This window comes from Agromyces luteolus, from assembly GCF_009729855.1.
Taxonomy (GTDB): Bacteria; Actinomycetota; Actinomycetes; order Actinomycetales; family Microbacteriaceae; genus Agromyces; species Agromyces luteolus.
In genome coordinates this window covers 57672-150754 of the sequence record NZ_WODA01000004.1, presented here as the reverse complement: position 1 = coordinate 150754, position 93083 = coordinate 57672, and the positions used below count along the sequence as shown (strand labels likewise).

The following is a 93083-nucleotide window of genomic DNA, read 5'->3' as shown; positions in this document are numbered from 1 at the left end:
GCACCTAACAGGCAAGGTGTTGCAACGACCGGCAGAAAGCGCCTGGCATCCGCCCCTCGTCGTCGTCGCGCGCACGCGCGAGCTCGGCGGGGTCGTGCGCCGTGAAGGAGATTCGCGCGGGCGCGCCGGGGGACTGCGGCGCGTCGAGCGGAATCTCCTGATGCGTGCACGCGGGGCGGCGGAGCGGGGCGGCGGAGCGGGGCGGCGGCGGAGGGGTGCGGCGAAGGGGATCGCGAGCGCTTGGCCGAACGGGTCGTTAGCGCTAACATTGGGGATTGTTAGCGCTAACGAACCCCAGTGGAGACGCACGACGATGAGCGAGACCATGACCACGGATGCCGCGCGCGCGGCGATCCTCGAGGGGCGCACGTCGCTCGGCATCGAGTTCGGTTCGACCCGCATCAAGGCCTGCCTGGTCGGGCCCGATCCGACCGAGGTGCTGGCCGTCGGCAGCCACGAGTGGGAGAACGAGTTCGTCGACCGGCGCTGGACCTACTCGCTCGAGTCGGTCTGGTCGGGCCTGCAGGCCGCGTACGCCGACCTCGTCGCCGACCTCCGTCGGCGCCACGACGTCGTGCCCGAGACGTTCGGTGCGATCGGCGTCTCGGCGATGATGCACGGCTACCTCGCGTTCGACGCCGACGGCGAGCTCCTCGTGCCGTTCCGCACCTGGCGGAACACGTCGACCGGCCCGGCCTCCGCGGAGCTCAGCGAGCGGTTCGGTCTCAACATCCCGCTGCGGTGGTCGATCGCGCACCTGCACCAGGCGGTCCTCGACGAGGAGCCGCACGTGCCCGAGATCGCGAGCGTCACGACCCTCGCCGGCTACGTGCACTGGAAGCTGACCGGTCGCAACGTGCTCGGCGTCGGCGACGCGTCCGGCATGTGCCCGATCGACTCGGCGACGAACGACTACGACGCGACGCTCATCGCCGCCTACGACGAGCTCGTCGCCTCGCGGGCGCCGGGCCTGAAGGTCGCCGAGCTGCTGCCTGAGGTGCTGCCCGCGGGCCGCGTCGCGGGCTCGCTCACCGAGGCCGGCGCGGCGCTCCTCGATCCGACGGGCGCGCTCCGCGCCGGCATCCCGTTCTGCCCGCCCGAGGGCGACGCCGGCACGGGCATGGTCGCGACGAACGCGGTCGCGCCGCGCACCGGCAACGTCAGTGCGGGCACGAGCATCTTCGCGATGGTCGTGCTGGAGCATCCGCTCGCGAACGCCCACGACGAGCTCGACCTCGTGACGACGCCTGCGGGCGATCCTGTCGCGATGGTGCACTGCAACAACGGCGCGAGCGAGCTCGCGGCGTGGGCGGGCGTCTTCGGGCGGTTCGCGGCGGCCGCGGGCGTCGAGCTCGACGGCGACGCGGTGTTCGGCGCGCTGTTCCGCGAGGCGCTCGAGGGCGAGGCGGATGCCGGCGGGCTGCTGGCCTACAACCAGTTGGCGGGCGAGCCCATCGCCGGGCTCGAGGAGGGGCGGCCGATGGTCGTCCGAACGCCCGACAGCCGGCTCACGCTCGCGAACCTCATGCGCGCGCAGATCTACGGCGTGTACGGCACGCTCGCGCTCGGCATGCGCGTGCTGCACGACGAGGGCGTCGGCCTCGACCGCATGACCGCCCACGGCGGCATCTTCCGCACCGCGGGGGTCGCGCAGCGCTTCCTCGCGGGCGCGCTCGACGCGCCCGTCGCGGTCGGCGAGACCGCATCCGAGGGCGGCGCGTGGGGCATCGCGGTGCTCGCCGCGTACCTCGCGCACACCGACGAGGCCGACCTCGGCACGTACCTCGACCAGCGCGTCTTCGCGGGCGCGGCGATCGACGTCGCCGAGCCCGACCCGACGGATGTCGCCGGCTTCGCCGCCTACCTCGACCGCTACGCGGCGGGCCTTGCCGCCGAGGCGGCCGCCGTCGCGGCGCTCTGACCCGCGCCCCGAGGCATCCGCCAACCGCACTCGAATCCAGCACCAGAAGGACACGCACATGACCCGCACCCCGCTCACCACCTCGCTCGACGGCTACGAGGTCTGGTTCCTCACCGGGAGCCAGCACCTGTACGGCCCGGAGACCCTCGCGCAGGTCGCCGACCAGTCGCGCACCATCGCCGAGGCGCTCGATGCGGCATCCGACGTGCCCGTGAAGGTCGTGTGGAAGCCGGTGCTCACCGACTCGGCCGCGATCAGGCAGGTCGCCCTCGAGGCCAACGCCGCGCCGAACGTGATCGGCGTGATCGCCTGGATGCACACCTTCAGCCCCGCGAAGATGTGGATCGCCGGCCTCGACGCGCTGCAGAAGCCGCTCGTGCACCTGCACACGCAGGCGAACGTCGAGTTGCCGTACGCCGAGATCGACTTCGACTTCATGAACCTGAACCAGGCCGCGCACGGCGACCGCGAGTTCGGGTACATCCAGACCCGGCTCGGCGTGCCGCGGAAGACGATCGTCGGGCACGCCTCCGACCCGCGCGTGCAGCGCGAGCTCGGCACGTGGCAGCGTGCGGCGGCCGGCCTCGCGGCATCCCGCAGCCTGAAGCTCGCGCGCTTCGGCGACAACATGCGCTACGTCGCCGTCACCGAGGGCGACAAGACCGAGGCCGAGCTGCGGTTCGGCGTGCAGGTCAACACGTGGGGCGTGAACGAGCTCGCCGACGCCGTGCACGCGGCATCCGATACCGACATCGACGCACTCGTCGCCGTCTACGAGGCGGAGTACGACGTCGCGCCGGAGCTGCGGCGCGGCGGCGACCGGCACGAGTCGCTGCGGTACGGCGCCGCGATCGAGATCGGGCTGCGCTCGTTCCTCGAGGAGGGCGGCTTCGGCGCCTTCACGACGTCGTTCGAAGACCTGGGGGCGCTTCGCCAGCTTCCCGGACTCGCGGTGCAGCGCCTGCAGGCCGAGGGCTACGGCTTCGGTGCCGAGGGCGACTGGAAGACCGCGATCCTCGTACGCGTCGCGAACGTCATGGGCGCGGGCCTGCCCGGCGGTGCGACGCTCATGGAGGACTACACCTACGACATGACGCCCGGCGACGAGCTGATCCTCGGCGCGCACATGCTCGAGGTGGCGCCGTCGATCACGACCGCTCGACCGAGCCTCGAGATCCACCCGCTCGGCATCGGCGGCAAGGAGGACCCGGTGCGCCTGGTCTTCACCGCCGACCCCGGCCCCGCCGTCGTCGTCGCGCTCTCCGACATGCGCGACCGGTTCCGCCTCACCGCGAACGTCGTCGAGAACGTCGCGCCGCGCGAGGCCCTGCCGAAGCTCCCCGTCGGCCGCGCGATCTGGAAGCCCGCCCCCGACTTCCAGACCTCGGCCGCCGCGTGGCTCACCGCCGGCGCCGCCCACCACACGGTCATGTCGACCGCGGTCGGCGTCGAGGTGTTCCGCGACTTCGCCGAGATGGCCGGCGTTGAGCTGCTCGTCATCGACGAGTCCACCGACCTGCGCGAGTTCGGGCGCGAAGTACGGTGGAACCAGGCCTACTACCGACTGGCGCAGGGCCTCTGAAGGAGGGCCCCATGAGCAGGGCGGATGCCTCGGCGCGGGTCGGCGACGACCCGGTCGGGGCGTCCGCGGCGGGTGTGCCGACGGGGGCGGATGTCTCGGGCTCGGATGTCTCGGGCTCGGATGCCTCGGGGCCGCATGCCTCGGGGTCGGATGCCTCGGGCTCGCCATCGGCGCCCGGGTCGGCGGGCGTGCCGACCATGTTCGACGTCGCACGGCACGCGGGCGTCTCGCACCAGACCGTCTCGCGCGTGCTCAACGACCTGCCCGGCGTGGCCGCCGCGACCCGGGAGCGCGTGCGCGAGTCGATCGCGGCGCTGAACTACACGCCGTCGCCGACGGCCCGGGCCATGGCCCAGCGCAGGTCGGGTTCGATCGGGCTGATCCAGGCCGGACGCCCCGACTACGGCCCCTCGAGCGCCGCGCTCGGGTTCAACGAGGCGGCCCGCGAGGCGGGGTACGCGGTCAGCCAGGCGAGCATGCGCACGCTCGACGCCGACGTGCTCACGCAGGCCGTGCACCGGCTCGTGCTGCAGCGGGTCGAGGCGATCGTCCTCATCTCGGGCGAGCGCGAGGGCATCGACGTGCTGCGCGGCATCGACGCGGGCGTGCCCGTCGTGGCCGTGGCATCCGAGCCCGAACCGGGCCTGCACCGCGTCTCGTTCGAGCAGGCGGCGGGCGCCCGCCTCGCGACGGAGCACCTCATCGGGCTCGGGCACCGGCGCATCGCGCACGTCGCGGGCCCCGCCGACTCGATGGACGCCGCCGAGCGCCGCCGCGGCTTCGCCGCCGCGCTGGAGGCGCACGGGCTCGAGGTGCGCGATCCCATCGTGGGGGACTGGCTCGCGGCATCCGGCCACGCGGCGGGCCGACGCCTGCTCGCCGACCGGTGGGCGACCGCCGTGTTCGTCGGCAACGACCAGATGTCGCTCGGCCTGCTGCACGCCTGCCACGAGGCCGGCGTCGCGGTGCCCGACGAGCTCAGCGTCGTCGGGTTCGACGACATCCCCGAGGCCGCGTTCTTCACGCCGCCGCTCACGACCGTGCGGCAGGACTTCGACTCGCTCGGCCGCGACATCATGGCCACCGTCGCCGACGTGCTGCGCGACGAGGCGGCGGCGCCCGACCGCACCTCGCGGGTTCCCGAACTCGTGGTGCGCGCGAGCACGGCGCCGCCGCGCGGCTGACTGCTCGTGCCGCACGCGCCTGCCGTACGCTCCTGCCGGATGAGAATCCGGGGGACGAGCGCTCGTGCGGGGCTGAGGGCCGGATTCTCATGCGGTGGCGTTGCACCGGCCGCGCGGCATCCGTTCGTCAGGCTGCGCCGTAGTCGGGCAGCTGCTGCAGCGTCCAGCGGTTGCCGTCGGGATCGCGCAGCGAGATGAAGCGGCCCCACGCCTGCTCGTCGACTCCCTCGGCCTCGACGCCCTTGGCCCGCAACTCGGCGAGCACCGCGTCGGCGTCGGCGATGACGACCTGGATGACGTCGAGCGACCCCGGCTCGAGCGTGTTGCCGAGGCCTTCGCCGAAGGCGATCGAGCAGGCCGAGCCGGGCGGGGTGAGCTGCACGAAGCGCAGGTCGTCGCTCACGCGCTGGTCGTGGTCGGCGTTGAAGCCGAGCTTGTCGACGTAGAACGCCTTCGCCCGGTCGACGTCGGTCACGGGCACGTGGATGAGCTCGATCTTCCAGTCCATGGTGGTCCTCCTGTTCGGGCCGGGCCGGGGATGCCCCGGCTGGGCTGACGCGATCAGTGTCGCGCACCATGCGGCCAGTTCCTGTCCGGAATGCGCAGGGCGTCGAACTCGCGCCGGCCCGTGGTCGGAGATTCTGAGTGGCGCGCCGTGCGCGTCCGGCGTGTCGCGAGGATCGTCCGACGACCGGCTGCCGAGGGCGCGCGCCGCGACCGCCCGCCGGACCACCCCCGGTGGGAGGATGGACCCCATGACCACGCTCAACATCACCGGGGATGCCGCTGCCGACGACCTGCTGGGCAGCGACGCGTTCGCACTGCTCACGGGCATGCTGCTCGACCAGCAGGTCGCGATGGAGACGGCGTTCGCCGGGCCGGCGAAGATCCGCGACCGCGTGGGCACGATCGAGCCCGCGGAGATCGCGGCGGTCGACCCGGAGCGGTTCGTCGATGCGTTCAAGCAGCCTCCGGCCGTGCACCGCTACCCGGGCTCGATGGCCGGGCGCGTGCAGGCGCTCGCCGCGGCCGTGCGCGACGACTGGGGCGGCGACGCCGCCGCGATCTGGACGCAGGGCGACCCCGACGGCGCCGAGGTCCTGAAGCGACTGAAGGCGCTGCCGGGCTTCGGCGAGCAGAAGGCGAAGATCTTCCTGGCGCTGCTCGGCAAGCAATGCGGGCTCGAGGCGAGCGGATGGCGCGCCGCCGCCGGACACTACGGCGACGAGGGGTCGTACTCCTCGGTGGCCGACATCGTCGACCCGGAGTCGCTCGCGAAGGTCCGCGCCACGAAGCAGGCCGCCAAGGCGGCGGCGAAGGCCGCGAAGCAGTAGGCGGCGGCTGCCGCATCGTGCGGCTGCGCACCGGGTGCGCGATTCGGCGACCCCCGCGCGGTCGCGCGCGTGCGCGCTCGTCGCGAATCCGCGCACTCGGCGGGTCGGCGTTCGTCCGCCTCGGGGCCCCGCGACCGCCCGTACGCGCCACGCGCGCGCGGTCGCGACGAGCAGTCCGGTCGACTCGCGAACCCGCGCCGCATGGCGTGCGCGTGGAAGATGAGCGATCACATCGGGTCTGGGCGGTCGTGGCACGCGAACGGATCGACGGCGATGGCGCAGCGCGATTCATTGCTTGATCAGGCAATCTCAGTCCGACCGGTGGCACCGTGACGCCGTGATGCATCCGTTATCGAAATCACACTTGTGAGCGCTCACTTGTGAGCGCTAACATTCCAAACGCGGCCCGAATGAACCGGCCGCCCGGCGCACCGAGACTCCGCAGCAGCCCAGACGCCGGCAGTGAACAAGGAGGTTCCAGCTGATGAAGAAGCTCATCGGCATCGCCGCCGCCACCGGCGCGATGCTCCTCGCCCTCACCGGATGCGCCACCAGCGGCGACGCCGCGGCCGAGGGTCCCAAGCCGCTCGACGAACTCGTGGTCGGATTCGCCCAGGTCGGCGCCGAGTCGGGTTGGCGCACGGCCAACACGAAGGACATCCAGGCGTCCTTCGAGGAGGCGGGCATCGAGCTCAAGTTCTCCGACGCGCAGCAGAAGCAGGAGAACCAGATCAAGGCGATCCGCTCGTACATCCAGCAGCAGGTCGACGTCATCGCGTTCTCGCCCGTCGTCGAGACCGGCTGGGACGCCGTGCTCAACGAGGCGAAGGCCGCCGGCATCCCCGTGGTGCTCACCGACCGCGCGGTCGACTCGCAGGACGACTCGCTCTACGTGAGCTTCCTCGGCTCCGACTTCGTCGAGGAGGGCGAGAAGGCCGGCCAGTGGGTGCTCGACGAGTACGCCGACGCGTCCGAGCCGGTGCAGATCATCCAGCTCGAGGGCACGACGGGCGCCGCGCCCGCGATCGACCGCGCCGAGGGCTTCGCCGAGGTCATCTCCGCGAACCCGAACCTCGAGGTCGTCGCCAGCCAGACGGGCGACTTCACCCGTGCGGGGGGCAAGCAGGTGACCGAGGCGCTGCTGAAGTCGAACCCCGACGTCGACCTCATCTACGCGCACAACGACGACATGGGCCTCGGTGCGATCGAGGCGATCGAGGCCGCCGGCCTGGAGCCGGGCGTCGACATCAAGATCGTCACGGTCGACGCGGTGAAGGACGGCATGCAGGCCCTCGCCGACGGCAAGATCAACTTCATCGTCGAGTGCTCGCCGCTCCTCGGGGCGCAGCTCGTCGACATCGTGAAGCAGATCAACGACGGTGAGACGCCCGAGAAGCGCATCATCACCGAGGAGACGACCTTCACGCAGGAAGAGGCGATCGAGGCCCTGCCCGCTCGCCAGTACTGACCCGGTCCGGCGGGCGCCAGCGGCGCCCGCCGGCCGGCCCGGGTGCGCGGTCGTCCATGCCGCGCACCCGTACACTTCGTCCCACCCGCGCCGCCAGCGGCGCATGAGCCGAGCGGATGGAAGCATCCGCTCGCGGACTCGATGGAGAGCACCGTGACCCAGCAGACCGAACCCGCCGCACCGGCACAGGGAGCGCCACCGGCGACGGCGACCGCACCGGCGCCGGTCGTCGAGATGCGCGGCATCTCGATCGGCTTCCCGGGCGTGAAGGCCCTGGACGCCGTCGACTTCCGCATGTTCCCCGGCGAGGTGCACTCGCTCATGGGCGAGAACGGCGCGGGCAAGTCGACCCTCATCAAGGCGCTGACCGGCGTCTACGGCATCGACGCCGGCACGATCACGCTCGCGGGCGAACGGGTCTCGTTCGCGGGGCCCGCGCAGGCGCAGGCCGCGGGCATCTCCACGGTGTACCAGGAGGTCAACCTCCTCCCGAACCTCTCCGTGGCCGAGAACATCATGCTGGGCCGGGAGCCCCGCCGCTTCGGCGGCATCGACTGGCGCGCGATGCGCCGCCGCTCGGCCGAGCTGCTCGCGGGCCTCGGGCTCGACGTCGACCCGTGGTCGCTCCTCGGCGACCACTCGCTCGCCGTGCAGCAGCTCATCGCGATCGCGCGCGCGATCGACGTGAACGCGAAGGTCCTGATCCTCGACGAGCCGACGTCGAGCCTCGACGCCGACGAGGTCGCCGAGCTCTTCCGCGTCATCCGCTCGCTGAAGGACCAGGGCGTCGCCATCCTCTTCGTCTCGCACTTCCTCGACCAGGTGTACGAGATCTGCGACCGCCTCACGGTGCTCCGCAACGGCCAGCTCGTGGGCGAGTACCTCGTCGACGAGCTGCTGCGCATCGACCTCGTGCAGAAGATGATCGGCAAGGAGCTCACCGCACTCGACGACCTCGAGCACCGGGCGCACGCCGCGGTCGTCGACGAGACGGATGCCGCGACCTTCGTCTCGGCGACGAAGCTCGGTCGCCGGGGCGCGATCGAGCCGGCCGACCTGCCGATCGCGGTCGGCGAGGTCGTCGGCCTCGCGGGCCTGCTCGGCTCGGGTCGCACCGAGCTCGCGCGCCTGCTCGGCGGCATCGACCGCGCCGACACGGGCGAACTCGCGATCCACGGCGAGCACGTGCGGCTGCGCTCCCCGCGTCAGGCCATCTCGAAGCGCATCGCGTTCTCGTCGGAGAACCGCCGCGACGAGGGCATCGTCGGCGAGCTCACCGTGCGCGACAACATCGTGCTCGCGCTGCAGGCCGATCGGGGCTGGTTCCGGCCGATCCCGAAGAAGAAGCAGGACGAGCTCGCGCAGTCCTACATCCAGGCCCTCAACATCCGACCCGGCAACCCCGACGCGCTCGTGCGCAACCTGTCGGGCGGCAACCAGCAGAAGGTGCTGCTCGCCAGGTGGCTCGCGATCGCACCCCGCCTGCTGATCCTCGACGAGCCCACGCGCGGCATCGACATCGGGGCGAAGGCCGAGATTCAGAAGCTCGTCTTCAACCTCGCCGAGAACGGCATGAGCGTGCTGTTCATCTCGGCCGAGCTCGAGGAGGTGCTGCGGCTCAGCCACCGGGTCGTGGTCCTGCGCGACCGGAACGTCGTCGCCGACCTCGAGAACGACGGGTTGACGGTCGACTCGCTGCTCGCGCTCATCGCCGACGGGCGCGTCGCCTCCGACGACGAGGCGCTCGACGAGCGCGCGCCGGCCGTCGCGGTCGCCGCCGTCGGTTCGGGCGCCGGCCGCGAGGCATCCGCCCCCGCCGGCTCGGTCGCCGACGCCGGCCCCACCGCCCCCACCACCCCGACCACCGAAGGAGACCGCTCGTGAGCGCGCTCGCCAAGATGGCGTCGAGCCGGCTGTTCTGGCCGGTCGTGATGCTGCTCGTGCTGTTCGCGATCAACCTGGTCGCGTTCCCCGGGTTCTTCGAGATCACGGTCCGCGACGGGCAGCTGTTCGGCAGCCTCATCGACATCCTGCGCAACGGCGCGCCGACCCTGATCATCGCCGTCGGCATGACGCTCGTGATCGCGACGCGCGGCATCGACCTCTCGGTCGGCGCGGTCGCCGCGATCTCGGGCGCCGTGGCGTGCTCGATCATCCTCGGCTCGCCCGACCCGGGCAGCCTCGCGACCGTGGCGGTCGCAGTGACCGTCGCACTGCTCATCTCGCTCGTGCTCGGCGTGTGGAACGGGTTCCTCGTCGCCGTGCTCGGCATCCAGCCGATCATCGCGACGCTCATCCTCATGACCGCGGGGCGCGGCGTGGCGATGCTCATCACCGAGGGGCAGATCCTCACGGTGAACAGCCCGCCGTTCAAGTTCCTCGGCTCGGGGTTCTGGCTCGGCGTGCCGATCGCGGTGATCATCGCGGCGGTCGTGTTCGGGCTCGCGGCCCTCCTCACGCGGCGCACCGCGCTCGGCATGTTCATCGAGTCCGTCGGCATCAACCCCGAGGCCAGCCGCCAGGCGGGCGTGCGGGCGCGCGGGCTGCTCTTCGCGGTCTACACGTTCTGCGCGCTCTGCGCGGCGATCGCGGGGCTCATCCTCACCGCGAACACCGCGGCGGCCGACGCCAACAACACGGGCCTCTTCATCGAGCTCGACGCGATCCTCGCGGTCGTCATCGGCGGCACGTCGCTCGCGGGCGGACGGTATTCGCTCGTCGGAACGCTCGTCGGCGCGCTCGTCATCCAGACGCTCGTGACCACGGTCTACACGGTCGGCATCCCGCCGATCGCGACCATGGTGTTCAAGGCCGCGGTCGTCACGATCGTGTGCCTGCTGCAGTCGCCCACCACCGCCGAGGCGCTGAGCGGGTTCCGACGACGCCTCGCCGTCCGATCCGGGAAGGGGGTCGCCGCATCATGACGAAGCTCCTCGAGGCGCCCACGACGAACCACCCGCCGCGCCCGCGCCGGGGCACCGGCCCCGCCAGAACCGCCCCGACGGGCCGAGGCCGCCGGCGCCCGCTCGCCGCGGCGCTCGGCGTGCTCACCAGCCCGAAGTACGGACCCGTCACGGTCACCGGCCTGCTGTTCGTCGCGATCTTCGTGATCGGCGGCTTCCGCTACCGCGGGTTCTTCTCCGGCCAGGTGTTCCTCAACCTGTTCGTCGACAACGCCTACCTCATCGTGCTCGCGGTCGGCATGACCTTCGTGATCCTCACGGGCGGCATCGACCTGTCGGTCGGCGCGGTCGTCGCGCTGTCGGGCATGATCGCCGCGAGCCTGTTGCAGACCGGATGGTCGCCGGGCGTCGTGATCCCGCTGATCCTCGTGCTCACGAGCATCCTGGGCCTTCTCGTCGGCCTGATGATCCACGTGTTCAAGGTGCAGCCGTTCATCGCGACGCTCGCGGCGATGTTCCTCGCGCGCGGCCTCTGCTACGTGATCAGCCAGTCGTCGATCTCGATCACCGACCCGACGTTCATCCAGCTCGCGGTCTCGCGTATCCCGCTCGGCGCCGGCCTGTCGATCACGCCGAGCGTGATCATCGCGCTCGTCGTCGTGGGCATCGCGGTCTGGGTGCTGCACGGCACGCGGTTCGGCCGCACGGTCTACGCGATCGGCGGCGGCGAGCAGTCGGGCCTGCTGATGGGCCTGCCGGTCGCGCGCACCAAGGTGCTCGTCTACGTGATCTCGGGCTTCTGCTCGGGCCTCGCGGGCGTGCTGTTCACCTTCTACACGCTCTCGGGCTACCCGCTCACGGCGATCGGCACCGAGCTCGACGCGATCGCCGCGGTCGTGATCGGCGGCACCCTGCTCACCGGCGGCTACGGGTTCGTGCTCGGCTCGGTGCTCGGCGTCCTGGTGCTCGGCGTGATCCAGACGATCATCACCTTCGAGGGCACGCTCTCGTCGTGGTGGACGAAGATCTTCATCGGCGCGCTGCTGCTCGTGTTCATCATCCTGCAGAAGGTGCTCACGGCCAGGCGACGATGAGCGGCGACGGAGGGCGGCCCCCGCTCGCGGGGGTCCGTCCTCCCCGCACCGGGCGGCGGCGGATGGGATGATGGCGGGGAACGAGCGCGCCGCAGGCGCGGGGCAGGGAGCCGGTCGGAGAGTGAGCGACGACGAGAAGGCCAGGGCCGCGACGATCTTCGACGTGGCCAGGCTCGCCGGCGTGTCCCACCAGACCGTCTCGCGCGTGCTCAACGACCTGCCGAACGTGCGGCCCGCCACGCGGGCCCGCGTCGAGCAGGCCATCAAGCAGCTGCGCTACGTGCCGTCGCCGGCCGCGCGGGCGCTCGTCACGCGTCGCACCCGCACGCTCGGGCTCATCGTGACCGGCGCCCCCGACTACGGCCCCTCGAGCACCGCGCTGCACTTCAACGAGGCCGCGCGCGATGCGCGCTACTCGGTCATCACGGCGAGCATGCTCGAGACGGATGCCGCGAGCCTGCGCTCCACGGCCGAACTCCTGGTGCGCCAGAACGTCGAGGCGATCGTGCTCATCGCCGCGCAGCGCGCGGCGCTCGACGCGCTCGACGGCATCGAGCTCGGCGTGCCCGTCGTGGCCGTGGCATCCGAGGACCGGGGCTCGATGCACCGCGTCTGGCTCGACCAGTACGCGGGCGCGCGCCTCGCCGTCGGGCACCTCATCGAGCTCGGCCACCGCGAGATCCGGCACGTGAGCGGGCCGACCAACGCGATGGACGGCGCCGAGCGGGTGCGCGGCTGGGCCGCCGAACTCGGCGAGCACGGCCTGCCCGCCCGCGAGCCGCTCGTCGGCGACTGGTCGCCCGGCAGCGGCTACGTGCACGGTCGCACCCTCGCCGAGGACCGCGAGATGACCGCCGTGTTCGTCTCCAACGACCAGATGGCGCTCGGCGTGATCCACGCGCTCGCCGAGGCGGGGCGCTCGGTGCCGGGCGACGTGAGCGTCGTCGGCTTCGACGACATCCCCGAGGCGGAGTTCTTCGCGCCGCCGCTCACGACCGTCCGGCAGGACTTCGTCGAGCTCGGCCGCGACGCCATGGCCGGCGTGCTCGCCGTGCTCGGCGACGACGACCGGATGCCCGCGCCGCGCGTGCCCGACCTCATCGTGCGCGCGAGCACGGCGCCGCTCGGCGACGCGGCACCCTCGGCGCCCTCCTCCGCGTCGTCGAAGTCGGGCTCCCGTGCTGCCGTCTCCTCCTGACCTCCGCGCCGGTTTCGCGCTCGGCGCTGCGCCGACGCTCGTCGCCGTCTGGAACTCGCACATGAGAATCCGGGCGATGCCCGCGCACGCGAGGCCGTAGGCCGGATTCTCATGCGCCCGAGACGATCCGGCCGAGCGGCAGTCCGGGCGGCGTCGCACGGTCCGCCGCCCAAGACTCGTGCATGACGATCCGGGTGGTGCGGGCTGGTGCCGGCCCCAATGCCGGATTCTCATGCACCGGGTAACGACGCGGGCGGAGCGCAATCTCCGGATTTGTGAGCGCTCACTCCGAGGCATCCGCTCGTCATGAAATCTCGCTGAACAGGGGTCTGGCGCGCAACAGCGGATGCTGTTAGCGTTCACAATTGTGAGCGCTAACAGACGGCTCACGCGTGCTCCATCACTTACTCCCGACGAAGAGAGCGAGGACGGTCGATGACGACCCGAGCCACGCGCGGCCCACGTTCGCCGCGCCCTGCACGAGAGCCCGGTGCCGCGCGCCGAGGCATCCGGACCGCGAGGCTGCCGATCTCCGGCGCCGTCGCGGTCGCCCTGATCGCGCCGCTCGGGGCGATCACCATGGCGTCGTCCGCCGTCGCCGAGACCCCGGTCGAGGCCGCAGCGGCCGGCATCGTGATCCCCAACCTCGACGACGTGCGCGGCAACCTCACGCTGCCCGCGACGGGCGAGGGCGGCGCCGAGGTCGACTGGGCGACGAGCGACCCCGGGGTCATCACGACCGACGGAGTCGTGACGCGCCCGGCGACGGGCGACGACCCGGTCGCGGTCACGCTCACCGCGACCGCGACGCTTGACGGCGAGACGGCGACGCACGACTACGCCGCGACCGTCCTGCCGCTGCCCGAGTCCGAGCCGTACTCGGCCTACTTCTTCCCGCACTTCGTCGGGGAGTCGACCGCCGACGGCGAGGAGATCTACTTCGCGGCCAGCGTCGGGAACGACCCCGAGTCGTGGATGAGCCTCAACGACGGCGAGTCGGTGCTCGCCTCGACGCTCGGCGAGCAGGGCCTGCGCGACCCCTTCCTCATCAGGAGCCCCGAGGGCGACCGCTTCTTCCTCATCGCGACCGACCTGAAGATCTACGGCGGCGGCAACTTCGGCGACGCGCAGGAGACCGGCAGCCGCTCGATCATGGTCTGGGAGTCGACCGACCTCGTGAACTGGTCCGACCAGCGCGAGGTCGTCGTCGCCCCCGAGAACGCCGGCAACACCTGGGCGCCCGAGGCACACTGGGATGCCGCGGCGGGGGAGTACGTCGTCTACTGGGCGTCGGCGCTCTACCCGGCCGACCTGCCGCCCGAGCAGCGCGACATCTCCACGAGCTACCAGCGCATGATGGTCGCCACGACGCGCGACTTCGTCACGTTCTCCGAGCCGCAGGTCTGGATCGACGAGCCGCAGGGCGCCGGTCGCGGCATGATCGACTCGACCATCGCCGAGGAGGACGGCGTCTACTACCGCCTCACCAAGGACGAGTCGTACATGGGCATGCGCCAGGAGCGCTCGACCGAGCTCCGGCTCACGCAGGGCGTGACCGACGGCGACGGCTGGGAGCTCATGGCCGAGCGCGTCGGGTTCGGCGAGCCGAACCCGTGGGGCGGCGCGTTCACCGGCGGCGAGGGTCCGTCGATGTTCGAGAGCAACACGGATGACACGTGGTACCTTCTGCAGGACCAGCCGTCGTACCACGGCGGCGAGGGCTACATGCTCTTCGAGACGAACGACCTCGCGAGCGCCGCGTGGACCGCGGTGCCCGACGCCGAGCTCCCCGAGAGCCCGCGCCACGGCACGGTCATCCCCGTAACGGCGAGCGAGTACCAGCGCCTCCTCGAGACCTACCAGGCCGACGCGCTCGCCGAGGGCGTCACGGTCGCGCCGTCCGAGGTCGCGCTCGCCCCCGGCGAGACGCGGCAGCTCGAGGCATCCGTCACGCCCGTCACCGCGGAGGACCGCACCGTCGCCTGGGGCTCGGGCGACGAGTCGGTCGCCACAGTCGACGCCGACGGCATCGTGACCGCGGTCGGCGACGGCACCGCGACGATCACGGCGAGCTCGACCCGCGGCACCTCCGGCGAGGCGACCGTGACGGTCGCGACACCCGCGGCGCCCGAACTGCCCGACGACGCCTGGATCGACGAGTTCGACGACGAGACGCTCGACGACCGGTGGAGCATCGTCTCCGAGATCCCGAGCGCGTGGTCGCTGACCGAGAACCCGGGTTCGCTCACGATCCAGTCGCAGCGGGGCGACACGTACCAGGGCGACAACACGGCCGACAACGTGTTCCTCGTCGACGTGCCCGTCGGCGACTTCACCGCGTACACGTCGGTGACGGGCGCGGTCGCGCGCGACTTCCAGGGCGCCGGCCTCATCGCCATGGCGGGCTTCGACGACTACGTCCGCGCGGGCCTCACCAACGTGAGCTTCGCGCCGGGCGGCCCGACCGTCATCGAGAACGGCGTGGAGGAGAACGCGGTCTACCGCTCGACGTTCACCGCCCGCCCCGGCTCGACGCACGAGTACCTGCGCGTGCAGCGCACGGGCGACGAGATCGTGACGAGCTACTGGACCGGGTTCGAGTGGGCCGAGGCCGCACGGGCGACCGTCGGTTTCGACGTCACCCGCATCGGGCTCTACGCGCTCGCCGCGGGCAGCGCGCCGAGCCACGAGGCGACGTTCGACTACCTCGCGATCGTCGAGCCCGAGGGCGCCGACCTGGTTCCCGAGGGCGCGTTCACGCTCACCCGCGACGCCGACGCGAGCCACCTCGCCGAAGACGGGGACGCGGGCGACGGCGACGCGACCATCCGGTTCGTGGAGGACCGCCCGTTCGCCGAGCTCGCGTTCACGGCGGAGGAGCTCGCCGGCGAGGCATCCGCTCGCCCCATCGCCCTTCGCGAGCAGGGCGGCGACCGGCCGGTCGTCGTCCGCGACGGGCGCGTCGCGTTCGGCGGCGAGGGCGACGAGCCCACGGCGTTCCGCCTGACCGACGTGGGCGGCGGCAAGGTCGCGCTGCGCACGGCCGACGGCGCGGGGTACGCGGGCGTCGACGCCGACGGCCGGCTCGTGATCGGGGAGGCGGCGGATGCCGCGCGACTCGAGATCGTGCCGGTCGAGATCGCCGAGCACTCGATCGAGATCGACACGGCGGCCGAGCGCACCGAGATGAGCGACGACCTGTACGGCATCTTCTACGAGGACATCAACTACGCCGCCGACGGCGGGCTCTACGCGGAGCTCGTGCGGAACCGGTCCTTCGAGTTCTCGACGGCCGACAACGCGTCGTTCAACGGCCTCACCGCGTGGCAGAAGGTCGAGCGCGGCGCCGCCGGTTCGATCGCGGTCGGCAGCGACCGAGCCCGCTGGCTGAACGACTCGAACCGCGCGTCGCTCACGGTGACGGCGGGCGGCCCGGGCGTCGGCGTGCGCAACCTCGGGTACAACCGCGGCGTCGCCGTGGAGGAGGGGGAGAGCTACGACTTCTCGGTGTGGACCCGGTCGGCGACCGCGCAGCAGCTGACCGTCGCGATCGAGAACGCCGACGGCACGGAGCAGTTCGCGCTCGGCACCGTCTCGATCGCGGGCGACGACACCTGGCGCCAGGTCGAGGTGCGGCTCACCGCGAACGCGACCACCGACGCCGGCCGCCTGGTCGTCCTCACGGGCGGGGCGGGAACGGTGCAGCTCGACATGGTCTCGCTGTTCCCGGTCGACACGTGGGTCGGGCCGGTGAACGGCAAGAGCCCGCTCCGCAAGGACCTCGCCGAGAAGGTGGCGGAGCTCGAGCCGAGCTTCCTCCGCTTCCCCGGCGGGTGCGTCACCAACGTCGGCACGTTCGACACTTACCTCGAGTCCGACGGCCAGGACCGCCGGCGCACCTACCAGTGGAAGGAGACCATCGGACCGGTCGAGGAGCGCCCGACCAACTGGAACTTCTGGGGCTACAACCAGTCGTACGGCATCGGCTACCTCGAGTACATGGAGTGGGCCGAGGACCTCGGCGCAACACCGCTTCCCGTGGTGTCGGTCGGGGCGAACGGGTGCGGCAGCAACATCCCGGAAATGACGGATGACGCGCGCATTGATCGCTGGGTGCAGGACACGGTCGACCTGATCGAGTTCGCCACGGGCGACGCCGAGACGACCGAATGGGGCGCGAAGCGCGCCGAGCTGGGACATCCGGAGCCCTTCGACCTGCGTTACATCGGCCTCGGCAACGAGGAGAACACCGACACGTTCCAGGCGAACTTCCCGAGGTTCCGCGACGCGATCGAGGCCGCCCACCCCGAGATCACGATCATCTCGAACTCGGGGCCGGATGACACGGGCGCGCGCTTCGACGAACTGTGGGAGTTCAACCGGGCGCAGGGCGTCGACATGGTCGACGAGCACTACTACAACGACCCGACCTGGTTCCTCCAGAACTCGGAGCGCTACGACGCGTACGACCGCGAGGGACCGCACGTGTTCCTCGGCGAGTACGCCTCGCGCGGCAACACGTTCGGCAACGCGCTCGCCGAGGCCGCCTACATGACGGGCCTCGAGCGCAACTCCGACCTCGTGGAGCTCGCGTCGTACGCACCGATGTTCGCCAACGAGGACCACGTGCAGTGGGCGCCCGACATGATGTGGTTCGACAACGACGAGTCGTGGGGCTCGGTGAACTACTACACGCAGCAGATGTTCATGACGAACGTCGGCGACGAGGTGGTTCCGTCGACCCATTCCGAGGCGGATGCCGCGAACGACCTCGACGGCGGGGTCTTCCTGTCCACGTGGGCGACGAGCGCGGCGTACGACGACGTGCGGGTCACCTCGAATGCGAGCGGCGACGAGTTGTACTCGCAGTCGTTCGACGCCGGATCGGACTGGTCGCCCGTGGCGGGCAGCTGGGCCGTGCAGGGCGGCGAGTACGTGCAGTCGTCGACGTCGGTCACCGACGCCCGGTCGCTCATGCCCGACGCCTACGCGCAGGACTGGTCGAACTACACGCTCGAACTCGACGCGCGCAAGCTCGCCGGGTCGGAGGGCTTCCTCGTCGGCTTCGCCGCCGGCGGCGCGAACGACTACTACTGGTGGAACCTCGGCGGGTGGAACAACAGCCGGCAGGCCCTCCAGCACGCATCGGGTGGCGGCGCGAACGAGGTCGCCGCGGTCGAGGGCCACTCGATCCAGACCGGGCGCGACTACCACGTGACGGTGGTCGTGGATGGCTCGACCATCTCGCTCTACCTCGACGGCGAGCTGCAGCTCACCTACACCGAGCCGAGCGCGAAGGGCCTCTACCAGGTCGTCACGCACGACGAGGAGACCGGCGACACCGTGCTGAAGGTCGTGAACCCGACGGGCGCCACCGCGCGCACGGCGGTGTCGGTGACCGGCGGCATGGTCGTCGACGACGAGGTCGCGGTGACCGAGATGGTCGGCGCGCCGGGCGACGTGAACACGAAGGCCGAACCGGAGCACCTCGTCCCGGTCGACCGCTCGTGGAGCGGCGGCGGGAACGAGTTCACGTACGACTTCCCGGCGTACTCGATCACGTTCCTCACGCTCGCCGAGCACGTGCCGACCTGCGAGGTCTCCTACGTGGTCGAGGGCAACTCGAAGAAGGCGTTCGACGCGACGCTCACCCTCTCCAACGTCGGCGACGAGCCGATCGACGGATGGGAGCTCGGCTTCGAGTTCGACGGTTCGCAGACGGTCCGCAACGGCCGTGACGCGTTCTGGTCGCAGGACGGCTCATCGGTCACCGCGACGAACCTGCCGTGGAACGGTCGCATCGAGCCTGGCTCGAGCATCGAGGTCGGGTTCAACGGACGCGTGAACGGGGGTGACAACACGGCGCCGAGCGCGTTCACGCTGAACGGCGAGCTCTGCGCGGCCGGCTGACGCCGCGGCATCCGCTCACCTGATCGGGGGCGTCGCCCGCTTCGGCGGGCGGCGCCCTCCGTCGTGTTCACCGGCCCCGACGGAGTGTCCCGAGCGGCTCATGTGCATCGCCGTGCACATGAGCCGAATCGCACGGTCCACCGCCTGAGGCTCGTGCATGAGAATCCGGGCGATGCAGGCTTGGGAGGGCCTGACGCTCGGATCCTCATGCACCCGGATGGCGCGGGGTGCGCGCCTCGGGTCGCGTGCATGAAGGGGATGGCGCGGGGCACCCGAGCGCCCCGCACTCAGCGCTCAGCGAGCGCCGCGCGCTCAGCGCGCGACGTGCGCGTCGAGGAAGTCGGCGATCGCCGCCGCCATCGTCTCCGGCTGCCACGAGTGCTGCACCGCGGGCACCGTGCCGCGCGATGCGTTCGGCATCGCGGCGACGATGGCCTCCGCCGCCGGCGCCATCTCGGCTGGGGCGTCCTCCTCGCCGACGAGCACCAGCGTGGGCGCCTGGATCGACCCGAACAGCTCGGCGTGCGGCGCGGACTGGGCCCAGGCGAGGGACTCGGCATCCGCTTCGAGGCTCGGGCCGATGCGCACCATGAGGGGCCAGGCCGGGGTGCCCTTGGCCTGCTCGAGCCACTCGGGCGGCATGTCCTTCATGAAGTACTCGACGACCGCGTCGGGGTCGTCGCCCGCGACGCGTTCGCGGATGCCGGCGAGGAACTCCTCGCCCTCCGGCCCCTGCTCGGCGCCGATCGGCACCTCGAAGCCGACGATCGCGGTCACGGGCAGCCCGTGCGCCGCGGCCGCGAGCGCGATCGCCCCGCCCGACGAGTTGCCGAAGAGGGCGACGCCCTCGCCGAGCTCGTGGATGCGCTGGAGCTCCGCGACGATGGCGCGGAGGTCGGCGAGCGTCTCGTGCAGGCCCATCGGCACGTCGTGGGCGCTCTCGCCGCGTCCGCGCCGGTCGTAGTTGACGACCGTGTAGCCGCGCCTGGCGAGGAGCGTCGCGAGCTGCTTCGTGGTCGGGTCGAAGGCGCGGAACTGGAACGCTCCGCCGACGAGGATCACCGGAGGGCCCTCGCCCTCGCGGTCGTAGGCGATCGAGGCGCCGTCGTGCGAGATCACGGTGTGCGACATGCGGTCCTTCCTTCGCAGGGCGGTCTGCGTCGGCTACTGGTCCGCCGTCAGGCTAGCCCGGTCGGGGCGCTGCGCGGTAGGGGGCGCGGATGGCGCGGTCGCGGAAACGCCGTACCGCGCCAGGAAGACGTCGATCGCCGCGACCACGTCGTCGGCGTCCGGATCGGACTCCAGGAGGACGGCGTTGAGCGGCGCGCCGACGACCAGCCAGGTCAACTGCTCGGCGGCCGCGGCGGGGTCGGGAACGTCGAGCCGCCCGTCTCGCGCGATGCGCTCCAGTGCGTCGGCCAACGTCGCGATGTTCGCCCGCCAGCTCTCATCGAGGTAGGTGGCGGCGACCTCGGGCTGCGTCGGCGCCTCGCTGATGACGAGCCGCCGCATCGCCACCACCGACGGGTGCAGGATCGACCTGCGCAGGGACCCGCCCCATTCGATCAGGCCCTCGCGGATGTCGCGGCTCGCGACCAGGCGATCGATCGCCGGCCGCATCGCTCCCCGGCCCGCGGCCGCCCAGTCGGTGACGACCGCGGCGTAGAGGGCGTCCTTCGACGGATGCTCCCGGTACAGCGAGGACTTCGAGATCTTCGCGCGCGCGGCCACCTCGTCCATCGAGGTCCCCGCGAAGCCGCGCTCGAGGAACACCTCGCGCGCGACCGCGAGCAGCGCGGTCCCGGTGCGTCCGGAGGGTCGACCTCGCCGCGGCACGCGTGCATCCATGGCTCGATATTAGTACTTGACCGTACTGATCACCGCGCGTAACGTATTAGTACCGCACAGTACTAAGGGGTTGACATGGTCGTCCTCGGGGTCGCGATCGCGACCGTCGCGTCCTTCATCGCGAGCGCCGCCCTGTACGCCGTGCCGCGCGTCGCCGCGGTGGTCGCCAGCGCGAGCACCCCGCGGCCCGGCATCCCGGTCCCCATGCAGATGGCGGCGGTGCTCCTGCGCAGCCTCCTCGTCGCCGCGCTCGTCGCCGGGTTGCTGATCGCCGCGGGCTGGTCTGGCGCCGCGGCCGGCGCGGTGCTCGGGCTCGCGCTCGCCGTGCTCCCCGCGGTGCTGCTCATGGGCGCCGTCATCCACGAGAACGTGCCCATCCCCGTCGCCGCGATCCACCTGCTCGACTGGGCGATCAAGCTCGTCCTGATCGGGGCGATCGTCGGCGTCTTCGCCTGACCGTCGCAGGACCACGACCTGGAGGAACCATGACCGCGACCGGACCGCTCGACATCACCTTCACCGCGACGCTCGGCAAGGTGCGCGAGGGCGACACCTGGACCTGCGTCCAGCTCCCCGACTCCGCACGCATCTTCGGCACCCGCGGGCTCGTCAAGGTCGCCGGCACCGTCGACGGCAAGCCGTTCCGGGGTGCCTTCATGGCGCTCGGCGACGGCACGCACAAGCTGCCGATCACCGCCGCGATCCGCTGGGCGATCGGCAAGGCCGACGGCGACGACGTCACGATTCACCTCGCCGAGCGGCTGGGCTGAGCGTCGGAGCGCGCGCCGCGCGCTGATCGGCGCGGGTCCTGCCACGACGCGCCGTGGCATCCGTCGCCGGAATGTCGGTGGGTGGTGGCAGCATTACAGCCGGACGCCACCAGATGTTGTGGTCGGCGGGCCGATGAGGGCCAGATGTCGGGTCGGGGGAGCCGGTATGTCGCGTGAAGCCGTCGCCAGCGGGGGTCGTGGCATCGTCGCGAGGGCGGTGCGGATGCCTCGAGCCGGCGTGGTGCGCGGGCGACACGCCGACGACACGCCCGACATCCATTCACAGGCCAGCTCTGCACAGATGAGCAGGCCTGTGGAGAACCCGAATCCGAACCGCGGAAATCCGCCGATCAGACCGGCTTCGGCCTGTGAGTGAACGGTGGAGAACGCGGTGGAAAACTACACGGATGTAACTACATCATCTTGTGGTCGTGCATTTGCCCAGACACAAGATGTAGTATCGAAGAGTTGAAGCAACACCGGGGGAACGGCTCCTCCAGGAGCCAGAGAAGAGGGGTCACAGAGATGACGGTCACGGTCTACACCAAGCCTTCCTGCGTCCAGTGCAATGCCACGTACCGCGCCCTCGACAGCAAGGGCATCGAGTACGAGGTGCTCGACGTCTCGCAGGACGAGACCGCCCTCGCCGCCGTCAAGGAGCTCGGCTACCTGCAGGCCCCGGTCGTCATCACCGACGAGGGGCACTGGTCGGGCTTCCGCCCCGACAAGATCGACGAGCTGGCCTCTCGGCTGGCGTAGCGGGGTCTCGTACGCCAGGTCTCGATACGCCGGTCTCGATACGCGCGCTTCGCGTGCTACTCGACCACCAGCACTCGACCACCGGCCACGGGGGCGTGACATGACGAACCTCATCTACTTCTCGAGCGTGTCGGGCAACACCGCGCGCTTCATCGACAAGCTCGGCCGGCCGGCGGCGCGCATCCCGCTCCATGCGAAGGATGCCGCGCTCGTCGCCGACGAGCCCTACGTCCTCGTGGTCCCGACCTACGGGGGAGGGGACGGCAAGGGCGCCGTGCCCAAGCAGGTCATCAGGTTCCTGAACGACCCGCACAACCGCGCACTCATCCGCGGCGTGATCGCCGCCGGAAACACCAACTTCGGGGCGGCCTACGGCCTCGCGGGCGACATCGTCGCCGCGAAGTGCCATGTGCCGCACCTCTACCGCTTCGAAGTATTCGGAACACCAGACGACGTTCGCGCCGTCGACGAGGGATTGGACGCATTTTGGTCAACGCAGCAGCAGGCGCCGCAGGCGACAGTGGCGTAGCGGTCATCGACGCACCGCGCTCGAGCAACTCGGGGATGGACTACCACGCCCTGAACGCGATGCTGAACCTCTACAGTGCCGACGGGAAGATCCAGTTCGAGAAGGACAAGGAGGCGGCGCGGGAGTACTTCCTCCAGCACGTCAACCAGAACACGGTCTTCTTCCACTCGCTGAAGGAGCGGCTCGACTACCTCGTCGAGAAGGAGTACTACGAGCCCGAGACGCTCGGCATGTACTCGTTCGAGTTCATCCAGCAGCTCAACGACCTGGCGTACTCGAAGAAGTTCCGCTTCGAGACCTTCCTCGGCGCGTTCAAGTACTACACGAGCTACACGCTGAAGACCTTCGACGGCAAGCGGTACCTCGAGCGCTTCGAGGACCGGGTCGTGATGACCGCGCTCGGCCTCGCGCAGGGCGACGAGCAGCTCGCGACCGAGCTCGTGGAGGAGATCATCTCCGGCCGCTTCCAGCCGGCGACGCCGACGTTCCTCAACACGGGCAAGGCGCAGCGCGGCGAGCTCGTCTCGTGCTTCCTGCTCCGCATCGAAGACAACATGGAGTCCATCTCGCGGGGCATCAACTCGTCGCTCCAGCTGTCGAAGCGCGGCGGCGGCGTGGCACTCCTGCTCAGCAACATCCGCGAGTCGGGTGCGCCCATCAAGCAGATCGAGAACCAGTCGTCGGGCATCATCCCCGTGATGAAGCTCCTCGAGGACTCGTTCTCGTACGCCAACCAGCTCGGCGCGCGCCAGGGCGCCGGCGCCGTGTACCTGTCGGCGCACCACCCCGACATCATGCGGTTCCTCGACACCAAGCGCGAGAACGCCGACGAGAAGATCCGCATCAAGACGCTCTCCCTCGGCGTCGTCGTGCCCGACATCACGTTCGAGCTCGCGAAGAACAACGAGGACATGTACCTCTTCTCGCCGTACGACGTCGAGCGCGTCTACGGCAAGCCGTTCGGCGACGTGCCGATCACCGAGAACTACCGCGCCATGGTCGACGACCCGCGCATCAAGAAGACGAAGATCAACGCGCGCGAGTTCTTCCAGACGATCGCCGAGATCCAGTTCGAGTCGGGCTACCCCTACATCGTGTTCGAGGACACGGTGAACAAGGCCAACCCGATCAAGGGCCGGATCAACATGTCGAACCTGTGCTCCGAGATCCTCCAGGTCAACACGCCGACGACCTACAACGAAGACCTGTCGTACGCCCAGATCGGCAAGGACATCTCGTGCAACCTCGGGTCGATGAACATCGCGCTGTCGATGGACTCGCCCGACCTCGGCAAGACGGTGGAGACCGCCATCCGCGGCCTCACCGCCGTCTCGAACATGTCGCACATCTCGTCGGTGCGGTCCGTCGAAGACGGCAACGACAAGTCGCACGCCATCGGCCTCGGGCAGATGAACCTGCACGGCTACCTCGCCCGCGAGCGCATCCACTACGGCAGCGAGGAGGGCATCGACTTCACGAACATCTACTTCTATACGGTGCTCTTCCACGCGCTGCGCGCGTCGAACCAGATCGCGATCGAGCGCGGCGAGGCCTTCGACGGCTTCGCCGACTCGAAGTACGCGTCGGGCGAGTTCTTCGACAAGTACACGGATGCCGCGTGGGTGCCGCAGACCGCACGGGTCATCGAGCTCTTCGCCGACGCCGGCGTGCACATCCCGACGCAGCACGACTGGCAGGAGCTGAAGGCTTCCATCCAGGAGCACGGCATCTACAACCAGAACCTGCAGGCGGTGCCGCCGACCGGCTCGATCTCGTACATCAACAACTCGACGTCGTCGATCCACCCGATCGCGTCGAAGATCGAGATCCGCAAGGAAGGCAAGCTCGGCCGCGTCTACTACCCGGCGCCGTTCATGACGAACGACAACCTCGAGTACTACGAGGACGCGTACGAGATCGGCTACGAGAAGGTCATCGACACCTACGCCGCGGCGACGCAGCACGTCGACCAGGGCCTCTCGCTCACGCTGTTCTTCAAGGACACCGCGACGACCCGCGACATCAACAAGGCCCAGATCTACGCCTGGCGCAAGGGCATCAAGACGATCTACTACATCCGGCTGCGTCAGCAGGCGCTCGAGGGCACAGAGCTGGAAATGTGCGTCTCGTGCACACTATGAGCATTTCTCACGTTCCGGTGGTCGAGTTGCACCGGCGAAGCCGGAGCGTATCGAGACCCCATATCGAGACCGACTCCTGAAGATAAGGACAGAACGGATGACTCTCACCGACCCGGTGAACTCGGCCACCAACGACCCGGCCCACGTCGCGCCGGTCAAGCTGGTCAGCCACGTCAACGCCATCAACTGGAACCGCATCCAGGACGACAAGGACCTCGAGGTCTGGAACCGCCTGGTCAACAACTTCTGGCTGCCCGAGAAGGTGCCGCTGTCGAACGACGTGCAGTCGTGGAACCAGCTGACCCCCGAAGAGCAGACCACGACGATGCGGGTGTTCACCGGCCTCACGCTGCTCGACACCATCCAGGGCACGGTCGGCGCGGTCTCGCTCATCCCCGACTCGCTGACCCCGCACGAGGAGGCGGTGTACACGAACATCGCGTTCATGGAGTCGGTGCACGCGAAGAGCTACTCGTCGATCTTCTCGACGCTCTGCTCGACGAAGGACATCGACGAGGCGTTCCGCTGGTCGGTCGAGAACGAGCACCTGCAGAAGAAGGCCTCCATCGTGATGGAGTACTACCGAGGTGACGAGCCCCTGAAGCGTAAGGTCGCCTCGACGCTGCTCGAGTCGTTCCTCTTCTACTCGGGCTTCTACCTGCCGATGCACTGGTCGTCGCGCGCGAAGCTCACCAACACGGCCGACCTCATCCGCCTCATCATCCGCGACGAGGCCGTGCACGGCTACTACATCGGCTACAAGTTCCAGCGAGGACTCGAGCTGGTCGACCAGGCCAAGCGCGACGAGATCAAGGACTACACGTTCTCGCTGCTCTACGAGCTCTACGACAACGAGGTGCAGTACACGCAGAGCCTCTACGACGGTCTCGGCCTCACGGAAGACGTCAAGAAATTCCTGCACTACAACGCCAACAAGGCACTCATGAACCTGGGCTACGAGTCGATGTTCCCCTCCTCGGTCACCGACGTGAACCCGGCGATCCTCGCCTCGCTCTCGCCGAACGCCGACGAGAACCACGACTTCTTCTCGGGGTCGGGCTCGTCGTACGTGATCGGCAAGGCGGTCAACACGGAGGACGAGGACTGGGACTTCTAGTCAACTCATATAGGGACGCTCGGCATCGGCCGCGCTGGCTCACGACCAGGCGTCTCACAAAATCAGCTAATGCGGGTTCGACCCCCGTCATCTCCACTCCATTGGGATGTAGTTCAAAGGCAGAACAGCTGACTGCTTACGACGATACGTTGCGTGTCGCGACCGAATCGTTGGGAGATGAAATCAGCACTTGATCGCGCGCGGCCGCGCGATGTCGGCGGCGCACGATAGAAAGGCTGGGGGACACCCGACGTCGAATAGAGGGTTCATGAGCTACAGGAACAAGACCTACGTCGCCTTCGCGAGCGAGGACATTAGGTCCTATCGCCTCATGGAGGCATGGCGCGAGAACAAGAACATCGATTTCAACTTCTACGACGCGCACGACCTCTTCATCTCCCGCGATACAAGCCGGCCCGAGACGATCAAACGCAATCTTCGAGAGCGGATGAAGAACGCCAAGCAGATCGTGTTGCTGGGCAGCTCAGATGCGAACCGGAAGGGATCCGACGGGTTGTCCTTCCTCGCTCATGAGGTCAAAGTACTGATGGAGTTCAACTTGCCGGTCGTGGTGGCCAATCTGGACGGGGATCGGGGCATCGATCGAAGCTTCATCCCGAGACCGCTCCTTGACGCGGACTACTACACGGTTTCAGTGTCATTCCAGCCCGCGATCATCAAGTACGCACTGGATTACTACGCCCCGAATTTCGCAGGTAGCGACAGGACCGGTCCGCACTACTACGAGGCGGACACATACACGAAGCTTGGCCTCTAGTGGAGTCGGTTGTTCGCGACCTCCGCACGCGACGGTTCTGGAAACTGTTCGCGACACATGCGTTCGCTGGCTTTGGTGTTCTCGCAGTCGTGGCCGGCGTGGTTGTGCTGTTCGTGCCAGATCTCTTCGAGACGAATGGGTGGATGGCCCCGTGCGGTCTCGCCGCCTCTGCTATCTATGGGTTCGCCCGCGCCTGGCCTCGGCCGATCGAGACACAGTATCGCGCACCGTCGACCATCATACGGCTAGTGCGGGGCGACCTGCTGGAGCAGCCTGATTCGCATTTGGTCATCGGCGTCAGCGACACATTCGACACCGCTTCCCCTTACATCGCGACGAGCAGCGTTCAAGGCCAGTTTCTTCAGCGCGTGTATGGCAACGACATTGCGAAGCTAGACGAGGACATCGAAACCCAACTCGCCACAGCAACTCCAATCGGAACCATCGCCGGAAAGTTGGGGAAGAGCGTCCGTTACCCTCTAGGCACGACGATCGCGTTGCGGTCAAACGCGCGACGGTATTTCCTCGTGGCGTATACGCTGATGGACGCAAAGAGCACTGCCTCAACAACGACAGATGGCGTGTGGAATAGCCTCAGCGAACTGTGGAAGGTCGTTCGGAGCGAGAGCAACGGTGGTCGTGTGTGCATCCCAATGATCGGTGGAGGGCAATCAAAGCTTTCGCCCGTCCTGCCCTCGGTGGATTCAGTGCGCTTCATCGCGCTCTCATTCATTCTCGCGTCGAGAACTCAGAAGGTTTGCGATGAACTTGTAATTGTCGCGCCGCCGAAGCAATACGACGCTCTCGACCACCTGGAGATTCAAGCTTTCCTCAACTCGCTTAGGCCCTCGCGATGAACGGGTCGATCAGCCTCCCACACGAGGAGCGGTGTGCCTTCTGCGACTACTTGAGTGGCAATCGGCCGTACACCGTGCTGTGGCGAGAGAAGCGAGTAGCTGTGCTCGTAACGCGCGAACAACGCGGGGTCGGCCACGTGCTGGTGATTCCGACGCGGCATATCCCTACTTTGCTGGACCTTGCGGACTGGGAGGCGCGGGACCTAATGATTGCGATCCGCGACGCCGCGCGCACAATCGATTTGACCTTCGAGCGCCCGGGAATAGCCGTCTGGCAGAACAATGGCAAGTCCGCCCGCCAAGCGATCCCACACCTTCACTTCCACGTTGCCGGGACACTTCCTGGGGGTGGAACGGACTTTAGTGAAGTGGATGAACTTGCAGTCGAGCTGACCGACGAGATCGGTCGTACTCTGGCGCCATCGGTGCCTCCTCGGCCCGAAGTGCAGCGTCGCGTAACGGCCCGGCTGACTTGAGTCTGCGGAATGGCGTCGTGCAGCATGAGACGGGCAACGATGTGCGCCCGCCGCTCGGTTCAATCAACTAGGAGCAGGTCGGGAAGATCCTCGAGTCGTGTGGTGATGCGGGCCTTCAGGTGCTGCTGATGACGCGTCAAGATTGAGCCCCATTTCTTCTCTGTAACTACGACGTCGCAGTACGCGGCAGCCGGAGCAAGTCCAGTCAAGTCGCCGAGATCGCCCAATTCCCATTTGAATCGCTCGTTCTCGTGTGCAGACATGCGCATTCGCGTTAGGGCCGCCTTGGATGGCATCGAATACACGATCCTTTCGACATCGTCGCGAGATTCGGGCATCACCGCCGGCAGGCCATTCTCTGCGGCGAGTTCGTTGACTGCGTTCAGCGCGTGAGATCCCTCCTCGTACATGACGATGTCGCGGCCACGCTGCGGAGAGTGACCGGCCGCCGAAATGCGAGCGGTGATGGCCCGTTCACCATCAAGTTGCGCTTGGTTCCACTTATCTGACGGGCGTTCGATGCCATTTGAAGGCAGCCTCTCCGCGGGGCCCGTTATCAGAGATTCCTCGAAGTAGTTGTCAACAGCGTCGCGTCCATATGCAGCGACTGCGCGCCGTTCGACCTCCTCCGAAGAGAAGTAGTTCATCCATGGAATTCCGAAAGCATGCTTCAGCCCGATTCCGAAGACCTGAGGCTCGGGCGGCGCAGGCAGAGAGTGCCAGGCGGCGAGGGCGATCGCGGCTTCGGGTCGCAGCAGCTCGTTGATCCCTGACATCGCATGACTTCGCGATAGCTGATGCATCACCGTGCCGAGTTCTTGTCGAGAGCGCGGATCACCGCGCTTGAGTGTCTCCTCGTAGCGCGCCGCCGAGAGCGGAAACGAAGCCAGACCGTTCTCGCTCGCATATCGGACGAGGTCGTAGACATCTCGTCGAGACTGCGACGTCTCGATGCCCATCGCCACGCGCGCGAGCGCGACCCAATGCAGCTGGTCAAGGTAAATACGCTTCATGTCGATCAGTAGCACTATGCACCCAAGCGCCGACACTCCCGCGACCGACGTCCGCCCCGGAACCCCGTCTGGATGCGGTGCTTGAGTTGTTCCGGTCGGCCCCACGCGTATGCAGCACGTTCCGCTGCCGTGTAAGCGCCCTCGGGCGCCATTCCAGTGTGGCTTCCTCCCCGATCGAGCTGTCGCCGTGCGATCAGGCGCACCTCGCGTCGTGTCGACTCGTTCAGCCGCCGCCCACCGCCATCCCAGCGCCGGTGAGCACCAGCCTCTCGTTGGTGGCGAACGCCTCGCTGTCGCGCAATTGCTTGATTAGAGGGTCGGGTTCGGCCGCATCGCTGTGACCGAAGACACTGCGGAAGTCGCGGTCACGCCGAACTGATCCGACTCGAGGCGTTGGACGCGCCGCAGCAGTCGTGGCACGTTTGCGATGGCTGTGGATGGCCGTGCAGATGCGGGAGGAACCCATGCCGAGAGCGGGCGGAATCCGCGCGGACTGCCGGTCCCGAGGACTACCGTGAGAATGTGTCCGCTCCTGCGACCGACGCGACTGACGCACGAGCCGCTCACGCCGACGGCGTGGAGCGCCTGTTGGAGAGCTACCGGGCCCTGCCCGCGGCGGCGACGGTGCGGCTGGCCAAGCCGACGTCGAACCTGTTCCGGTCGCGTGACCGGGTCGAGGCGCGGGGCCTGGACACGTCGGGGCTGACGCAGGTCATCGCGGTCGACGCGGAGGCACGGACGGCCGACGTGGCCGGCATGTGCACGTACGAGGATCTCGTCGCGGCGACGCTGCCCCACGGGTTGGCGCCGCTGGTGGTGCCGCAGCTGAAGACCATCACGCTCGGGGGCGCGGTGACGGGGCTCGGGATCGAGTCGACGTCGTTCCGCAATGGGCTGCCGCACGAGTCGGTGCTCGAGCTCGACATCCTCACCGGCGCCGGCGAGATCGTGACCGCCTCGCCGACGGCGCACGCCGACCTGTTCCACGCGTTCCCGAACTCGTACGGCACGCTCGGCTACGCCGTACGCCTGCGCATCGAGCTGGAGCCCGTCCAGCCGTACGTCGCGCTCACGCACCTGCGGTTCCACGCCCTCGCCGACCTCGTCGCCGCGATGGACCGCATCGTCGAGACCGGCGCCCTCGACGACGGCACCCGCGTCGACTACCTCGACGGGGTCGTCTTCAGCGCCGACGAGAGCTACCTCTGCGTGGGCGTGCAGACCGCGGCATCCGGCCCGACCAGCGACTACACCGGCCAGCGCATCTTCTACCGCTCCATCCAGCATGCGGACGGCGCGACGCACGACCGGCTCACGATCCACGACTACCTGTGGCGGTGGGACACCGACTGGTTCTGGTGCTCGCAGGCGTTCGGCGCGCAGCATCCGCTCGTTCGCCGGCTCTGGCCGCGGCGCTACCGACGCAGCAGCGCGTACTGGAAGCTCATGAAGCTCGAACGGCGGTACGACATCGGAAACCGCATCGAACGGTTGCGCGGCCGGCCGCCGCGCGAGCGCGTGATCCAGGACGTCGAGATCCCGATCGAGCGGACCGCGGAGTTCCTCGACTGGTTCCTCGCCGAGGTGCCGATCGAGCCGATCTGGCTGTGCCCGCTGCGACCGCGCTACGACACCGACTGGCCGCTGTACCCGCTCGAGCCGCACCGCACCTACGTGAACGTCGGCTTCTGGTCGACCGTGCCGGTCGGCTCGAGCGAGGGCGCGACGAACCGGCGGATCGAGCACAAGGTCGGCGAGCTCGACGGGCACAAGTCGCTGTACTCCGACGCCTTCTACCCGCGCGACGAGTTCGACGCGCTCTACGGCGGCGACGCCTACCGCGCCGCGAAGCGGCGGTACGACCCCGACTCACGGCTCCTCGACCTCTACGCGAAGGCGGTGCAACGACGATGACGACGTTCAAGGAGCGCGGGCCCAAGTCGGCGACGGATGCCACGAAAGCGGATGCCACGACGGCGGATGCCGCGCCGAAGCCGGATGCCTCGGGCCGGCTCACCCTCGCCGAGATCCTGGAGCTCGTCGCCGGCGGGCAGCTCCCGCTGCGGTTCACCGCCTACGACGGCAGCTCGGCGGGCCCGCCCGACGCCCCGCTCGGCATCGAGCTGAAGACGCCGCGCGGCACGACCTACCTCGCCACCGGTCGCGGCGACCTCGGCCTCGCGCGCGCCTACATCGCCGGCGACCTCGAGATCCACGGCGTGCACCCGGGCGACCCCTACGAACTGCTCCGGGCGCTCGCCGACGAACTGGTGTTCCGGATGCCGCCGCCACGCGCCATGGCGCAGATCCTCCGTTCGATCGGCGTCGAGCACCTGCGGCCGGTTGCGCCGCCGCCGGGGGAGGCGCCGCCGCGGTGGCGCCGGGTTGCCACGGGCCGCCGCCACAGCAAGGCCCGCGACGCCGAGGCCATCCACCACCACTACGACGTGTCGAACACCTTCTACGAGTGGGTGCTCGGGTCGTCGATGACCTACACCTGCGCGTGCTACCCGCGCCCCGAGGCATCCCTCGACGAAGCCCAGGAGAACAAGTACCGGCTCGTCTTCGAGAAGCTGCGGCTCACGCCGGGCGACCGGCTGCTCGACGTGGGCTGCGGGTGGGGCGGCATGGTGCGCTACGCGGCGCGCCGCGGCATCCGTGTCGTCGGCGTCACGCTGTCGGAGGAGCAGGCCACGTGGGCGCAGCGCGCCATCGCCGAGGAGGGCCTGGGCGAGCTCGCCGAGGTGCGCCACGGCGACTACCGCGACATCGCCGACACCGGGTTCGACGCGGTGTCGTCGATCGGGCTGCTCGAGCACATCGGGGTGCGCAACTACGCGAAGTACTTCCGCTTCCTGCAGTCGCGGCTGCGCCCCGGCGGGCTGCTGCTCAACCACTGCATCACCCGCCCCGACAACCGGTCCGAACCCTCGACGCACGGCTTCATCGACCGCTACGTCTTCCCCGACGGCGAGCTCACCGGATCCGGGCGCATCATCACCGAAGCGCAGGATGTCGGCCTCGAGGTGCTGCACGAGGAGAACCTGCGCCCGCACTACGCGCTGACGCTGCGTGACTGGTGCGCCAACCTCGTCGAGCACTGGGACGAGGCGGTCGCCGAGGTCGGCCTGCCGACCGCGAAGGTGTGGGGGCTCTACATGGCCGGATCGCGGCTCCAGTTCGAGCGGGGCGGCATCCAGTTGCACCAGGTGCTGGCGGTGAAGCCCGACGAGCGTGGGGGCGTGGGCGAGCTGCCGCTGCGGCCGTGGTGGACGGCGTAGGCAGCCGCACGACCGACCATCGCATCCGAGGAAGGAGCACCCCGTGGACCTCGCCGACCTTCTCGACGCGCTCAATGCGCGACAGACCATCCTCGGCGGCTCGCCGCTGCACGCGATCATGCACCGGACGAGCCAGGAGGCCCTCCGGATCACCGGCGAACTCAACGCCGGCTACCACGACCCCGTGCGCGTTCGAGAGCTCATCGGCGACCTCATCGGGAAGCCCGTCGACGAGACCGTGACCGTGTTCCCGCCGTTCCGCTCGGACTTCGGCAAGAACATCACGCTCGGCAAGCGGATCTTCATCAACTCCGGGTGCAGCTTCCAAGACCAGGGAGGGGTCGTCATCGGCGACGACTGCCTGATCGGGCACAACGTCGTGATCGCGACGCTGAACCACGACATGGACCCCGACAAGCGAGCCGACATGCACCCGGCGCCGGTCGTGATCGGGCGCAACGTGTGGATCGGGGCGAACGCGACCGTGCTCGCCGGGGTGACGATCGGTGAGAACGCCGTCGTCGCGGCCGCGGCGGTCGTCACGAAGGATGTGCCCGCGAATGCGGTCGTCGTGGGCGCGCCGGCGCGCGTCGTCCGCACCCTCACGCCGAAGTCGGACCAGTAGTCGCGTCCATCCGCTGTCGCGTCGGAGCGCGGACGACCGTGGGGGAGTGGGCGGGCTTCCGCCGGGGCCGTGGTGGACGGCGTAGGCGTCAGCGACGCACGAGGTACGCCTCGATGCGGTCGAACGCGCCGACCCAGGCCTGGGAGGCGAAGAAGTCGCGGATCTCGGGCGTCGGGAAGCCCGACTGCACGACGCTCATGAGCGTGCCGCCGTCGACGGGCTCGAAGGTGACGACGATGTGCGTGGTCAGCGTCTGCCCGCTCGGGTCGCTGCCACTCGACTCGGTGACGAGCCGATGCGGGCGGTCGATCTCGAGGAACACCTGCTCCTCGCGGAAGAGCGTGTCGCGGTCGGGTCCCCACACGGCGACCTGGCGACCGCCGACGCGCAGGTCGACCTCGATCTCGACGACGCCCGGCTCCTCGTCGAGGATCGAGAACCAGATCTTCTGCTTCTCGGCGTCGGTGTAGGCGTCGAAGACCTCCTCGGGCGTCGCGGGAAGCGTGCGCGAGGCGCGCAACTCGAGGGTCTCGGTGGTGGTGTCGGCGGCGGTGCCGCCCGGGTGCTCGGTCATGATGCGTCCTGTCCGGTGTCGTTCCGCGTGCCGTCGCGGAGGGTGAAGTAGGCCTCGAGGCCGTCGAGACGGCGCTCCCAGAGGCGCTGGTAGAAGGAGATCCACGCCATGGCGTCGTCCAATCGCTCGGCGCCCAGCCGGCACTGCCGGGTGCGTCCGACCTTCTCGGTAGTGGCGAGCCCGGCGTCGACGAGCACGTCGACGTGCTTGCGGATGCCGGTGAGGGTCATCCCCGCGGACTCGGCCAGTTCGCTGATCGTGGCGGGCCCGTCGCCGAGCCGCACCAAGATGTCGCGTCGGGTGGTGTCGGCGAGAGCGGCGAACGCCCGGTCGAGCACCTCATGTTGAACCATGTGGTTCAGTGTATAACACTGAACCGAAAAGTTCAATATCGCGGAATCGGATCCATCCGTCAGCGGTCGGGTGCGGTCCAGGCGCTTCGCTCCGACGAGGTCCGCTAGTCCGGCGAGTCTTGGGCCAGGAGGCGCCGGACCCATTCTTCGTGATTGTCGAGGTCGAACTGAGCGAGTGTCAGACTCTCGTCGATCCACTCTTCCGACACGGTCGCCGTCTCTTCCTGGGAGGGCGTGAGGTCGGGCTCATTGACGCTCGTCACACCCAGCCAGACCGGCAGCGCCTGTGTGTCGAGAATGATGCTGACCAGCTTGAGCTCGATCTCGAGTGCCTTCTGGGCGTCGGGGGAAAGCGCGTCCCATTCGATCCGGCGGCTCGCGTCATGCCCGGGTGCGGGGATGAACGGAGGTGCGTCTGCAGAGCGGGATCGGATGGTTCGTCCGATCAGCTCAGCGCGCTGGATGATGGCTTGCTGGGCTTCGTTCCACCTCTCTGCGCGCGGCAGAGCGTCCTGCATGTCCTCCAGCGCCTGCTGCGCGGCATCGAGCTTCTCGGCTTCTGCTTCGGCTTCCTTCCGGAGCTTTCGGCCCTTCCAGACGAGCACTCCACCGATGGCCAGAAGCGCGGGCAAGGCGACGATGCCGGTCAGGACCGCCGCGCCGCCCGCTACGCCCATGCGCCCGACTGCGAGCGAACCATTTCCGAGCCACGCGAGCGTGGTGCTGGAGGCAGCCGCGCCGGAGAGCGACGCGATCGCAGCCCCGGTCGATGCAGTCCCGGCGGCCGAGAGGGCGACGAGCACGCCGGCCGCGGTTCCTGAACCCGGCCCACCTCCGGCGCCCGCGCCTGCCGCGCTCTCGGTCATCGCCTTCAGGACGCTCGCCTCCGTCTGTCCCCTCAGTTGCCGGATCTCGCCCTCGAGCGATCCTGCCGTCTCGTCGGTCGCCCCGGCATCTTCGGTATCGAGCCGCAGTCGCCAGTCGAGCCTCGCGGCGGTCTCGAGGAACGGCAGGACGAATCCATTGCACGCTCGCTCAAGCGTGCGCTCGGAGTTGCGGATCTGGAACGTGACCCGTTCGGTGAGCAGGTTCGACGATGCGATGATCTGTGCTCGCCGGGCCTCGTTCTCGATGTAGATCGGCCCGGCCATGGCACGGGCGAAGACGCCGGGGCGCGAGAGCGCCGCGAGCGCTCGCTCCGTCTCCTCCTCGAGTTCTGCCTCCGTATGTCCGAGCGCGTCCAAGAGACGTTGGCGGTACCGACCGGTCGGGTCGGTCTTACCGGACTCGATGCGGGAAATCGCCACGGCGGCGCTCTTCGGGCTCTCGTCGCTTCCATATCCGGCGATTCGCCCCAGCTCCTGCTGGCCCTTGCCGTTGGCGCGTCGCCACTCCCGCCCCCACGCCTTCAGTACCGATGCCTGCGCGGTCAGGCGGGGTTTCGGATCTGCGCGCGCGGTCGCCACTATTGACACCTACCCTAACCTCGTGCCTATACTCGGGCTAACGGGGGGCTAACTTAGCACCCGTATGAGCCCACTCTATAGGGAGATCATCATGACTATGAGTGCACTGCCGGCGTGGTCGGAGCGGTCGGAGCAGGACACGGCTTCGTCCGGGACGGGGACCGGAACGAGCGAGCCGCACTACGACGCGCGCCCTCGCAACGGCAGCAACCCCTGGCTGATGCTGTTCCCCCTCGGCGCCGCAGCGGCGGTCTCGGCCGCTGTTCTGCTGCGGCGACCGGCCGTGCGCAAGGCGGCCGGCGAGGTTGTCCGGGATCCCGAGGTGCGTGATGTGTGCAGGGAGGCCGGCGAGCGCGCATACCGCGTGATCGCCGCATCTTGGCGCCGGCATGGCGGTCCGGAAGGATTGGCCGAGACCTTCCTGCGCTGACTTCGCCAGCGACGACGGCCGAAGCGCGAGGGAGCAGACCCCCGGATGGCGCAGAGCTCGGCGCCGTGCCATCCGCTGTCGCCGTCTCGGCCTCTCGTTCGGGCCGGGCAATCATCGCTCAGCGCCACCCCAGCGCCGGCGCGACGTGCGTCAGGATCGACTCGAGGACGTGCGCGTTGTAGTCGACGCCGAGCTGGTTCGGCACGGTGAGCAGCAGGGTGTCGGCGGCGGTGATCGCCTCGTCCTCGCGCAACTGCTCGATCAGGGCGTCGGGTTCGTCGGCGTAGCTGCGGCCGAAGACGGCGCGGAAGTCGTCGATCACGCCGAACTGGTCGGACCGGTCGCCGCCGCCGACGAAGTACGCGCGGTCCAGGTCGTTCACGATGGCGAAGATCGAGCGGCTCACCGAGACGCGCGGCTCGCGCTCGTGCCCCGCTTCGGCCCAGGCGGCGCGGTACGCCTCGATCTGCTTGCGCTGCTGCACGTGGAAGGGCTCGCCCGACTCGTCCTCCTTGAGCGTCGAGCTCATGAGGTTCATTCCCTGCTCGGCCGCCCACACGGCGGTCGCGTCGGAGCCGGCGCCCCACCAGATGCGGTCGCGCAGGCCGGGCGACTGCGGCTGGATGCCGAGCGGCCCCGGGTGCGGGTTCGGGAACATCGGGCGCGGGTTCGGCTCGGCGAAACGCGCGCCGTCGATGACCTGCAGGAACACCCCGGTGTTGTTGCGGGCGACATCCGCCATGGTCGAGCCATCCGGCGCCTCATAGCCGAAATAGCGGTAGCCGTCGATGACCTGCTCGGGCGACCCGCGCGAGACGCCGAGCTGCAGCCGACCGCCCGCGATGAGGTCGGCGGCGCCGGCATCCTCGGCCATGTACAGGGGATTCTCGTAGCGCATGTCGATCACGCCCGTGCCGAGCTCGATGCGACTCGTCTTCGCGCCCGCCGCCGCGAGGAGGGGGAACGGGCTCGCGAGCTGGTTCGCGTAGTGGTGCACGCGGAAGTACGCGCCGTCGGCGCCGACCTCCTCAGCCGCGACCGCCAGGTCGATCGACTGCAGCAGCACGTCGGACGCCGATCGCGTCTGCGAGCCGTGAGAGTTCGACCAGTGGCCGAACGAGAGGAACCCGATGCGCTTCATACTGGGATCCAACGTCTGGCGCCGCGGGGCATTCCGAGCGCGGTGCTCCCGTGGATCCGCAGCCCGCGTCGGTCCGCGGGCCCGGTCGCGTGATACCGGTTCGTCAGTCCGAGGTCGCGGCCTCGCGCGGCGGGTTGAACATGAACTCGAGGCGGATGCCGTTGTCGTCCTCGACGAAGGCGGCGTAGTAGCGATCGTTGAAGCGCGGGAACGGCTTCGGCCCGCTCACGGCCGTCCAGCCGGCATCCATGGCGATCCGGTGCAGACGGTCGACCTCGGCGCGCGACTTGATGGGGAAGGCCAGGTGCTGCCATCCGACGCGGCCGTGGCGGTGCGGCCCCGTGCCCGGTTCGCGGGCGGAGAAGAGGATCAGCTCCTCCTCGCCGAGGTACCAGGAGACGCCGTTGTCGGCGTCCTGCCGGGTGCAGCCGAGGGCGTGCATCACGGGGTCGAACTGGGCGATCGAGCGGGGGAGGTCATCGACGGTGATGCCGATGTGGTCGAAGAGGGGCACCGGGACATCCTATGGAGTGGTGCCACCCGCACGCCCACGGACCTGAGGCGGGACGTCGCGCGGGACGAGTGAGACCGACCCGCGCGTCCCGCCCGCCGGGGCGACGCTGCGGGGCGGCCCCGCCAAACCGCATGAGAATCCGCGATTCAGCGACTCTCCGGGCCCTGAGCCGCGGATTCTCATGCGCAGGCCCGCGACGGCCAGCATCCGCCGACCGGTCGACTCGATCTGCGTAACCCCCCTTGACATCCGACGGCCCCGCTTGCGAGTGTAGAACGGTCAACAAAGTGTAGATCGATCTACGGATCGATGCCTCGAGGAAGAGGGATACCCACCATGAAGTTGCCCATCACCCCACGACACGTGCGTGATCGTGAAACGAATCAATCCGCGAGGGCGGTGACCGCACCGACATCCGCTCGACGTCGCAGGGGCGTGGTCGCGGCGCTCGCGGCATCCGCTCTCGCCGTACCCGCGCTGTTCACGGTCGCGGCACCGGCGGCCGCGGAGGAGGTCGACTGTTCGACCGTGCCGTGGATGGACACGTCGCTGACCGCCGCAGAGCGGGCGGACGCGCTGCTCGACGCGAGCAGCCAGCACCAGAAGTACCGCTGGCTCGTCGAGCAGCCGGCGAACAGCCCCACCCGCACCTCGTGGAACCCCGCGTTCCCCGGTGAGGCCAACGTGGTCTACCCGGCGCAGCTGCCGTGCACGCCCGTCGTCATCTACGCCAACGGCCCCGACGGCGTGTACCTCTCGGCGGGAACCACCGCGTGGCCCGGCCCGATCGCCGTGGCCGCGACCTGGAACCTCGAGCTCGGCGAGGAGAAGGCGATCGCACACGGCAGCGAGTCGTTCGACAAGCGCAGCGCCGTCATCCTCGGGCCGGGCATCGCCTCGGGGCGCACGCCGCTCTCGGGCCGCGGCTCGGAGTACTTCGGGGAGGACCCCGTGCTCTCGGGCCTCATGGCCGCTGCGAACGTGCGCGGGCTCGAGGACGGCAACCCCGAGAAGCCGATCATCGCGAACCTGAAGCACTACGTCGCGAACGAGCAGGAGGAGGCGCGCGAGGAGAGCTCGTCGAACATGGACGAGCGCACTTTCAAGCAGATCTACGACCTGCCGTACGAGATCGCCGTCCGCGAGAGCGACCCCGGCAGCCTCATGTGCTCGTACAACCAGGTCAACGGCGTGTACGCGTGCGAGAACGACATCCTCACGACGAGCCTGCGGCAGGACTACCCGTTCGAGGGCTACGTCATGAGCGACTTCGGGTCGGTGCACTCGACCGCCCCGTCGCTCAACGCCGGTCTCGACCAGGAGCTGAACCGACCGATCTGGTTCAGCCCCGCTCGACTCGACGCTGCGCTCGCCGCGGGTGAGATCACGCAGGAGCGGATCGACGAAGCCGCCTTCCGCGTCGTGCACTCGTACATCGCCGGCGGACTCTTCGACCACCCGGTGCCGGCCACGCCCGTCGCGAACGTGTCGACGCCCGAGCACAAGGCGCTCGCCAAGGAGATCGCCGAGCAGAGCACCGTGCTGCTGAAGAACGACGGCGTGCTGCCGCTCGCCGAGGGCGACCTGACCGTCGCCGTCATCGGCCAGACCGCGTCCAGCACACCGACCGATGGCGTGAGCGCCAAGACCGGCTGCGCGTGGGACTTCCCGTTCGGCCCTCCCGGAAATCAAGCGCTGAACTGCAACGCGATCGTGGACCCGCTGACCGCGCTCACTGAGCGCGTCGGTGACGCCGGCGGATCCGTCGTCTACGACAACGGCGCCGACCCGGCGCAGGCAGCGGATGTCGCGGCGGCGGCGGATGTCGCCATCGTGTTCGGTCACTACACCATGGGCGAGACCCAGGACCTGCCCGACCTGCGACTCGACGGCAACGGCGACGAGCTGATCGAGGCCGTGGCCGCCTCGGCGCCGAAGACGGTCGCCGTGCTCAACGCGGGCTCGGCGGTCGAGATGCCGTGGATCGACGACGTCGACGCCGTGTTCCACGCCTGGCACTCGGGCGAGCAGTTCGGCCCGGCGCTCGCCGGTCTCGTCTACGGCGACGTGAACCCGTCGGGCAAGCTCCCGATGACGTTCCCGGTGTCGGTCGACGACACCCCGACGGCGGGCTCCGAGGCCCAGTACCCCGGCATCGCCGACGCCGAGGGCATCCTCCAGGTCGACTACAGCGAGGGCCTCAAGGTCGGCTACCGCTGGTACGAGGCCGAGGGCATCGAGCCGCTGTTCGAGTTCGGCCACGGGCTCAGCTACACCGAGTTCGCGTACGACAAGGTCAACGTCACCCCGACGTCGACCTCGGGCGACAAGGAGATCCGCGTGCGGTTCCGCCTTACCAACACCGGTGACGTCGCGGGCACCGAGGTCGCGCAGGTCTACCTCGAGCTGCCGAGCTCGACCGGCGAGCCCTCGAAGCGCCTCATCGGGTGGGAGCGCGTGACGCTCCAGCCCGGCGAGCACCGCAACGTGCAGGTGACCCTGTCGGCCGACGACCTCGCCGACCTGCACCTGCTCGAGTACTGGGACACCGAGGCCGGCGACTGGGCGACCGCAGCCGGCACCTACGAGGTGACCGTCGGCGGTTCGGTCGACGCGGATGCCGCGGCATCCTTCGCCGTGAAGTAGGAGGGAACACAGAAGAAGTGCCGGTGCGGCGGAAGCCGCACCGGCACTTCTGTGCTGCGAAGAGCTGCGTCAGCCGACGGCGGCGCTCGGCTCGATCGACGGGACCTCGGCGACGCGGACGGCGGTGGCCGCGATGCGGTGCCGTCCCGGCCCGAGCCGGTCGGACACGAGAGCCTCGCCGTCGACGGTCACCTCGGAGGCATCCGTCACCGGCAGGTCGAGCAGCGCCTCGGCGCCGTAGGGGACCTCGAGGTCGATCGCGAGGTCGCCGTCGGTCAGCTTCCAGTCGATCGCGACCGGCCCGAGCCGCGACTCGACCGAGGCGCGGGCCCAGGGGATCGACGCGGTCGGGCGCGGCGCCACGACGATGCGGCGGTAGCCGGGGCGCTCGGTCGTCGGGGCGATGCCCGCGACGTAGCGGTAGATCCAGTCGACGACCGCGCCGTAGGCGTAGTGGTTGAACGAGATCATGCCCGAGCTGTCGCCCGTGGCCATCTCGCCCGAGTGGATGCTGCCGTCGGGGCCGATCGCGTCCCAGCGCTCCCAGACCGTCGTCGCGCCCATCTCCACCTGGTACAGCCACGAGGGCGGTGCCTGGCGGAGCAGCATCAGGTACGCCTCCTCGACGTGACCCGAGTGCACGAGCGCGAAGAGCACGAGCGGCGTGCCGAGGAAGCCCGTCGCGATGCGGCCGTGCTCGGCGCGGACGTTCCGGGCGAGCGACTCGCCGATGCGCTCGCGCTCGGCGGCGGGGGCGATCTCGAACTCAAGGGAGATCGCGGCGCCGGTCTGCGTCTCGACGGCGGCGTCGCCCCACTCGGCCCAGGTGGCGCGCGCGACGCGGTCGGCGAGCTGCGAGGCGGCATCCGCTCGCGCAGGGTCGCCCACGAGGCGTTCGGCGTCGGCCAGCAGGCGGGCGCTCCGCGCGAAGAACGCGTTGGCCACGAAGTCCGACGAGACCTTGGCCTTCCACGGCTGGTCGCCCGGCGCATCCGGGTCGAGCCAGTCGCCGAACTGGAACTCGGTGGGCAGCAGCCCGCGCTCGCCCGCGCGGCGCTCGAGGCTGTCGACGAAACGCCGCATCGAGTCGAGCTGGCGCACGAGCACCTCGTCGCTGCCGTAGGACTCGTAGACGGCCCACGGCACGATGGTCGCGGCATCCGCCCAGCCGGCCCGGCCCATCACGCTGTGCCCGCCGCCGTCGGCCGGGAAGTCGTCGCGCGTCAGGATGTTCGGGACGACCGCGGCGACCGCGCCGTCGGCGTCCTGGTCGAGCTCGACGTCGCGCAGCCAGCTCAGCCAGAACGACTCGACGTCGAAGAGGGTCGACGCGGTCGGCGCGAAGGCCTGGGCGTCGCCGGTCCAGCCGAGGCGCTCGTCTCGCTGCGGGCAGTCGGTCGGCAGCGAGACGAAGTTGTCGCGCTGCGACCACGCGACGTTCGAGTGCAGGAGCCCGAGGCGCGGGTCGGCGCACTCGAAGCTCGACCGGGGCCGGTCGGCGCTCGAGATCGCGACCGCCGTCGCGTCGACGACCTCGGCGCCCGTGACGTCGGCGTACTGGAAGCCGTGGAAGGTGAAGAGCGGCTCGAGCACGCTCTCGCCGTCGTGCGCGAGCACGTACGTGTCGGAGGCGCGCGCGGTGCGAAGCGCCGCGGTGTGCAGGGTGCCGTCGATCTCGAGCACCTCGGCGTGGCGCACGACCACGCGGTCGCCGGCGCGCCCGCGCACGGTGAGCCGGAGCCATCCGGCGATGTTCTGGCCGAGGTCGAGGAAGGTGTGCTCGCCGCGCGGCTGCGCCTCGACCGGCCACTCGCCGACGGTGCGCACGCCGGTCGTGATGCGGGGTTCGACGACCGAGGTGTCGACCGCGACCTCCGCCGCTGCCTCCCACTCGGACGCGTCGAAGCCGGGACGGTCCCAGCCGGCCGGGTCGGCGGCGAGGTCGACGTCGACGCCGTCGTAGAGGCTGGCGAAGCGGATGGCGCCGGTGGAGCGCTGCCAGTCCGGCCCGCTCGCGACGCGGACGTGCGTGCCGTCCGCGCACTCGACGTCGAGCTGGACGAGTGCCGCGATCTCGGCGCCGTAGTGCTCGACCTCGTCCTCCCAGCCGAGCCGGCCGCGGAACCAGCCGTCGCCGAGGAGGGTGCCGAGCACGTTCTCGCCCGCGGTGAGCGCGGAGGTGACGTCCCACGTGCCCAGCACGATGCGGTCGTCGTAGGCCGTCCAACCGGGGGAGAGGTGCTCGCCGAGCACGGGCTCGCCGTTGATGCGGACGTCGCCCACGCCCCAGAACGTCGCGCGGAGGCGTGCGCGGACGGGCTCGGCAGGCAGGGCGAACGTCGTGCGGAGGAGCGTGACCGGGTCGTCGACGCGGGTCGCGCCGCCGATCGGCCGAGCGGTGAGCTCGGCCGGGTCGATCGCCGCCTCGACGACCGCCTCGTCGCTCCAGCCGGACCAGCCGTCGCGGGTCGCGATGCGCACGGCATACCTGCGCTCGTCGCCCGGTGCAAGGTCGCCGCCCGGCGCGAGCACGCCGATCGGGTCGTCGGACACGACGGGCTCGGACAGGCCCCCGGCGTCGCCGTCGGCGTCGCGCCCGGCGCCATCCGACCACCGCACCTGGTAGCCGAGCTGCGGGGCGCCGGCCTCGGCCCGCCACGACAGCCGGAGGCCGCGCCCGGGCACGCCGAGCAGTCCCTCGGGGTACTGGGTGCGCACCGAGTGCACGCGGGCCGACGGATCGGTCACGTCGAGGGATGGCAGCGTCGTGGACATCGAGGTCCTTCCGGGGGAGCGGCCGGCGGGGCCGGCGATGGTTCGAGGGCTATCCGGCGCGCACAGCGCGCGTCGAGGCGCGCGGCTTGAGGGCCGGGGTCACGGAGAAGTGCGTGGGCTCGGTGCGAGCGTCGCGAATGCGTTCGAGCAGCAGGCGGATGGCGCGGTCGCCCATCTCGACACCCGACTGGTCGATGGTCGTCAGCGAGATCGCGGGGTGGCTGGCGATGTCGACGTCGTCGTAGCCGACCACCGAGACATCCGCCGGCGACAGGCCGGCCTCGCCGACCGCGCGGAGGGCGCCGAGAGCCAGTTCGTCGTTGCCGGCGAAGATCGCTGTGGGCCGGTCGTCGTCGAGGAGGGCGAGCGCGTCGAGCCGGGCCGCATCCTCGGTCATGCCCGTGCGCACGACCCGGATCTCGTCGTCGAGACCGGCGGCCCGCATGGCGGCGAGGTACTCCTCGAGCCGGATCGCGTGCGGCGTGCCCGAGCCGGGCTCGGTGACGTCCTCGCTTCGCGTGAGGTGGGCGATGCGGCGGTGGCCGAGCTCGAACAGGTGCGACATCGCGAGGCGCGTGCCCTCGGCGTCGTCGCCCGTCACGGTGTCGTAGTGCTCGGACGGATCGTGGCGGCCGATCATGACGACGGGCATGCGGCTGCCGAGCCGCTCGAGCCACTCGGTCGAGACCAGTGGGGAGATCGCGATGATGCCGTCGACCTGCCGGTCGGCGAGGGCGCCGAGCGCGCGGATGCCCTCGTCGCCGTTCTCGTCGGCGGGCGCGATGATGAGCTGGTACCCGGTGCCCTGCAGTGCGGTCGTGGCACCGGCGACGATCTTCGTGAAGAACGGGTTGCCGATGTGCGGCAGCTCGATGCCGAGCGTGAAGCTCGATCCGCGCATCGCCCGTGCCGCGACGCGCGGACGGTAGTCGAGTGCCTCGATCGCGGCGTTCACGCGCTCGCGCATCGCCGGGCTCACGCCGTAGGCGTTGCGGATGACCTTCGAGACGGCGGCGCGGGAGACACCGGCGTGCCGTGCGACGTCTTCGATGGTCGCTGCTCTCGCGTCGGTCATGCCGCTCTCCTCTCGTCGTCGTCGTCAGGAGCGAACTCGTTGTCACTGTACACGCTCCTGCCGAAAACGGTAGATCGATCTACGCCAACGGCCACATGATGTAGACCGATTTACGACCGAAGTGTGTAGATCGGTTGACAAACGCTCGGCACACTCCTAACGTGGCAGGCGCCACAGCACCGAAATCCCTCGGCGCACCCCAACAGCGCAGTTGCTTTACATGGAGGTAAAGAAGATGGTCCCCCGTACGACGCGACGCTCGATCGTCGCCCTGGGCGCAGGCGGTCTCGCCCTGTCGCTCGCACTGGCCGGCTGCAGCGCCGGTGACTCCGACTCCGACGGCGGCGCGGTCGAGCTGTCGTTCCTCGTCGACAACGGCGAGTCGACGGTCTCGACGGCCGAGGCGCTCGCCGAGGCGTTCCACGAAGAGAACCCCGACATCACCATCACCGTCGAGACCCGCCCCCAGGGTGCCGACGGCGACAACGTCGTGAAGACCCGCCTCGCCACCGGTGAGATGGCCGACCTGTTCCAGTACAACTCGGGTTCGCTGCTCCAGGCCCTGAACCCCGACCAGACGCTGGTGAACATCGCCGACGAGGCGTACGTCGACAAGCTCGACGAGAACTTCATCAAGAGCGTCGCGACCGACAACGGCGTCTACGGCGTCCCGATGGGCCAGTCGATGGCCGGCGCGATGCTCTACAACAAGGACATCTACGCCGACCTCGGGCTGGAGATCCCCGAGAGCTGGGACGACTTCATCGCCAACAGCGAGGCGATCAAGGAGGCCGGTGTCGCCGCCCCGATCGTGCAGACCTACGGCGACACCTGGACCTCGCAGCTGTTCGTGCTCGGCGACTTCAACAACGTGCTCGCCGAGAACCCCGACTGGGCCGAGGAGTACACGAACAACGAGGCGAAGTACGTCGACCAGCCGGCGTTCGCGGGCTTCGAGCACCTGCAGGAGGCGTACGAGGCGGGACTCTTCAACGAGGACTTCGCGTCGGCGACCTACGCCGACGGCGTCTCCATGGTCGCCACGGGCGAGGGCGCGCACTACCCGATGCTCACGTTCGCGGCCTCCCAGCTGGCGACCACGAATCCCGAGGCCACCGACACCGTCGGCTCGTTCCCGATCCCGGGCGACGACGCGTCGACGTTCGGCCTGACCGTCTGGATGCCGACCTACACGGTCTTCGTCCCGCAGTCGACCGAGGGCGAGAAGCTCGACGCCGCGAAGCAGTTCCTCGAGTTCCTGACGACGCCCGAGGCCTGCGACATCCAGTCCGAGGCCAACGCCCCGCAGGGTCCGTTCGTCGTCGAGGGCTGCGAGCTGCCGGACGACGTGCCGGCTATGGTCTCCGACCTGCAGGAGTACTTCGACGCGGGCCAGACCAACCTGGCGCTCGAGTTCCTCTCGCCCATCAAGGGACCGGCCCTGGAGCAGATCACGGTCGCCGTGGGCTCCGGCATCACCTCGGCTGCTGACGGCGCCGCCCAGTACGACGAGGATGTCAAGAAGCAGGCCCAGCAGCTCGGCATCGAGGGCTGGTAGGCCGTACCACTCAACTGCGGGGCCGGGCCGCGCCCGGCCCCGCAGCCATATCCGGGAGATCCACCATGACCACCGCGACGGCCACCGGCCGCACCGCCACGGGCAGGACGGCGACGTCGCCTCCGAAGCCCGGCAGGCGGAAGCCCATGAAGAGCCCCTACCCGACCTGGTTCTTCATCCCCGCCGGCGTCTTCTACGTCGTGCTGTTCCTCGTCCCGACGATCGCGTCGTTCTACTTCTCGCTGACGCGGTGGACGCTGTTCGACGTCGAGTTCATCGGCTTCGACAACTTCATCCGGTTCTTCCAGGAGCCGCAGCTCGTCACGGGCTTCATCAACACCTTCATCTACGCGTTCCTGACCTCGGGCGCGAAGGTCGTCTTCGGCCTCCTCTTCGGCGTGCTGCTCAGTTCGCAGATCATCGGCCGCGGCTTCCTCCGCGCCACGATCTTCTTCCCCGTGCTCGTCAGCACGATCGGCGTCGGCATCCTCTTCAAGGTCCTCATGGATCCCTTCGACGGCCCGATCAACGAGTCGCTCGCGGTCCTCGGCATCGAGGGTCCGGCGTGGCTCACCGACCCCTCGATCGCGCTGCTCTCGGTCGCCCTCGTCGACATCTGGAAGGGCGTCGGGCTCGCCACGCTCATCTACATCGCGGGCATGGTCGCGATCCCGCAGGAGTACTACGAGGCCGCGAAGGTCGACGGAGCCGGCGCCTGGAACAACTTCCGGCACATCACGCTGCCGCTGCTCCGTCCGGCGACGGTCACGGTCGTGCTGCTCTCGCTCATCGGCGGCCTGCGCTCGTTCGACCTCATCTGGGCGATGACGGGCGGCGGCCCCGGCTTCACGAGCGACGTGCTCGCCTCGGTCATCTACAAGCAGTACCAGGCCGGGTTCTTCGGCCTCTCCACCGCGGGCAACGTCGTGCTGTTCCTCGTCGTGGCCGCGATCATCTTCCCGCTCTCGTGGTGGCTCAACCGCAAGGAGGCCGACCAATGAGGAACGTCGCATGGAAGTGGGGCGGCGGCTCGGTCGCCATCCTCGTCGCGATCGTGATCTTCATCGTCCCGTTCACGTTCATCGTCTTCACCGCGGGAAAGACCCAGGCCGAAGCCTCGTTCCTCGAGTTCAGCTGGCCGACCGAGTGGGTGTTCTTCGAGAACATCGTCACGGTGCTGCAGAACCGGGACTGGCTGCTCGTCCGCGCCTTCTTCAACAGCACGGTCCTCACCGTCGGCGCCGTCGCGATCATGGTCGTGCTCGGCGCGATGGTCGGCTACGTCCTGCAGCGGCGGAAGTCGCGCTGGAACCCGCTCGTGAACACGCTCGTGCTCGCGGGGCTGATCATCCCGCCGGCCGTCGTGCCGACCATCTGGGTGCTGCAGGGCCTGGGCCTCTTCAAGACGCTCATCGGCCTCATCGCGGTGCACGTCGCCTTCGGGCTCTCGTTCTGCATCCTGCTCTTCCGGGCGTTCGTCGCGACCATCCCGCGCGAGCTCGACGAGGCGGCGATCATCGACGGCGCCGGACCGGTCAAGCTGTTCTTCCGCGTGATCTTCCCGCTGCTGCGCTCGGTCATCGTGACCGTCATCGTCGTGCAGGCCGTGTTCGTCTTCAACGACTTCACGTACGCGCTGTACTTCCTGCCGGGCGACGAGAACGCGACCGTGCAGCTGACGACGTTCAACTACATCTCGCAGTCGGTGAGCTCGTTCAACCTGCTCTTCGCCGACGTGCTGCTCATCACCATCCCGCCGCTGATCATGTACATCTTCTTCCAGCGGCAGATCGTCGCCGGCATGACCTCCGGCGCCGTGAAGGGCTGACGGATGCCGCAGCAGCCGCCGCGCTCGATCGACGAGCTGCGGCGGTGGGTCCGGACCCGCTCGCCGCAGCCCTTCGACGACGCCGACGTGGTGCCGCGCGCGGCCGACCGCGCGTGGGCGTACGGGCGCGACCAGTACGAGCTGGCGCTGCTCGGCCGGCTGGTCGACGACGGATTCGCGGCGAACCGGCACGTGCACTACCCGCGCAACCACGGCCGGCCCGCGCAGCACGTGCGGTTCCGGGCGGTCACGACTGCGGCCGTGCTGGTGACGGTCCGCGTCGCGGGGCGCGCCGAGGTCTCCGTGCGAGCGGATGCCGCGGGGCCGGCCTCCCTCGCGACCGGGGTCGTCGTCGTCGGCGACGACCTCCGGTTCGAGGTGCCGGTCGTGGGCACCGTCGTCGAGTTCCACGTCGTGGCGCGCACCGGCGACGCGCCGGCGCTCGGCATCCCTGCCGCTGCGGCGCTCGCCGACTGGGCGGCGTCGGTCGACGACGGCCCGTGGGAATCGATCGCGCTCCGCCCCGGCGGCGAGCGGCCCCCGCACCTCGAGGCACCCGGTCACGTCGAGGTCGCCGTGGCCCGGCGCCCGGACGGGCTCTACGACGCCGGTGCGCCGCTCCTCGGCACCCCGGTCCTCCCGCGCGGCCCGCAGCCGGTCGTCGGCAGCGGCGAGAGCGAGGCCGAGGCGCTCGCCGAGGAGACCGATCGCGAGACGCGCCACGACGTGATCCGCGTCGAGGAGGGGTGGGCCACGAGGCATCCGCTCGGCTTCAGGTACCTCTCGATCGGGGCGGATGCCGCGCCCCCCGAGGTGCGCGTGCGCGCCGAGGTGACGCCGATCGCGCGCCCCGGGGCGTTCGCGTGCTCCGACGACCGGCTCACCCGGGTCTGGGCGGCGGCGCAGTACACGCTCCGGGTCTGCGACCAGGGGCTGATGATCGACGGGATCAAGCGCGACCGCATGCCGTGGGCCGGCGACCAGGCGCTCAGCACCCTCGCCAACGCGTTCGCACTCGGCGACGGCGGAGTCGTCGCCGACGGGCTCGTGGCGCTCGGCCGCCCGGACCACGGGTACGTCAACGGCATCGCCGACTACTCGCTGTGGTGGGTCGTCAATGCCGACCTGTACGTGCGGTACTTCGGCGATCGCGGGTTCGCCGAGCGCGAGGCGGCGCACGTCGACGCGTTCGTCGCCGACCTCGCCCGGTTCGCCGACGATCGCGGCGTCTTCCGGCCCGAGGCGCAGCGCGGCGGATTCGTCGACTCCGGCCCGGGCTCGGTGTTCCTCGACTGGGGGCTCGCGATCGAGCACGGCCGCGACCCGGTGGCGCTGCAGATGCTGTGGTGCTGGGCGCTCCGCAGCGCGGCCCGGCTGCTCGATCGCGTCGAGCACGCGGGCGCGGCGCGATGGAGCGCGCTTGCCGACCTCGTCGAGTCCACCGTGCGGTCGAGCGGATGGCTCGCCGAGACCGACCGCTGGGCCGACTACCTCGGAGCGGATGCCACGACCTCCTCGCCCGCTCCCTACGCGAACTTCCTCGCCGTGCTCGCGGGGCTCCACTCCGACGGCGTGCCAGACGGGGTCGCGTCCTCGATCCGCACCGGCACGGCCGGCACGCCGTTCATGACCGCATTCCGGCTCCGCGCGAGGCTCGCCGCGGGCGAGCACGACGCGGTGCTCGAGGAGATCGAACGGATCTGGGGTGCCATGCTCGACGCCGGCCCGGGCACCTTCTGGGAGGAGGGGCCGTCGGGCGGCGACGACCTGGCCATGTACGGGCGGCCGTTCGGGCGTAGCCTCTGCCACGCCTGGTCGGCCGGGCCCGCCGCGCTCATTCCGGAGGCGGTGCTCGGACTGCGGCCGCTCGACGACGGCTGGACGCGCTTCGAGGTCGAGCCGCGGCTCGGCGGCCTCGAGTGGGCGTCGGCGGTCGTGCCGACCCCGCTCGGCGACCTGTTCGTGCATGCCGACGCGGAGGGCGTGACGGTGCAGGTTCCTGCCGGTGCGACGCTCGTGCGTGGCGAGCGGGTCGAGGTCGGGCCCGCGGTGGTCGAGTTTGGAGCTATCCCACAGCGCTGAGCACTCTTCATCGAGATTTCCTCAATCTTTGTGCCAGAGTTCCGGCGGCCGGATCCCCGGAGGCACTACAACGTCCTCAACCCGAACTCGTCGCAGTGCAACTGGGGGGTTCTCATGCGTTGGGTGTGGTTCAGGGTCGCCGCCGCGATCGTCGCGGGTTCGGGCGTCCTCGCCGGACTGCTGGTCAACATCGATCGCGCGGCGCGCGACGGCCAGGATCTCGGCCTCGTGCTGGCGAACTACTTCAGCATGTTCACGATCGTGTCGTCGATCCTCAGCATCGTCGTGCTGTCGATCGCGGCGCACTGGATGCGCCGGCACCGCGGCACCTCGCCCGAGCCCGTCGGCATCGCGCTGGCGATCGCCGCGGTCACCGGGCCGGTGATCCTGCTCGGCGTCGTGTTCAACGTTCTGCTGCGAGGCGAGCCGGCCGCGATCGCCGCGACCGACCCGCTCTGGGTCGCGAACCTGGACTCGTGGGCCACCGAGACGCTCCACGTCGTGCTTCCGCTCTACTTCATGCTCGACCTGCTGTTCGCCACGAGGCGTCGCGGGCTCCCGTGGCGGTCGCTCGCGGTGATCGTCAGCTACCCGCTCGTCTGGACGGTCTACACGATGATCCGCGGCGAACTCGTGCCGAACCCCGACGGCAGCGCGGAGTGGTGGTACCCGTACGGGTTCCTCGACCCGCACATCGCCGGCTACGACTCGTCGTTCGCGTACATCGGCGGCATCCTCTTCGCGTTCCTGCTGCTCGGCGTCTCGATCATCGGCATCGGCCGGTATCGCGCGCGCCACGCCGAAGCCCACGACGGATTGGCGGCGCACCTCGCAGCCCTTCCTCGCGTGATCCTCGCCCGCATCCGGTCGGGGCGCCGCCCGTCCGGGCCGTCGGTGGGGTGACGGGGCAGGTCACTCCACGAGCTTCCCGGCCGTCGACACCTCGCGCTCCATGAGTGCCGCGATCTCGTCGGGGATCGGCGGGATCGACTCGCGGGTCACGCCCGTGGACGGCGACCACACGAGGTTGACCTGCAGCGAGGCATCCGTCTCGGGGTGGTCGCTGCGGTTGTGGCATCCGCGGGTCTCGCGACGCTCGAGCGCGGCCTCGAGCGTCGCGCGGGCGGCCATCGCTGCCGACTTCAGGTCGAATGCGTGGGCGAGGTCCTGGTAGCCGGCGAGGTCGGGGTGCACGCCGATGTCGGCCATGCGGGCCTCGATCGCGTCGAGCTCGGCGAGGCCGGCGAGCAGGCCCTGCTCGTCGCGCACGACGCCGGCGTGCTCGGTCATGGTGTTCCGGATGGCGCGCTGCAGGGCGCGCACGTTCTCCGCGCCATCCGCGGCCAGCAGGTCGTCGATCTCGGCGCGCGCCGCCCGGACCGCGGACGCCGAACGCCGCTGCGCGTCGAGCCCGGCCGAGTAGGCCGCAGCGGCCTGTCCGACGATGCGTCCGAACACGAGCAGCTCGATGAGCGAGTTGCCGCCGAGCCGGTTGGCGCCGTGCAGGCCCGACGAGGCCTCGCCGATCGCGTACAGCCCCGGGACATCCGTGCCGTGGTCGTCGGGGCGCACCCAGACGCCGCCCATCGAGTAGTGCGCGGTGGGCGCGATCTCGATCGGCTCCCTGGTGATGTCGCGCATCTGCAGCTCGAGCATGGTCTGGTAGACGCGGGGGAGGCGCTGCATGATCGTCTCGCGCGGGAGGTGCGAGATATCGAGCCAGACACCCCCGTTGGGCGTGCCGCGGCCTTCCTTGATCTCGGTGTACGCCGCCAGGGCGACGCGGTCGCGCGTCGAGAGCTCCATGCGCTCGGGGTCGTACTTCGCCATGAAGCGCTCGCCGAGGGCGTTGGTGAGGATGCCGCCTTCGCCTCGCGCCGCCTCGCTGATGAGGGTTCCCGCGGCGCTCTCGGGCTCGATGATGCCCGACGGGTGGAACTGCACGAGCTCGGGGTCGCGCACGCGGCCGCCGGCCTCGACGGCGAGGCGCCACGAGTCGCCCGTGTTCTCGTCGCGACGCGAGGAGGTGCGCCGCCAGATGCGGTTGTGGCCGCCGGCGGCGAGGATCACGGCGTCGGCGTGGATGAGGTAGCGGGTGCCGTCCTCGAGGTCGAAGCCGTAGGCGCCGAAGACCGCGCCGTCGTCGTTCACGAGGATGCGCGTGACGTAGACCGTGTCGAGGATCGGCACGCCGAGCTGCGCGGCGCGGTTGACGAGGGTGCGCTGGATCTCGAGGCCCGTGTAGTCGCCCGCGAACGCGGTGCGGCGGTAGGTGTGCGCGCCGAAGAAGCGCTGCGAGATGCGGCCGTCCTCCTCGCGGGCGAACGGCATGCCGTAGCGCTCGAGGTCCTGGATGCCGCGGGCCGCGCCCTTGGTGACCGTCTCGACCGTGCGCGGGTCGGCGAGGAGGTAACTCTCCTTCAGGGTGTCGGCGGCGTGCTGCTGCCAGCTGTCGTCGGCGTCCATGGTGGCGAGCGCGGCGTTGATGCCGCCCGCCGCGAGCGAGGTGTGGGCGTCGGACTTCGCGCGCTTGCCCAGCGCGAGCACGTCGACGCCCGCCTCGGCGAGCTCGATCGCGGCGCGCAGGCCCGAGCCGCCCGTGCCGATGACGAGGACGGTGGTGGAGATCTGGCGTTCCGAAGCAGTCATGCGCTCCACGCTAGGTCGGCCGGTTACATCCGTCCAATGCATCTTCGGCGTGATATCGATGCGTGTAGGCTATCGACATGAATCTCGAGCAGCTCCGGTCGTTCGTCGAGGTCGCGCGGTTCGGCAACTTCACGCGCGCCGCCGAGGAGCTCTACCTCGCGCAGCCGTCGCTCAGCCGCCAGATCGCGGCGCTCGAGCATGACCTCGGCGCCGAGCTGTTCCACCGCGCCCGGGGCGGCTCGACGCTCACGGTCGCGGGCGAGTCGCTGCTGCCCCTCGCCAGGCGCATGCTCGCCGACGCCGAATCGGTGCGCCGCGAACTCGCCGAGCTCGCCGGCCTCGAGCGAGGCCGCGTGCGCCTCGGCGCCACCCCGACCCTCTGCATCAGCCTCGTCGCCGAGGTGCTCAGCGCGTTCCACGCGGAGCATCCGGCCATCGAACTGCACCTCTCGGAGCAGGGATCGCGCGGCCTCCTCGACGAACTCGCGGGCGGCGAGCTCGACCTCGCGCTCGTGACGACGACGGATGCCACGGCCCCGGGCCGCGTCACCGTGACGCCGCTGCTCGTCGAGGAGCTCGTGGTCGTGTCATCCGCCGCAGCACCGCCGGTGACCGACCGCGAGACGATCTCGCTCGCCGAGGTCGCGCGGCTGCCGCAGATCGTCTTCAGCTCGACCTACGACCTGCGGGCGGCGACGGATGCCGCCTTCCGCGTTGCGTCGCTCGCACCCGAGGTCGTGCTCGAAGGCGCCGAGATGGATGCCGTGCTGCGCTTCGTCGAGCGCGGACTCGGCGTCGCGATCGTGCCGGCGCTCGTGCTCATCGACCGCCCGAGGCTCCGGGCGGTGCGGCTCGCCGAGCGCGCGCTCGACCGGACGATCAGCCTGGCGATGCCGGCGGATGTCGCGCCGACGGCCGCGGTCGAGGTCATGCGTCGCACGATCGCCGCGGAGGCGACGGCCTTCGCGGCGCGGGCGGGGGAGACGATGCGGGTCGCGGGTCCAGTGTCCGCCGACTGATGATCGACGTCAGGCCACGAGCCCGTACGCCGACGCGGTCGCGACGAGGTTGGACGCGGCGTGCACGACGATGGACGGTGCGGTGCGGCGAGTCGCCATGGCGAGGGCGCCGAGCACGATCCCGGAGAGGAACGTGGCCGCAGCAAGCGCGACGCCGTTGACGCCGGCGAAGGCCTGCGGCAGGTGGAGCGAGGCGAACAGCAGTGCGGTGAGCACGATGGCCGCGTTCGTGGCACGGAAGCTGCGCGTCTGATCGGGATCCGGCCCGTCGAACCACCGCTTCAGCGACGGCTGGAGCATGCCCCGGAAGACGACCTCCTCGATGAACGGGGCCGCGACGACCGCGAGCACGACGGTCGGCAGCCAGATCATCGGATCGGGTGAGGGGAACACGTTCGAGTCGAGCCCGCCGGGATCGCCGAACATCAGCAGCGCGACGTACACGGCGAACGGTTCGAGGAACCAGATCGCCGCGAACGCGACGGGGATCCCCAGGAGGTCGATCCACCGGAACGACAGGCCGTAGTCGCGGATCAGGCTGCCGGTGCCCCACCTCCGAGACACGAACACGATCCAGCCGACGACGAGCACCGGCATGGCGAGGCTCAGGGCCAGCCAGACCGGGTAGGTCAGCCACTCCACGGGCAGCAACGCCGGCCCGAAGATGCCGACGACGAAGATCCCCACGCCCGCGAGGGCATGAAGAAGACCCCACCGACGGGTCGGCGGGGCCGCGGATGCGGGAGCGGTGATGACGTCTATGCCGCCGACTGTATCCGACTCGACGCGGCTCGACGACACGCCATCGGCAGGGTGCGCGAGGCTCAGCCGGATGCCCCGCCGTCGGCGCGGCCCAGCGCGGCGATGAGCAGCTCGGCCGAGCGTCGGGCATCGGGGTCGACCGTCGACACCGACGCGATGTCGTTGAGGAAGACGTTGTGCAGCGCGCTCGCCACGATTCCGTAGGCGACGGTGCGGCGGAGGCCCGGGTCGGCATCCGGGTGCTCGGCGGCGAGCATCGCGGCGATCCGCCGATGCGTCCCCTCGTACGCGGTGGTCAGGACCTCGGCGATCACGGTGTCGGTGCGCGCCGCCTCGACCAGGCCGATGACGACGGCGTTCTCGGTGCCGGCGGCCGCGAACGACTCGCTGAAGAGGAAGTCGACGGCGGATGCCACGGTGTCGACCTCGGCGGGGAGGACGGACTCGCCGTCGGTGCCGTCGTAGAAGAACCGGCGCGCGCTCTCGCGGAGGAGCTCCTCGCGATTGCCGACGAAGTGGCGCACATGGCCGCGCGACATGCCGACCTCTGTCGCGATGCGGTCGAGGCTCGCGCCCGCGATGCCGTGCTCGCCGATCGTGCGGATGGTCGCCGCCACGATCTGGCGTCTCCGCTCGTCGGCGACGGAAGGTCGCGCCATCCTCGTCTCCCTCCTGTGTCCGCGTCTCGGCGGCCCCGCTCGGGCGCGCCGGCTCGCACCGGCTCGTCGCCTCGCACGATAGCCGACGCGGACGTCCGGCTCGGCTCGCCGGCGTCGAGCCGATCGTCCCACATTTCGGAGTTTATTGTCTAGTCGGCCTTGACTAACAACGTGGTTTCGACCTAGCGTGGCGTCCACCCCGAACCCGGGACACCCACTCCAGGAGGTATCCGTGCCCGAGATCGTCCACGTCGGACCGGCGCCCGCCAGTCCGCTCGCCCGAGAGGTCGGCGTGCGCATGCGCGACGGCGTGCGGCTCGCGACCGACGTCTACCTGCCGGGGGCGCCGGGCACCCCGGAGACGGGCGCGGGCGACACGATCCTCATCCGGCTGCCCTACGACAAGAGCGGCGAGTACACGTTCATCCCGCTCATCGCGGAGTACTTCACCGCACGGGGCTACCGGGTCGTCGCGCAGGACGTCCGCGGCAAGTTCCGCTCCGAAGGCGACGCGCTGCTCTTCGTCAACGAGGTCGACGACGGCTACGACACCATCGAGTGGATCACGCACCAGCCCTGGTCGAACGGGCGCGTGGCGATGTGGGGCGACAGCTACTACGGCTACACGCAGTGGGCGGCCGTCGCGTCGCAGCATCCGGCCCTGAAGGCGATCGCGCCGCGCGTGACCGGCACCCAGCTCGGCGAGCCCGTCCGGCCCCGGCCGGGGGAGCGCACGCGGCCGGTCGAGTGGGCGATCACCTACCTCTACCCGGTCACCTACTTCCACTCGCGCGACGCGTACTTCTGGGAACTCGATGCCACCGAGCGCCCGTACAGCGCGCAGGTCGAGCGCGTCCTCGACGAGCTCGGCTCCCGGTCGATCTCGTACGACCAGTGGTACCCGCGCGCGGTCCACCTGCCGCGCTTCCCGGTCGCGAGCCCGTTCGACGCCCGCCCGGTGCCGACGCTGCACACCATCGGGTGGTGGGACAACTGCGCACCGCTGTCGTGGGCGGACGTCGCCGAGATCGAGCAGCGTCCGTCGTGGGCGCTCAACCACTTCCTGCGCATCGAGTCGATGGACCACGAGGCGTACTACCTCGACGACGCCGAGGAGGACCGCGTCGAGGAGCGCACCGAGGACCAGCTCCGCGCCGAGCTCCCGCGCATGCTCGAGCCGGCGCTCGAGTTCTTCGAGGTGTTCGTGCGCGGCAACGGCTCGGCGGGCGACATCCCGCGCGTGAGCTGGAACCTCGCCGGCACCGAGGGCATGCGAGCGGATGCCGCGTGGCCGCCGCCGGGCGCGCGCACGCGCTCGTGGTACGCGGCGCCCGGCACGGGCGGCGACGGTCGCGGGCGTCTCGAGCCCGATGCGCCGACGACCGAGACGACGGTCGAGTGGACCCACGACCCGGCCGACCCCGTCCCCTCGAGCGTGCCGAACGCGTTCGCCTTCCTGCTGCACCGACCCGACGAGGCGCCCATCGGCGCCCGCGACGACGTCCTCGTGTTCGACGCCGAGCCGGCGACCGACGACCTCGATCTCACCGGGCCGGTGCGCGTCGCCGCGCGCGTGGCGTCCGACGGCCCGGTGATGGACGTGTTCGTCCGGCTCCTCGACGTCGCGCCCGACGGCACGGCGCTCCGCATCGCCCGCGGTCAGGTTCAGGTGACGGATGCCACGGCCCCCGCCGACGTCGACATCGACCTCGGCCAGCTGGGCTACCGGCTGTGCGCCGGCCACCGGCTGCGCGTGCACGTGTCGAGCAGCGACTCGCCCGAGTTCATCGCCCAGCCCGGCACGGGCGAGGAGCCCTGGGGGGCTCGCGAGACCGTGCCCAACCGCCAGCGCCTCCTGCTCGGCGGGAGCCATCCGTTCCGACTCGACCTGACCGTCGCCCCCACCTCCGAAGGAGCACCCGCATGAAGCAGCCCGAGCTCGAGTTCGCCTTCGAGATCCGCGTCGACGTCGATCGGTGGATTCCGATCGGCCGCAGCGCCGACGAGGACCTGACGTTCACGCCCATCACCGGCGGCACCGTCGCCGGACCGATGCTCACCGGCACCGTCCTGCCGTACGGCGGCGACTGGGCCGTGGAGCGGAGCCGCACCTCGCAGCTCGAGGCGCGCTACCTGCTGCGCGCCGACGACGGCGCGGTCATCGACATCCTCAACCGCGGGTACTTCCGCGCCTCCGAGGAGGTCGTGGCCCGGCTCGTCGCGGGCGAGAACGTCCCCGAGGAGGAGTACTACTTCCGCACCGCGCCGGTCTTCCAGACGGATGCCCCGGCCCACCGTTGGCTCGCCGAGCACCAGTTCGTCGGGCTCGCGCGCGACGAGGACGGCCAGGTGTGCGTGCGCGTCTTCGTCGTGCGCTGAGCGACCGAACGGCCTCGAACCGCACCCCAGCCCTGCATCACCCGACCCGGCACCCGCACCGCCCGCCCCGCACCATCCGACCCCCGAGAGGAATCGCCATGAGAACCACCGGCATCACCACCGCCGCGCTCGCGGCCGGGACCGTGCTCCTGCTGCTCAGCGGCTGCACGGCCCGAGACGCCGAACCCGTCCCGACCTCCGCGGCCCCCGTCGACGAGTCGTCGCTCGTCGCCGCCCTGCCCGACGCCACGACCGAGGTCGACGAGGTCACCTGGGGGCTCGTCGAGGGCGAGCCCCGCACGCTCGACCCCGCCGCCGAGTACAGCTTCGTCATCCCGAACCTGTGCGAGAGCCTGCTGCAGCTGCAGCCCGACTTCACCGTCGAGCCCGGCCTCGCCACGAGCGCCGAGTGGGTCGACCCGACGACGTTCGTCATCGACCTGCGCGAGGGCGTGACGTTCTGGGACGGCACGCCGCTGACGCCCGCCGACGTCGTGTTCAGCATGGAGCGCAACCGCGTCGAGTCGTCGCCGTGGTTCCCCGCCTTCGTGCTCGTCGACACCATCGAGCAGACCGGCGACCACCAGGTCACCGTCAGCTTCACGGCCCCCGACTCGACGTTCCGCGACGCGCTCTCGAGCGCGGCCGGCGCCGTCGTGAACGCCGCCCAGGCCCAGCAGGCCGGCGATGCGTTCGGCACCGCGAGCGGCGACATCCTGTGCACCGGCCCGTACGAACTGGCCGACTGGACGCCCGGCACCGAGATCGTCACCACCGCGAACGCCGACTACTGGGGCGGGGCGCCGCTCACCGAGACCCTGCGCTACGTCTTCGTGCCCGACGGCACGACGCTCACGACCGCCCTGCTCGAGGGCGAGATCGACGGCGCGTTCAACGTCGCCCCCGGCAGCCGCTCGGTGTTCGAGTCGTCGGACGAGGGACGGCTCGTGCTCGGCCCGTCGACCGCCTCGTTCTCGTTCGGGCCGACCCGGTCGACCGGTGCGGGCGCGAACCCCGACATCCGCCGGGCCCTGAGCCTCGCGATCGACCGCGAGCAGTACGTGCAGACCGTGCTCAGCGGACTCGGCGCGCCGCAGAAGACCTTCACCCCGCCCTTCGCCTGGGACGGCATGGAGGCGGCCGACCAGTACACCGACGCCTACGCGGCCCTGCCCGACGTCGAATTCGACCTCGAAGCCGCGACGGCGCTCGTCGAGGAGTCGGGCGAGGACCTCTCCGTGCCGCTCGTGGTCGCGATCCCGGCGGGCGCGAAGGAACTCGCGCAGACCGCGGCGATCATCCAGGCCGCCGGAGCGCAGCTCGGGCTCACCGTCGAGATCGACGAGCGCCAGCCCGCCGACTTCACCGAGATCTTCTTCGACCCGGCGGCGCGCGAGAGCATCGACTTCGTGGCGACCGCGGGCTACCTCGACAGCCCGGGCGTGCTGGGGTACGCGCAGCAGTTCCTGCTGCCGCCCGACCTCGGCGGGTTCTTCAACTGGAGCGAGTACTCGAACGAGGCGGTCACCGGCGAGCTCCAGGTCGCGCGCACGACGCTCGACCCCGCGGCATCCGCCGACGCGTTCATCGCCGCGCAGGAGGTCTTCGCACCCGACCAGCTGCAGGTGACGCTGGCCGGCGCATACCACCTCACGTTCCTGAACGACGGGCTCACCGGCGTCACGACCTCGGTCGCGGCGTACAGCAGCCCCTGGGCGCTCCACCTCGGGGCCGAGTGATGCGACGACGCTGGACGGGACGGGAGCGGACATGAATCCACGTGTGCTGGCGCAACTCGCCAGGCAGCTGGGGAGCCTCGCGCTCACACTGTTCCTGTCCAGCGTCGTCATCTTCTGCGCCGTGCTGCTCACACCCGGCGACCCGGTCTCGGCGTTCGCCGGCGGGACGCGGCCGACGCCCGACATGATCGCGGCGATCCGCGCCGAGCACCACCTCGACGACCCCGTGTGGCTGCAGTACCTCCACTGGGCGGGCGGCGTGCTCACGGGCGACCTCGGCACCTCGTACGTCTACCGGACCGACGTCGTCGACCTGATCGCCCCGCGCGTCGGGATCACGGTGCTCCTCGTCGCCTACGCGGTGGTGCTCATCGCGGTCTTCGGCGTCGGCTCGGGCATCGTCGCGGCGACGCGCGGGCGGATCGCCGACCGGGCCGTGCTCATGGCCACGTCGATCGGCATGGCGCTCCCGACGTTCGTCGTGGCGATCCTCCTGATCTGGATCTTCGCGCGGGTGCTCGGCTGGTTCCCCGTGTACGGCGCGGGCGAGGGATTCCTCGACCAGCTGTACCACCTCACCCTGCCGGCGATCTCGCTCGCGGTGCTCTACATCGCCTACCTCAGCCGGATCACGCGCGGCGCGGTCGTCTCCCAGCTGCACTCGGAGCACGTCGAGACGGCGCGCGTCCGCGGCATCCCCCGAGCACGGATCTTCCGTCGGCACGTGTTCCTCAACGCGTCGCCGCAGATCCTCGCGGTCTCCGGTGCGACCGTCGCGGGCCTGTTCGCCGTGTCGGCCATCGCCGAGCAGGCGTTCGGCATCGGCGGACTCGGCTCGCTGCTGACCGAGGCCGCCGCACGCAAGGACGTCCCCGTCGTGCAGGTCATCTCGCTGCTGCTCGTCGTCGTGTTCGTCGTGCTCAACGCGATCGCCGACGTCGCGATCGCGATCATCGACCCCGACAGCGTCAAGCCCGGGAGGACCGCATGAGCGTCGCCCAACTCGCCGGCGGACGCGTGTCCACGGTGCTCCGCCGCGCGGCGACGCGCGACCCCCTCGTCGTCACCGCGTCGATCGTGATGCTCGGCATCGCGGTCATGGCGGTCTTCGGCCCGGCCCTCGCACCCTACGACCCCGACGCCCTCTACGTCGGCCCGATCTCCGGCCCGCCGACGCTCGCCCACCCGTTCGGGACCGACGACCTCGGGCGCGACATCCTCTCCCGCGTCCTCGTCGGCGCCGGGCCGAGCGTCCTCGGCCCGATCGTCGTCGTGACGATCTCGAGCGTGCTCGGCGCCGCGATCGCGATCGGCGCAGCCTGGTTCGGCGGCGCCGTCGACGCGGTGTCGTCGCGGCTCATCGAGGTGCTGTTCGCGATCCCCGGGCTCGTGCTCGCGGTGCTCGCGGTCGCGATGTTCGGCAAGGGGCTCCTCGCACCCGCGGTCGCGCTCTCGATCGCGTACCTGCCGCTCGTCGCCCGGCTGATCCGCGCGCTCGCGCGGCAGGAACTCGCCAAGCCCTACGTCGCGGCGCTCCGCGTGCAGGGCGTGGGCGGCGGCGCGATCTGCTTCCGCCACCTGGTGCCCGCCCTCCTTCCCGCGCTCTTCGCGCAGGCCACCGTCGGGTTCGGGTACGCCATGCTCGACCTCGCCGCGATCTCGTTCCTGGGCCTCGGCGCGCAGCCGCCGGCATCCGACTGGGGCGTGATGATCGCGAGCGGGCAGCCCGCGCTGCTGACGGGCGCACCCGAGCAGGCCGTGATCCCCGCGGCGTTCGTCGTGATCACCGTGCTCGCCGTGAACATCCTCGGCGCGCGCGTGACCGCCTGGGCAGAAGGAGGAGACCGATGACCGCGCCCATGCACGGCCCCGTGATCGCACCCGTGCTCGAACTCGACCGGCTCGCCGTGCGCGCCGCGATCGACGGCGAGACGCGCACGCTCGTGCACGACTGCACGATCCGGGTCGCGCCGGGCGAGGCGGTCGGCCTCGTGGGCGAGTCGGGCTCGGGCAAGACCCTGTCGGCCAGGGCCGTGGCCGGGCTGCTGCCCGAGGGCTTCTCGACCGGCGGCGCCATCCGCATCGAGGGCGAGGACCTCGCCGCGCTCTCGCCGTCGCGGCTCCGCGACCTCCGCGCTCGACGGATCGGCATGGTGTTCCAGTCGCCGCGTGCGCACCTGAACCCGCTGCGGACGATCGGCGACTTCATGACCGAGGCCCTCGTCTCCGTCGCCGGCGCGAAGCCCGATGCGGCCGCCGCGCGGGCCGCCGACCTGCTCGCGGAGGTCGGCATCCCCGACCCCGCCAGGCTCCTCCGCCAGCGGCCCGGCGAGCTGTCGGGCGGCCTGCTGCAGCGCGTGATGATCGCGTCGACCCTCGCCATGGATCCGCGGATCCTGCTGGCGGACGAGATCACGACCGCGCTCGACGTCACCACGCAGGAGGAGGTGATGGCCGTCATCGCCGACCTCCGGCGGCACCGCGACCTCGCGATGCTCTTCATCACGCACGACCTCGCGCTCGCCGGTGCCGTCTGCGACCGCGTCGCCGTGATGCAGCACGGTCGGGTGATCGAGACGCTGCGCGCGTCGACGATGCGGTCGGATGCCTCGGAGCCGTACACGAAGCGCCTGATGGCGGCCGCACTGCCCGAGGAGGAGCGCGGCGCCGGGGCGAACGCGACGACCGGCCCGGCCGCGCCCGTCCTCGCCGTGGAGGACCTGCGCAAGGTGTTCGCCGTGCGTTCGGAGCGGGGCTTCGGCACCGACCGGTTCACCGCCGTCGACGGCGTCGGGTTCGAGCTGCGCGCCGGGTCCGCGCTCGGCATCGTCGGCGAGAGCGGCTCGGGCAAGTCGACGACGGCGCGCATCGTCTGCGGCCTCGAGACGGCGGATGCGGGCACCGTCGCCGTGATGGGCGACGACTGGTCGCGGCCCGCACGAGGTGCGGCCGAGCGCCGGCGCCGCGCCCGGGTCGCGCAGATGGTGTTCCAGGACCCGTACCAGTCGCTCGACCGGCGGAGGACCGTCGGCCAGACCCTCGCCGAGGCGATCGGCGTGCACCGGCCCGGGCTGCGGCGCGCGGAGCTGCGGGACCGCGTCGAAGCGCTGCTCGGTGCGGTGCGGCTCGACGTCGCGCTCGCCGAACGGCGCCCGCGTGCCCTCTCGGGCGGCCAGCTGCAGCGCGTCGCGATCGCCCGCGCGCTCGCCGCGGAGCCCGAGATCCTCGTGCTCGACGAGGCCGTCTCGGCGCTCGACGTGACGACGCAGGTCGAGATCCTGACACTGCTCGACGGCATCCGCCGCGAGACCGGGGTCGCGCTGCTGATGATCTCGCACGACCTCGAGACCGTCCGTCGGCTCTGCGACCGCGTCGTCGTCATGCGCGCGGGCGTCGTCGTCGAGCAGGGCGCGATCGCCGAGGTGCTCGACCGGCCGCAGGCCGAGTACACGCGGACGCTCCTCGATTCGATCCCGCGTGAGGGCTGGGTGCCGCGTCGGCGCCTGACCGCCCGGACGACCCCGCTTCCCACCGTCGCGACCGCCGCGACGCGTACCATCCGTCAAGGAGACCTGCATGAATGAGAGACCGCTCTGGCGCTGCGACGCCCGCGAACTGGCCCGCCTGTTCCACTCGGGGGCGGTCGCCGCCGTCGAGATCGTCGACGCCCATCTCGCGCGGATCGCCGAGGTGAACCCCGCCGTGGGCGCCGCCACCGTCGTCTTCGACGACCGGGCGCGCGCACTCGCGGCCGCGCTCGACCGCCGTCGCGCAGCCGGGGAAGCGCTCGGTCCGCTCGCGGCCGTGCCGTTCACCGTCAAGGAGAACATCGACCTCACCTGGTCGGCGTCGACGCACGGCTGGACGTTCCTCGCCGAGGCCGTTCCGCCTGTCGATGCGACGATGGTGCGGCGCCTGCTCGACGCCGACGCCATCCCGATCGCGCGCGGCAACATGCCCGACTTCGGGCTGAGGTGGGACACCGACAACGACCTCTTCGGCCGCACCCGCAACCCGTGGGACCCCGATCGCGTCCCGGGCGGATCGAGCGGCGGCGACGCCGTCGCGGTGGCCACCGGCATGGCGCCGCTCGGCCTCGGGAACGACTACGGCGGCTCGCTCCGGCTCCCGGCGTACGCCGCCGGCGTCTGCGCGCTCCGACCGTCGGCCGGACGCATCCCCGCACCGACCGCGGCCGACGAGCCGGTCTCGCTGACCCTGGCGCACTTCGCGGTGAACGGGCCCATCGCGCGCTCGGTCGACGACCTCGACCTCGCGTTCTCGCTGATGCACGGTGCCGACGACCGCGATCCGCTGGCCGTCACCATCCCGCACCCGTCGTCGTACGACGGCCCGCGTCGAGCGGCGGTCGTGCGCGACCCGCTCGGCTGGGGTGTGGATCCCGAGGTCGCGGCGGCCGTGAACCGCGCCGCCGGAGCGCTCGCCGACGCCGGGTGGGAGCTGGTCGAGGCCGAGCCGCCGCTGCTCGAGGAGGCCGCGACGAGCTGGCGGCAGCTCTCGTCGACCGAGATGGTCGGGGCGTTCCGGCCGGGCGGGCTGCCGGCGCCGCTCAGCGAGGGGTCGACGCGCTACTTCCTCGACAACGCGAGCGAGACGCACCTGCTCGAGACCGTCGAGGAGTACGCGGGCGCCTGGGCCCGACGCGTGCAGGTCGCGGCCGCCTGGGAGGCCTTCCAGGCCGAGTACCCGATCGTGCTCGGGCCGGTCTCCGCGCGCCGCATGCCGCGGATCGGCTTCGACCTGTCGGGACCGGCGGCGACGACGCAGCTCTGGCGCGACCACCGGCTGCTCGTCGCCGTGAACTTCCTCGGCCTGCCGTCGGTCGCGGTGCCGACCGGGCTCGACGACGACGGACTGCCGACCGGCGTGCAGCTCATCGCCGGACGCAACCGCGACCATGCGGCGCTGGCCGCCGCGCGCGACGTCGAGGCGCGCTTCGGCGCGCTCACCCCGGTCGACGTGCGCGAGCGCGTCGCCGCCGACTGACCGTCGGGAGACCGCGAGAGGCCCGTCCCCGATTTCGGGGGCGGGCCTCGCGGGCGTCCGGGATCAGGTCACGCGGTACGCGGTGTACCGGACGGCGTCGGCGTCGCGGATGCAGGACGCGACGAACACCGACCGCTGCAGGTCCGCCAGGTGCGGGGCGGAGGTCTCGACCGTGACGGCGGTGCGGAAGTAGTACGCCGAGGGGTCGACCGGCTCGCCGCGGAGCAGGGACTCGAGCACGGCCGGCTCGCCCGAGCGCACGCCGGCGACCTGGAGGTAGAGCAGGTCGCCGGTGTCGGTGCGCGCGGAGTAGCGTCCGTCGATCTCGAGCGTGCCGTCGGGTCGCACGAGCTGCCAGTCGGCGCCGCCGGGCAGGATCTCGCCGGTGATCGAGCCGGTGATCCGTCCGCCGGTGATCGAGATGACCCGCCGGTGGCCGGCACGGGTCGCGCCGTAGTCGTCGACCGCGCCGACGTGGACGACGACGTCGAAGGCCGCCTCGAGCGCGGGCACCGTGGGAGCGGCACGGTCGGTCACGCTCGCTCCTCCGTCACCGTGGTCTCGGCGGGGCCGTCGCCATGCCGGAGCTCGACCAGGACGTCGCGCAGCCGCTCGAGCGCGGGGAGTGCGGCGTCGAGGGCTTCGAGGTCGTCGACGGGCAGGGCGGATGCCGCGTCCGCGACGATCGCGGCCGAGGCCCGGTCGAAGCGCACGAACAGGTCGAGGGCGTGGGCGGATGCCACCACGTCGACGCCGCGTCCGTCGCCGGCCCGCGGGGTGCGGGCGACGAGGCCGTCGCGTTCCATGCGGTTCAGCAGGTTGCTGACGGTCGGGCGGCCGAGGCCGAGCGACTCGGCGAGTTCGCTCGGCGACAGGGTCGCACCGCGGGGGAGCGCGCGGATGACCTCGATCTGCGCGTCGGGCAGGTCGGGCAGTCCCTCGCGGCGGCGTGCGGCGCCGAGGAGGGCGCGCCGGAGCGGGGAGATGACGGCGGCGAGCCGGGCGGCGTCGAAGCTCATGAGGTCGCCTGCGTCGCGGACGGCCGTCGGGCGGCGGCCTCGACGGTCATCGAGGCCCGCGTGTTGAGCACGTCGGGGTGGAAGCCCGCTGCGCGCTTGTAGGCGGCGGCGATCTCCGCGAGTTCGTCTGCGGGGATCACGTCGTGGATGTCGGCGAAGCCCTCGGGTGCGCGTTCGTACGCGAGCTGCATCACCCGCTCGGGGCCGGTCTGCCGGGTCATCTCGAGCAGCTTCGCGGTCGCCGGACGTCGGTCGGCCTCGTAGGCGTCGAGCGCTGCGGCGATGGTCGGCGCGGTCGCGAGGTGGAACGCGAGGATGCGCGCGTCGAGGATGGCCTGCGACCCGCCGTTCGAGCCGTTCGGGTACATGGCGTGGGCCGCGTCGCCGATGAGGGTGGTGCGGCCGAAGGTCCACTGCGGCAGGGCGTCGCGGTCGACCATCGGGTACTCGAGGATCTCGTCGGCGGCCGCGATCGCGGCGGGCACGTCGAGCCAGTCGAACCGCCAGCCGCGGAACAGCTCGACGATCGGCGCCGGGTCGACTGCGCGGTTCCAGTCGGCGTCGGGCGAGCCCTCGCCGCGACGCTCGGCGATGAAGTTCACCCGCTGCCGGCCCTCCGCGTCGGGCGCGCCCAGCGGGTAGGCGACGAACTTCTGGTCGCCGTCGCCGGCCATGATCATGGTCCGCCCGTCGAGGTAGCCCGGGATCACCGCGGTGCCGCGCCACAGGGTCAGCCCGCTCCACGGCGGCGCGCCCTCGGCGGGGTAGCGGATGGCGCGCAGCGCCGAGTGGATGCCGTCGGCGCCGACCACGACGTCGCCCGTGGCATCCACGTCGCCGGTTTCCGTCTCGAAGGTCGCGGTAGCGGCATCCGCGCCCTCGGACACACCCACCAGGCGGTGCCCGGTCTCGATCACGTCGCCCAGCCGCTCGCGCACCAGGTCGACCAGGGCGAGCTGCAGGCGGCCGCGGTGCACCGAGAGCTGCGGCCACCGGTATCCCGCGTCGAGCCCGCGCGGTTCGGACCAGATCGGCTGACCGTGCCGGTTGTAGTACGCCAGCCGCGACGGCGCGACGCCGAGGGCCTCGATGCGGTCGGCGACGCCGAGCTCGGTGAGCTCGCGCACCGCGTGCGGCAGCAGGTTGATGCCGACCCCGAGACCGCGGATCTCGGGGGCGCGCTCGAAGATGCGGAGGTCGCGGATGCCGGCGGCCTCGAGGCTGAGGGCCGTGGCGAGCCCGGCGATACCGGCTCCGACGATGACGACGTTCACGGTGCTGTGCTCCTGACTGCGCGACCACGTCGGCGCGCAAGAAGTAGTTTTGCATGTGAACTATCGATGTGTCCAGTGCCCGGTCGAGCCGCCGCGCCGCCGCGGCGTACCTGGACCGTGACCGAGCTCAGCCGGCGTCCGCTCGCATGCCCGACGAGCCGAGCACCCGCTCGACGGTCAGCTCGAGCACGATCCGGTTCGGGTTCGGGCGCGGCTGCCGGTACCGCGCCGCGTAGAGTTCGACGGCGAACGCGACCGACCCGGGATCGCTCAGGATGCGGACCGGGCCCTCGAAGCTGATCCACCTCGCGCCGTCCACGGTGTTCACGCTCGCGCGGCCGCTGCGCTCGGCGTTCACGAACTTCTGCGAGCCGCGACTCCCGATCACGCGGACGATGCCGTCGAGGTAGGTGATGCCGACCGGAACCGAGTGGATCCGGCCGTCGCGGCCGAGCGTCGAGAGCGTCGCGAGGTGGCGCTCGGCGAGGAACGCGCGTGCCGCATCGGTGATCACCGGCCCACCCCTCGTGCTCGCGTGCATGGTCGACGCACCAGTCTGCCAGCCTGAGGCCGATGGCCGGGCCTGCACACGAGCGGATGCCGCGGGGCGGGCGCCCCGCGGCATCCGTCGCCTCGGGGGCCGCCGAACCGCCGGCGGCCGACCGCGACCGCGCGCCTACTCGCGGATGAACGAGACTTCGAGGCCTTCGAAGCCGCCCGTCGACCACCAGCGGGTCGCGCTCACGCGGTCGAGGTAGGTGCGGTAGCGCGGGTTGCGCTCCCAGGTCGTGCCCTGGGCGACGTCGGCCGAGCTCTTCACGAGCGCCTTCGCCTGCGCGACCATCGAGTACGTGCCGCCCGAACCGGCCGGCGAGTCCCAGATGTCGCGCTTGAGGTTCGGGCCGCTGCCCGTTCCGGCGCCGGAGCGCTTCGTCGCCGACGCGGTGACGGCGAGGGTCGAGAAGTCGATGCGATCGCCGTTCACGAGGTAATCCCAGCGCACGTACTCGGCCCGGTCCCCGGTGATGGCGGCACCGTACAGGTCGAGGATCGAGACGCCGTTGACGCCGATCACCTCGCCCCGACGCGTGGCGCGGTCGTAGACGAGCGCCGTCGTCTCGTCGACGCCGACGACGAGATCGTGCCCGGTCTCGTCGGCGAGGGCGATCATGCGCGCCTGTCGGCCCCACGTGCCGAAGTGGCTGTCGAGCAGCCCTTCGGTGAAGAAGGCGAAGCCGCCGAACGGCGAGTATGTGAGGTCGTCCGCTCCGACGCCGGTGCCGGCATAGGCCCCGTAGCGCCAGGCCTCGTACGACTCGCCGCCGGTGACCATGTCTGCGCCGTTCTGGATGGTGAGCCCGGCGCTCGAGCCCGCCACCACGCCGCCGGCGTCGAGGACGGACCGGACGGCGCCGAGCACGGGGGTGTCGACGCAGTCCGTGAACGCGTCGCCCGCCGCGGGGGCGCAGTCGAGGAGCGTCTCGACGTAGCGCGACTGGTCGCCGCCGGAGAAGAATACGCCCGTCGAGGCTCGCACCTGGTCGGCGACGGTGGTGCTGTACGCGTTGCCGGGAACGTAGGGGTCGCCCGCGTAGTTCGTCTCGATGTCGATCGGCACGAGGTAGGCGTCGGCTCCGTACTGCTCGAAGAGGTCGCCGTAGTAGAGCCCGTTCGCGGCGGCGTTGCTCTGCGCGGGGTCGCCGGCCTCGGCCGCCGTGGCGGCGGGGACGGATGCGGCGGTGACCACCGCGATGCGCGCACGGGCCGGTCCGGACCCGTCGGGGTCGGCGTCGGCGACGATGCGCTGCAGGATCTGCGCGTTCTCGTTCAGCGCACCGCCGATCAGAATGAGGTTGCCCTCGGCGCCCGCGGCGTGCGCGGGGCCGGTGCCCAGCATGAAGGGGAGCAGGATGGTGCCCGCGGCGATGGTCGCCGCCGTCCGTGGTGTGCGCATGGCACTCCTCTCGTCGTTGAGATTGAGTGGGCTCACGTTACAACCTGCGTTACAGAACGTCTATGCGGAATCTGTATTACATGGATTGGAAGTATCGTCGGCGGTGAAATCGCGCGCCAGGTTCTGCATTCACGCACTGAAACTGCGTCGGGCTGCGCACGATTGCATCTCGTTTGCGCATGAGTCGCAGCTCGCGCACAATCGTTCCCGACCAGATCGGAGCAGCATGACCGAGCGAACCATCCTTTCGTCGCCCACGACGATGCACGAGGTGTCCGAGCACACCACGGATCTCGTGGAGCTCGTGCTCCGCTACGCGCGCGACCGGATCCTGTCGATCGACACCCCGCTCGACCAGTCGATTCCGCCCGTCGACCTGGCACGCCTCGCAGGGCGCAGCATCGACGAGCACGGGATCGGAGCGGAGCGCGCCCTCGCGCGATTCGAGCACGTCCTCGCGCCCGCGTGCATCACCACCGACCATCCGCAGTACCTCTCCTTCATCCCGACCGCGCCGACGAAGGCGGCGGTGGCCTTCGACCTCGTGGTGTCGGCGAGCGCGCTCTACGGAGGATCGTGGCTCGAAGGAGCCGGCGCCGTGTACGCCGAGAACGAGGTGCTCTCGTGGCTCGCGGCCGAGTTCGGCCTGCCCGCCACGGCGGGCGGCGTCTTCGTGCAGGGCGGCACACTCGGCAACCTCTCCGCGCTCGTCGCCGCGCGCGAGCGCGCCCGCGCTGCGCTCGCGCAGTCGGGCGCCGAACCTCCTCGTCGCTGGATCGTCGTGTGCAGCGCCGAGGCGCACTCGTCCATCGCCTCGGCGGCGCGCGTCATGGACGTGGACGTCGTCGCCGTCCCGGCCGGCGAGGACGGCATGCTCCGGGGTGCGGCCGTCCGGGCCGCGATCGAGGAGCACGGGGCATCCGTCTTCGCGGTCGTCGCCACCGCCGGGTCGACGAACTTCGGCATCGTCGACGACCTCGCCTCGATCGCCGCGCTGAAGGACGAGTTCGACGTCTGGCTCCATGTCGACGGCGCGTACGGGCTCGCGGGCATGCTCTCGCCCGCCGCGCGGCACCGCTTCGCCGGCGTCGAGCGGGCGGACTCGGTCATCGTCGACCCCCACAAGTGGTTGTTCGCCCCGTTCGACGCCTGCGCGCTGATCTACCGCGACCCCGAGGCCGGCCGGCGCGCCCACACCCAGCACGCCGAGTACCTCGACACGCTGACCGAGACCAGCGAATGGAGCCCCTCGGACTACGCCGCGCACCTCACGCGACGGGCGCGGGGCCTGCCGCTCTGGTTCTCGCTCGCGACCCACGGCGCGGCCGCCTATCGCGAGGCGGTGACGGCGTCCATCCGCCTCGCCCACGACATCGCCCGGGAGATCGATCGTCGCGAGGGATTCCGGCTCGTCCGCGAACCGCAGCTGTCGGTCGTGGTGTTCGAGCGCGAGGGATGGACGAAGGCGGACTACGCCAGGTGGTCGACGCGCCTGCTCGACGAACAGCACGCGTTCGTCACTCCCAGCTCGCACGGCGGACGGCCCAACACGCGCTTCGCGATCGTGAACCCGCGGACCACCTTCGACCAGCTCACGGCCATCCTCGACACGATGGCGTGATCGCGCACGATGTCGTGTCGCTCGGCGAGTCGCGCCATCACGAGGCCCCGGATGTCACGCCTTCGGGTGCCACGGCCGTGACACCCCCGTGCCCTACTGTCATCCCATGGGCACGACGGCGTCTGCGTACCTCACCGGCTTCGGCCGGTACCTTCCGGGAGATCCGGTCGACAACGACGGCATCGTGGCGCGCCTCGGGGGCGACGACCCGGTGACCGCCCGCATCCGCGGCATGATCCTCGAGCAGAACGGCATCCGGCAGCGGCACTACGCGCTCGACGACGACGGCGAGCCCACCGAGCTGAACGAGGAGCTCGCGGTCAAGGCGCTCCGCGCGGCGCTCGACGACCGCGGCATCCGCCCCGACGACCTGCGCATGCTGGCGACCGCGACGACGATCGGCGACGTGCTCGTGCCCGGCTTCGCGTCGATGGTGCACGGGCGGCTCGGCGGCGGGCCCATGCAGCTGCTGTCGGCGTCGGGCGTGTGCGCCTCGAGCCTGCAGGCGCTCGACGCGGCCGTGAGCAAGGTGAAGCTCGGCGAGCACCCGCGCGTCGCGGTCGTCGGGTCCGAGCTCGCGAGTCGCAGCCTCCGGCAGCGCCGGTTCGACGGCATCCGCGCGGGCATGGACTCCCACTTCCTCCGCTGGATGCTCTCCGACGGAGCGGGCGCCGTGGTCGTCGAGTTCCAGCCCCACCCCGGCCGGCCCTCGCTCCGCGTCGACTGGGTGCGCCACGTCTCGCTCGCGCACGAGCACGACGTCTGCATGCGTGCCGGGATGGACGGGATCGAACCCGAGATCGGGCGCACCTGGCAGGACGTCCGGATCGGCGACGCCGAGGCATCCGGCATGTTCGTGCTCCGGCAGGACGTGAGCGTGCTCGACGACCTCGCCGGCGCGGGCCTCCGCGAGTTCGAGCAGCTCGTCGACATCGGTCTCGTCGACGTGAGCCACCTCGACCACGTCGTCTGCCACTACAGCACGAACGCGTTCCGCGACCTCGCCTTCGACGGACTCCGCAAGCGCATCCCGACGCTCGACACCGACCGCTGGTTCTCGAATCTCGAGACCTGCGGCAACACGGGCGCCGCCAGCATCTTCATCGCCCTCGAGGAGGCGTGGCGCACCGGCCGGTTCGCGCCCGGCGAGACGATCCTGCTCGCCGTCCCCGAATCGGGGCGCTTCTCGTTCGCCTTCGCCCACCTCACCGTGGTCGCCCCACCCGATCAGCAAGGAGCCTCGACATGACGACCGACACGACGACGCCCGCGCCCGCCGAGGCCGAGACCACGACGACGGATGCCTCGGGCGCGGCCTCGCCCGACGGCCCCGCCGCACTCTCCGACCGCCTCGCCGACGTGTGGGTCGAGCTCGAGGAGCGGCTCGACCGGGTGCCGATCCTCCGCGCGCTCGACGAGGGCACCGTGACGATCGACGACTACAGGCGGCTGCTCTTCAACCTGCGCCAGCAGGTCGTCGACGGCTCGCCGTGGATCAGCCGCGCGGCATCCAACTTCGACATCGACCACTTCACGCTGCGCGCGGCGGCGATCAAGCACGCGGAGGAGGAGCACCGCGACTACCTCATGCTCGAGCGCGACTACGTCGCGATCGGCGGGTCGCTCGACGAGCTCCGCGCCGGGCGCAAGAACCTCGGCTCCGAGGCGCTGTCGGGCTACATGTTCACCTACGCCGACCGGCCGAACCCGGTCGGGCTGCTCGGCGCGATGTTCATCATCGAGGGGCTCGGCGCCAAGCGCGCCGCGGGCTGGGCCGCGCGGTTCCAGGAGGTGCTCGGGCTCGCCGACAACCAGGTGCACTTCATGCAGTACCACCAGGAGGCCGACGGGGCGCACACCGGTGACCTCGAGGCGATCCTCGACTCGGGCATCATCGACGACGCGGCCGCCGACGAGATCGTGCGCTGCGCCGAGGTCGTCGCGCGGCTCTACGCGCTGCAGCTCGAAGAGCTGGACCACTGAGGTGTCGAAGGTGCCGAGCCTGCCGAAGGTGCCGAGCCTGCCGAAGGTGCCGAAGGTGCAGGTGCCGCGGGTCCCCGAATACGTCCGCTCCGATCCGAGCATGTGGCAGGCGGTCTACGCCGACCCGTCGGTGCCGCTCGACCGAGCGCTCGTGCGGCAGATCATCAACGACCAGCGCCGGTTGTCGCGCCGCTGGCTCTACCCGATCGCGCGGATCGTCTCGCGCGTGCTCGTCGCGCTCATCTCGATCGTCAAGCGCGTGCTGCCGTTCCGGTGGATGCCGCTGCACACCATGGACGTCCTGTGCGTGTGGTTCCTCCGCCGGTTCGTCTCGCCCGACGCCGTCGACCTGCTGATCCGGCACTTCGTCGTCGAGACGAACCTCGTGAACTTCATCATCCGGAACACCCCGGTCGACATGGAGCCCGTGACGCTCCGGCCCGAGGCCCTTTCCGGGCTCGGCGACCAGGCGGTCGTGGAGCACGACGTCAACGTCTACGACGTGCTCATCGCGCTCGACGACGTGCCGCTGGTGAAGCCCGAGACGCTCGACTTCTCGCAGCTCGACGTGCCGCCGCTCGACGCCGAGCGCGGCCGTCGCCGCTTGCTGCGCCTCGACATCCAGACCGCGCTCTGCTTCATGAACATCCCGTTCTCGATGGCGCTCACGGTCGAGGAGTACCGCCGCGCGGTGCACTCCATCCGCTTCGACGACTCGTTCCTCGAGATCCTCGCGCTCGTCACCGACGACGACACCTTCCGCCACTGGAAGCTCGCGGGCATGAGCCTCTGGATGGACTCCAACGTCGACGTGCCGCGCATGGTCTACCGGCACGCCCTCGTGTGCGAGTACGCGCACGCCCGGCTGGTGAAGCTCGCGGGCGGCGCGTACCCCCGCGACACCGCGGCCGCGTTCGACTGACGCTGCGCGCTCGGCCCGACCTCGGCGCCTCCCTCGGCACCCCGGGCACGCGCATGAGAATCCGGCTGACGGCGTCCTGGCGGGCGCCGAAGCCCGGATTCTCATGCACGAGCCTTCCGGGGTGGGCCGCCCTCCGTCCGGCCGCATGAGAATCCGGTCGATGGTGCCCGGTTGGGACGCATCGGCCGGATTCTCATGCGAATTCAGCTGGGCGAGGAACTACGCCGCCTTGCGCCGGTAGATGCGCATGGCGAGCACGAACGCGACCGCCATGATGCCGACGAGCCACGCGAGCGCGACCCAGATGTCGGTGCCGACGGGCTGGCCGGCGAAGAGCGCGCGCGTCGTGTCGACGATCGAGGTGACCGGCTGGTTCTCGGCGAACCAGGCGACGGGCCCCGGCATCGAGTCGGTCGGCACGAAGGCCGAGCTGATGAACGGCAGGAAGATCAGCGGGTAGCTGAACGCGCTCGCGCCGTCGACGGTCTTCGCCGAGAGGCCCGCGATCACGGCGATCCAGGTCAGCGCGAGCGTGAACAGGACCAGGATGCCGATCACCGCGAGCCACGCGCCCACCGATGCGCCGGTGCGGAAGCCCATGATGAAGGCGACTCCCACGACGATCGCGACCGACACGAGGTTGGCGACGAGCGAGGTGAGCACATGGCCCCAGAGCACGCTCGACCTCGCGATCGGCATCGACTGGAAGCGCTGGAAGATGCCGCCCTGCAGGTCGAGGAACAGCCGGTAGGCCGTGTAGGCCACGCCCGACGCGATCGTGATGAGCAGGATGCCGGGGAGCATGTAGTCGATGTACGACTCCGTGCCGCCGGTCTGGATGGCGCCGCCGAACACGTACACGAACAGCAGCATCAGGGCGATCGGCGTGACCGCCGTGGTGATGATCGTGTCGGGACTGCGGACGATGTGGGTCAGCGACCGCGCCGTGAGGACGCGAGTGTCGCTGAGGACGTGGGTGGTCATCGTGACTCCTTGGTTGATGGCGCGGCGGGGGCGGTGGGCACGGATGCCGCGGGCTCGCCTGCCTGGGCCGGCTCGCCGACCAGGGCGAGGAAGACCTCCTCGAGGCTCGGCTGCTTCTCGACGTACTCGACCTTCGCGGCCGGCAGCAGCCGCTTGAGTTCGGCGAGCGTGCCGTTCCGGATGATCACGCCCTCGTGCAGGATCGCGATCCGGTCGGCGAGCTGCTCGGCCTCGTCGAGGTACTGGGTGGTCAGCAGGACGGTGGTGCCGCCATCCGCCAGGGCCTTGACGGTCTGCCAGACCTCGATGCGCGCCTGCGGGTCGAGCCCGGTCGTCGGCTCGTCGAGGAACACGACCGGCGGGTCGCCGATCAGGCTCATCGCGATGTCGAGGCGCCGGCGCATGCCGCCCGAGTACGTCGCCGCCCGGCGGTCGCCGGCGTCGGTCAGCGAGAAACGCGCGAGCAGGTCGTCGGCGATGCGCCCCGGGTCCTTCTGGTGGCGGAGCCGCGCGACGAGCACGAGGTTCTCGCGGCCCGTGAGCACCTCGTCGACCGCCGCGAACTGCCCGGTGAGGCTGATCGAGCGGCGCACGTCGCCGGGGGAGTCCGCGACATCGAACCCCTCGACGGTGGCGGTGCCGGCGTCGGACTTCATCAGCGTCGACAGGATGTTCACGAGCGTCGTCTTGCCGGCGCCGTTCGAGCCGAGCAGGGCGAAGATGCTGCCCTTCGCCACGTCGAAGTCGACGGCCTTCAACACCTGGAGGTCCTTGAACGACTTCTCGACGCCCTGCACGCGGATGGCCGGTGCGGCCGGTGCGCCTGGCCGCGAAGCGGCGGGTTGCGTTGCGGTGGTCATCGCTCGTCCTTCCCCTCGAGTTCCTCGATGGTCCTGGTCAGTCGGTTGCGCTCCTTGTCGATCCAGCGCTTTCCGACGTAGGCCTCGGTGAAGGCCTCGGCGAAGGCGACCGGGTCGTCGCCGACGATGTCGCTCACGGGCGTCTCGTCGGCCGCCGCGCGCTCCCAGAGGTCGGCGAAGTCGCCGAGCATCGTGACGAGGGTGTCGCCGTCGGTGATGCCCCCGTTGACCATGAAGTACCGCTCGAACGCCTTCGCGGCGGCGGCGTAGGGCTCGGGGAGCGCGGCGACGCGCGCCTTGTACTGCCGGTACTGCTTCTTCTGCTCGAGCGAACCCGTGAGCGCTTCGATCCACTTCGCGGCCATGGTCACTTCTCCTCTTCGTGGGACTGGTGTGATTCGGGGAGCTCGTCGGCTCCGGGGAACTGCTGGAGGTCGTGGAGCTGTTCGATGCGTGCGGCGAGGAAGCTCCACGTGCTCCAGAACTCGTCGAGCGAGTCGCGGCCCCGGGCGTTCAGGGAGTACACCTTGCGCGGTGGCCCCTTCTCGGACGGCACCTTCTCGACGTCGACGAGCCCGCGCTGCTCGATGCGCACGAGCAGGGCGTAGATGGTGCCCTCGGCGATGTCGGTGAAGCCCTGCTCGCGCAGCCACGAGGTGATCTCGTAGCCGTACGCCGGCCTGCCGGACAGGATCGCCAGGACGATGCCCTCGAGCGTGCCCTTCAGCATCTCGGTCGCCTGCTTGCCCATCGCCGCTCCTCGACTATTCAGTGTTGCTGAGTACCGGTACATAGTAAGCATGAGTACCGGTAGATAGCAACACTGAATACCGAATCGGTGACGGATGCCCCGGGGCCGGATGCCCCAGGGCCGGATGCCCCAGGGCCGGATGCCTCGCCGCCGGACGTACGGCACCTTCTCAGGCGGAGGCCCGCGGTCCGCGAGTAGCCTGAACGGGCGGGTCGCGGCGCGATGCTCCGGCACACGGCGACGAGGCCGACCCGGCGGGCACGTACGACGATCCACCGCCCGAACGGAGCTGCGACCGATGACCTGGGACGACGACGAATCCGCCGGCGATCGCCGGCGCGATCCGGGTCGGCGCGCGTCCGGGCGCGAGATCCTGCTCCAGGTCGCGGGCTACGTCGGCCTCGTGACCGCGGTCGTCGTCCTGGTGGTCGGCGCGGTCGTCGCCGTGACCGTCTGGGGTGTCGCGGCGAAGCCCGGCGGGTTCGCCGCGCCGTCGGCATCGGGGCGCGGTGCGCCGCTCCCGCCGGTGAGCGCGGCACCGGCCGACGGGGGAACCGAGGTCGGCGCGCAGGTCGAGGCGGCCGACGACCCGAACGAGTTGACCGGGTCCGAGGTCGCGCCCCTCGTGGAGCCGGAGGCCGAGGCCGCACCCGTCGTCGAGGGCGACTGGCTGTCGGTCGTGTCCGACGCCACGGGCATCCCCGCCCGTGCGCTGTCGGCCTATGCGCTCGCACACATCTCGATCGCCGCGGAGGAGCCCACGTGCGGCGTCGACTGGACGACGATCGCGGCGATCGGCGCGGTCGAGTCGGGGCACGGCAGCCACGGCGACTCGGTGCTCGGCGCCGACGGGCTGGTCCAGCCGAAGATCCTCGGCCCGGCGCTCGACGGCGACGGGGTGGCCGCCATCCACGACACCGACGGCGGCGCCCTCGACGGCGACGTGACCTGGGACCGCGCGGTCGGGCCGATGCAGTTCATCCCCTCGACCTGGGCGCAGTGGGGCGCCGACGCGAACGGCGACGGCGTCGCCGACCCGAGCCAGATCGACGACGCCGCGTACGCCGCCGCCCGCTACCTGTGCGCGTCGGGCCCGATGACCACGCCGGAGGGCTGGCGTGCGGCCGTCTTCTCGTACAACCACCTCGACTCGTACGTCGACAAGGTGGCGCGCATAGCGAACGGCTACGCCGACGCGCTCGGCTAGCGTCGGCGCGAGTGGCGCCTCAGCGCCCGCGCGCCGCGACCACGTCCGCGGCGCTCAGCGTCCGCGCGTAGTCCTCCTTCAGCACCGCCAGGTGGAACCAGGCCTCCGTGTGGCTGACGCCGGGGAGGGCTCGGATGCGCTCGAGGCTCGCGTAGAGGGCGCCGGCCGACGGTTCGACGAGCGTCATGATCACGTCGAAGCGTCCGAGCGACCGCGCCGCGAAGTCGACGCCCCGCCAGGCGCGGATCGCGTCGATCACCGTGTCGTCGTCGCCGGCGAGGTTGAGGCCGACGCCGAGCGAGAGCTGCCGCTGCGCGAGCCCGCGCGCCTCGACGGCGCTGATCTTGATGACGCCGCTCGACACGAGCCGCTCGACCCGGGTCGCGACGGCCGAGGGAGACAGGCGCACGACCTCCCCGAGCGTGCGGAAGCTCGCGCGTCCGTCGCGCTGCAGCTGTTCGATCAGCGCGGCGTCGGTCGCGTCGATGCGGATGCCGCCGCGATAGTCCGAGACGAAGAACCCCTTGATCACGGTCGAGTAGATGAGCGTGTTGATGTCGACGACCCGGGGCAGCGCGCGGATCTGCGCCAGGAGCTGGTGGAGCGCGGGCATCGAGCCGACGCGGATCTCGGTCACGAGGTCGTGCACGCCGCCGACCGCCGAGACGAGGACGGTCTCGTCGAGGGCGCGCAGGTGCTCGGCCACGGGCCCGGCGCCGCCGTCGGTGCGGATGGAGACGTGCGCGAGCACGTGCTGCCCGAGGAACTCCGGATCGACCGCGGCGACGACGCGCACGGTCTCGTCCGCGAGCATCGCGCGCAACCGCGCGGAGACTGCGGCGCGCGACTGGCCGAGGGCGGCCGCCAGGTCGTGGATGCTCGCGCGACCGTCGTCCTGCAGGGCCCGGACGAGGTCGGCGTCGAAGTTCACCATGCCGGCCCCGATTCGCCGAGATACCGTCGATCGCTCGCACAGGTGGACATATCCGCAGTCTAGACACTTCGAGAGAGGACGCGAAGCGTCGAATGCGCGCGTTCGAGCGCAGAACTCCAGCGGATGCAACAGTCCGCTGGAGTTCCGCAGTTGCCGCGCCCGGCATCCGCTCGTAGCATCCAACGCGTCGCCCCGCCGAATCGGCACCGCCCGAACGGCACCCAACCCACCCATCCGCAAAGGAGCGGTCATGACCTCAACGCACAGCCGAGCCAGGCGCGCCGGCGTCGCGGCGTTCGTCGGCACCACGATCGAGTGGTACGACTTCTACGTCTACGCCACCGCGGCGGCCCTCGTCTTCGGGCCGCTCTTCTTCCCGAGCGAGGATCCGCTCGCCGAGACCGCGGCCGCGTTCGCCACGTTCGCCATCGCGTTCCTCGTCCGGCCGTTCGGCGGCATCCTGTTCGGTCACATCGGCGACAAGCTCGGCCGCCGCGTCTCGCTCGTCATCACGCTGCTCCTCATGGGCGTCGCGACCGTGCTCGTCGGCTGCCTCCCGACCTACGAGACCATCGGCATCATGGCGCCGATCCTGCTGATCCTGCTGCGGGCGCTGCAGGGCCTCGCGGTCGGCGGCGAGTGGGGCGGCGCGGTGCTCATGAGCGTCGAGCACGCCCCCGAGAAGTCGAAGACGTTCTACGGCGGCTTCACGCAGCTCGGCAACCCCGCCGGCGCGTTGCTCGCCTCGGGCGTGTTCGCGATCATGTCCCGCTTCGGCGACGACTTCATCCTGAACGGCGGATGGCGCATCCCGTTCCTGCTCTCGATCGTCCTCATCGGCGTCGGCCTCTGGGTGCGGTACCGGGTCGAGGAGTCGCCCGTGTTCGAGCAGAAGATCGAGGGCCGCAAGCAGTCGATGCCGCTCGCGTTCGCGCTGCGGAACAACTGGAGGCCGATCCTCCTCGGCATCGGCCTGCTGCCGATCTCGACGGGCGGCTACTACCTCGCCACGACCTTCGCCACGGCCTACGCCACGGGCGAGCCGATCTCGATCAACGCGCAGGTCATCCTCGACGCGATGACGATCGCCTCCTTCATCGAGTTCGTCGTGACCCTGCCCGTCGCCTGGCTCGGCGACAAGTGGGGCCGGAAGAACATCATGTACCTCGGCCTGCTGACCTCGGTCCTGACGTTCGCGCCGTTCATGCTGATCCTGCCGGGTCGAGTCGAGCCGCTCATCTTCCTGTTCGCCTCGCTCGTCCGCATCGCGATGAGCGCGACCTACGCGCCGATCGCCGCGATCCTCGCGCAGATGTTCCGGCCGCAGGCCCGGTACACCTCGATCGCGCTGTCGTACGGCGTCGGTGCGGCGATCTGGGCCGGCTTCTCGCCGTGGTTCGCGACGCAGCTCATCGCGTGGACGGGCGACATCTGGTCGGTCATCGCCATGTTCACCGGCATGGCCGTGCTCGCCGCGATCTGCACGAGGCTCGCGCCGCAGCACTCCGACGAGGCGCCCGCGACGGCGTCGTTCACCGCCCGCACCGACACCACGGGGATCCGCCAGCCATGAGGAAACTCGCCGCCTTCGACCGGCCCGACCAGGCCGCACCCCGGATCATCACGGCACGCGCCATCCACGCCGTCGACGACGCGTCGACCACGGCCACGGCGATGCTGCTCGACCGCGGACGCATCCTCGCCATCGGCTCGACGGCCGACTGCGAGGCCGCGGCCGGCGCCGCCGGGCTGGCGCCCGAGCGCGTCGACCTCGGCGACGCGGTCGTGGTCCCCGGGTTCGTCGACGCCCACGCGCATCCGCTCATGTACGGGCAGATGATGACCTGGGTCGACTGCGGGCCGGCGAAGGCGGCGAGCATCCCCGAGATCGTGGCACTGCTGACGGATGCCGCGGCCGGCCTTCCCGCCGGGCGCCCGGTGCGGGGCTACGGGTACGAGCACCGCAACCTCGCCGAGGGGCGGCACCCGACGCGGTTCGAGCTCGACGCGGTCGCGACCGACCGCGAGGTGTACCTCATGAACGCCTCCGGCCACGGCGGCGTCGTGAACTCCTTCACGCTCGAGCAGGGCGGCGTCGACCGCGAGACGCCCAACCCTCCCGGCGGCGAGTTCTTCCGCGACGCCGACGGTGAGCTCACGGGCGAGCTGTCGGATGCCGCGTGCAACATCCTCACGGGCGTGCACGGCGTGAACGTCGGCCACCACGGCCCGAACTTCCACCTCGCCGACGAGCCCGAGGAGCACCTCCGCCAGCTCGACGCCGCGACGCAGCGGTTCCTCGCGGGCGGCGTCACCACGATCGGCGACGCGCAGGTGTCGCGCCGCGAGTTCGATATGTACCTGCGGCTCGCCGAGGTGGGCCGGCTCGAGCTGCGCGTCTCGATGTACCTGCTCTCGCACCTGCTCGACGATGCCCTCGAGATGGGGCTCGTCGGCCAGTTCGGCAACGCCCACCTGAGCTTCGCGGGCATCAAGTTCTACGCCGACGGCACGCTCGGCGGATGGACCGCGTACTTCCCCGACGGCTACGTCGGCGACCCGTGCCGCACCGGACAGCTCTACCACGAGCCCGCCGCGTACGCGGAGCTCATCCGCAAGGCGCACGCCGCCGGACTGCAGACCGCGACGCACGCGCAGTCGCCGACCGCGATCGAGATGGTCGTCTCGGCGATCGAGGCCGCCCTCGCGGAGCGGCCCGACGACGACGCGCGTCACCGCATCGAGCACTGCGGCCTGCCGAGCGGCGAGCAGATCGAGCGGATGGCGGCAGCCGGCATCCGCCCGGTGAACCAGCCGCAGCACTACTACAACTGGGGCGAGGGCGTCGAGGACGCGATCGGCACCCCGGGCGAGCGGTTCAACCCGCTCGGCGAGTTCGAGCGCGCGGGCGTGCCCATGACGATCTCGTCGGACGCGCCCGTCGCCGACCCGATCCCGCTCGAGGCGATCCAGGCCGCCGTGACGCGGGTGACCCGCCGCGGCAATTCGCTGGGGCCCGACGACCTGCGGATCTCGGCGCTCGTCGCGCTGCGCGCGCACACCTACGAGGGCGCCGTCTCGATCGGGCGCGAGGACGACCTCGGCTCGCTCGAGGTCGGCAAGTACGCCGACTTCGCGGTGCTCGCGGGCGACCCGCTGACGGTCGAGCCCGAGCGGATCGCGGAGATCGCGGTGCTCCAGACCTGGGTCGGGGGCGAACCGCGGTACGTGCTGGAGAACGCACCGACGGCGGCGCTGAAGGAGGCGGTCCCGGTATGAACGAGGCGATGGCGATCATGGACGATGCACGCGACGACACGGCCGAGCGATACGCCGACACCGCGGGACGGGCGGTCCTCGAGACCATCCGCGCCTACGGCGTGACGACGATCTTCGGCATCCCGGGCACGCACAACCTCGAGTTCTACCGGCCGCTCGCCGACCTCGGCATCCACGCCGTGACTAACCGGCACGAGCAGGGCTCCGGCTACGGGGCGGACGGCTGGGCGCAGCAGACGGGACTGCCCGGGGTCGTGATCACGACCTCCGGACCGGCCCTGCAGAACGCGATGAGCGCGATCGGCACCGCGTTCTGCGAGTCGCGACCGCTCCTCGTCCTCTCCCCGGGCGTCCCGCTCGGCGACGAGTTCCGCGACGTCGGCACGCTGCACGAGACGAAGGACGCCTCGGCCATGGTCGGCGCCATCGCCGAGTGGTCGCGCCGGGTGACGAGTGCCGTCGAGGCCGTCGAGGCCGTGCACGACGCGTTCGAGCTGTTCCGCACCGGGCGCCCGCGCCCGGTCCACATCGAGATCCCGCTCGACGTGCTCGAGGCGCCGGCCGATGTGCCCGCCGACGCGCGGGCGGCGCGCCCGGCGCCCGCACCGGAGCGCGGCGAGGCTGCGGCGGTCCGTTCGGCCGCCGACCTGCTCGCCGGAGCCGAGTCGCCGGTCATCATCGCCGGCGGCGGAGCGACGCGCGCCGTGCGCGAGGTCACCGCGCTCGCCGAACGCCTCGGCGCCCCGGTGCTGACCACGCTGAACGGCAAGGGCGCGCTCGACGAGCACCACTCGCTCTCCCTCGGCTCGAACCTCCGGCTCGCCGCGGCCCGTGAGGTCGCCGAGTCCGCCGACGTGCTCGTCGTCATCGGCTCCAAGCTCGGCGAGGCCGAGCTGTGGGCGCCGCGACTCGAAGCGCGCGGACGGGTCATCCGCATCGACCGCTCGGCGGCCCAGCTTCACAAGAACCTCGAGGCGACCGTCGGCATCGTCGGCGACACCGCCGCGGTGCTCGGCGAGCTGCTCGCCGCGCTGCCCGATGACGCACGCCCTGCGCCCGACCTCGCCGTGGCCCGCCGGGCGATCGCCGATGAGGTCCGGGCGACCGCTCCCGGCGACGTCGCGCTCGCCGAGCGCATCGCCGACGCGCTGCCCGCCGACGCGATCGTCGCGGGGGACTCGTCGCAGATCGTCTACCTCGCACTCGCCAACGTGCTCCGCCGGTCGAGCCCCCACTCGCTGCTCTACACGCCGACCTACGCGACGCTCGGCTACGGCCTGCCCGCCGCGATCGGCGCGCGCGTCGCCGCGCCGCACCGCCCGGTGGTCGCCGTGCTCGGCGACGGCGCGCTCATGTTCGCCGTCAACGAGCTGATGACCGCGGTCGAGCAGCGCCTCGACCTGACGATCGTGTGCGTCGACAACGGCGGCTACGCCGAGATCAAGCAGAACGAGCTCGACCGCGGCATCCACCCGATCGGCGTCGACCTGGCACAGCCCGACTGGGCCGCCCTCGCGACCGCCTTCGGCGCGACCGGGGTGCGCGTCGACGACGTCGACCGGCTCGGCGACGCGATCCGCGACGCGATCGCCGCTGGCGGCGTCCGGCTCGTGCACGCCCGGCAGCCGCGCGGCTGACCTCGCGCCCACCAGACCTCCGACTCCCGCACTTCGAAAGGACTCGAGATGCACGCCTCGAACCCCGAGCACCCGGATGCTGCGGCATCCGCCCCGACCGCCGCACCCGCCGCCGCGCCCGTCGGCCCCGTCGACGCCAGCCGCGTGCCGCGCTTCGCGGGCATTGCCACGTTCGCGCGCCTCCCGCGCCTGGAGGACGTGCCGCGCGCCGACATCGCGGTCGTCGGCGTGCCGTTCGACAGCGGCGTGAGCTACCGCCCTGGTGCGCGCTTCGGCCCCGCGCACGTGCGCGAGGCCTCCCGCCTGCTGCGGCCGTACAACCCCGCGCAGGACGTCTCGCCGTTCGCGACCCAGCAGGTGGCGGATGCCGGCGACCTCGCCGTGAACCCGTTCGACATCGACGAGGCCGTGGCCGACGTCGAGGCCGGCGCCCGGGCGCTCGACGACCGAGCCGACCGCCTGGTCGTGATCGGCGGCGACCACACGATCGCCCTGCCGCTGCTCCGTGCGGTGCACGCGAAGCACGGTCCGGTCGCCGTGCTCCACTTCGACGCGCACCTCGACACGTGGGACACCTACTTCGGCGCCCCCGTGACGCACGGCACGCCCTTCCGGCGCGCGTCGGAGGAGGGCCTCATCGACCTCACCGCGAGCATGCACGTCGGCACGCGCGGGCCGCTCTACGGCGTCGAGGACCTCGCCGACGACGAGCGGCTCGGCTTCGCGATCGCCACGAGCGAGGACATCGAGGAGCACGGCGTCGCCGCGGTGATCGAGCGGATCCGCGCGCGCATCGGCGACGCACCGCTCTACATCTCGATCGACATCGACGTGCTCGACCCCGCCCACGCGCCCGGCACCGGCACCCCGGAGGCCGGCGGCCTCACGAGCCGCGAGCTGCTGCGCATCCTCCGCGCGCTCGCCGACAAGCGCATCGTCGGCGCCGACGTCGTCGAGGTCGCTCCGGCCTACGACCACGCGCAGCTGACGGCCGTCGCCGCGTCGCACGTCGCGTACGAGCTGATCAGCGCGATGGCGCCGCGCGGCTGACGCCGGCTCTGAGAACCGGTCGGGCGCCGCCCGGCCGCCCGGCCGCCCGGCCGCCCGTGAGAGACTGCCGCGATGACCGCCGACATCGAGCTCGCACGCATCGACGGCGGCACCGTCGCGATGCACGACGCGCGCCGGAAGCTGCGGTGGAGCGTCGAGCTCGAGCCGTTCGAGATCGGCGTGTACCCGGTCACGCAGGAGCAGCTCGCCGAGCTGCTCGGCGAGTCGGCGACGCACCCGCGCCGGCCCGCCACGGGCGTGAGCTGGCTGCGCGCCATCCGCTTCTGCAACGCCGCGTCGGAGTGGGAAGGGCTCGACCCGGCGTACACCTTCGACGGCGAGGACGTCACCTGGCATGTCGACGCCGACGGGTTCCGCCTGCCGACCGAGGCCGAGTGGGAGTTCGCCTGCCGCGCCGGCTCGACCACGCCGCACTACGGCCCGCTCGACGAGATCGCGTGGACGGCCGCCGACGGCGTGACCGCCCCGCAGGACGTCGGCGGCAAGCTGCCGAACCTCAACGGCCTGTTCGACACCCTCGGCAACGTGTGGGAGTGGTGCTGGGACCTGCTCGATGCGGCGCGCTACGACGAGTACCGCGTGTTCCGCGGCGGCGGGTTCGCCGACGACGCCTGGAGCGTGCGAGCGTCGGTGCGCCGTGGAGGAGCGCCGCGCATGCACCACGAGGACGTCGGTTTCCGGGTCGCGCGCGGCGGGTTCGAGGCGACGGATGCCGCGCAGGGCTGGTCCGCGGCGGCCGACCTCGAGCGCGCGGCGATCGACGCCCCGCTGCCGCCGGGCTGGACGCCGCGGCGCTGACGTGGGGTCGCTACGGCAGCTGCAGCGCGGTGTCGCCGAGCACGACGGAGGCGACCGTCAGGATGGCGCCGGCGGCGATGACCAGCGCGCCCATGACGAGCACGAGCGCGGTGCCGAAGAGCGTGGCCTTCGATTCCTCCCGTAGCGGACGTGAGGTCTCGGCGGTGTTCGAGGTCATCGTTGCTCCTGCGGCTCGTGGGTGCGGCGGACGAGTGGACGTCGCACCCGATCGTATCGACCGGGGGCGAGCGCCGCGCGGTTCGGGCGGCGGGACGTCGACGCGAGGGTCGCCCAGAAGTCCGCAGGAACCTCGCGGACACTCCCGGCGCCGCCGGGCCCATGCTGATCCCGCAGCCTGGGTCGTGCTCCGGCCCCGGTCAGAGCGCCCGGATGTAGCAGAGCATGCGGTAGTCCTCGCCCGGCTCGATGTTCACGAATCCGTGCCGCTCGTAGAAGCGCCGGGTGTCGACGTCGACCTCGTCGACGTTGATGTGCATCTCGATCGCGTCGCGCTCGCGCACCGCGTCGAGCGCCGCGATGAGCAGCCGGGTGCCGATGCCCTGATCGCGCAGCTCCGGCCGCACGTACAGTTCCTCGAGCTGCGCGAGCGGGCCGATGCCGTACGGGGTCGGGCGTAGCGTGAGGTAGGCGAAACCCACAGGCTCCGGCCCCTCGGCCAGGAGGACGACGACGTCGGGCCGCGTCAGCAGGTCGCGGAAGCGCGACCCGAACGCCTCGGCCGACGGCGTCGGCGACTCGAACTCGGTGTTGAAGTCGAACAGCAGCCGGCCGGTGACGTCGGCATCCGCCACCGTCGCGCGCCGAACCTCGAACCTCTCGGGCGGCCCCATGGCGCGAGCGTAGCCGAGCCCGGCGGATGCCGCGTGCGGCACGTCGCCGGGGCATCCGCTCGTGCAGATGGGTGGGGACCGCCCTTCGCGAGTCGATCCCGGACGACGACTCGGCGAACGCGTGACGGCGCCACCTGTCAGGTACGGCGAGCGTAGTGTTCGCGCATGGCGGGGTAGTACTGCTCGAACCGCACGGTGCCGGGATCTGCATCGTCCAGGGCGGCAGCGAGTCGGTCGAGGTAGTACTCCCAGCCCGGACCCATGCTGGAGGGGTCGTCCTCGCCGAGGACCTGGCTGAAGGTGAGCACGGTCGAGCCGTCGACGTGGGCGAGATCGAATCGCACGTGCCATCGCTGCTCGCCCACTCGAGTGTCCGCCGCGAACCGGTGCGGAGGGTTGCACTCGCGGATGCGGAATTCCTCGCCCTCGATGTCGTCCCCCTCAGCGGTCATGAAGAAGGTCACGGCTCCGGTCGAGGGTTCGCCTTCCCAGCGCCCGATCCATCGCTCGAGTCGTTCGGATTCCGTCATCGCGGCCCAGACCGCGCCGATCGGAGCTCGGAAGCGGCGCACGAGGCGAACCTCCGGGCCGAGCGGGCCCTGCGTGGTGGACCCGGTGGGGGTCGGCGACGTCTGCTCGGTCATGCGATCTCCTGTCCTCGGTGCGGTTCTGCTGCCGTGTCGCGGGTGGTTCTCCGGACCTCGAGATCGAGAGCGGCGAACGCCTCGCTGGGAATCGGGGGCTGCTCGAGCACATCGAGGAACCGCCTCACCACGGCCAGCGCCTCGCGGCGCAGTCGGTAGTGGCGGAGGCGACCGACGGGCTCGACCTCGACGAGGCCGGATTCCAACAGCAGTCCAAGGTGCTTGCTGACGGCTGGGCGACTCATCGGCAGTCCGGCCGCGAGGTCGCCGGCAGAGCGCGGGCCGCCGGCCAGTCGCTCCAGCAACCGTCGGCGCGTGGCGTCGGCGAGCGCGTGGAAGGCATCCATGAGACAAAGCGTAACCATTCGGTTACGCTTTGTGAAGCCCACGGTCAGCCGCGCTGCGACGAGAAGAATGCCGCGATGTCGCCTGCCAGCACGTCGGGAACCTCGAGCGAGGCGAAGTGTCCGCCCTCGGGGAAGCGGCTCCAGTGCACGATGGCGTCGTTGTCGCGCTCGGCGAAGACCCGGATGGTCTGGAAGTCGTCGGCGAACACGGCGACGCCGGTCGGTGCGTGGTTGACGGCCGGCGCCGGCTCGTCCTGCGCGTTCTCGAAGTAGGCGCGGCTCATGCCGGCGGCCGAGTTGGTGAACCAGGCGATGCTCACGGCCGTGAGGATCGCGTCGAGCGGCACCTTCGACGTGCCGTTGCCGAACGACTCGAACAGCTCGCTGTAGGCGAGCAGTCCGACCGGCGAGTCGCTGAGGGCGGCCGCGATCGTCTGCGGGCGCGACGCGTTCATGGTGTTGTAGCCGCCGACCTTCTGGAACCACTGCAGGTGCTCGAGGGCGGCGTAGTCGGCCGGCTCGAGCCGCTCGAACTCGCTCGGGTCGCCCGAGGGGAACGAGAACAGCTGCAGCACGTGCAGCCCGAGGAAGCCGTCGGGCTCGAGGAGGCCGAGCTCGCGGGCGACCATCGCGCCGTTGTCGGATCCGTGCACGCCGTACCGCTCGTATCCGAGCCGGCGCATGAGCGTGTCGTACGCGCGGGCGACGCGGCGGGTCGTCCACCCCGACTCGCGCACCGGGTTCGAGAAGCCGAACCCCGGGGCATCCGGGATCACGAGCGTGAAGGCGTCCTCGGCCCGGCCGCCGTGCGCGACCGGGTCGACGAGGCGGTCGATGAGGTCGAGGTAGTCGGCGGATGACCCGGGGTAGGTGTGCGCGAGCAGGAGCGGCGTCGCCTCAGGGTGCGGCGACACGACGTGCAGGAAGTGGATCGGCTGGCCGTCGATCTCGGTGATGAAGTTCGGCACGGCGTTGATCCGGGCCTCGACGGCGCGCCAGTCGAAGGACTTCCACTGCTCGACGGCCCCCTGCAGGTAGTGGTTCGGGGTGCCGGTGGTCCAGTCGTCGGCGGGCGCGGGCTGCGGCATGCGCGTGCGGGCGAGGCGGTCGGCGAGGTCATCGAGGTCGGCCTGCGGCACGGCGACGGTGAAGGGGCGGATGTCGGTGAGTTCGGTCTGCGATGCGCTGGTGGTGTTCATGTCTCCGACGGTACGGTCGATAGCGGAAAGGATCGTTCCTGATGAGCGAAGTCCGCACGCACCGATTCACGAGGGGGCCGTCGTGACCGACACCGCTGGCCGCCTGCTGGCCCTCCTCGGCCTCCTGCAGTCGCGGCCGAGCTGGTCGGGCACCGAACTCGCCGAGCGGCTCGGTGTCACGACCCGCACCATCCGGAACGACGTCGAGCGCCTCCGCGGCCTCGACTATCCGATCGAGGCGACCCGCGGCTCGCTCGGCGGCTACCGTCTCGGCGCGGGCGGACGCCTGCCACCGCTGCTCCTCGACGACGAGGAGGCGGTCGCCGTGGCGATCGGCCTGCGCGCGGCCACCGGCGTCGCGGGCGTGGGCGAGTCGAGCCGACGAGCGCTCGCGAAGCTCGAGCAGGTGCTGCCGGCCCGTCTTCGGCCGACCGTGGAGGCGATGGCGACGGTCGTCGACCGCGCGCCCGAGAACAACGACACGGATGCCCCCGACCCCGAGGTCGACCCCGATGTGCTGCGTGCGATCGCGACCGCCATCCGCTCGGTCGAGTGGCTGCGCTTCGACTACGACGACGCGCCACGGCTCGTCGAGCCGTACCGGCTGCTCGCGTGGCTGCGGCGCTGGTACCTCGTCGCACGCGATCCGGAGTCGGGGGAATGGGACGTCTTCCGCGCCGACCGCATGCGCCCGCGGATGCCGACCCGGCGCCGCTTCGAACCTCGGCTCGTGCCCGGCGGCGACTACACCGCGTTCACGATGCGGCAGGTCGCGGTGAGCGGATGGAACGTGCACGCGCGCCTGCGGATCGCGGCTGCGGCATCCGCGGTCCTGGATCGCATCCACCCCGCCGTCGGCATCGTCGAGGAGGTCTCCGCCGCCGAGTCGATCCTCGTCACGGGCGCGGACAGCCTCGACACCGTCGCGGCGTACATCGGCATGCTCGGCATGGACTTCACGGTCGAGTCGCCGCCGGAGCTCCGCGACCTGCTCCGCGTCTACGCGGAGCGGTACGTGCGGGCGGCGGTCGGCAGGTGAGATGCGCAACGCCGGTCGACGCGAAGTGCGCGGTAGATGAGGCGGGAAGACTACTCGTGGGCCGGATCGTTCTGGAGTCGGAGTGCGACCCACAGGCCGCAGCGTCGACAGATGCAGACGTCTTCGGCCAGTTCGTGGAGGCGACGTCGGGGCAGGGTGCGGCCGCAGCAGGCGCACCTGGCGGTCGGGTCGTCAGGCATGCGAGCGGATCACTTCCTCGAGCTGGGCTCGGGTCGGGTGCCCGGCGATCCCGTCCGGCGTGACGTAGACGCGGCAGGCGTGCGCATTCTCGCTCTGGTCGGAGGCGAACGGGTCGGTCCCGTCGACGAGGATGGTCGGCGAACCCGCGAAACGGGTGTCGACGGCCGGTTCGCCGGGATCGATCACGCTCGCGGTGATCAGGACGTCGTGGTGGCCCGTTGCGTCGAGCACCTCGCGGAGCAGACGCAGCGTCTGCTCCCAGTTCGGGCAGTCGGCCAGATGCAGCAGCTCGACCCGGATGCCGCGGTCCGACAGCCTGCTCTCCGGCGAGATCCGGGGCTCAGTGGTGGTCATGGCCGTCCTCCTGCCCCTGGTCCGTTTCGAGGATCATCCCGACGGAGGTCGCGCACGTGTCGCCCTTCCACGCCTCGATGCCCTCGCGGACGGCGAAGACGACGATGACCAGCCCGGCGATCGGATCGGCCCACCACCAGCCGAAGAGGCTGTTCAGCAGCAGCCCGAGGAGCACGGCAGCGGACAGGTAGGCGCAGATCAGCGTCTGCTTCGAGTCCGCGACGGCGGTCGCCGAGCCGAGCTCACGCCCGGCACGACGCTCGGCGAGCGAGAGCAGCGGCATCACCGCGGCGCTGACCGCGGTCAGGACCAGCCCCACCGTGCTGTGCTCGGGCCGGACCACACCGCCGAGTGCGAGCAGGGAGGTCACGGTCACGTAGGCAGCGAGGGCGAAGAACGCGATCGCGATGACCCGCAGCGTGCCCTGCTCCCACCGTTCCGGGTCGCGCCGCGTGAACTGCCAGGCGACCGCGGCGGCGGAAAGCACCTCGATCATCGAGTCCAGCCCGAACCCGATCAGCGCGACCGACGACGCGATCGACCCGGCCGTGATCGCGACGACCGCCTCGATCACGTTGTAGCCGATCGTCGCCGCGACGATCAACCGGATGCGACGGTGCAGCACCATCCGGCGGGCGTCGGTGACGGGCGCGGTCGAGGTCATCAGCAGGTGCACCCCGCCCCGTCGCAGCAGTCCGGATCGACGACCAGCACCAGGCGCAGCAGGTCGTCCAACGCGGTGGCGAGATGCGGGTCCGCGAGCCGGTACCAGGTTCGACGACCGTCGGGCGTCGATTCCACCAGCCCGCACCCGCGAAGGCAGGCGAGCTGGTTCGACATCACCTGCCGGGACACCCCCAACGCGTCGGCGAGGTCCGACGGGTGCGCGCGTCCGTCCCGCAATGCCAGCAGGATGTTCGAGCGGGTCGGATCCGACAGTGCATGCCCGAGCCGGGCGAGCGCAGCGGTATGGGTGACGGTCGCGGTCGCACTGGTCATGGGTCAACAGTACAGAGAGTCATGAATTAACGGCACCGTGTATCGACGTGGCGTGCACCCTGAAACGGGGCCAAGTCGCTCCGGCGCAACCCGACGTACTGCGATCGCGGTACCCGAAGATCGGGCGAACGGAGGACGCGCCATCCGCCCGCACCGCGTTGACTCGGAGCACGGTCGCCGCACTCGGCGATCGCCCCGCCGAGAGGAGCACGATGTCCACCCCAGTCCTGCGCGTCGAGGACCTGCACCGGTCCTACGGCCGCGGCCCGACCCGCTTCGAGGCGCTGAAGGGCGTCGACGTCGAGGTGCGCGCCGGCGAGTCGCTCGCGATCGTCGGCAAGTCCGGTTCGGGCAAGTCGACGCTGATGCACCTGCTCGCGCTGCTCGACCGTCCGACCTCCGGAAGCGTGGAGCTCAACGGCGTGCCCGCCGATCGGCTCCGCGGCCGCGAGCTCAACCGGGTGCGGAACGAGACCTTCGGGTTCGTCTTCCAGCAGTTCTTCCTCACGCCGAGCGCGACGGTGCTCGAGAACGTCATCCTCCCGCTGAAGATCGCCGGCGTCGGGCGGGCCGAGCGCAAGCGCCGCGGCATGGCCGTGCTCGAGCAACTCGATCTCGCCGACAAGGCGAAGAACAGGGCGATCGACCTGTCCGGCGGGCAGAAGCAGCGCGTGGTCATCGCGAGGGCGCTCGTCAACGACCCGCAGGTGATCTTCGCCGACGAGCCGACCGGCAACCTCGATACGACGACCGGCGCCGCGGTCGAGGACCTCCTCTTCGGGCTGAACCGCGAGCGCGGCATCACGCTCGTGGTCGTCACGCACGACGAGGAGCTCGCCTCGCGCTGCGATCGGCGGATCACGGTGCGCGACGGCCGGATCGAGGCATCCGCCACCGCCGCGACCACCGCGTCGGGCACCGGGACAACCGCCGAACCCGGCCGCCCGGCCGAGGAGGTGGCCGCATGAAGCCCGCCGACGTCGTCGGCTCGGCCGTCGCGAACACCTTCCGGTCGAAGACCCGCACCATCCTCACCGTGCTCGCGATCTTCATCGGCGCGTTCACGCTCACGATCACGACCGGCCTCGGCACCGGGATCAACCGCTACATCGACCAGACCGTCGCCGAGATCGGCGCCGAGGACGTGATGACGGTCGCGCACCAGGCCGAGGAGACGACGGACGACGGCCCGCGCGAGTACGACCCGGACGCCGTCACGGCCTCCGGCCTCGGCGCCGACGGACCCGGCGGCGGCCAGACCATCGACCCGATCACCGACGACGACCTCGTGACGATCGCGGCGATCGACGGCGTCGAGTCCGTCGAACCGCTCAAGCAGGTGTCGGTCGACTACGTCCAGCACGACGACGGCACCCGCTACGAGGTCTCGGTGGGCTCGTTCATCCCCGGCATGGAGCTCGTGCTCGCCTCGGGCGAGCAGCCCGACGCCGACGCGGCAGAGCCGCAGGTCGCGATCCCGGTCGACTTCGTCGAGCCGCTCGGGTTCGCCTCGCAGGGCGACGCGCTCGGCGGCGAGGTCGCGTTCGGGGTGACGGATGCCACGGGCGCCGAGCACGTCGTCACGGCCGAGGTCGTCGGCGTCTCCGAGTCCGGCCTCATCGGCACCGGGAACAGCGTCTCGCCGAACACCGCGCTCACCGACGAGCTCTACGCCGTGCAGGCGACGGGTGCGACCGGGCAGGCCGACGTCTACGGCTCGGCGGTCGTCACGTTCGACCCCGAACTCGGCGAGCCGGCGACGCAGGCGCTGAAGGACGACCTCGACGAGGCCGGCTTCACGGCGACCACGGTCGAGGATCAGATCGGCGCGTTCCAGTCGGTCATCGACGGCATTGTGCTCGTGCTCAACGCGTTCGCCGTGATCGCCCTGCTCGCCGCAGGATTCGGCATCGTGAACACGCTGCTCATGTCGGTGCAGGAACGCACCCGCGAGATCGGCCTGATGAAGGCCATGGGCATGGGCTCGGGCAAGGTGTTCGGGCTGTTCAGCACCGAGGCCACGTTCATGGGGTTCCTCGGCTCAGCCGTGGGCGTCGTGCTCGGCATGGTCGCCGGGACGGCCGTCGGCGACGCGCTCGCGACCACGATGTTCGCCGACCTCCCGGGCCTGACGCTCATCGCGTTCGACCCGGTCTCGGTCGCGTCGATCGTCGTGCTGGTGATGGCGATCGCCTTCCTCGCCGGCACGATCCCGGCCGGGCGCGCCGCCCGGCAGGACCCCATCGAGTCGCTCCGGTACGAGTAGGAGACGGCGCGGTGGATGAGCGGATGGGTCGGGCATGGGGGTGCCCGGCCCATCCGCGACGACGGGGATGCGCGAGGATCGAGGCATGAGCGACGAGGACCGCGGGCGGGTCGCACCCGACCGGATGGCGGCGCGACGCGCCGCGCCCGCGTGGGTGTGGGACGTCGTCGTCGTGCTCGTCGCGATCGCGTGGGCATGCGCGCCGTATCGCGGGCCGACGCCCGAGTTCCTCGCCGTGGAGGCGCCGGCGGCCTTCGCGCTCGCGCTCGCACAGGCCCCCGTGCTGCTGCTGCGGCGCCGCCTGCCGCTCGTCACGTACGGCGTGGTGTGGGCGCTGATGGCCGCCGGCACCCTCGTCGTCGGCAGCGCCATGCCGTTCGTCGTGCCCGCGGCGATCGCCGCGTACGCGATGTCGAAGCGGGCTCCTCGGCGCCGGGTGCTGATCACGGTGCTGACCTCGATCGTCCTCCTCGTCGGCGTCGAGCTCATCGCGGGCGCGGGCGACGGATTCGACCCGCGGTTGATCCCCGTTCCAGCGCTGCTCGCGTTCGCCGCGGCGGCGGGGGATGCCACGCGCTCGCGCCGCGCCTACGTGGCTGCGCTCGCCGAGCGGGCCGAGCGTGCCGAGGCGACGCGCGAGTCGGAGGCACGCCGTCGCGTCGCCGAGGAGCGGCTGCGCATCGCGCGCGACCTGCACGACGCCGTCGCCCACCAGATCGCGGTCATCAACCTGCAGTCGAGCGTCGCCGAGCGGGCGATCGCCGAGGGCCGTGAGCCCGACCTGCCGCGCGCCCGCGAGTCCGTCGCGACGGCGGCGCGCGCCGCGCGCGAGGTGCTCGGCGAGATCGGCGACCTGCTCTCGACGCTGCGCACGGAGTCCGACGACGCGACGCCGTCGGCCCCGCCGGCCGGCCTCGCCGACCTGGGGCGGATGGTCGACGACTTCGCGGTGACCGGACTCGGCGTGACCGTTCGCCACGAGGTCGCGTCCGACGCGGGCGACGTGCCGACGGCCGTGGATCGCTCGGCCTACCTCGTGCTGCGCGAGGCGCTCACGAACGCGAGCAAGCACGGCGCCGACGGTCGCGCCCACGCGCTCATCGAGCAGGATGCCTCGACGCTCGCGATCACCGTCACCAACGCCACGGCGCCGGGCGCGCCGCGCGATACGGGCACGCCCGCCGCGCCGGGGCGTCCGGCGGGCGGACACGGCCTGCTCGGCCTGCGCGAACGGGTCGCCGCCGTGCGGGGCACGCTCGTGACCGGCGCCGACGCCGGCGTGTTCCGGCTGCGCGCCGAGTTCCCCGTCGGGCCGCGAGAGGTTCCCGAGTCGACGGATGCCACGGGACGGGAGGGCGGACGATGACCGCCCGGGTCCTCGTGGTCGACGACCAGCCGCTCATCCGCCAGGCGGTGGCCGCACTGCTCGGGGCGGAGCCGACCCT

Annotated in this window: 84 protein-coding genes and 1 pseudogene (1 of these 85 only partly in view); 52 read left to right on the top strand and 33 right to left on the bottom strand. The window is 70.7% G+C overall.

What is annotated here, in order from left to right; translation table 11 throughout:
• The first annotated feature begins 313 nt into the window (after window positions 1-313).
• From GLX25_RS03550 to GLX25_RS03540, 3 genes are read left to right on the top strand one after another with little or no spacing between them, the layout of a single operon-like run.
• The gene (locus GLX25_RS03550; protein WP_420837637.1) at window positions 314-1921 is read left to right on the top strand and encodes a xylulokinase; all 1608 of its coding nucleotides are present in this window, start codon (window positions 314-316) and stop codon (window positions 1919-1921) included.
• A gap of 58 nt (window positions 1922-1979) precedes the next feature.
• Window positions 1980-3503 (top strand): L-arabinose isomerase, encoded by a 1524-nt coding sequence (gene araA, locus GLX25_RS03545; protein WP_155840831.1) that lies wholly within the window; start codon window positions 1980-1982, stop codon window positions 3501-3503.
• Window positions 3504-3514: 11 nt separating this feature from the next.
• Window positions 3515-4687, top strand: coding sequence for a LacI family DNA-binding transcriptional regulator (locus GLX25_RS03540; RefSeq protein WP_240898125.1), 1173 nt, complete (start codon window positions 3515-3517; stop codon window positions 4685-4687).
• A gap of 127 nt (window positions 4688-4814) precedes the next feature.
• On the opposite strand, the gene GLX25_RS03535 is transcribed toward GLX25_RS03540, so the two are convergent.
• The gene (locus GLX25_RS03535) at window positions 4815-5195 is read right to left on the bottom strand and encodes a glyoxalase superfamily protein (RefSeq protein ID WP_155840830.1); all 381 of its coding nucleotides are present in this window, start codon (window positions 5193-5195) and stop codon (window positions 4815-4817) included.
• A gap of 238 nt (window positions 5196-5433) precedes the next feature.
• Here GLX25_RS03535 and GLX25_RS03530 point away from each other — a divergent pair, with 238 nt between their 5' ends.
• From GLX25_RS03530 to GLX25_RS03500, 7 genes are all read left to right on the top strand, one after another.
• Window positions 5434-6021: an HhH-GPD-type base excision DNA repair protein gene (locus GLX25_RS03530; RefSeq protein WP_155840829.1), complete on the top strand. Its 588-nt coding sequence runs from the start codon at window positions 5434-5436 to the stop codon at window positions 6019-6021.
• A gap of 484 nt (window positions 6022-6505) precedes the next feature.
• Window positions 6506-7489, top strand: coding sequence for an ABC transporter substrate-binding protein (locus tag GLX25_RS03525; RefSeq protein WP_205719818.1), 984 nt, complete (start codon window positions 6506-6508; stop codon window positions 7487-7489).
• Window positions 7490-7723: 234 nt separating this feature from the next.
• Window positions 7724-9373, top strand: a complete 1650-nt coding sequence (locus tag GLX25_RS03520; RefSeq protein ID WP_240898133.1) for a sugar ABC transporter ATP-binding protein — start codon at window positions 7724-7726, stop codon at window positions 9371-9373.
• On the top strand, window positions 9370-10413 hold the full coding sequence (locus tag GLX25_RS03515; RefSeq protein WP_271192549.1) for an ABC transporter permease: 1044 nt from the start codon (window positions 9370-9372) through the stop codon (window positions 10411-10413). Before GLX25_RS03520 ends, GLX25_RS03515 begins: the two co-directional genes overlap by 4 nt.
• Window positions 10410-11486, top strand: coding sequence for a galactofuranose ABC transporter, permease protein YjfF (gene yjfF / locus GLX25_RS03510; protein ID WP_155840826.1), 1077 nt, complete (start codon window positions 10410-10412; stop codon window positions 11484-11486). Before GLX25_RS03515 ends, yjfF begins: the two co-directional genes overlap by 4 nt.
• Before the next feature lie 121 nt (window positions 11487-11607).
• The gene (locus GLX25_RS03505) at window positions 11608-12684 is read left to right on the top strand and encodes a LacI family DNA-binding transcriptional regulator (RefSeq protein ID WP_271192550.1); all 1077 of its coding nucleotides are present in this window, start codon (window positions 11608-11610) and stop codon (window positions 12682-12684) included.
• Between the two features lie 435 nt (window positions 12685-13119).
• Window positions 13120-18594 (top strand): alpha-L-arabinofuranosidase C-terminal domain-containing protein, encoded by a 5475-nt coding sequence (locus tag GLX25_RS03500; protein WP_155840824.1) that lies wholly within the window; start codon window positions 13120-13122, stop codon window positions 18592-18594.
• A gap of 312 nt (window positions 18595-18906) precedes the next feature.
• Here GLX25_RS03500 and GLX25_RS03495 read toward each other — a convergent pair whose 3' ends face one another.
• Window positions 18907-19725 carry an alpha/beta fold hydrolase gene (locus GLX25_RS03495; protein WP_155840823.1) on the bottom strand — a complete coding sequence of 273 codons (819 nt, stop codon included), beginning with the start codon at window positions 19723-19725 and terminating at the stop codon, window positions 18907-18909.
• Window positions 19726-19758: 33 nt separating this feature from the next.
• Window positions 19759-20442 (bottom strand): TetR/AcrR family transcriptional regulator, encoded by a 684-nt coding sequence (locus tag GLX25_RS03490; RefSeq protein WP_155840822.1) that lies wholly within the window; start codon window positions 20440-20442, stop codon window positions 19759-19761.
• Window positions 20443-20517: 75 nt separating this feature from the next.
• Between GLX25_RS03490 and GLX25_RS03485 the strand changes: the two genes are divergently transcribed.
• The 9 genes from GLX25_RS03485 (at window position 20518) to GLX25_RS03445 (ending at window position 27869) form a co-directional block, all read left to right on the top strand.
• Window positions 20518-20898 carry a DUF1761 family protein gene (locus tag GLX25_RS03485; RefSeq protein WP_155840821.1) on the top strand — a complete coding sequence of 127 codons (381 nt, stop codon included), beginning with the start codon at window positions 20518-20520 and terminating at the stop codon, window positions 20896-20898.
• A 29-nt stretch (window positions 20899-20927) separates the two neighbouring features.
• The gene (locus GLX25_RS03480) at window positions 20928-21212 is read left to right on the top strand and encodes a DUF1905 domain-containing protein (RefSeq protein WP_155840820.1); all 285 of its coding nucleotides are present in this window, start codon (window positions 20928-20930) and stop codon (window positions 21210-21212) included.
• 525 nt (window positions 21213-21737) lie between these two features.
• On the top strand, window positions 21738-21971 hold the full coding sequence (nrdH, locus tag GLX25_RS03475; protein ID WP_155840819.1) for a glutaredoxin-like protein NrdH: 234 nt from the start codon (window positions 21738-21740) through the stop codon (window positions 21969-21971).
• 100 nt (window positions 21972-22071) lie between these two features.
• Complete coding sequence (gene nrdI / locus GLX25_RS03470; protein WP_155840818.1) at window positions 22072-22500, top strand: class Ib ribonucleoside-diphosphate reductase assembly flavoprotein NrdI; 429 nt, start codon at window positions 22072-22074, stop codon at window positions 22498-22500.
• A 35-nt stretch (window positions 22501-22535) separates the two neighbouring features.
• The gene (gene nrdE, locus GLX25_RS03465) at window positions 22536-24641 is read left to right on the top strand and encodes a class 1b ribonucleoside-diphosphate reductase subunit alpha (protein WP_155840817.1); all 2106 of its coding nucleotides are present in this window, start codon (window positions 22536-22538) and stop codon (window positions 24639-24641) included.
• Window positions 24642-24738: 97 nt separating this feature from the next.
• Window positions 24739-25758, top strand: a complete 1020-nt coding sequence (nrdF, locus tag GLX25_RS03460; RefSeq protein WP_155840816.1) for a class 1b ribonucleoside-diphosphate reductase subunit beta — start codon at window positions 24739-24741, stop codon at window positions 25756-25758.
• Between the two features lie 268 nt (window positions 25759-26026).
• Window positions 26027-26536 (top strand): TIR domain-containing protein, encoded by a 510-nt coding sequence (locus GLX25_RS03455; RefSeq protein WP_155840815.1) that lies wholly within the window; start codon window positions 26027-26029, stop codon window positions 26534-26536.
• A gap of 248 nt (window positions 26537-26784) precedes the next feature.
• Complete coding sequence (locus GLX25_RS03450; RefSeq protein ID WP_155840814.1) at window positions 26785-27393, top strand: macro domain-containing protein; 609 nt, start codon at window positions 26785-26787, stop codon at window positions 27391-27393.
• On the top strand, window positions 27390-27869 hold the full coding sequence (locus GLX25_RS03445) for an HIT family protein (RefSeq protein WP_155840813.1): 480 nt from the start codon (window positions 27390-27392) through the stop codon (window positions 27867-27869). Before GLX25_RS03450 ends, GLX25_RS03445 begins: the two co-directional genes overlap by 4 nt.
• Before the next feature lie 59 nt (window positions 27870-27928).
• Here GLX25_RS03445 and GLX25_RS03440 read toward each other — a convergent pair whose 3' ends face one another.
• Window positions 27929-28897: a hypothetical protein gene (locus tag GLX25_RS03440; protein ID WP_155840812.1), complete on the bottom strand. Its 969-nt coding sequence runs from the start codon at window positions 28895-28897 to the stop codon at window positions 27929-27931.
• A 561-nt stretch (window positions 28898-29458) separates the two neighbouring features.
• On the opposite strand from GLX25_RS03440, the gene GLX25_RS03435 reads away from it, so the two are divergent.
• The 3 genes from GLX25_RS03435 to GLX25_RS03425 are packed head-to-tail and all read left to right on the top strand — an operon-like array spanning window position 29459 to window position 32788.
• The gene (locus GLX25_RS03435) at window positions 29459-30796 is read left to right on the top strand and encodes an FAD-binding oxidoreductase (protein ID WP_271192551.1); all 1338 of its coding nucleotides are present in this window, start codon (window positions 29459-29461) and stop codon (window positions 30794-30796) included.
• Window positions 30793-32163 carry a class I SAM-dependent methyltransferase gene (locus GLX25_RS03430; protein ID WP_155840811.1) on the top strand — a complete coding sequence of 457 codons (1371 nt, stop codon included), beginning with the start codon at window positions 30793-30795 and terminating at the stop codon, window positions 32161-32163. The genes GLX25_RS03435 and GLX25_RS03430 overlap by 4 nt, the downstream gene beginning before the upstream one ends.
• Before the next feature lie 43 nt (window positions 32164-32206).
• The gene (locus GLX25_RS03425) at window positions 32207-32788 is read left to right on the top strand and encodes a DapH/DapD/GlmU-related protein (RefSeq protein ID WP_166548405.1); all 582 of its coding nucleotides are present in this window, start codon (window positions 32207-32209) and stop codon (window positions 32786-32788) included.
• 88 nt (window positions 32789-32876) lie between these two features.
• Here the strand turns inward: GLX25_RS03425 and GLX25_RS03420 are convergent, their stop codons facing one another.
• The 3 genes from GLX25_RS03420 to GLX25_RS03410 form a co-directional block, all read right to left on the bottom strand.
• Window positions 32877-33362: an SRPBCC family protein gene (locus GLX25_RS03420; RefSeq protein WP_155840810.1), complete on the bottom strand. Its 486-nt coding sequence runs from the start codon at window positions 33360-33362 to the stop codon at window positions 32877-32879.
• Window positions 33359-33715 carry an ArsR/SmtB family transcription factor gene (locus GLX25_RS03415; protein WP_155840809.1) on the bottom strand — a complete coding sequence of 119 codons (357 nt, stop codon included), beginning with the start codon at window positions 33713-33715 and terminating at the stop codon, window positions 33359-33361. The genes GLX25_RS03420 and GLX25_RS03415 overlap by 4 nt, the downstream gene beginning before the upstream one ends.
• 104 nt (window positions 33716-33819) lie before the next feature.
• Window positions 33820-35181: a helix-turn-helix domain-containing protein gene (locus tag GLX25_RS03410; RefSeq protein ID WP_155840808.1), complete on the bottom strand. Its 1362-nt coding sequence runs from the start codon at window positions 35179-35181 to the stop codon at window positions 33820-33822.
• A gap of 97 nt (window positions 35182-35278) precedes the next feature.
• Between GLX25_RS03410 and GLX25_RS03405 the strand changes: the two genes are divergently transcribed.
• Complete coding sequence (locus GLX25_RS03405) at window positions 35279-35611, top strand: hypothetical protein (protein WP_155840807.1); 333 nt, start codon at window positions 35279-35281, stop codon at window positions 35609-35611.
• A gap of 118 nt (window positions 35612-35729) precedes the next feature.
• Here the strand turns inward: GLX25_RS03405 and GLX25_RS03400 are convergent, their stop codons facing one another.
• Both GLX25_RS03400 and GLX25_RS03395 read right to left on the bottom strand, forming a co-directional pair.
• On the bottom strand, window positions 35730-36752 hold the full coding sequence (locus GLX25_RS03400; RefSeq protein WP_155840806.1) for an LLM class flavin-dependent oxidoreductase: 1023 nt from the start codon (window positions 36750-36752) through the stop codon (window positions 35730-35732).
• A 103-nt stretch (window positions 36753-36855) separates the two neighbouring features.
• Window positions 36856-37266 (bottom strand): VOC family protein, encoded by a 411-nt coding sequence (locus GLX25_RS03395; protein ID WP_166548404.1) that lies wholly within the window; start codon window positions 37264-37266, stop codon window positions 36856-36858.
• Between the two features lie 399 nt (window positions 37267-37665).
• Here GLX25_RS03395 and GLX25_RS03390 point away from each other — a divergent pair, with 399 nt between their 5' ends.
• Window positions 37666-39912 carry a beta-glucosidase gene (locus GLX25_RS03390; protein WP_205719817.1) on the top strand — a complete coding sequence of 749 codons (2247 nt, stop codon included), beginning with the start codon at window positions 37666-37668 and terminating at the stop codon, window positions 39910-39912.
• A 69-nt stretch (window positions 39913-39981) separates the two neighbouring features.
• Here the strand turns inward: GLX25_RS03390 and GLX25_RS03385 are convergent, their stop codons facing one another.
• Window positions 39982-42687, bottom strand: coding sequence for an alpha-L-rhamnosidase (locus tag GLX25_RS03385; protein ID WP_155840805.1), 2706 nt, complete (start codon window positions 42685-42687; stop codon window positions 39982-39984).
• A gap of 49 nt (window positions 42688-42736) precedes the next feature.
• A complete protein-coding gene (locus tag GLX25_RS03380; RefSeq protein WP_155840804.1) occupies window positions 42737-43762 on the bottom strand; it encodes a LacI family DNA-binding transcriptional regulator in 1026 nt (341 codons plus the stop codon).
• A 235-nt stretch (window positions 43763-43997) separates the two neighbouring features.
• Here GLX25_RS03380 and GLX25_RS03375 point away from each other — a divergent pair, with 235 nt between their 5' ends.
• Complete coding sequence (locus tag GLX25_RS03375; RefSeq protein WP_155840803.1) at window positions 43998-45320, top strand: ABC transporter substrate-binding protein; 1323 nt, start codon at window positions 43998-44000, stop codon at window positions 45318-45320.
• A 10-nt stretch (window positions 45321-45330) separates the two neighbouring features.
• On the opposite strand, the gene GLX25_RS18450 is transcribed toward GLX25_RS03375, so the two are convergent.
• A complete protein-coding gene (locus tag GLX25_RS18450) occupies window positions 45331-45468 on the bottom strand; it encodes a hypothetical protein (protein WP_205719816.1) in 138 nt (45 codons plus the stop codon).
• Here GLX25_RS18450 and GLX25_RS03370 point away from each other — a divergent pair.
• From GLX25_RS03370 to GLX25_RS03355, 4 genes are all read left to right on the top strand, one after another.
• Window positions 45467-46321 (top strand): carbohydrate ABC transporter permease, encoded by an 855-nt coding sequence (locus GLX25_RS03370; RefSeq protein WP_205719815.1) that lies wholly within the window; start codon window positions 45467-45469, stop codon window positions 46319-46321. The genes GLX25_RS18450 and GLX25_RS03370 overlap by 2 nt on opposite strands.
• Window positions 46318-47148: a carbohydrate ABC transporter permease gene (locus GLX25_RS03365; protein ID WP_155840801.1), complete on the top strand. Its 831-nt coding sequence runs from the start codon at window positions 46318-46320 to the stop codon at window positions 47146-47148. Before GLX25_RS03370 ends, GLX25_RS03365 begins: the two co-directional genes overlap by 4 nt.
• Before the next feature lie 3 nt (window positions 47149-47151).
• Window positions 47152-49230: an alpha-L-rhamnosidase-related protein gene (locus GLX25_RS03360; protein ID WP_155840800.1), complete on the top strand. Its 2079-nt coding sequence runs from the start codon at window positions 47152-47154 to the stop codon at window positions 49228-49230.
• 114 nt (window positions 49231-49344) lie between these two features.
• Complete coding sequence (locus GLX25_RS03355) at window positions 49345-50133, top strand: Pr6Pr family membrane protein (RefSeq protein ID WP_155840799.1); 789 nt, start codon at window positions 49345-49347, stop codon at window positions 50131-50133.
• 9 nt (window positions 50134-50142) lie between these two features.
• Here the strand turns inward: GLX25_RS03355 and GLX25_RS03350 are convergent, their stop codons facing one another.
• Window positions 50143-51879, bottom strand: a complete 1737-nt coding sequence (locus GLX25_RS03350) for an L-aspartate oxidase (RefSeq protein WP_155840798.1) — start codon at window positions 51877-51879, stop codon at window positions 50143-50145.
• A 77-nt stretch (window positions 51880-51956) separates the two neighbouring features.
• Here GLX25_RS03350 and GLX25_RS03345 point away from each other — a divergent pair, with 77 nt between their 5' ends.
• Window positions 51957-52898: a LysR family transcriptional regulator gene (locus tag GLX25_RS03345; protein WP_155840797.1), complete on the top strand. Its 942-nt coding sequence runs from the start codon at window positions 51957-51959 to the stop codon at window positions 52896-52898.
• A gap of 9 nt (window positions 52899-52907) precedes the next feature.
• On the opposite strand, the gene GLX25_RS19290 is transcribed toward GLX25_RS03345, so the two are convergent.
• Together GLX25_RS19290 and GLX25_RS03335 are read right to left on the bottom strand one after the other, a co-directional pair.
• Window positions 52908-53585, bottom strand: coding sequence for a CPBP family intramembrane glutamic endopeptidase (locus GLX25_RS19290; protein WP_155840796.1), 678 nt, complete (start codon window positions 53583-53585; stop codon window positions 52908-52910).
• Between the two features lie 137 nt (window positions 53586-53722).
• The gene (locus GLX25_RS03335) at window positions 53723-54319 is read right to left on the bottom strand and encodes a TetR/AcrR family transcriptional regulator (RefSeq protein ID WP_166548403.1); all 597 of its coding nucleotides are present in this window, start codon (window positions 54317-54319) and stop codon (window positions 53723-53725) included.
• Window positions 54320-54551: 232 nt separating this feature from the next.
• Between GLX25_RS03335 and GLX25_RS03330 the strand changes: the two genes are divergently transcribed.
• The 7 genes from GLX25_RS03330 to GLX25_RS03300 all read left to right on the top strand — a co-directional run bounded on the left by GLX25_RS03330 (window position 54552) and on the right by GLX25_RS03300 (window position 63444).
• The gene (locus GLX25_RS03330; RefSeq protein ID WP_271192552.1) at window positions 54552-56246 is read left to right on the top strand and encodes a CocE/NonD family hydrolase; all 1695 of its coding nucleotides are present in this window, start codon (window positions 54552-54554) and stop codon (window positions 56244-56246) included.
• Window positions 56243-56698 (top strand): DUF3237 domain-containing protein, encoded by a 456-nt coding sequence (locus GLX25_RS03325; protein WP_155840794.1) that lies wholly within the window; start codon window positions 56243-56245, stop codon window positions 56696-56698. The genes GLX25_RS03330 and GLX25_RS03325 overlap by 4 nt, the downstream gene beginning before the upstream one ends.
• A gap of 98 nt (window positions 56699-56796) precedes the next feature.
• Entirely contained in the window at window positions 56797-58437 is a 1641-nt protein-coding gene (locus tag GLX25_RS03320; protein WP_155840793.1) for an ABC transporter substrate-binding protein, read from the top strand.
• 31 nt (window positions 58438-58468) lie between these two features.
• Window positions 58469-59428 (top strand): ABC transporter permease, encoded by a 960-nt coding sequence (locus tag GLX25_RS03315; protein ID WP_155840792.1) that lies wholly within the window; start codon window positions 58469-58471, stop codon window positions 59426-59428.
• On the top strand, window positions 59425-60288 hold the full coding sequence (locus GLX25_RS03310) for an ABC transporter permease (protein WP_155840791.1): 864 nt from the start codon (window positions 59425-59427) through the stop codon (window positions 60286-60288). Before GLX25_RS03315 ends, GLX25_RS03310 begins: the two co-directional genes overlap by 4 nt.
• Window positions 60285-62021 carry a nickel ABC transporter ATP-binding protein NikE gene (gene nikE / locus GLX25_RS03305; RefSeq protein ID WP_155840790.1) on the top strand — a complete coding sequence of 579 codons (1737 nt, stop codon included), beginning with the start codon at window positions 60285-60287 and terminating at the stop codon, window positions 62019-62021. Before GLX25_RS03310 ends, nikE begins: the two co-directional genes overlap by 4 nt.
• Window positions 62014-63444, top strand: a complete 1431-nt coding sequence (locus tag GLX25_RS03300) for an amidase (RefSeq protein ID WP_155840789.1) — start codon at window positions 62014-62016, stop codon at window positions 63442-63444. Before nikE ends, GLX25_RS03300 begins: the two co-directional genes overlap by 8 nt.
• A 63-nt stretch (window positions 63445-63507) precedes the next feature.
• Here the strand turns inward: GLX25_RS03300 and GLX25_RS03295 are convergent, their stop codons facing one another.
• The 5 genes from GLX25_RS03295 to GLX25_RS03275 form a co-directional block, all read right to left on the bottom strand.
• Entirely contained in the window at window positions 63508-63981 is a 474-nt protein-coding gene (locus tag GLX25_RS03295) for a DUF3237 domain-containing protein (RefSeq protein ID WP_166548402.1), read from the bottom strand.
• A complete protein-coding gene (locus GLX25_RS03290; RefSeq protein WP_155840788.1) occupies window positions 63978-64463 on the bottom strand; it encodes a MarR family winged helix-turn-helix transcriptional regulator in 486 nt (161 codons plus the stop codon). Before GLX25_RS03290 ends, GLX25_RS03295 begins: the two co-directional genes overlap by 4 nt.
• Window positions 64460-65737, bottom strand: a complete 1278-nt coding sequence (locus GLX25_RS03285) for a flavin-dependent oxidoreductase (protein WP_166548401.1) — start codon at window positions 65735-65737, stop codon at window positions 64460-64462. The genes GLX25_RS03290 and GLX25_RS03285 overlap by 4 nt, the downstream gene beginning before the upstream one ends.
• 127 nt (window positions 65738-65864) lie before the next feature.
• Complete coding sequence (locus GLX25_RS03280; protein WP_271192553.1) at window positions 65865-66251, bottom strand: PPOX class F420-dependent oxidoreductase; 387 nt, start codon at window positions 66249-66251, stop codon at window positions 65865-65867.
• A gap of 162 nt (window positions 66252-66413) precedes the next feature.
• Window positions 66414-67691, bottom strand: coding sequence for a cyanophycinase (locus GLX25_RS03275; RefSeq protein ID WP_155840786.1), 1278 nt, complete (start codon window positions 67689-67691; stop codon window positions 66414-66416).
• 226 nt (window positions 67692-67917) lie between these two features.
• Here GLX25_RS03275 and GLX25_RS03270 point away from each other — a divergent pair, with 226 nt between their 5' ends.
• The 4 genes from GLX25_RS03270 to GLX25_RS03255 all read left to right on the top strand — a co-directional run bounded on the left by GLX25_RS03270 (window position 67918) and on the right by GLX25_RS03255 (window position 72217).
• The gene (locus tag GLX25_RS03270; RefSeq protein ID WP_155840785.1) at window positions 67918-69312 is read left to right on the top strand and encodes a pyridoxal phosphate-dependent decarboxylase family protein; all 1395 of its coding nucleotides are present in this window, start codon (window positions 67918-67920) and stop codon (window positions 69310-69312) included.
• Window positions 69313-69418: 106 nt separating this feature from the next.
• Window positions 69419-70561, top strand: a complete 1143-nt coding sequence (locus GLX25_RS03265) for a 3-oxoacyl-[acyl-carrier-protein] synthase III C-terminal domain-containing protein (RefSeq protein WP_155840784.1) — start codon at window positions 69419-69421, stop codon at window positions 70559-70561.
• Window positions 70558-71295 carry an iron-containing redox enzyme family protein gene (locus tag GLX25_RS03260; RefSeq protein WP_155840783.1) on the top strand — a complete coding sequence of 246 codons (738 nt, stop codon included), beginning with the start codon at window positions 70558-70560 and terminating at the stop codon, window positions 71293-71295. The genes GLX25_RS03265 and GLX25_RS03260 overlap by 4 nt, the downstream gene beginning before the upstream one ends.
• Before the next feature lie 10 nt (window positions 71296-71305).
• Window positions 71306-72217 (top strand): DUF6999 family protein, encoded by a 912-nt coding sequence (locus GLX25_RS03255; protein WP_271192554.1) that lies wholly within the window; start codon window positions 71306-71308, stop codon window positions 72215-72217.
• A gap of 219 nt (window positions 72218-72436) precedes the next feature.
• Here GLX25_RS03255 and GLX25_RS03250 read toward each other — a convergent pair whose 3' ends face one another.
• From GLX25_RS03250 to GLX25_RS03235, 4 genes are read right to left on the bottom strand one after another with little or no spacing between them, the layout of a single operon-like run.
• Window positions 72437-73201: an ABC transporter permease gene (locus GLX25_RS03250; RefSeq protein WP_155840782.1), complete on the bottom strand. Its 765-nt coding sequence runs from the start codon at window positions 73199-73201 to the stop codon at window positions 72437-72439.
• Window positions 73198-74061, bottom strand: coding sequence for an ABC transporter ATP-binding protein (locus GLX25_RS03245; RefSeq protein WP_155840781.1), 864 nt, complete (start codon window positions 74059-74061; stop codon window positions 73198-73200). The genes GLX25_RS03250 and GLX25_RS03245 overlap by 4 nt, the downstream gene beginning before the upstream one ends.
• Window positions 74058-74426: a DUF1048 domain-containing protein gene (locus GLX25_RS03240; RefSeq protein ID WP_155840780.1), complete on the bottom strand. Its 369-nt coding sequence runs from the start codon at window positions 74424-74426 to the stop codon at window positions 74058-74060. The genes GLX25_RS03245 and GLX25_RS03240 overlap by 4 nt, the downstream gene beginning before the upstream one ends.
• Window positions 74427-74428: 2 nt before the next feature.
• Window positions 74429-74812, bottom strand: a complete 384-nt coding sequence (locus GLX25_RS03235) for a PadR family transcriptional regulator (RefSeq protein WP_155840779.1) — start codon at window positions 74810-74812, stop codon at window positions 74429-74431.
• Between the two features lie 298 nt (window positions 74813-75110).
• Between GLX25_RS03235 and GLX25_RS03230 the strand changes: the two genes are divergently transcribed.
• Entirely contained in the window at window positions 75111-76019 is a 909-nt protein-coding gene (locus tag GLX25_RS03230; RefSeq protein ID WP_155840778.1) for a lytic transglycosylase domain-containing protein, read from the top strand.
• Between the two features lie 19 nt (window positions 76020-76038).
• On the opposite strand, the gene GLX25_RS03225 is transcribed toward GLX25_RS03230, so the two are convergent.
• Entirely contained in the window at window positions 76039-76953 is a 915-nt protein-coding gene (locus tag GLX25_RS03225) for an Lrp/AsnC family transcriptional regulator (RefSeq protein WP_155840777.1), read from the bottom strand.
• A gap of 250 nt (window positions 76954-77203) precedes the next feature.
• Here GLX25_RS03225 and GLX25_RS03220 point away from each other — a divergent pair, with 250 nt between their 5' ends.
• The 5 genes from GLX25_RS03220 to GLX25_RS03200 all read left to right on the top strand — a co-directional run bounded on the left by GLX25_RS03220 (window position 77204) and on the right by GLX25_RS03200 (window position 83738).
• Window positions 77204-78526 carry an MFS transporter gene (locus GLX25_RS03220; RefSeq protein ID WP_155840776.1) on the top strand — a complete coding sequence of 441 codons (1323 nt, stop codon included), beginning with the start codon at window positions 77204-77206 and terminating at the stop codon, window positions 78524-78526.
• Complete coding sequence (locus GLX25_RS03215; protein ID WP_155840775.1) at window positions 78523-80232, top strand: amidohydrolase; 1710 nt, start codon at window positions 78523-78525, stop codon at window positions 80230-80232. Before GLX25_RS03220 ends, GLX25_RS03215 begins: the two co-directional genes overlap by 4 nt.
• Window positions 80233-80249: 17 nt before the next feature.
• On the top strand, window positions 80250-81869 hold the full coding sequence (locus GLX25_RS03210; protein ID WP_205719813.1) for a thiamine pyrophosphate-binding protein: 1620 nt from the start codon (window positions 80250-80252) through the stop codon (window positions 81867-81869).
• A gap of 48 nt (window positions 81870-81917) precedes the next feature.
• Window positions 81918-82919: an agmatinase gene (gene speB / locus GLX25_RS03205; RefSeq protein ID WP_155840774.1), complete on the top strand. Its 1002-nt coding sequence runs from the start codon at window positions 81918-81920 to the stop codon at window positions 82917-82919.
• 72 nt (window positions 82920-82991) lie between these two features.
• Entirely contained in the window at window positions 82992-83738 is a 747-nt protein-coding gene (locus GLX25_RS03200) for a formylglycine-generating enzyme family protein (protein ID WP_155840773.1), read from the top strand.
• Between the two features lie 10 nt (window positions 83739-83748).
• Here the strand turns inward: GLX25_RS03200 and GLX25_RS03195 are convergent, their stop codons facing one another.
• The 5 genes from GLX25_RS03195 to GLX25_RS03175 all read right to left on the bottom strand — a co-directional run bounded on the left by GLX25_RS03195 (window position 83749) and on the right by GLX25_RS03175 (window position 86779).
• A complete protein-coding gene (locus tag GLX25_RS03195) occupies window positions 83749-83916 on the bottom strand; it encodes a hypothetical protein (RefSeq protein ID WP_155840772.1) in 168 nt (55 codons plus the stop codon).
• Window positions 83917-84115: 199 nt separating this feature from the next.
• Window positions 84116-84589, bottom strand: a complete 474-nt coding sequence (locus tag GLX25_RS03190) for a GNAT family N-acetyltransferase (RefSeq protein WP_155840771.1) — start codon at window positions 84587-84589, stop codon at window positions 84116-84118.
• Between the two features lie 137 nt (window positions 84590-84726).
• Window positions 84727-85233, bottom strand: coding sequence for an SRPBCC family protein (locus tag GLX25_RS03185; RefSeq protein WP_155840770.1), 507 nt, complete (start codon window positions 85231-85233; stop codon window positions 84727-84729).
• Window positions 85230-85580, bottom strand: a complete 351-nt coding sequence (locus tag GLX25_RS03180) for an ArsR/SmtB family transcription factor (RefSeq protein WP_155840769.1) — start codon at window positions 85578-85580, stop codon at window positions 85230-85232. The genes GLX25_RS03185 and GLX25_RS03180 overlap by 4 nt, the downstream gene beginning before the upstream one ends.
• A gap of 44 nt (window positions 85581-85624) precedes the next feature.
• Window positions 85625-86779 carry an epoxide hydrolase family protein gene (locus GLX25_RS03175; RefSeq protein ID WP_155840768.1) on the bottom strand — a complete coding sequence of 385 codons (1155 nt, stop codon included), beginning with the start codon at window positions 86777-86779 and terminating at the stop codon, window positions 85625-85627.
• Between the two features lie 82 nt (window positions 86780-86861).
• On the opposite strand from GLX25_RS03175, the gene GLX25_RS03170 reads away from it, so the two are divergent.
• Window positions 86862-87818 carry a helix-turn-helix transcriptional regulator gene (locus GLX25_RS03170; protein WP_271192555.1) on the top strand — a complete coding sequence of 319 codons (957 nt, stop codon included), beginning with the start codon at window positions 86862-86864 and terminating at the stop codon, window positions 87816-87818.
• Window positions 87819-88010: 192 nt separating this feature from the next.
• Here GLX25_RS03170 and GLX25_RS03165 read toward each other — a convergent pair whose 3' ends face one another.
• The 3 genes from GLX25_RS03165 to GLX25_RS03155 are packed head-to-tail and all read right to left on the bottom strand — an operon-like array spanning window position 88011 to window position 89372.
• On the bottom strand, window positions 88011-88373 hold the full coding sequence (locus GLX25_RS03165) for a thioredoxin family protein (protein WP_155840766.1): 363 nt from the start codon (window positions 88371-88373) through the stop codon (window positions 88011-88013).
• Window positions 88360-89037 carry a cation efflux transmembrane domain-containing protein gene (locus GLX25_RS03160; protein WP_155840765.1) on the bottom strand — a complete coding sequence of 226 codons (678 nt, stop codon included), beginning with the start codon at window positions 89035-89037 and terminating at the stop codon, window positions 88360-88362. Before GLX25_RS03160 ends, GLX25_RS03165 begins: the two co-directional genes overlap by 14 nt.
• Window positions 89037-89372 (bottom strand): ArsR/SmtB family transcription factor, encoded by a 336-nt coding sequence (locus GLX25_RS03155; RefSeq protein WP_155840764.1) that lies wholly within the window; start codon window positions 89370-89372, stop codon window positions 89037-89039. Before GLX25_RS03155 ends, GLX25_RS03160 begins: the two co-directional genes overlap by 1 nt.
• Window positions 89373-89584: 212 nt before the next feature.
• Between GLX25_RS03155 and GLX25_RS03150 the strand changes: the two genes are divergently transcribed.
• The 4 genes and pseudogenes from GLX25_RS03150 to GLX25_RS03135 form a co-directional block, all read left to right on the top strand.
• Entirely contained in the window at window positions 89585-90340 is a 756-nt protein-coding gene (locus GLX25_RS03150) for an ABC transporter ATP-binding protein (protein WP_155840763.1), read from the top strand.
• Entirely contained in the window at window positions 90337-91638 is a 1302-nt protein-coding gene (locus GLX25_RS03145; RefSeq protein ID WP_155840762.1) for an ABC transporter permease, read from the top strand. Before GLX25_RS03150 ends, GLX25_RS03145 begins: the two co-directional genes overlap by 4 nt.
• An 85-nt stretch (window positions 91639-91723) precedes the next feature.
• Window positions 91724-93004, top strand: coding sequence for a sensor histidine kinase (locus GLX25_RS03140; protein ID WP_166548400.1), 1281 nt, complete (start codon window positions 91724-91726; stop codon window positions 93002-93004).
• Window positions 93001-93083, top strand: a pseudogene (locus tag GLX25_RS03135) (response regulator transcription factor); it runs 625 nt beyond the window's last position. Before GLX25_RS03140 ends, GLX25_RS03135 begins: the two are co-directional and overlap by 4 nt.

Excerpts from the sequence above, each read along its gene's own strand:
- GLX25_RS03550 (WP_420837637.1), top strand. The coding sequence starts at position 314 with ATGAGCGAGACCATGACCACGGATGCCGCGCGCGCGGCGATCCTCGAG.
- araA (WP_155840831.1), top strand. The coding sequence starts at position 1,980 with ATGACCCGCACCCCGCTCACCACCTCGCTCGACGGCTACGAGGTCTGG.
- GLX25_RS03540 (WP_240898125.1), top strand. The coding sequence starts at position 3,515 with ATGAGCAGGGCGGATGCCTCGGCGCGGGTCGGCGACGACCCGGTCGGG.
- GLX25_RS03535 (WP_155840830.1), bottom strand. The coding sequence starts at position 5,195 with ATGGACTGGAAGATCGAGCTCATCCACGTGCCCGTGACCGACGTCGAC.
- GLX25_RS03530 (WP_155840829.1), top strand. The coding sequence starts at position 5,434 with ATGGACCCCATGACCACGCTCAACATCACCGGGGATGCCGCTGCCGAC.
- GLX25_RS03525 (WP_205719818.1), top strand. The coding sequence starts at position 6,506 with ATGAAGAAGCTCATCGGCATCGCCGCCGCCACCGGCGCGATGCTCCTC.
- GLX25_RS03520 (WP_240898133.1), top strand. The coding sequence starts at position 7,724 with ATGCGCGGCATCTCGATCGGCTTCCCGGGCGTGAAGGCCCTGGACGCC.
- yjfF (WP_155840826.1), top strand. The coding sequence starts at position 10,410 with ATGACGAAGCTCCTCGAGGCGCCCACGACGAACCACCCGCCGCGCCCG.
- GLX25_RS03500 (WP_155840824.1), top strand. The coding sequence starts at position 13,120 with ATGACGACCCGAGCCACGCGCGGCCCACGTTCGCCGCGCCCTGCACGA.
- GLX25_RS03495 (WP_155840823.1), bottom strand. The coding sequence starts at position 19,725 with ATGTCGCACACCGTGATCTCGCACGACGGCGCCTCGATCGCCTACGAC.
- GLX25_RS03490 (WP_155840822.1), bottom strand. The coding sequence starts at position 20,442 with ATGGATGCACGCGTGCCGCGGCGAGGTCGACCCTCCGGACGCACCGGG.
- GLX25_RS03485 (WP_155840821.1), top strand. The coding sequence starts at position 20,518 with ATGGTCGTCCTCGGGGTCGCGATCGCGACCGTCGCGTCCTTCATCGCG.
- GLX25_RS03480 (WP_155840820.1), top strand. The coding sequence starts at position 20,928 with ATGACCGCGACCGGACCGCTCGACATCACCTTCACCGCGACGCTCGGC.
- nrdH (WP_155840819.1), top strand. The coding sequence starts at position 21,738 with ATGACGGTCACGGTCTACACCAAGCCTTCCTGCGTCCAGTGCAATGCC.
- nrdI (WP_155840818.1), top strand. The coding sequence starts at position 22,072 with ATGACGAACCTCATCTACTTCTCGAGCGTGTCGGGCAACACCGCGCGC.
- nrdE (WP_155840817.1), top strand. The coding sequence starts at position 22,536 with ATGGACTACCACGCCCTGAACGCGATGCTGAACCTCTACAGTGCCGAC.
- nrdF (WP_155840816.1), top strand. The coding sequence starts at position 24,739 with ATGACTCTCACCGACCCGGTGAACTCGGCCACCAACGACCCGGCCCAC.
- GLX25_RS03455 (WP_155840815.1), top strand. The coding sequence starts at position 26,027 with ATGAGCTACAGGAACAAGACCTACGTCGCCTTCGCGAGCGAGGACATT.
- GLX25_RS03445 (WP_155840813.1), top strand. The coding sequence starts at position 27,390 with ATGAACGGGTCGATCAGCCTCCCACACGAGGAGCGGTGTGCCTTCTGC.
- GLX25_RS03430 (WP_155840811.1), top strand. The coding sequence starts at position 30,793 with ATGACGACGTTCAAGGAGCGCGGGCCCAAGTCGGCGACGGATGCCACG.
- GLX25_RS03420 (WP_155840810.1), bottom strand. The coding sequence starts at position 33,362 with ATGACCGAGCACCCGGGCGGCACCGCCGCCGACACCACCACCGAGACC.
- GLX25_RS03415 (WP_155840809.1), bottom strand. The coding sequence starts at position 33,715 with ATGGTTCAACATGAGGTGCTCGACCGGGCGTTCGCCGCTCTCGCCGAC.
- GLX25_RS03405 (WP_155840807.1), top strand. The coding sequence starts at position 35,279 with ATGAGTGCACTGCCGGCGTGGTCGGAGCGGTCGGAGCAGGACACGGCT.
- GLX25_RS03400 (WP_155840806.1), bottom strand. The coding sequence starts at position 36,752 with ATGAAGCGCATCGGGTTCCTCTCGTTCGGCCACTGGTCGAACTCTCAC.
- GLX25_RS03385 (WP_155840805.1), bottom strand. The coding sequence starts at position 42,687 with ATGTCCACGACGCTGCCATCCCTCGACGTGACCGATCCGTCGGCCCGC.
- GLX25_RS03380 (WP_155840804.1), bottom strand. The coding sequence starts at position 43,762 with ATGACCGACGCGAGAGCAGCGACCATCGAAGACGTCGCACGGCACGCC.
- GLX25_RS03375 (WP_155840803.1), top strand. The coding sequence starts at position 43,998 with ATGGTCCCCCGTACGACGCGACGCTCGATCGTCGCCCTGGGCGCAGGC.
- GLX25_RS03370 (WP_205719815.1), top strand. The coding sequence starts at position 45,467 with ATGAAGAGCCCCTACCCGACCTGGTTCTTCATCCCCGCCGGCGTCTTC.
- GLX25_RS18450 (WP_205719816.1), bottom strand. The coding sequence starts at position 45,468 with ATGGGCTTCCGCCTGCCGGGCTTCGGAGGCGACGTCGCCGTCCTGCCC.
- GLX25_RS03365 (WP_155840801.1), top strand. The coding sequence starts at position 46,318 with ATGAGGAACGTCGCATGGAAGTGGGGCGGCGGCTCGGTCGCCATCCTC.
- GLX25_RS03360 (WP_155840800.1), top strand. The coding sequence starts at position 47,152 with ATGCCGCAGCAGCCGCCGCGCTCGATCGACGAGCTGCGGCGGTGGGTC.
- GLX25_RS03355 (WP_155840799.1), top strand. The coding sequence starts at position 49,345 with ATGCGTTGGGTGTGGTTCAGGGTCGCCGCCGCGATCGTCGCGGGTTCG.
- GLX25_RS03350 (WP_155840798.1), bottom strand. The coding sequence starts at position 51,879 with ATGACTGCTTCGGAACGCCAGATCTCCACCACCGTCCTCGTCATCGGC.
- GLX25_RS03345 (WP_155840797.1), top strand. The coding sequence starts at position 51,957 with ATGAATCTCGAGCAGCTCCGGTCGTTCGTCGAGGTCGCGCGGTTCGGC.
- GLX25_RS03335 (WP_166548403.1), bottom strand. The coding sequence starts at position 54,319 with ATGGCGCGACCTTCCGTCGCCGACGAGCGGAGACGCCAGATCGTGGCG.
- GLX25_RS03325 (WP_155840794.1), top strand. The coding sequence starts at position 56,243 with ATGAAGCAGCCCGAGCTCGAGTTCGCCTTCGAGATCCGCGTCGACGTC.
- GLX25_RS03320 (WP_155840793.1), top strand. The coding sequence starts at position 56,797 with ATGAGAACCACCGGCATCACCACCGCCGCGCTCGCGGCCGGGACCGTG.
- GLX25_RS03315 (WP_155840792.1), top strand. The coding sequence starts at position 58,469 with ATGAATCCACGTGTGCTGGCGCAACTCGCCAGGCAGCTGGGGAGCCTC.
- GLX25_RS03310 (WP_155840791.1), top strand. The coding sequence starts at position 59,425 with ATGAGCGTCGCCCAACTCGCCGGCGGACGCGTGTCCACGGTGCTCCGC.
- nikE (WP_155840790.1), top strand. The coding sequence starts at position 60,285 with ATGACCGCGCCCATGCACGGCCCCGTGATCGCACCCGTGCTCGAACTC.
- GLX25_RS03300 (WP_155840789.1), top strand. The coding sequence starts at position 62,014 with ATGAATGAGAGACCGCTCTGGCGCTGCGACGCCCGCGAACTGGCCCGC.
- GLX25_RS03290 (WP_155840788.1), bottom strand. The coding sequence starts at position 64,463 with ATGAGCTTCGACGCCGCCCGGCTCGCCGCCGTCATCTCCCCGCTCCGG.
- GLX25_RS03275 (WP_155840786.1), bottom strand. The coding sequence starts at position 67,691 with ATGCGCACACCACGGACGGCGGCGACCATCGCCGCGGGCACCATCCTG.
- GLX25_RS03270 (WP_155840785.1), top strand. The coding sequence starts at position 67,918 with ATGACCGAGCGAACCATCCTTTCGTCGCCCACGACGATGCACGAGGTG.
- GLX25_RS03265 (WP_155840784.1), top strand. The coding sequence starts at position 69,419 with ATGGGCACGACGGCGTCTGCGTACCTCACCGGCTTCGGCCGGTACCTT.
- GLX25_RS03260 (WP_155840783.1), top strand. The coding sequence starts at position 70,558 with ATGACGACCGACACGACGACGCCCGCGCCCGCCGAGGCCGAGACCACG.
- GLX25_RS03250 (WP_155840782.1), bottom strand. The coding sequence starts at position 73,201 with ATGACCACCCACGTCCTCAGCGACACTCGCGTCCTCACGGCGCGGTCG.
- GLX25_RS03245 (WP_155840781.1), bottom strand. The coding sequence starts at position 74,061 with ATGACCACCGCAACGCAACCCGCCGCTTCGCGGCCAGGCGCACCGGCC.
- GLX25_RS03240 (WP_155840780.1), bottom strand. The coding sequence starts at position 74,426 with ATGGCCGCGAAGTGGATCGAAGCGCTCACGGGTTCGCTCGAGCAGAAG.
- GLX25_RS03235 (WP_155840779.1), bottom strand. The coding sequence starts at position 74,812 with ATGGGCAAGCAGGCGACCGAGATGCTGAAGGGCACGCTCGAGGGCATC.
- GLX25_RS03230 (WP_155840778.1), top strand. The coding sequence starts at position 75,111 with ATGACCTGGGACGACGACGAATCCGCCGGCGATCGCCGGCGCGATCCG.
- GLX25_RS03225 (WP_155840777.1), bottom strand. The coding sequence starts at position 76,953 with ATGGTGAACTTCGACGCCGACCTCGTCCGGGCCCTGCAGGACGACGGT.
- GLX25_RS03220 (WP_155840776.1), top strand. The coding sequence starts at position 77,204 with ATGACCTCAACGCACAGCCGAGCCAGGCGCGCCGGCGTCGCGGCGTTC.
- GLX25_RS03215 (WP_155840775.1), top strand. The coding sequence starts at position 78,523 with ATGAGGAAACTCGCCGCCTTCGACCGGCCCGACCAGGCCGCACCCCGG.
- GLX25_RS03210 (WP_205719813.1), top strand. The coding sequence starts at position 80,250 with ATGGACGATGCACGCGACGACACGGCCGAGCGATACGCCGACACCGCG.
- speB (WP_155840774.1), top strand. The coding sequence starts at position 81,918 with ATGCACGCCTCGAACCCCGAGCACCCGGATGCTGCGGCATCCGCCCCG.
- GLX25_RS03200 (WP_155840773.1), top strand. The coding sequence starts at position 82,992 with ATGACCGCCGACATCGAGCTCGCACGCATCGACGGCGGCACCGTCGCG.
- GLX25_RS03195 (WP_155840772.1), bottom strand. The coding sequence starts at position 83,916 with ATGACCTCGAACACCGCCGAGACCTCACGTCCGCTACGGGAGGAATCG.
- GLX25_RS03190 (WP_155840771.1), bottom strand. The coding sequence starts at position 84,589 with ATGGGGCCGCCCGAGAGGTTCGAGGTTCGGCGCGCGACGGTGGCGGAT.
- GLX25_RS03185 (WP_155840770.1), bottom strand. The coding sequence starts at position 85,233 with ATGACCGAGCAGACGTCGCCGACCCCCACCGGGTCCACCACGCAGGGC.
- GLX25_RS03180 (WP_155840769.1), bottom strand. The coding sequence starts at position 85,580 with ATGGATGCCTTCCACGCGCTCGCCGACGCCACGCGCCGACGGTTGCTG.
- GLX25_RS03175 (WP_155840768.1), bottom strand. The coding sequence starts at position 86,779 with ATGAACACCACCAGCGCATCGCAGACCGAACTCACCGACATCCGCCCC.
- GLX25_RS03165 (WP_155840766.1), bottom strand. The coding sequence starts at position 88,373 with ATGACCACCACTGAGCCCCGGATCTCGCCGGAGAGCAGGCTGTCGGAC.
- GLX25_RS03160 (WP_155840765.1), bottom strand. The coding sequence starts at position 89,037 with ATGACCTCGACCGCGCCCGTCACCGACGCCCGCCGGATGGTGCTGCAC.
- GLX25_RS03155 (WP_155840764.1), bottom strand. The coding sequence starts at position 89,372 with ATGACCAGTGCGACCGCGACCGTCACCCATACCGCTGCGCTCGCCCGG.
- GLX25_RS03150 (WP_155840763.1), top strand. The coding sequence starts at position 89,585 with ATGTCCACCCCAGTCCTGCGCGTCGAGGACCTGCACCGGTCCTACGGC.
- GLX25_RS03145 (WP_155840762.1), top strand. The coding sequence starts at position 90,337 with ATGAAGCCCGCCGACGTCGTCGGCTCGGCCGTCGCGAACACCTTCCGG.
- GLX25_RS03140 (WP_166548400.1), top strand. The coding sequence starts at position 91,724 with ATGAGCGACGAGGACCGCGGGCGGGTCGCACCCGACCGGATGGCGGCG.